This is a genomic window from Lactococcus nasutitermitis (assembly GCF_018403765.1).
GTDB classification, from domain to species: domain Bacteria; phylum Bacillota; class Bacilli; order Lactobacillales; family Streptococcaceae; genus Lactococcus; species Lactococcus nasutitermitis.
The window spans coordinates 1-115,343 of record NZ_BOVQ01000008.1 but is presented as its reverse complement, the minus strand read 5'-3'; the positions used below and the strand labels follow the sequence as shown (position 1 = coordinate 115,343).

Here is a 115,343-nt window from a genome sequence, read left to right as displayed (position 1 = left end):
CGTACCATTTGCGGTCAACGTTTTGAGCGTTAGCCATGAATGTTGTTTTCATCATTTTAGTTGTTTTTCCTTTTACTAGAATTTGTTTACAGGCAGCCATTCCTTAGCTGTCAAGATATTTTTGGGTTTCCGGGGCCACAAAAATGGGGTAAACAATACCGTTTATCATGATAGCATATTTTTGCTTCATTTGTCAAGTATTATTTTTTATAAATCCTGAGAACTCGCGGAGAAATGCCGAGAATAATTTCTGCGCCAATCATGTTGGCTTTTTTCGCCCAATCTTCTAGTTTTATTTGATGTTCATGCTCTTTGCCGATTATCGTTACTTCTGTGCCAAGTGCTACTTTTTCTGGGAGAGCGATGAGAGCTTGGTCCATTGAAATTCGTCCGATAATTTCTTGAAACTCGCCATTTACTAGAACTTTTCCTCCTTGAAAACTTCTACGAAAACCATCTGCGTAGCCAATTGGCAATGTGCCTACCCACATTTCTTGCTGTGCTATGAATGTTGCACCGTAGGAGACGCTCATGCCAGGCTGGAGCTTACGCACTGAGATTATCCGCGTTTTCCAAGTAAATGATGGCTGTAAAATTAAGCCATCTGGTAGGTCAGTCAAATCGGACATGTTGTAACCGTAGAGAGCATTTCCTATACGGAGAATGTCCGTTGGGAGTTCGTCTTTATGCCAGACTGAAGCTGGTGAGTTTGCGAGATGCCAATAGTTTTGAGAAATTTGTGCTTGTTGCATCATGCTTATAAACTGTTCTTTTTGTTTGAGAAAATGTTGGTCAGAATTTTTTTCGTCTGCACTGGCAAAATGTGTGTAAACACCTGTTAAGTCTAAGTTTTTACTGTGTTGGATATACTGATATAAATCTGTCAATTCTTGTATATTTTGTACTCCAATGCGTGCCATACCTGTATCAACAGCAATTTGGATAGAAAATTTTTTGACAGTTCTGTCAAAAAATAATTGCGCTTCTGCGGACTTCAACCAGTCCAAATTGTCAATCGTTGGTGTAAGTTGATAGTGTAACATCAATGGTACTTGGCTTGCTTCTTGGACAGATAAGAGCAAAATTTCAGTATCAGCTGGTAAAGTTTGGCGCAGTTGAATCCCTTCATCAATAGTTGCAACGGCAAATCGGCGAACTTGATTATCTTCGTAGAGCTTTTGAGCAACTTTTTGAGCGCCATGTCCGTAAGCATCCGCTTTGAGAACGGCAATCATTTCACGCGCACTCGTCCATTTCATGATAGTTTTAGCATTCTGGGAAATTGCTTCTAAGTCAATCGCTAGCCATGTTGGTCGTGTTAAATTCATTCTTTTATTATAACCCATTTTTTAAAATATTTGATGATAAAAATAATTAGACATGGCAAGGCTTTTTGTGTATAATGAATTTCATCATGAAAAATAAGAAAAAACATTTTTTGCGCTGGATTATTGGAATTTTTCTAGCGCTTGTGATTATTGATATTGGAGCAACCTTATATTTTTATCAAGTGGCTTGCATTCGCAATGATAGTCCTGTCACGCAGGTGGCAACAACAAGTAAAAATTACCATCTTGTACAAGATTTTGATAAATTGTCTGTAAAAACTGTAACCATCAAGAACGATGGATTGAAGCTTGATGCTTCGTATCTTCCCGCGGCTGTGGCAACGAATAAAACAGTTATCGTTGTGCATGGTTTTCGACAAGATAAATCTGCGATGCGTCAATATGGCGAACTCTTTCACCAGTTGGGCTACAATGTTTTGATGCCAGATAATCGAGCTGCTGGCGATTCTCAAGGTAAATTCATCAGTTATGGTTACAAGGATAAAACAGATGTTATCGCTTGGGCGAAAATGCTGACGCAACAAAATTCTCAAGTTCATATCACTTTGTTTGGTCTGTCAATGGGTGCTGCGACTGTGATGATGGCTTCTGACCAGCCTGATTTACCAAGTTCTGTCAAAAATATCATCGAAGATTGTGGATATAGCAGTGTTTGGAGCGAGATTACTTATCAAGGTTGGAGCGGTTATCATGTGCCTGCTTTCCCTATTGTTTACAGTGTTTCAGCCGAAAATGCCATTCGTCAAGGTTGGTTTTTCCAACAGGCAAGTTCGACTTCGGCGCTCGCAAAAGATAAGTTGCCAATCCTCCTAATTCACGGCGGTGCGGACACTTATGTCCCAACAAAGATGGTTTATGAAAATTACAAAGCTGTCAAAAAAGGAACGCCAAAAGAACTTTTGATTGTCAAAGGCGCCGCACACGCACGGTCATTTGAAACTGACCCAACGTTATATCGCTCAACTGTGAGTAAATTTATGACGAAATATAATCCTGTCAAATAAATAAAAAAATCTGGCAAATCTGGCAGATTTTTTTGACAGTTCTGTCAAAAAATTTTTTCATCCTCATATCACTGATACTTGCAAAAATCACTGTAAAATGATATTATATTTGAGTAGCAATTCGCGGAAGTGGCGGAATTGGCAGACGCGCAGGATTAAGGATCCTGTCGGGAATTTTCTTGGTGCGGGTTCAAGTCCCGCCTTCCGCATAAATCAAACTCGGATAACGAGTTTTTTTGTTAGCAAATTTATGGTAAAATAGAACATGAACTACATTTTAAAAGAGGTAAATCTATCATGATGAATATGCAAAATATGATGAAGCAAGCGCAAAAGCTCCAAAAGCAAATGCAAGTGTCACAAGAAGAAATCAAAGCAACCACTTTCGTCGGAAAATCTGCACAAGACCTTGTCACAGCTGAATTTTCCGGTGATCGCACACTGAAATCTCTGACAATCAATCCAGATGTCATTGACCCAGAAGACCCAGAAACACTCTCAGAAATGACGATTGCAGCTGTCAATGATGCTCTCAGTCAGATTGAAAAAATTACAGAAGATAAAATGGGTAAATTTACTAAAGGATTACCGTTTTAACATAAAAAAAGCCAAATTTGGCTTTTTTATTTTTGACAGTTCTGTCAAAAAATTTTTCGTATTCTATTGACAAGCCGATGCTTTTGATGTAAAATAAAATTATATAAAAGCGTAAAAACGCTTTCAGGAGAGCTTTATGGCAAGCAATCAGCAATCAATTAACACTTGCTTGTCAAGGAGCAGGTGAATTTTTTAATGTAAAATAGCACTTTTTAAGTGCTATTTTTTGTTTTCATGTCAACAAATCATGTGCAGCTAGGGATTCACATAAAAAGCTCAAAAAGGAAAAACTATCATGAAAAAATCAGTTATTATCACCGCTGCTGCTGCCTCAGTCTTAGCCGTTGGTGTTACTAGCGCAACAACCGTCAAAGCGCACGCTGACAGCAACGTTTATCGTCTTTACAATCCAAATACAGGCGAACATTTTTACACAACCAGTACCGCAGAAAAAAATGCTGACGTAAAAGCTGGTTGGAATAACGAAGGTATCGGCTGGATTGCTCCATCTTCAAGTAAATCACCTGTTTACCGCGTGTATAATCCAAACGCTAAAGGTGGCGACCATTATTACACCAAAAATAAAGGTGAAGCAAGTGCTCTTGTAAAACTCGGTTGGAAATGGGATAATAATGAAAAGCCAGTTTTCTACTCTGGTTACAACACTGCAATTTATGTTGCTTATAATCCAAACGCTCTATCTGGCGCTCATAATTATACTGCCAGTCTTGGCGAAGAAAATAATCTTATCAAGTTAGGCTGGAAGTACAAAGCCATTGCTTGGTATGGCAAAGCTTATGTCGCACCTGCAAAACCAAGTACGCCTGCCTCTAAGAGCTTCACGAAAGGCGAAGGAACTTACACTGTAGGCAATCAAATCGCCGCCGGCAAATACACTGTGACCTCAGTCACTCATAGCGTTGGTACTCTCCTTGATTACAATACAGCCGACTATTCCGTAGATAATAGCCTCTATCTGGATAGCACTGGCAAATACGGCGACAAGTCTGCAACGATTACCTTGACAAAAGACATGACAGTTACCATCGTGCCAACACACACTGGAGATACAGTCGCTTTTATTCCTGTAAAATAAAACTTAGCACCGTCAAACACAAAAAACAGTCTGTCAAAAACTATTTTCTATCCTTTTATTTTTGACAGAACTGTCAAAAAAACCACAGAACAATTCTGTGGTTTTTTTATATATAAGTGTCTTATTTTACATATTCTTCAACAAGAGCAACAACTTCTTCCATAGTACCAGCTTCAGTTAAAGCTTTGTTAGCAAGTTCTTGCATTTTTGTTGTATCCAAACGTTTCATGAGTGAACGCGTTTGAAGCACTGATGTTGCAGACATAGAAAATTCGTCAAGTCCCATTCCCATAAGCAATGGAACAGCTGTCTGATCGCCAGCCATTGCACCACACATACCAGCCCATTTTCCTTCAGCATGAGCAGACTTGATAACATTGTTAATCAAGCGCAAAAGTGATGGATTGTAAGGTTGATAGAGGTAAGAAACTTGTTCATTCATACGGTCAGCAGCCATTGAATATTGAATCAAATCATTTGTACCGATTGAGAAGAAATCAACTTCCTTCGCAAATTGGTCAGCAAGCATTGCTGCCGCTGGGATTTCAATCATAATTCCCACTTCGATAGCATCAGAAACAGCGACACCTTCAGCAACTAATTTCGCTTTTTCTTCAAGCAAAATTCCCTTTGCCTTGCGGAATTCTGTCAATAAGGCAACCATTGGGAACATAATCCGAAGTCGTCCATGAACAGAAGCACGAAGCAAAGCACGAAGTTGCGTACGGAACATTGCATCACCAGCTTCGCTCAATGAAATACGCAATGCACGCCAACCAAGAAATGGATTCATTTCATCAGGAAGTTGGAAATAAGGCAATTTCTTATCACCTCCGATATCCATAGTACGGACAACGACAGGTTTGCCATTCATTCCTTCAAGAACTGCCTTATAAGCATCATATTGCTCATCTTCTGTTGGGAAATGGTCAGAATTCATATAAAGGAATTCTGTACGGTAAAGCCCAATAGCTTCCCCACCATTATCATTAACACCTTTGACATCATCTGGTGTACCAATATTAGCAGCCAGTTCAAAGTGTTTTCCATCAGCAGTCACAGTTTCAGCATTTTTCAACGCAGCCCACTCAGCTTTTTGAGCAGCAAAATCTGCCCCAGCTTTTTCAAATTCCGCTTGTTGTTCAGCAGTTGGATCAATAATTACTTCACCAGTCAATCCAGAAGCAGCTAAAAGTTGACCATTTGAGACCAATTCAGTGATATTTTTTGTTCCCAAAACTGCAGGAATTTCAAGCGTATTTGCCATAATCGCTGAGTGAGAGGTTTTCCCACCGATATTTGTGACAAAGGCTTTAACATATTTTTTATCAAGTTGTGCTGTTTCAGATGGCGTCAAATCTTCAGCAACAATGATGACTTCTTCGTCAATCAAGGCTGGACTAGGGAGTTTTACACCAAGCAGATTAGCAAGAACACGTTTTGTTACGTCCTTGATATCTGCCGCACGTTCTTGCATATAAGCATTATCTGTCATTCCCTCAAAAATGGTAATGAACATATCTGAAACTTCTTTTAATGCCGCTTCAGCATTTTCTTTCTTAGAAGAAATAGCATCTTTGATTTGTGCAATAAAATCAGGGTCTGCAAGAACCATCATGTGTGCATCAAATACAGCAGCGGCTTCTTCACCAAGGCTTTCTACTGCTTTGTCCTTAATAAGTTGAAGCTCGCTTTGGCTCGCTGCCAATGCAGCGTCAAGGCGAGCTTCTTCATTATTTGTGTCTTCGACAGAAACTGTTTCAAAAGACAAGTCAGGTTGAACAAGCAAGTATGCCTTAGCTACAGCTACACCAGATGATGCAGCAATACCTTTAAGCATAGTAGTCATTATTCAGCAAGTCCTTCTTTAGTCATTGTTTCAGCAATAGTTGCCAAAGCGTCATCTGCATCAGCACCTTCAGCAGCGATTGTAACATCAGCACCTTGACCAACACCAAGACTCATAACGCCCATGATAGATTTAAGGTTGACAGATTTACCTTTGTATTCAAGAGTAATTTCTGAAGTGAATTTTGAAGCTGTTTGCACGAGCAATGTAGCTGGACGAGCGTGAATACCAGTTTCTGCAACAATGTGAAAATCTTTAGAAGCCATTTTTAGGTTCTCCTTATTTACTTTTTATTTGATAATTAAATAACTATCCTTACCACACAAATTGTAGCATAAAACGAAAAGGTTTGCAATATCTATCGTTTTTTATCTTCACTTTTTTTATAATTAGCATTCTACAGCCAATTCATCAAAAAAATTCTACTTAAAAAGTAGAATTTGTTATATTATTTTTTAGACTCAGCTTCATAAATCTCATGTACTAAATCCTCAGTTTTATCCCATCCAAGACATGGGTCTGTGATAGATTTTCCAAAAACATCTGGATGGTCTTGGCGACCGTCTTCGAGATAAGATTCAATCATGAATCCACGTACATATTTTTTGATTTGTTCATCCCAATCACGATTGATTAGCGTTTGACGGACAATACGAATTTGTTCTTCATAATGTTTTCCTGAATTATCATGATTAGTATCAATCACGATAAATGGATTTGCCAAATTCATTTTTTCATATTTAGCAATCGCTTTGATGAGGTCATCATAATAATAATTAGGGATATTTTCATTATGTTCATCTGTCGCACCACGCAAAATTGCATGAGCCAACGGATTCCCATCTGTATCAACCTCAGCACTACTATAAATAAAGTTTTGAGCAGTCTGCGCCGCATGAATGGCGTTAAACATCACATTGAGATTGCCAGAAGTAGGATTTTTCATACCAGTTGGCGCATCAATCCCACTAGCCACGAAACGGTGTTCCTGGTCTTCAACAGAACGCGCACCAATTGCATGGTAGCTGACCAAATCATCAACAAGATTATAATTACCAGCATAGAGCATTTCATCAGCTGTCGTCAAACCTGTCTCTGTAATCACGCGATAATGCAAATCACGCACAGCATGAATACCGTTAATCAAATCAGGCAATTTTGATGTATCTGGTTGGTGCATTAGCCCTTTATATCCATCCCCGTTTGTACGAGGTTTCGCCGTATAAACACGCATCACCATAAAGATTTTATCTTTCACTTCTTCTTGAAGTTTTGCCAAACGTCCAGCATATTCAAGAACAGCAGCTTCATTATCTGATGAACATGGTCCAATAATTAGTAAAAGACGGTCATCTTCCCCTTTGATAATAGCCTCAAGCTCTTTATCTCTTTGAACTTTTCGCTCAAGTGCTGCACCTGTCAGTTGATTGGCAGCTTTAATTTCTGCAATATTAATTTGTTGCCCTTTTTTGTGAATACCCATTTTTTCTCTTTTTCTATTTATAGCTTATTTTGACAAGTTGGTAAAAATTTCATTTACTAAATCTTCAGTTTTATCCCATCCAAGACATGGGTCTGTGATAGATTTACCAAAAATATCCGGATGGTCTTGACGCCCATCTTCGAGATAAGATTCAATCATGAAACCACGTACGTATTTTTTGATTTGTTCATCCCAATCACGATTGACAAGTGTTTGACGAACAATACGAATTTGTTCCATATATTTTTTACCAGAATTATCATGGTTTGTATCAATCACGATAAATGGATTTTTCAAGCTCATTTTTTCATATATTTCAATCGTTTCAAGCAAATTATCTGTATAATAATTCGGGATATTTTTCCCTACTTCATTTTGTCCGCCACGCAAGATAACGTGAGCTAACGGATTACCAGATGTTTGTACTTCTGCACGATTGAAAAGAAAATCTTGCTCTTGTTGTGCTGCATAAATACCATTGAACATCACTTTTAAGTTTCCAGAAGTTGGATTTTTCATACCCGCTGGTGCATCAATACCACTCGCTACAAAACGATGCTGTTGATTTTCAACTGAACGTGCGCCAACTGCAATATAAGAGACCAAATCATCAACAAGCGGCAAATTTTCAGGATAGAGCATTTCATCAGCTGTTGTCAAACCTGTCTCTGAGATAACTTTATAATGCAAATCACGCACCATTTTAATCCCATTAATCAAATCTGTATGACCATCAGCATCTGGTTCATGAATTAAGCCTTTATATCCGTCTCCATTTGTACGAGGTTTCGCCGTATAAACACGCATCACCATAAAGATTTTATCTTTCACTTCTTCTTGAAGTTTTGCTAAGCGGCGACCATATTCAAGAACTGCTTCTTCATTATCTGATGAGCATGGGCCAATAATTAGCAAAAGACGGTCATCTTCCCCTTTGATAATTGCTTCTAACTCTTTATCACGCGCTTCTTTTCTTTTTTGTTGTTCCCCATTTAAATGACCGAGCATTTTTACTGCATCAATATTTATCTCGGGACTAATCTCTTTAAAAACCATTTCTAAAAATTCCTTCCAATTCAACTATAAAATGAAACACCCTTTAAGGTGTTTCCTATTGTATCAAAATTCTGCACTAATTAAAAGATTTAGACAATTTATATCTCATATTTTTTATTCAATTGTCTGAAATGCCTTATTATCCATTATGAACACGGCCATGACAATTTTTAAATTTCTTGCCTGAGCCACATGGACATGGATCATTACGACCAACATTACTAAAATCAATCACTTGTCCATCTGCATTTCTTACTTCTGTCAGATTTCCTTGAGAAGTTGTTGTGATATGTGTAGCTTTTTGCTCTGGTACAACTGTTTGGGGCTGAATTTGAGCTTTCATCATCAAACGTGTCACTTCGAATTCTATCGCACCAATCATGTCGTTAAACATCTTATAAGATTCTTCTTGATATTCAACGATAGGATTGTTTTGAGCATATCCACGCAACCCAACTGATTGACGCATTTGGTCAAGAGCATCAATGTGCTCTGACCAGTTATTATCAACGACACGTAAAACGACCGCACGTTGGAATTCAAGCTGACGGTCAGCTTCACTCAATTTTTCCATTTGAGAAGCATAACGCGTTTTGACTTTATCAAAAATCAAATCTTTCATCTCTTGAGCAGTTTTACCTTTCAAGAGTTCCAAATTTACTTCTCCCTCAGAAAGCATAGTATTTTCAACTGTTTTTTCTAAGTTCATTAGTGTTTGTTCATCTTTGATATCGCCAGCAATCAAATGTCCATCGACTTGACGTTCAATCGTTCGTTTAAACATTCCCATCAAGATTGGTGTCATGTCTTCTTGTGTTGTAATCACTTGGTAACGCTGTGCATAAATAACTTCACGCTGCTCACGAATGACGTCATCATATTGCAAGACTTGTTTACGAGAATCGTAGTTGTTTCCTTCAACACGTTTTTGTGAACTTTCAATCTGGCGAGTAATCAAGCCAGATTTAATAACTGCATCCTCACCAGAAATACGCATTCTATCCAAGAAAACAGAAACACGTTCAGAACCAAAACGTTTCATTAACTCATCTTCAAGAGAAAGATAGAATTGTGAAACCCCTGGGTCACCTTGACGGCCCGCACGACCACGAAGCTGATTATCAATACGACGACTTTCATGACGTTCAGTACCAATAACCGCAAGCCCGCGAAATTCTGGATCTGCATGATCAATCACCCCAGGTCCAAGCTTAATATCTGTCCCACGTCCAGCCATATTTGTCGCAATCGTTACGGCACCTTGTTGTCCAGCATTCATGATGATTTGCGCTTCGCGGAAATGATTTTTCGCATTCAGTACTTCATGAGGAATTTTTGCTTCAACCAGTTTATTTGAAATCAATTCTGACGTTTCAACTGCAACTGTACCAATCAAAAGAGGCTGCCCTTCGGCATGACGACGTTTGATATCTTCAAGCACTGCGTTAAACTTAGATTCCAAAGTTGGATACAATAAATCTGGATGGTCTAAACGCAAAATTGGTTTATTCGTTGGAATTGGTGTGATTTGGATATTATAAATCTCACGAAATTCTTCTTCTTCAGTCTTAGCAGTTCCCGTCATACCAGATAATTTCTTGTACATACGGAAATAGTTTTGGATAGTAATTGATGCCATTGTCTTAGATTCATCTTGAATTGGCACACTTTCTTTTGCTTCAATCGCTTGGTGCAGTCCATCAGAATAACGACGTCCTGGCATGGTACGACCTGTAAATTGGTCAATAATCAAAACTTCTTGATTTTCATCAACCATATAGTCAATATCATGAAGCATGATAAAGTTAGCACGCAAAGCATTATCTACAAAGTGGGTCAACGCAACATTTTCCATATCGTAAAGATTATCAATCGCAAAGAATTTCTCTGCTTTATCAATTCCTTCTTCGGTTAAAGAAATGGTCTTAGATTGTAAATCAATCTTATAATCATCGCCCTCTTCATAATCAGACGTTGCAATATTAAGATTTTGTCCTTTTAAGTTCTTTGTAAATTGATCCGCACGATAATACAAGGCAGATGAACTTTCTGCTTGCCCAGAAATAATCAGCGGTGTTCGCGCTTCATCGACCAAGATTGAGTCAACTTCATCGACCAAGGCATAATTCAATGGACGTTGTGTCATATCTTCAAATCGTGTCACCATATTGTCACGCAGATAATCAAAACCAAGTTCTGCAGATGTAGAATAAGTGATATCACAGTTATATGCTTCACGTTTTTCTTCTGGAGATTTTGAATTTAAATTCAAACCAACAGTCAATCCAAGCCAATTATAAAGTTCTCCCATTTCAGTCATATCACGGGTTGCTAAATATTCATTTACTGTAACAACGTGGACACCTTTGCCGGATAAAGCATTCAGATAAACTGGCATGGTTGCTGTTAAGGTTTTACCTTCCCCTGTACGCATCTCTGGAACGTCCCCATTGTGAAGAACAATACCACCCATAATTTGCACGTGAAAAGGGAAAAGTCCCAAGACACGCTTTGCTGCTTCACGACAAACTGCGAAAGCTTCATAGAGTAGATCATCAAGGTCTTCTCCTTTAGCAACACGTTCTCTAAGTTCTGGTGTTTTTGCTTTAAGTTGTTCATCTGTGAGGTGTTCCATCTCATCTGCAAATGTTTCAACTTTCAATGCCATGCGGTTAAGTTTACGGAGTTCTTTTTTGTCATTTTCGACAACTCTTCTTATAATATTATTAGCCATACATTCTCTTTCGTGATAAGTAAATACTTCTTTTTATTTTAACACTTTGTAGCTTTTTTTTCAATTAAGTTCTCAAAAAATAAAAAAACTGACATTTTTATCAATTTTTTCATTCTTTCTACTTTGCAATATACTGATAATCAGGATTGATTTCCTTATCAAGTTTTGCAAAAGCTTCTTCCATTCGACGATTGATTTCTTCAATTCCTTCAGCATTGGCTTTTTTTATATCTGATACATCAATAGCTTCTCCAAAATTCACTGAAACTTTTTCACGGCGAAAAACACCTTTAAGAGTCAGTGGTCCTTGATATACAGCAGGAACAATGCGTACATTTGCCATTTTAGCTATCAGAGCAACTCCGCCTTTGAGTTCACTTGAATGGCGTGTCCCACTTGGAAACATGACAAGAGATTTATCACTTGTTTTAAGTGATTTGACAGCATATTTGATTGGTTTTGTACCAGGATTTTCACGATCTACAGGAAAAGCACCACATTTTTTAATCCACCAGCCACCAAATCCTTTAAACAACTCTTTTTTAGCCATAAAGATAAATTGTTTAGGCGCTGTTGCAAATGCAAAGTAAACAGGCTCCCAAGCCATACGATGAGGACTTACAACAATGTAATTTTCTGAGCGTTCAGGAATACGTTCAAGATGATAAAACTTTGTACGGCCATTAAACAAAACTAGCAAGAAACGAACTAGATTACGGCAAAAAGCATAAAACATAATTTTTTCTCCAATTATATAGATAATACTAACGATTTTATAACAAATATCAAAATTTAGCTAGTCTTAAATATTTTTTAATCAAAAACAATCCCAAGTAAATACTTGGGATTATCTTATAAAAGAGGGAACAAACCTTAATTCTCCATAGGAGAATACCACTAAAGTGGTAATAAAACATAGATTTTTCTATACCTTATTACCACTTTAGTGAAGCCGTCCTTCTACTTTTTGCGATAACTAAAGTAAGAAGCAAGACAAATGACAAGAGCAAAAATAGATAAGGTCCAAGGATTTGTCACAATCTGTGTCACAAAAATGATACTTAATACCACTAACACTACTAAAGTAGCAAGTTTTAAGAACCAAGAAGCAACCCCAGAATTTTTAAAATACAATATCAACGCCCCAATTAGAAGCATTATCCAGACAATCGTAATTGTAAAGGAGATTGAAGCAGCAATGAAATGCCAAAAGCCGTCACCTAAAACTGCAGAAAGAATAACACCAATAAAAAGGACTGCTGAGCTGACCAAAATAGAGCGAACAGGCACTTGATTTTTTGAAAGTTTACTCAAACTTTTGCCTACTCTACTTTGCGAACCACTCATTCGAGAATATAAAGAACGAGATGTTGCATAAATCGCCGAATTAACTGCTGAGAAGATAGCAATGATTACAACAACTAAAATAATTTTATCTGCGTAGGGAATTCCAATTCGCGTAAATATTGTTGCAAAAGGGCTTGGTCCATTTGGATTTGAAACATCTTTCCAAGGAAGTAATTGCAAAAATAGAAAGATTGGAATGACATAGAAACTGATAATTCTGACTAAAACTCCACGGATAGCTTTAGGAATAGCTTTATCTGGATCTTGCGTTTCAGCAACTGTTACTGCAGCAAGCTCTGAACCACCAAATGAGAAGATGACTACTAAAAGCGAAGTTAAAATACCAGAAATACCATGCGGAGCAAAACTTGGAGCCATACTAGCTGTGGAAGTTTTCTGAACAGATGGAGCGATAAAACCTAAATGATTATCATTGACAAAAAGTAAAAAGATACCGACTGCAATCAAAACAATGATAACTGCTACTTTCAAGAATGCGAGCCAATACTCTGTTTCAGCGAAAATTTTTACTGACCAGAGGTTAATAGCTGTTCCTAACACTGCAACAATTAAGGCAAAAATCCATAATGGAACACCTGGAATCAACATTCCAAGAAATGTCGAAACACCAGCTTCTTCGGCAATTAAAACCGCCATCCAAGTTGCCCAATAAACCCAGTCCGTAAAATGTGCCCAATGAGCTCCAACATAAGGGGAAACAACTCCAGACATTCCTGTTTCATGTTTTGTCTGATGTGTTACCATCTTTCCAACGCCATACATAACAACATAAAGCGTTAATCCTGCTAAAAGATAGGAAATAAGTACTGCCGGTCCTGCCGCTGCTATTGCTTGTCCTGAACCAAGGAACAGTCCTGAACCAATCGCTCCTCCAAGTGAGAGCATTACAATATGACGCGTTTGTAGTGAACTTTTTAAATGCTGTTTTTTATTTTCTTGTTCCAAAATATGTTTGCTCCTGCTATCTGTATTATCAGACATTTACTGTTTTCTATTTTTACTGTGCCACATACCATATACAAAATAAATCACAAGTCCTAATACAAACCAACTTCCCGCAAGTAATTGAGCATTGGTGTTGAGTTTGTAAAAGACAAAAACTGAACCAAGAATACCAAATGCTGGTAGAACTGGATAAAATGGCATTTTATATGTTGCTTTTGGAAGGTCTTTACCTTCTCGTGGACGCAACGCATACATACCAATAGAAACGAAGACAAAAGCAATCAATGTTCCTGCAGAAATGAGCTGTGAGAGGAAAGTGAATGATGTCAAGGCTCCAATAACAACTGAAATAATTGTGATTAACCAAATAGCATTTGAAGGAAGTTGCTTTTTATTCATTTTTCCTAAGCCTTTTGGTAAAAGACCATCACGACCAAACGCATAAATAAGACGAGAGCCTGCAAGTATCATACCAAGCAAGGCAATGAACATACCAGCTAAGGCAACAACTGTGACAACTTCTGAAAGAAGTGGATGACCTGATTGTTCAAGCGCCCAACCTACTGGCGCTGCATTTCCTGCATAAGATGAATAAGGGTGCATACCTACTAAGACTAATGTCACACCTGCGAAAAGAAAAACGGCAATGACAAGAGAACCAAGAATACCACGTGGCATTGTTTTTTGGGGATTTTTAGCTTCTGCTGAGTTGGCTGCAATAGAATCAAAACCAATGTAAGCTAAGAATATTGCTGAAACTCCAGCCCAAATCCCCTGAAAACCACCAAATCCAGTTTTTGGATTATGTGCAGGGATGAAAGGATGATAATTAGCTCCATGAAGAGCTGTTAATCCAACAGCGACAAAAGCGACAATAGCAGCTATTTTGAGAACGATGAGCACTTGACTAATTTTTCCTGCATCAGAAGCACCACGATAAACGATAGCTGCGGCAAGTAAAATAACAATCAGTGCAAGTAAATCAACTGTTCCATTTCCATTGCTCACTTTTGTCCCCAAAGGTGCTGCAAGTGCTGCTGGAAGTTTAAAGCCAAGCGGTGCGAGTAATTGCTGGAAATTAGCAGAAAAACCTGCACCAACAAAGGCGACGGCGATAAAATACTCCGCAAGAAGCGCCCAGCCAGCAATCCAGCCAAACCCTTCTCCCAAAAGTACAGAAATCCAAGAATAAGCTGAACCTGCAAGAGGCATAACTGTGGACATTTCTGCATAAGCAAAAGCAACAAATCCTGCCACAAGTGCAGCAAGTAGATAGCTAAAAACGACTGCAGGGCCTGCATATTCTGCAGCAACCTGTCCTGGTAATGTAAAAATAGATGTTGATATAATCGTACCAACACCTAGCGCAAGAAAATCTCTAGTTGTTAGAACTTGTTTGTAGTGCTGGTCTTCTCCAGATACAACTACAAAATCAGTTTTTTGCATAAATCCCATGAATAATAACTCCTATCTCATTAAAATTAAGGTATTTTTTAATAAATTCAATAGATTGTATTTTAGCAAATAATCTGATAATTGTCAAAAATTTATAAACAATTTTTTATTTTCGTTACTTTTGTTTGTCATTGATTTTTTAATTTTGCAAAATCAATATCTAAAATTGTCGATGGATTTTGAAGATGGATTGTATTTAAAGCGACTTTTTTTGCTCCTATAATATTTTCTGCGTTATCATCAATAAAAACTGTTTCTTTTGCTTCTATGTGTGCTTGTTGTAATACTTCTATAAATGCTTTTGGGTCAGGTTTACGTAAGTGTAAATCGTGGGAATAATAAGTTTTTATGAAATAATGTTGGAGGCTTTTCCCTGTTTGCTTTAAGCACTGTGCTTCAAAATACTTTGCATGGATTTCATTTGTGTTGGAAAAAAGATAAAGATTGTAGTTAGAGGTCAGTTTTTCTAAAAGCGCCATACGTTCTGGATTGAAAGGTTTGATAATGAGATTCCATGTGTTTTTAATTTGATTGTCTGTTAATTCTGGAGAAATGTGTTTACGAAATTCTTTGTAAAATGTTTGTTCGGAGATATTTCCAAGCTCTAACTGCTCAAAGAATTTTTGCTGTTGGAGAGGATTGAAATAATTTTCAAAATCTTTAATTCCTAACTCTGAAAATGCTTGACTCATCTCGTCAAATCCTAAATCAATGATGACACCTCCTAAATCGAAGATAATATTTTTTATTGACATAATCTCTCTTTTCTATATGCTTTAAAACCGTGGTTTGCCATTTACCTTGCCTTCTTCTACATCAAGGGTAAAATCTTCTGTGCCTTCACCAATACCGCGGAAAAAGAAGTTAAAAATGGGTACAATGACAAATAGCCAATGTCCGATATCTGGACGCACTATAGCAATCAGCATGATTGCGATATTCACTAATATTGTAAAACTAAGTCGGCTTAACCAAACGCGACGCCAGAAATTAAAAGATTTTGGTTTATTGCGAAATTCATGTTTGGTAATGCCGTAAGAAATACATTCTTGTAAGATGAGAATAGCAAGAAGAACAAGTCCATAGTTCAGAGAAGCAAACCAGTTTGGTTTGAGCATAATCCACTTCGTCAGTAGAGGAATGAGCGAGAGCATTCCCATGTAAATAAACTCAACGACAATCATACGTTCTGTGAGTTCTTCAGTTACGGCGAAATTTTTATGATGATTGAACCAAAAATTAGCGGTAACAATAAAGCTCACAAGGAAAATTCCGACTGCTTCAATAAATCCAGTATATCCGTTCGGCCCAGTTGGCATAGGAATTTCGAGGAGCATGATAGTAATAATCACAGCAATCACTCCGTCCGAAAAAGTCTCAATGTGATTGCGCAGTTTTTGACGGCTGATTTTCATTTCTTCTTCGTTATGCCGCTGCATTTTTTTATGAAGTTCTTCACGTTCCAAATTTGCTAGTTCTGGATGATCCGCCATAAATTCGTCAAACATTTCTTGTCTGGCTTGCATAATTTCTGGATTACTTTTGAAGCGTTCTAGTTCATCTTGACGATGTTTCTTTTCTCTGTCTCGCCATGATTGCTTGCGTTTTTCATACCAATGAGTACGTTTTTCTTTAAATGTGCTGCCTTGTTTTTTAGCCATGTCTTGCCTCTTTTGTATCCAAGATAATAGTTACAGGTCCATCATTGATGAGTTCAATTTCCATGTCTGCGCCAAATTCTCCTGTTTTGACAGGAAGATTTTGATTTAATTGTTCATCAAATTTCTCATACATTTGTTTTGCAAACTCTGGTTTTCCTGCCGCTGTAAAGCTTGGACGATTACCTTTTCTTGTATCTGCATAAAGTGTAAACTGAGAAATAGATAAAATTTCGCCCTGGATGTCTTGGACAGAGCGATTCATTTTTCCATCTTCGTCCGAAAAAATACGCATATTTATAACTTTGCGTACGGCATAATCAAGGTCAAATTGTGTATCTGCATCTTCGACAGCAACAAGTAATAATAAACCTTGGTTGATTTTATTTTTGACAGTTTTGTCAATTTTTACAGAAGCTGATTTTACTCTTTGAATTACTATTTTCATGCTTTTAATTATACAAAAATTCTGTCAAATTTGACAGAATCTTTTAGAATTTTTGACAGTTCTGTCAAAAATATTTTATCTAAATTTAGTCGTTTGGAATACCAACGGGCATTTGAATACCTCCTGTAGGTTGTTCTGAACCTGGGAAATTATCCCAATCATAACTTGCGGGAAGTGTACTTGTGCCACTTACCGTAACATTTGCACTCGCTAAAACTCCATTTTTATCAAGAGTTTCAGAATAATTATTAGCTAAAATATTCCACCAGTTCAAAGCTCCTGAACCTGCTGCATAAGACCATGTATTATATTCTTGAGGTAATCCAGCTTCCTTTACATTGGTAAAATGACAATTTATCGAATCCTTCCCAAAAGCCGTTGCTCCTTGAGCGCTAATCATGTACATAGCATCTGTAGAGCCGTCATAACTAGAGCGGTCTGCCGTTAAAAGTCCCCCAATATGGAAAAGAGGTTTAAAGTTGACTTTTTGACTTCCAGTCAAAGTACCATTGACAAAGAAAGCAACCAGCTGAGTATTTGCATAATAAGCAATTTTTAAATGTACCGTTTTTCCAATAGGAGCAGAGCCATAAGCTGTATAAAGTGCGGTTCCTCCATCGTGGACACCACCATTAGCAACATTTTCAGAGAGATAGACTCCTTTATTTGCCCAAATATTGTTGTCAATACCGCTGGCACTATCTACTTGGATACCAAAAGAAACATTGCTACCATTGTTATCCCCAATCATTAATTTTCCGTGATAGCCTCGCCCACTTCCCGTTAAATTCATATCTGCTTCTAGCGAGAAACTCAGTGTACCTAATTTTTTTACATCTGATTGCACCATAAGATTATCCCCAAAAGTCGTACCTGCTGCGACTCCAAGAATTTTATATGTTCTTTGTACACCAGGTTTATACCCTACTACTGGCGGATTTTTCCACGATTGTCCAGAAAAAGCTGTTGCTCCATATTTCCAGCCTACTTTAAGAAGATTTTTTTGCTCATTTGTATTTTCTGTGTAATTATGAGAACCAGATGTCGCATTAGGATTAAAAGCAACATAAATTGGAATATTTCCTCCTGAATAAAACACTGCTTTTCCATTATTATCCCATTTCCAACCTTTTTTAACTAAAGACTGAGCCTCATAGTTACTTTTCGTGTAATAATGGTCTCCTCCTGTTGCATGAGGATTATAAACACGATAAACAGGTGTTGATGAAGTTTTTGGTGCTACCCAGCCAATTCCTTCGTATCTCCAACCTGCACGTACATCTACATCGCGTTCATAAGCATTTTCAGTATAAAAGTGTTCTCCCGTATTTTTATTATATAAACGGTAAACATAAGCTTGTGTTGAATCTGCCAACACTTTCCCACTTCCAACAGTTCCTAATCCAATTCCTCCACATACTAAAAATAGAATTATAAGTAATCTTTTCAAAATTTATCTCCAAACTAAATATACTATTAAAAAACTTTCTAAATTTATTATACTTTTCACAAACAGATTAGTCAACCTCTATCATTAGAATAAAAAAAAGTAAGATATTCAATCTTACTTTCAAATTTCATCAATAGAGAACGCCAGCTCCAGTCACATCACTTGTCTTCGTGCCGTTCAAAGGTCCTTCTGTTTTGCCATTTTTTGACACAGTCAGGTTAGATATGCTTATACTTGATGATGTAGCTGTTGCGTGCACCACAAACAACTGACCTGTTAGACGAGTACTATATTGTCCAATTAAGCTTCCATTCACGTATGCTTGCATAACACCTGAAGAATAATACTTGATTTGCATATGTACAGACTGACTTTGTGCAATGGTTGGTAGGCTTGTTGCTGTTGAATAAAATTGTTGCCCAGTCGTTCCAGCATTTTGAGGGAAATTAATCGTAGCAACATTGATTCCTGCTTTCCAATAAGGCATTTGATTGACACCACTTGCATTATTGTGAAGTTCTATTCCAATCTGCCCTCCAGGATTGTCCGTTCCTGCAAGTACAAATTGTAATTCTGAGCCATCTGCAGTCCCCTGCATTTTTACATTTGCAGAAACACTGATTTCTGGCGTTCCTTTTGGTGCGCCAACAAATGATTTGTTTGCATAAAGATAACGATAACTTCCAGGATTGGAAGCTTCATTTCCGCCTGCACCAGTAACATTTATATCAACTTTTCTTGGTGCTGACTGAACGGCTGATGGTGCTACTGTTTTTCCTGCAGCTTCTGCATACCAAGCAACGGCTCCATATTTCCAACCAAGACTTAAAAGATTGTTTTGTTCGGCTTTATTGACAGTATAGTTGTGCGCGCCTGATTGCGCGTTAGGATTGTAGGCAACGTAAGTTGGGACTTTGCCGCCTGAGTAAAAAACTGCTTTACCACCATTGTCCCATTTCCATCCAAGTTTTACGAGCGCTGCGGCTTCTCCTTTACTCTTTGTGTAGTAATGGTCGCCTCCATTGGCATTGGGATTATAGACACGATAAATGGCTGCGCCTTTTGTTGGTGCTTGCCAACCTGTTCCTTCGTAGCTCCAGCCTGCTTTTACATCGGCATTCTTTTCTGCAAGACTTTCTGTGTAGAAATGCTCTCCTGTATTTACATTGTATAAACGATAAACTGGAACGCTTGTTGCAGCTGAGGCGTGACTTGTGGTGGCGATACCACCTGCGATGAGTAAAGCGGCTGCACAGCTTATTCCAAGAGCTGTTTTTTTCATTCTTTTGTCCTCCGAGTGTTTCTTTTGACCTTGTCAAAAGAAAATGCTTACTTTGTGTAGTATAGCATTTATTTTTAATTATCCTTATTATAGCGCTTACGAAATATTAAGTCAATCTAAACACTACTTTTTCGTAAATCATTTGTTTTTATTGTTACACTTTTAATATACTTTCTTTTACAACAAAAAAACTTTACTTTTTCAAGTAAAGTTTTTTTATTTTATCCATTTGTACGTTTGACACTGTAAACATCTGGTGTCATTTTTATTTTATCGACGACAAAGGTAAGTTCTGATAGATTTCTAATTCCTAGAGCAATATGGATATTTGCCATTTTTTTATCTTTTGTTGGTTGGGCGTTGATGGAAATCAGGTTCTTCGTGGAATTTGACAACACTTGGACAACATCATTGAGTAAACCAGGACGATTGAAGCCATAAACATCAATGTTTGCAACGTATTCTTTGGTTATATTTTCATCTTCATCCCATTCGACATCTACAAGTCGTTGTTCAAAATCTTCTTGTCCACGAACGTTTTGACAGTCGGCACGGTGAATGGAGACACCGCGTCCTTTGGTAATATAACCAATAATCTCATCTCCTGGTACAGGATTACAACATTTTGCGATACGCACGAGCAAGCTGTCAATCCCTGAAACACTGACACCTCCATCATGGCGAATTTTCATGACATTTTTGCTTTCGCGCTTGACTTCACCATTCAGCAGTTCTTCTTCGGAGGCTTTATTTTTCTCACGTTCACGCGCACGACGTTCTTTTTCGGTCAGACGATTTGCCACAGAAATCGCGGAAACTTCACCAAAACCAATCGCAGCGTAGAGAGCTTCACTACTGCGGAAACTCATCTTATTGAAAAGTTCGTCCATGTGTTTCTTGTCAAGATACTGATTAGGTACAAAACCAAGTTCTTCCAGAGCGCTTTGTAGCATATCATGACCTTTATTGACGGACATTTCTTTATCTTGATTTTTGAAAAATTGTTTGATTTTGTTGCGTGCTTTGTTGGTTTTAACAAGATTTACCCAGTCACGACTTGGGCCAAAACTGGTTTTATTGGTAATGATTTCAACACGATCGCCTGTTTTTAAAACATAAGTTAAGGGTTGCATTCTACCATTGACTTTTGCGCCGACTGCGTGGTCTCCGACTTGTGTGTGAATAGCATAGGCAAAATCAATCGGCCCTGAGCCTGCTGGAAGTTCCTGCACGGTACCTGTCGGGGTGAAAACATAAATCTTATCTGACAAGATATCTTCTTGAACTGCCTTGACAAATTCTTCTGCTGAGTCGCCAGATTGTTCACGAAGTTCTACGAGTTCATGAATCCAATTGAGCGTTTCGGAAATTTCATGAACATCAACTTTTGATTTGATGCCTTGCTTGTATGCCCAGTGTGCAGCGACACCATATTCAGCGACTTGGTGCATGGCGCGCGTCCGAATTTGAAATTCCATTGGTCCTTTAGGACCGTAAACTGTGGTGTGAATGGATTGGTAACCATTTGCCTTTGGATTGGCAATATAATCTTTAAAACGTCCTGGCATTGGTTTCCAGAGGTCGTGAATATAGCCTAAAGTGGTGTAAACATCGCTTGTTGTCTCTGTGATACAGCGAATAGCAATCAAGTCATAGATCTCATCAAACCGTTTCTTCTTATCGTGCATTTTACGATAAATAGAGTAGATATGTTTGGGTCTGCCATAAATCTCAGCATCAACATTTGCTTGATGAATACGATCTGTCAATTTGTCAATGACTTCTGTGACCAGTGCTTCACGAGAGGAACGTTTTTCTGCCATGAGTCCTTTGATACGATTGAACTCGACATTGTTGAGGTACCGAAAAGAAAGGTCTTCAAGTTCCCATTTAATGCTAGCAATACCTAAACGATGAGCAAGGGGAGCATAAATTTCCATTGTTTCACGTGAAATTCGTTTTTGTTTGTCAGGGCGCAAATGCTTGAGCGTTCGCATATTGTGCAGGCGGTCGGCAAGTTTGACAAGGATAACACGGATGTCTTTACTCATTGCCATGAGCATTTTACGATGGTTTTCCGCAAGTTGTTCCTCGTGGGATTTGTACTCAACTTTTCCAAGTTTTGTGACACCATCAACAATATTGGCAATTTCCATACCAAAAAGTTCAATCAAATCATCTTGTGTAAACTTAGTATCTTCAACGACATCATGTAAAAAGCCGCAGGCAACCGTTACAGCATCAAGTTTGAGTTTGGCAAGAATGGCTGCAACTTGTGTCGGGTGGACGATATAAGCTTCTCCAGAGGCACGATATTGCTCTGCATGGGCGATTGAGGCGCACTTCATCGCTTTTTTAACGAGAAGTACATCTTTTTCATTCATATAATTTTCAGTGAGTTTTACTACTTGATCACCAGTTAGGACAGGTTCTGAAGGCATGAGTTTTTTGTTTAGTTCTTTTTGAATGAGCTAAACTTTCCTCCTTTTTTTATTTAGTCTATTTTACCATAAAATATGGGAGCTGCCAAAAGACGGCAAGTTTCTGAAAGAAAAGAACTGCAAATGTTTACAGTTCCTTGAAATTATTTAAAAAGTTCAAAATAAGCGGAAATTGCCGAGAGTGCGTAAAGAGGCGCTGTTTCTGCGCGCATAATCCGTGGGCCAAGTCCGATTGACTTTGCACCGAGTTGCTCAAATTTTTCGATTTCTTCTGGGGCAATACCACCTTCTGGACCAAACAAAATCAGTAGTTTTTGAGCTGTTTTCATTTTTGACAGACTTGTCAAAAAAGTTGAATGCTCTCCTGATTTTGCAGATTCTTCGTAAGCAATCAAAATCTGGTCAAATTCCGAGAATTTTTCGGTCAGCGCTGATAAATTTTCAAAAAGTTGTACCTGTGGAATATGCGCACGCCGTGATTGTTCAGCAGCTCCGAGAGCGATTTTTGACAACTTTTCTTGTTTTTTTGACAGTTTTTTATTGTCCCATTTGGCAACCGACCATTTGAAGGGCGCTGCCCAGACTTCGTAAGCGCCGAGTTCTGTGACTTTTTCTGTGATAAAATCCAGTTTATCGCCTTTGGGAAAGCCCATCGCGACCGTTACTTTTACTGACAGTTCTGTCAAATTTTCTAAAAGTTTGACAAGACGCACTTTGTGCTGATTGACATCTGTAATTTCTGCCAAAGCAACTTTTTCATCAGCAAAAACCAAGCGCAATTCATCGCCAAAGTCCGCACGCATAACGGTGAAAATGTGATGCGCTGCTGCTTTATCTTCGATGATAAATTCTTCGCCCAGCTCAGGCATTTTTCTGAAAATAAAATATTGATTTGCCATATCGTTTTAGGTTTACAGTAAATTTACAGTCTTTGTAAACCTTCTAACCTCCAATCACACCTGAGCGATTTTCCGTTTTCTTGAAAATCACACAATTCCATTCGCCTTGAATCATCCGTGTTTCAAGGAAAAATCCCGCTTTTTCAGCACTTGCAATAACCATGTCAGCTTTTTCGGCGATAATCCCTGACATTATCAGATAGCCCTCGTCGTTGACAAGTCTGTAAGCATCCTCTGTCATCAAAACAAGGATATCAGCGAGAATATTTGCGACAATCACATCCGCTGACTGCTCAATGCCTTCCAAAAGATTATTTGCCGCCACATAAATTCGCTCTGTATCTGCATTTAAGTCAATATTTTCCTGCGCCACGCGCACCGCTACTTCATCAATATCGTAAGCAAAAATCTCGCCCGCACTGAGTAAACTTGACGCAATCGAAAGCACGCCAGAACCTGTTCCAACGTCAATCACCGTCTCGCCACCGCGCAAAATCTGCTCCAGCGCATACAAACTCATCTTCGTTGTAGGGTGCGTTCCCGTGCCAAATGCCATACCGGGGTCAAGTTTAATCAATTTTTCCGTTGCCTGCGCTTGATAATCCTCTGTCCAACTCGGTACAATCGTCAAATCATGTGTCACGCGCGCCGGTTCAAAGTATTTTTTCCAAGCGTCCGCCCAATTTGTTTCTGACAGATTATTTGTCAAAATTGACAGACCTGTCAAATCAAAAAAGTCAGACAAACGCTTAATTTTCTGCTCAATTTCCGCTGTCAACTCAACAATCGGCAAATTTTCAGGGTAATAAGCGGTAATCTCTACCAGCTCAGATTGCTTGATTTCCGGCAAAATCTCATCGCCAAACACATCAACGTGCGTCAAATAATCTGCACTATCCGCAATTTCCACACCGCCAGCTCCCAGCTCAATCAGCAAAGCCGAAACAGCCTCCTCAGCCAATCGAGTAATTGTTACCGTTATCGAATTCCAGTTGTTCATCTCATGCTCCTTTTTTACAATTTTACCGTAAAAACAAGCATTTGTCAGCAAGAAAAACATTTTGACAGAACTGTCAAAAAAATTTTCCTTATACCTTCTCTTTCATTTTCACCGTTTTTGCCAATGCAATCACCCACAGTAAAATCGCAACCGTGCCTAGCAAAGCAAGCAGCCAGAAAGAAATCGGCTGTGCCGAATGACTTAAAAAATCATCCAAATATTTGTGCAAAAAGCTCAAAAGCAACATTACCGAAAGTGCAAAGCTCCATCTCCTGAAAAATTTCACAGACAAAACAAACAGCACACTCAAAAAGATAATCAAGAAAAGCCAAAAAACAAAGGGAGCAATATCGCCATTTCGCAGCGCTACCCAATCAAGAAAAGGAATAATTTTAAACTTCTCTTTCACAGCTAAAATCGCTAAGATAAGCAAATAAATCGCTGAAACAGCTACTGGCAAGTGCCATCTTATTACTGCTTTTTCATCCAACTCAACTTTTTTCTGAAAACAGACAATCCAAGCCGTAATTGCCAAAAATCCCAATAGAAAGCCAACTAAAATCCCCCAACCATACTCGGATTTTCCACCAAAAGTCATCAACAAATCAATCCCACCAAGCTCCAGCGACGTTTTGAGAACAAAAAGTGAAAGCAAAGCACAAAAAGCAGGCACAACAAGTTTCCGAAAGAAAACAAGAGAAATCAAACAAAACAACAGCCCCAGCGCAAAGATAATCGAGCCATTGGGATATTTCTCCATCATCTGCCAACCATTAAAAAAGTTCGTTTTCAGCTCCCAAGTATTCTCGTGATTGGGCAGGAAAAGGCTGAGCAGATAAAGCAAGGAAAGAAATATAGCAATGATGTATTTTGTAGTTTTTTTCATTTTTATCTCCTATCTTTTTTACACATTATTTCTTCCCTTATACAGCTCAATTCATCTTCCTCAATAACTTTACAGCTCAATAATCTCATCAAATTTGCTTGAAAGTTTTTGATTGTAATGATGGCTGATATAAGCAAAATTTACTTTTATATTTAATAAATTTTCTTCGATTTTTTGGCGTGAATTCTGGTCAAGGCTGCTGGTAAGTTCGTCAATGAAAAGATAATCATAATCAGCATAAAGCGCACGCGCAAGAGACAAACGCTGCTTCTCTCCGCCAGAAAGCGTATTATTACCAACCTGAACATCTCTTTTTATGGTAAGCTCAGAAATTTTTATAGCCTGTGAGAGTTTTTCGAAATCAATCTCCGATGCAAATAACGTAATATTTTGTTCCAAAGTCCCTTGAAAAACATAAGATTGTTGAGGAACATAGCCAATATTTGTGCCAATTTCAACACTCCCTTTTTCATTTTTAATTTCATCAAAAATCAACTTGAAAAGGGTTGTTTTCCCATGTCCACTTTCTCCAATAATCAGGTAACGCTTGGATTTTTCAAATTTAAAAGAAAAGTGTTCAAATAGAGTTTTATTTGAAAATTTTACAGTGATGTCTGTAAGATAAGCCGCAATATCTTGAGAAGCTTTTTTGATTTCTTCTGCATTTTCACTAAATTCAATCTCATTTTTAAACTTTTGTGCAACTTTTCTACCACCAAGAAAATCTGTGATGATACTTGTTGCAGAATACATTGGGAAGCTAATTGCTACGACTAATTGCGTGAAAGCCACAAGTTCCCCCATCGTAAGATGGGCAATAATGATAAAATAGCCACCAATTACCCAAATTCCAAAATATAAGAGGTTTGAAAAAAGATCATTTAAAGTAATAATTTTGTAACTAAACCTTTTTTCATGTATTTGATTTTCGAGTAATCTATAATTACTATCATGAAATTTAGCTATAAATCGTTTTTCTTGTGCAAAATTTTTCCAAATTTTTTCGCCTTCTAAAAATTCTTGCCCTTCTTTCATATAATTCTCATTATTTTGTAGAACCAAATTTTTATTATTTTCTAATTTTATTTTTCCGATAAATGGAATAATCAACTGCGGAACAATAAGTAAAACCACAAAAATTGATAGTAAAAAATTGACAGCAAACGAAACCAACACTGCAAAAATAAACTGAATTAACAGGTAACCTCCCCAAAAAATTTTATAAAAATAACTATCAATGAGTAAATCATTTTGCGTTGTGAGAAGAGTAAGATATTTTTCACTCTTTTTTTCTTCAAGCAAATATGGCGGGAGTTTACTAATTCTTACAGCAAGTTGTTCTCGAACATCATATCCCAGTTGTAACGACAGGATTTTAATTGACGATTGCTGATGATAATAAACCAAAGCCTCGACTAAGAAAAAAATGAAGACGTCAAAAGAAAGAAAAAGATACTTCTGTACATTATCCACTTTAGTCGCATTAACGACAATTCTTAGTATGATTGAATTTCCAACAATAGCAGCAGCTAGAATTATACTAAAAAAAGTAACTTTTATGATTTCTATTTTTCGGTGCACAAAGAATTGTTTCATATTTTAATGTCCTGCATAATATATTGGTTTAATAAATCTCTGATTGACACATTTTCTATCTGCTCTAAAAACTTGGTGGCTAACAGCTTATTACCATTATCATCCAATAAAAGCACCAACATACAAATTAAGTCTTGCTCTTCTTCTAAAAGTTTTATCTCTTTAAAAAATCCTAACTCTGAGTAGCCCCAATTTAGAGCATTTTTAAATAATACTTGAGATTTGTTTTTATTTGGATACAATGAAAAATAATCTTTCCATAAATTTAAGTCTTGTGGTGTTTGTGCCAAGCAATTTTCCATAATTATCTTTTTTTGACCATCTGATTTTGATAAAAGGGAAGCATAATTTTTAAAAACCAGTGATTCAAAATAGTTATTTTGAGTTTCTGAAATAAACTCGTCTAAATTTAATCGTCTTTTGAGATAGTCTAATGCTACATTCTTTCCTTCAAAAATTAAAAGTTTAAAACTAACACTATTCCAGATTTCATAATCATCTCTCTCCAACTCCTCTAACTCTTGTTGATATTATTCAGTGATTTGTATATCTCGTCTTCTAATTGCAACGTTTACAATTAGTTTGATTAAAAGGTATTTCAAGTATTCATCTTTTTCATTTTCTATGAGTACACTTATTTCTGAAAAGTCTATTTCTTCCAAATTTCTTTCAAAAATTTTTTGGTAATTTTTATAAATATAAAATAATATCGAGTCATCTTCCTGAAATTCAGAATAAAATCCTCTCTTTACAGCGATTCTCATTAAATCGGGGGTAATAATTTTTTTAGACTTTTCCTCAATAGTACAGTATTCAATCGAACGTCCACTCAGTTTTCCCATAATGGAAATTAGAGTTTTACTGTGCTTATCAGTAGGCAAATTTTCTGCCACTTTTACTATAATTTGTACATCATTTAGTGCTACTATTTTTATCATTGCTAATAGTGAATTAAAATAATATCTCTTCAAAATATTTTTTCATAGTGAACCTCCTTAATTAATTAACATATTACCTTTAGACCATGCTACATTTTGATAACCGATTGACCATTTCGTGGAACCACGCTTCAGATTAACCGTATATGTCACGAAGTGATACCTTTCCCCCCGAAAAGTCAGTGTTCCCCCATTTGTCACAGGAAGACTTTTTGAAGAAAAGCCCAAGCTCCTTGGAATAGGCACTGTCAAGAAAATTAAAAGAACTAGAATGATAGAAGTCAAGACAACCTTTCTTTTTGTCATCACTCTCTCCTATTACTGCTCTAACACTAAGTTAGTGTGAAATTCTTCTGGCATCCCAATACCATTGAACCACGAACAATTTATATGGGAACCTTTAGAGCTTCCTGTGGTCATCCTAGATGTACCATTACAATAAATATTAGTATATCCACTCTTCTCACGATTATCAGATTCTTCCACACAATATTCACTATTTCTGAAACTAGAATATTTTACCTAACCACTTTACAATGACTTTTTCTCAGAGTAGCTATAAAGGAACAATAGCAACATGAAAATCAAACCAATAACAAACACAATCCAATAGTTTATTCCATGGTACCATTCAAAAACGTATATATTCCAAAGGAGTTCTTTACTCGTCGTAGCATCTTTTAAGAAGAAAGAAAATGGAATAATAATCAAAAAAGTAAAAATATAAATCATAAATGAACTAAAAGCAAAATAAGAAGCTAACTTCACTTTTTTAGCAAGAAAGAGTAACGTTATCAACAAAAGCACGATAATTGACACTGAGTAAACAGGAAATTGATAGAAGATAAGATAAAAGAAATTGGCTCGACTTTTTTCAATACGAAAAGTCATACCTATCTTATTTTCATTGACAGTAGCAGGTAGAAACATTGTTCCTAGCCAGATAATAAACATAATAATCAAATGCCCAAATTTAATGTTTTTAATTTTCATTTTAATCTCCCCATTCTAATATGCACGATTCGTTGTCGAGAAATTCCATGATTTTTTACCGTTTGTTAGTGTTGCATGGTAAGTCGCTCCCACCAATGCCCCAGCTGCTGGAACTTTCACCGCTTTATACTTTGGAGTGATTGACCATGATGAATTACTATACTCTTTTACATCATCTACTTGTTGTGAACCTCCAGATGTCCCTTTTATTTGTCCATCTGTTCCCAAATTAACTAACGACGATTGTACTGATGTACCATGATTTATATCATAATTAGTATATCCTCCTGAAACTCCTGTAAGTACTGCATATCCCCCAGAAGATGTCCACGAAATTTTTAGTATAAATTTTACCCCTCCAGTCGAATCCCAATCTGATTTATTGTTTGAAATAGCAAATGCTTTAGTTCCAAACAAGTCGCCAATGATAACAGAAGGAATATCTACCAAATTTAGATTATCAGTATTAGTATTATCAACTTCTTGCGCTTGACTTAAATCTGTTGTATAACTCGTCACTCCCTCCGTCGTATCTCCATCATCCGAAGTAATCTGACTATCAACAGTTACAGGAGCGGTTAAATCTGGTCCCGAACTACTATCAACTGTCACGGCATCATTGACTTGATATTCTACTTGATTATCCGTATCTTTGATGACTTTATCCGCACTATCGGGTACAGAGAGTGTTGTATCTCCACTTTGACTTGTGTCAATCACTGGTGCTACATCTTGGGTTGTAGGTGCTGTGTCATCCGCAAAAGCATGAGCGGAAGTTGCAAATGCGCCTGCAACAAAAAGTGCTGATAAAGCAAGTGTTCCAATAAAGACTTTTTTCGTGTTCATAACATTTTCTCCAAAATTTCTAATCAGATTTTTCCTGACAAAGGTATGAATAAAATTTTGAAGTCTTCTATTCATACTAGCAATGTTGTGACAATAGAATTCTTGCAAGTTTTCTATGTGTTTTGTATTCCATAGTCTTATTATATCACGCAAAAAAGTGGGTATTTAAAAATTCTGCAAATTTGCAGAATTTTTATTTGACAGTTTCTTTATAAAAGCGTTGATAAGCGCCCAACAAGCGGTAACTCTCTACTTCTTCAAAGACTTGGAGGGCAAAATTCATTTTTTTCTTGCCTTTTTCTACATTTTCAAAACGATAAAGATAGTAACCAACGCTGAAAAGGTGCATGGTTTTTGAAAAAATATCTCGTTCATGCAAAATCCCTGCTGTGACATCAAGAACGAGTTTTGCATATTTTTTCTCTCCTCGCCGACTTAGCTCTAGTGCTGCACGATGTGAGCCTTGCAGTAACTTTCTTCTGTAAGAAAAGATTTTATAATAGGCGGTGTTTTTATCCCAGAAGTTATCCATCATATCCATAATCATGTCGGTTGCCATGTGTTCAATGATGAGAGCAAAAGCCGAAAGTTCTGCATAGCCTAAACTTTCAATCTGTGAGTAGTCTTCATAAATAATCTCTTGCTCAGCTTCTGTCAATCCATCCAGTATTGCTTTTGCACTCAGATAGATTAAACGCTCATTGCGATATTCTTTTTGAATACTTCTGATTTTTGTTTCATTATTTTCATAGTAGGCACTTTCCAGCTCATGAAAGGCTTCTTCAAGCGTATCCTCAGCAAAACCGTTGACCATATATTCGTATTCTCGAAGACTGGTGTGCATTTCCTGCAGGCAAGCATCAATCTTATCAATTCCCATCAGCGTTTTACCATTTTCAAATCGAGAAATGACCGAGTTATCAACGCCAAGCGATTCAAAAGCGGTCGTTTTGATGTTCTTTTGGTGGCGAACGAGTTGAAATGCTTTGCTATATAAGATTCTTTCTTTGATTGCGTTTAGGCTTGTTTCCATTTGCCGAGTTCTCTTTTCATTTTTGAGACGTATTTTTTCGCTGCTGAAAATTCTTCTTCATCTATGAAATCTGCGTTCTTTTCGAGTTGTTCTATCTGATTGACAATTTCTGCATTGAACTTCTCGACTTTGAGACTTTTAAAATCTGTCAACAACACACGCAAGGTTTTTGCTAGTTGTAAAGTTCGATAACGGCGCTCCGAACGACGTTTTGCTAGAGTGATGTTATAGTTTTGCTGTGGATTTTCCCAAGGTAAACGATGTTCACTCACCTTACAACACTCTCGTCGTCCATTCTTCACAATTTATCACTTCATTGACAAGTCCTTCGTAAAACTCAGGTTCGTGGCTAACCATTAAAATCGTGCCGGGATAGTCACTAAGGGCGCGCTTGAGTTCATCTTTTGCATCAACATCCAGATGATTGGTTGGTTCGTCCAAGATGAGGATGTTGGATTCGGTATTCATCAGTTTGGCAAAGCGGAGTTTGGCTTGTTCACCACCTGAAAGGACGTAAACGCGAGATTCGATTTGTTTTGCTGTTAAACCAACGCGAGCTAGTGCGCCACGCAGTTCTGCTTGATTCCATCCGGGATATTCGTCCCACAAATCGTCCAATACCGTTTTTTGTGAGGGATTTTTGATTTCTTGCTCATAATAAGCAATATCTTGGAAATTTCCTTTTTCCACTTCTCCTGAAAGGCTGGGAATTAAGCCCATCAGACTTTTCAACAGAGTTGATTTCCCGATACCGTTGGAGCCGACAAAGGCAATTTTTTGTCCAGATTCAACTTTGAGATTGATTTTGGAGGATAAAGGTTCGCTGTATCCGATGACTAAGTCTTTTGCTTCAAAAACGAGACGGCTAGGTTTTCGGCTAAATTGAAAATCAAAATGTGGTTTTGGTTTTTCAGAAATCGTTTCGATAATTTCCATTTTCGCAAGTTTCTTCTCGCGGGCTTTTGCCTGTCCAGACGTTGCAACATTGGCTTTTTTACGGGCAATGAAATCTTTGAGCTTGGCTTGTTCGGCAACTTGAGCATTATGCAAGGCTTCAAGCTGTGCTTTTTTTTCTTCAAAAACACGTTCAAAATCAGCGTAGCCCATACTATAACGTGTAATTCCGAGACCATGCACATGATAGATGATATTGACCACTTCGTCCATAAAGGCGACATCGTGGGAAATCAAAATAAAGGCATTTTCATAGTTTTTCAGATAATTTTTTAACCAGAAAATGTGTTCTTCGTCCAAGTAGTTTGTTGGCTCGTCTAAGAGTAAGATGTCTGGCTTTTCCAGCAGAAGTTTGCCGAGCAGGATTTTGGTACGTTGTCCGCCTGAAAGGTCGGCGACATCTTTATCAAGCAAGTTTGTCAACCCAAGTCCGCGCGCAGTTTCTTCAACTTTAGCATCAATCAGATAGAAATCGCCATTGTCCAGTTCTTCTTGAAGCTCACCGACATTTTCTAGGGCTGCATTCATCTCGTCTTCTGACATTTCTGCCATTTTCATGTAAGTATCGTTGATTTCTGCTTCAATGTCAAAAAGGTACTGAAAGGCTTCTGCCAGTGCTTCGCGCGTCGTTTTCCCTTTTCCAAGCGCAGCGTGCTGATCCATGTAGCCGACACGGTGTTTTTTCGACCAAGTGACCTTTCCTTCATCAGGCACAAGCGTTCCTGTGATGATGCTCATGAAGGTTGATTTACCTTCGCCATTGGCGCCGACAAATCCGATATGCTCGCCTTTGAGCAGGCGGAAACTGACATCTTCAAAAATCGCGCGGTCACCGAAACCGTGCGAGAGGTTTTTTACTTCTAATATACTCATTTTTTATTTATTCTTTTCTTATTTTATTCTTTTTGCCATCAACAAGCAGGGATTTTCTGTACCCCAAAGTTCTGGTAAATCAAGGACTTCTGTAAAGCCCATTTTTTTATAAAACTGACGTGTTTTGGCATAATTTTCATTTTGACGTTGACTGCTAATGTTTTCACGACAACTGTGTCACAATTTTGCTGGAAAAATGCTTTTTCTAGTTTTTGATAAAGCTTTGTCCCTAAGCCATTTCCATGAAATTCTGGCAAAATCCCGCAGAGATAAATCTCACCTGTTCGTTCATAATGAATTTCTCCTGCAAAAAATCCTAAACACTTTTCAGCATCAAAGGCAGCGAAAAACATTTTGTCCGAAACAGCAGAAATATAATCTGTCAATGCCTCTTCAATACCGAACCAGTCAGGTAATTGGCGTAAAATCTGTGCCGTCAGTCGTGATTTTTCTGAGCTGTCAAAAATCCGCTCAATTTTCAACTCAATACCTCGGATATTTGAAAAATTCTGTCTCTGAAATTTTTGACAGTTCTGTCAAAAACTTTTCATTGTCCCAGTTGATAGAAAATTCTTCGGCGCTGTCGTCTGTCAAAAAATCTATCAAATCGTCCATTCCGGTGTCAACTGTTTCTTGTAAATATTCTGTAAAATAGGCTAGAAACTCACGCGACAAGCCTTTTTCAGGATAGGAAATAGCTGTCAAATAATCTTCGGAATCAAAATGACTTTTGACAGGATTGTAAAAAATAATACTGTCCTCATAAATGATATTTTCGTCAGATTCAACACCTTCAGCATCTGTCAGCGCAATATGCTGTACATTTTCCGCTTCCAGTAAAAAGCTGATTTCTACTGCAAAATTGCGTTTGTCCCAGTTGATTTCATAATCATAATTAAAATTTTTTTCGAGTTCTTCGTCTAAAATGTCTAAAAAGCCGTGTTTTGCCATTTTTTGCTCCTTTATAATCTTTCTTCAATTTTACCATAAAAAAGTGTTAAAATAGAGCTAGCATTACATTTTCAAGAAAGAGAATTTATGGAAATCAGAAAAATAGAACCACGCGACTTTGCCGAAATTGCCAACTTGGAAAATCTAAATTGGACACTCAACGCCACACCACATCTTATGAACAGTAGTGCTGAGTCTATCATGCAAAAAATCCTCAAAGGCACAACTTATTTGCTGGCTGTAGAAAATGACGAAATTCTTGGTTTTTTGGATTATGGCCCACGGCACGCGTCCGAATTTGGTCAGCACGTGCTTACTTTTGGCTTAGTTACTGTGGAAAAATACCGAAGCCACGGTGTTGGGACAGCACTTATTCATGCTTTATTTTCTGAAGCGCGCGCTGAAAATGCTTTGAAGATTACGATGAACGTTCTTTCAAGCAATCCCACAGCTATTCAACTGTATGAGCATTTGGGTTTTGTACAAGAAGCTGCTTTGCACAAGGAATTTTTAATCAATGGAGCTTATGTTGATGATTTGATTTATGCTTATTATCTGTAAATTTGATTTACAAATAAGTTTACACCATATGAAAAAAGCTTTATTTGCAAGCATTTAAGCTGTCAACTATATTTACGGAGGAAAAATGTCACAACAAAATCTTGCACGGCGAATGCGACCGCGAAATATTGATGAAATCATTGGACAAAGTCATCTTGTTGGAGAAGGGAAAATTATTCGGCGGATGGTGGAAACACAACTTTTGACGTCGATGATTCTCTATGGCCCGCCAGGAATTGGGAAAACGTCGATTGCCTCAGCGATTGCAGGGACAATGAATGCGGCTTTTCGTACCTTTAATGCGACCACAGATACAAAAAAACGTCTGCAAGAAATTGCGGCAGAAGCGGAATTTTCTGGACAACTTGTTTTGCTCCTTGACGAAATCCACCGTTTGGACAAGCCAAAACAGGATTTCCTACTGCCACTTTTAGAAAATGGCCAGATTATTTTAATTGGTGCGACGACCGAAAATCCTTATTTTTCAGTTGTTCCTGCCATTCGTTCTCGTGTTCAGATTTTTGAGTTGAAACCTTTGGAAGCAGAGGATTTGGAAAAAGCTGTCAACCTTGCTTTACAGGATAAAGAACGTGGATTTAATCTCGAAGTCAAGTTGGACGAAGAAGCCCTTTATTTTCTCGTGCATTCGACAAATGGAGATTTACGTGCGGTTTACAATGCTTTAGAGCTTGCTGTTCTCTCGTCTAAGAACAATCATGTGACACTTGATGATATGGAAAATAGTTTACAGCGCCGTGCAACCACATTTGACAAAGATGGTGATGCACACTATGATTTGCTATCTGCTTTGCAAAAGTCCATTCGCGGTTCTGATGTCAATGCAAGTTTACACTATGCAGCGCGTTTGGTTGAGGGCGGAGATTTGCAAAGTCTTGCGCGCCGACTGACAGTCATGGCTTACGAAGATATCGGTTTGGCAAATCCTGATGCTGCTTTGCATACTGTTTTAGCCCTGCAAGCGGCGGAAAAACTCGGTTTCCCCGAAGCACGAATTCCTATTGCCAATATCGTGATTGATTTGGCTTTGTCTCCTAAGTCAAATGCGGCTTATGTCGCGATGGACGAAGCCCTTGCTGACCTTGGAAAATATGGAAATCTACCTGTACCAGCGCATTTGCAAGATGGACATTATGCTGGGGCGAAAGATTTGGGACGTTCTGTGGATTATCAATATGCACACAATTTCCCAAATCATTGGGTCAATCAGCAATATTTACCAGATAAATTACTGGACGCTGATTATTTCCGCCCTGATGATATGGGAAAATATGAAAAAGCACTTCATCTGCGAAAACAGTGGATTGATGAGCAAAAAAATGATTAAAAACAAGTTTACACAACCTGTAAACTATGTAAACCTTACAAATTTTTTTGACAGTTCTGTCAAAAAAACATGAAAGAAAAAATGACAGAAAAAATTGTAGAATTAAAAATTTCCGACATTGTAAAAAATCCTTATCAACCTCGTTTGGCATTTGATGAAAAAAAATTGGCTGAGCTTGCCAATTCTATTCAAGAAAATGGGGTTTTACAGCCGATTATCGTGCGAAAATCAGCACTCGTTGGCTATGAACTTCTCGCTGGTGAGCGCCGTTTTCTTGCTTCACAAATCGCCAAGCAATCAACTATTCCAGCAATCATTCGTGACTATTCTGATGAAAAGATGATGACTTTGTCCATTTTGGAAAATCTTCAACGTGAAGATTTAAATACTGTTGAGGAAGCGCGGAGCTTATCACTTTTGACAGAAAAATTGGGTCTAACTCATGACGAAGTCGCACAAAGTCTAGGGAAATCACGTTCTTATGTCTCAAATTTACTCCGTATTTTGGACTTGCCAGAAAGCATTTTACAGCAAGTCTCAACAGGAAAAATTTCGCTGGCTCATGGACGTACCTTGCTTGCTGAAAAAAATAAAATCCGTCAGAAAAATCTGGCAGCTCGCATTACTACTGACAATCTGAGTGTTCGTCAACTGGAGGATTTGATTTACAAAAAAAGTAGCAAGCAGAATAAAGCGTCCAAAATAGACAAAAATATTTTTATCGAAGAAAGAGAACATGAATTGATAAAAATTCTCGGAAAGTCAGTAAAAATAAAGGCAAACAAACAGTATCAAGGCACGCTTTCGGTCAGTTTTGACAGTCTTGACGAACTCGAAGAACTCACAAAACTTTTAAAAAAATATCATCAGGACTGATGATATTTTTGATTATATTTTACAAAAGTAGGAGCGCTAAAAGTTAGAAATACTAAGCCTTCAAGGAAACCTGCGACTGTATCTGTCGGATAATGTACACCAACAAAAATCCGCGAAAACATGACGAGCAAAGTCAGAAAAATTGCTCCGATAATAAGGCTCAACCTCGCAGGAGATGACTTTAGATAGCGCCACAAAATCAGGAGCAAACTGCCAAACAATATCGTTGCAAACAATGAATGACCGCTCGCAAAACTAAAGCCACTTTGATGGGCAAATCCCAGCACACGATGCGTATCAGGACGTATACGATGTATAAAATGCTTTATCAGCTCATTCACAACTGTCGAAAAAGCCGCCAATAGAGCAAAATAAACAGCGCCCACACGTTCTCCTAGCACAAACAGAGCAAGTATCACAACTCCTGCGGTAATATAACCTGTCATATCCCCGAAAAAACCCGTATAATCACTGAAAAACCGTGTCAAAGCGTGTGAACTTTGTAAATGATATGCAAACTTTTGGATAGAACTATCAAAAGCAATTGGCGCTGTCGTTCCTTTCATCTTCACCCAAACAGCGACTAATAAAAATAATATCAGCGCCAGACTTCCCACACTATAAGAAATTTTTTTAGACATTTTTTTCTCCATTTTTAATTGCTAAAAACTAAATGAAAGATACTTCCACATGGTAAATTATCCGAGACAAAAATCCACGCGCCATTTGCCTCAGCGTACTGTTTGGCAATCGCAAGTCCCAAACCTGTTCCCGGAATTTCACTTGAACGCGACTTATCAATCCGATAAAAACGTTCAAAAATTTGTGCTTTTTCATCATCTGGAATACCCGTACCTTCATCTGCCACACTCAAGTCAATGCTATCACCGACTTTTTTGAGTTTCACAGTGATTTTCGTATCTTTAGGTGCATATTTTCCTGCATTTTCCAAAAAAGCAATGATAATGTGCTGAATTGCTGCTCTATCTGCATGGATAAGAAAAGCCTCTGTTTTGTTATCCTCATGATTACTCAGCTCAAAACTCACTTTTTGAGGCAATGCCAGCTTGATATCTTCTGTTATTTTCTCGGCAACGATTGCCAAATCTATCTCTTCTTTTTCAGTTTTCATTCGGTTTCCTCGCGAAATCATCAGTAAATCCTCGATGAGTTTTTTCATACGCAATGATTCCTCATCAATATAATTGAGCGAATCCTCAATTATCTCTGGATGCTCTTTCCAACGACGTTTGAGCAAAGTCACGTGTCCACGAATAGCCGCAACAGGTGTTCGGAGTTCATGAGAAGCGTCTGAGACGAATTGTTGTTCCTGCTCAATTTTCAAGTTAAGTCGTCCTAAAAGTTGATTAAAATTCAAAGCCAACTGATGTACTTCTTGGGGATTTTCAGGAACTGGCAAACTCTTGTCTTCTGCTAAATTTGCCGCTTCTGCGAGATTTTCCAAGGGTTCAGACAGTCTGCGAGATGTCCTACGAATCATGAAAATACTCACCACAAAAAGTGCCAACATCACAAGAATAATCGCTGCAACTGTCCGCGCTACCGACTCAACAACTGCATCAATATTCAGCCACAACTCTGCTGTAATCCCGTCAGAAGTCGTACTATCATGCCAAAATATGCCATTATTCGTCAAATGAAAATAATCTAAATGAAAACGCCAATTTGACTTTAAAAAGTCTGCCGTTCCGTGGCTCATATCAATATCACCATTCGCCCGCGTCACGCGCACATAATCCGCCCATTGTCCATCATCGCCAGCCAATTCAAATTCTCGCCAGTTAATATTTCCATCGTTCGCTGCTTCTTGCACAGAGCTCAAAAGTGATGAACCTTCTGCCTCCCGCATTTGCAAGCCACTAAAAGCAACCACAGCTGAAATGACAAAGATATTGAGAACAGTCAAAACCAAAAAAACACGCATAAAAATCCAAGTGATCACGCGCGCATTTGTTTGTGGCTTATCTTTCTTAAATATTTCTCTCAATCTATTCATTTTTATCTCCCAAAATTTTTGCCCATTCTGTCAAAAATTATTTTATCTTATAACCAACACCGCGCACTGTTTCAATCAATGATGCTTCGCCCTCAACATCAATTTTTCCACGTAAATAGCGGACATAAGCATCTACCGTATTTTCCTGCCCATCAAAATTCATTCCCCAGACATCATCCAAAATATCGGCACGCGAGATAGCTTCTCCACGATGTTCCAGCAAATACAGCAATAAAGTATATTCACGTTGTGTGAGCTTCACCGCTTCCTTATCTATCAAAACTTCGTGACCTGCCGTATCCACGCGTAAATGCCCAATCTGATAAATCGCCGCACGCTCTGTTGCCCATTTTCGAAAAATCAAACGCAAGCGCGCCAGCAGTTCCTCAATCTCAAAAGGCTTCGTAATATAATCATCCGCACCAGCATCAAGCCCCGCAACTTTGTCGCCAACATAATCACGCGCCGTCAGAAAAATCACTGGTGTGTTCGGACTCATTTTTTTCATTCGTCGCAGTACTTCAAGTCCATCAAGCTTAGGAATCATCCAATCCAATAAAACCACGTCAATCGCAGGTTCTGCCACTTCAAAAACTTCCAGTGCTTCTTGTCCATCAAAGGCTGTTGACACAAGATAATCCTCAAAAATCAGTTCTTTTTTCACATAATCTGAAATACTACGTTCATCTTCTACAATCAAAATATGTCGTTCCATTTTTTATTCCTCAAAAGTTCTTTTATCTTTACAGCTATGATAGCATATTTTTTATAGCAAAAATACCCATTTTCACTGATATTTTTATGAGATTTTATCATAATTCAGGAGAAATCGACTTTTTTGTTGAGTAGTAGATTTTCTACGTGTTTATCCCGATGTTCTCGCACTAGCATGACAATCATCAAACCAATAAACAAAATCAACCAAACCAGCGACATTCCTTTATTTCCTAAAATGCCACCCAGCCATTTATAACCAAAATAATCCGCAAAACTCGCGCCAATCGGACGTGTCAGCGCATAAGCTGCCCAAAAACTCAAAATCTCAATAAAAGAATTTTCACGTGGACGAACAAAGTAACGAAAGCCAACAATGAAAAGAAAAACAACTCCCAACAGCAAACCTGTATTGAGCAAGCCAAGCCCCATAGGGTAAGCCAACCAATCGCCCGCTGCCGTTCCCAGAGCGAAGCTAAACATCACTGTCAACCAGTAAAATAGCTCACTCTTGAGCGACATAATCTTGTGAATTGAAAGATTGCCCGTCACAAAATACCAACTCGCAAAAGAAAGCACCATCAAAACTAAAAATATCAATGTCACTATCAAATGTGACAGACCAAACACAGCCGTCAAACCATCAGCAAAAATCGTACCAAAAACTGCCAAAAGTGCCACACTTAGCCAGTAATAAAAGGGACGATAACGGTCGGACTTAAGCTGTTTTCTAAGAAAAAACACAAATAAAGCAATCGACCAAATGAGCGTAAAAGCTGTACTCAACACTTGATTGCCGTGACCGAAAATCCCTGCTGAAAAGTCGGAAATTGACTCACCTTGTCCTGTTGAAATCAGCTTAGTCGCCCAAAATAGCAGACCAATCGCTGGAACTTTGTTCCATGAAAATTTTTTATCTAACATAAATAATGCCTTTCTTTTAATAAAGTCTATCTTAGCAAAAGCTTGATTTTACTACTACAAGATTTCACTGACAATTTCATGAAAATTTATCAGAAAATATTTCATTTTTTTAGAGTAAATAATAATCACTTGCCTGTTTTTACTGTCAACTCATGCACCTGATAAATCGCAATCGCAATCAAAATAGGCGCAAAACTATATAAATACCGCGAATTTGCCTCCCACAAAATAAGAAAAAGTGAAAGTCCCAAAATAATAATCATAAGAAAACTCCAAGGATTTGACCATTTGTTAGGGGAAAAAAGTTGAGTAAAAATCTGTTTCCATAGCAAAAGAACGAGCGGTAGCCAAAAGAGCATTTCTGCTGCTTTTAACATCAACCAACCAGTGATATTTCCAGTTTTTTTATTTGGTAAATAATCAAAATAATGATAGACAAGCGGATTGGCATGACGATAAGTATAAAAACTGCTATTCAAATCACTAAAAGTCCATGTATAAGCCAGTTTGCGTCCAATCTGATGAATTATTCCCCCGACTCCCATCTGCTCAATATTGCTTAAAAAAAGTTGTGTATCAGCTTTATTTTTGGCTGTCTTTCCTGAGATTGACTGCGTATATTCACGTAATGAAAGATTAAAACCACCATCCTTACTTTTGGGTGACCAAGACATCATTATCCAGTGCATCATTGGAAAATTATATTTTATTTGTGCTTTTTGTGAGAATCCTGACTGTGACGCAATCGTTGCTTGTGTAAAACTATGTCCAACACCCCAAAAAGCAAGAAAAAGTGCTAAAACGACCAAAGTTTTGCGCCATTTTTTATTAATAATCAAGAAAACCAGTGCAGCTATAAAAACAATCGCAACAGTAGGCTTGAAAATATAACCTACTACTGTCACACAAGAGGCTACACTTGCCCAAATGAGTTGATATTTCGCAGATTTCGCTTGCCAACTCTTGACAAAAAAGAGAACTGCAAGAGCGATAAAAGGCAAAGTTACTGTATCTGTATAAAGTTGCGCCCCATAGAAATAAAAAGGTAAGAAACCAAAGGCAGCAACATTAAACAAAAGGGCAAGCGAAACGCCTGAAAGATTTTTCACAGTTTGCGACATTGCAAGTAAACCAAGAGAAGTTAAAAGGCTGGAAGTTCCTGTTACTAGAAGATTTTTAAAAAAAATATTACTGGCAACTCCTGCAAAAAGTTGATTGAAAACAATTCCGAAAAACTGGTTATTGGGATAACGCAAATAATAACTCATATGCGTGTTATAAGTTCCAAAAGGCTGTCCATGAAGTTGTGTTGTACTGTTAAAAATCGTGAAATAATCCCAAAGATGCAAGCTATCAGGAAGATGAATCATAAAAAAGAAAGGAATCAGAAACATTCCAAATGCAAGTATCCAGAAAGAGTAACGATAATAGCGTTTTATCCTTAGTTCACTCATTTTAGGAAGATGTTGATTAAGTTGGAAAACTCCTGTAAGGTAAGCCAAAGTAACCAGAAAAACAATATTTCCAAGAATAAGCCCTATCCAATGTGTCTCATCCAAAATCGGCGTAAAATAAATAGCAATTCCATTTGTAATTAACCATATAATAGCAGCAACTAGTAGGTAAATCTGGGTTTTTCTCGTTATTTTCTTTTTCATAAATTCATTATAAGCTGTTGATGAAGTGGCTACAACTGATTTTCCATGAAAAAATTCTGATAAGTTATCAGAATTTTTAAAAGGTGAACAATTTTGTCATTACTAACTTATTCTTAAGTAACTTGCAAATGATTATTTTCTTTTTTATGATATTCACGTAGAGTAGCCGACATCAAGATTACAAATAAGCTCAACCAAATAATTGACATTCCTTTATTTCCTAAAAAACCAGCATGAAAATCATAGCCAAAATAGTCTGCGAAACTTGCACCAACTGGACGTGTCAAGATATACGCCAGCCAGAAAGTCAAAATCTCTGCAAAAGTATTATTTTTTGGACGAGCAACAAAACGATAGATGAAAAGTGCTAGAAAAATAGCTCCGAGGATTAGACCAGTATTTAAAAGTCCCAGACCAAGTCCGAAAGGGTCGGGATTGAAGCCTCCTGTCGTATCTGCCAACCAATCACCAACCGCTGTCCCAAGCGCAAAACTAAACATGACAGTAATCCAATAGTAAATTTCTTGCTTGAGTGTTGTAATATGATGAATCGACAAGTCTCCTGTTGAATGATGCCAGCTCACAAAGGAAATAATCATCCCAACCGCGAAAATCCCCGCCGTAATCATATGTGATAAGCCGAGACCATTTGCCAAATCATCTGCTAAATTTGTCCCAAAAACAGCGAGTAATGCGACTGAGAGCCAATAAAATATCGGACGATACTTTTCTGAGCGCAACTGCATGAACAAGAAAAGTCCAAATAGAATAAGTGACCAGCCAATCGTGAAGATATCGCCCATTACTGCGTGCTGCTGTCCGAAAATTTGACTCGAAAAGTCGGAGAGTGATTCACCTTGTCCTGTTGAAATGAGCTTTGTCGCCCAAAACAATCCGCCGATAAGTGGAACTTTGCTCCACTGAAATTTTTTCTCTAACATAGTAAATATGCCTTTCTTTTTGATATTTCTATGATAGCGAATTTATTTTAAGGAATAAACAAGGTTTTGATGTGAAAATTCTAAGATTTCATTGTATATTTCATTGATTTTTATCAGAAAAAAACTGCCCGGCTGGACAGTTTTTTTCATTTATCCCCGCAACGCGCGCAGAGCATAGAGAATTGAGACCACATCAATCACTTCTTGGAACACAGCGCCAATGATTGCTGGAATGAGTCCCGTAGCTGCAATTATCATTAAGAGAATACAGATAATAATTCCTATCAACACTGCTTGACGCGCAATGCGCATTGTGTCTCGGCTAATTTGGATTGATTTTGTGACGTTGGTCAAATCATTTTTCAGCAAAACAATATCTGCTGCTTCGCTGGCGACTGTCGAATTTCCTGAACCGACAGAAATTCCAACATCTGCCAAAGTCAGCGCTGGTGCATCATTGACACCATCACCAACCATAATCACAGGGTGCAAGGTTGCTGCTTTGATATGTTCCAACTTTTCACCAGGTAAAAGTCCTGCATAAACTTTGGAAATATTGACTTCTTGAGCAATTTTCCTTGCCACACGGCTGTTATCACCTGTCAGCATGGTAATTTCTGCCACGCCAAGTTTTGACAGTTCTGTCATCACCTGTTTTGCTTCAGGACGAAGACTGTCAGAAAATGTTACAGCGCCGATATAGTCGCCATCACGGCTGACATAAAAAGCTGTGTCATAATCAAGTTCGTCAGGTGCATCAGCAAATTGACTGCGCCCAATTTTGACAGTCTGTCCGTTAATTTTTGCCTCAACACCCATTCCAACTGTTTCTGACAGTTCTGTCAAATTTTTTGTTGCTATTTCACGGCTTTCTGCGTAATCACTGATTGCCTTTGCGAGAACGTGACTGCTTGATTTTTCTATGCTATAAACGATTTCAAGAAGTTCATTTTGACTTATATGTTCGGCAGGCAAAATCTCGTCCACAGCAATTTTCCCATCTGTGATTGTCCCCGTTTTGTCAAAGAAAATTGCTTTCGCCGTGGCGAGTTTTTCAATAATTGTGCCATTTTTTATCAAGAAACCATTTTTTGACGCCCGACTCATCCCACCAACAAAAGCAATCGGTGCCGCCAAAATCAGCGGACAAGGACTAGCAACGACAAGCACCTCAGCTATCCGTACTGGATTTCGCGAAATTGCAAAAGCAATTCCCGCAATAATATAAGCGATAATCGTGAAAGGAATCGCATAACGGTCCGCCAGACGTACAAAATTCGCCGGTGTATCTTTTGCTTCCCGCACCAGATGAATAATTTTTTGAAATTGCGAATCGCGCGCAAGCACCGTCGTCTGTATTTCAATACTGGAATTGCCATTGATCGCACCAGACATGACTGTATCGCCAGCGACCAGCTCATTTGGCTTCGTTTCGCCCGTCACAGATGACTCATCCAAAACCGCAGCAGCAGACAACAACAAACCGTCGATAGGAACAACTTCCATAGGTTTTATTAGCAAAATGCTGTCAACTTCAACATCATCTAAAGCTTTATCTATCAGCTTTTCCCCGATTTTTACGTGCGCAACTTCCGGTGACTTTTTAAGCAATGCAGAAAGTTCACGATTTGCGCGTCCTGTTGCATAATCCTCCAGAGTTTCGCCACCAACGAGCATCAAAACGATAATCAAACTCGCCCAGTATTCTCCTACCAGAAGCGTCACAATAATCGCTGTAATCGCCAATAAATCAACACCATAAGAGCCATTACGCAAGGTTTTTATCATGCCAATAAACATCGTGAGTGCAAGAAAACCACCCACAACCGTGATAATCAGCTGTGCAATAAAAGATTGTCCAAAACCAAAATACGCAATCAGCGCAGCAAGGGCAATCAGGAACACGAGAACAAGTTTTTGCCAGTTTTTCATGTTTTCTCCAATCAATTTGTCCGATTTTGCTCTGTTTAGTTTGTCAAAAATTACCGTCAAGCACTGTTTTACTTGGATTAGGAAACATTCAACGCCCCGCACTTTGATTCATAAAGATCTGAGCTGACATTTTCATTGGTTTTACATGAATTAAAAATATTGTATCAAAATTTTTATTTTTTTTCGTCAATGATCTCTGTCAAATATTTTTGACAGTTCTGTCAAAAAGACTAAATGCTTTAACATCAACCTGTCAAAAACTACATTTAATCATTTTCATAATAAAAACTAAGAAATCTAATCTTTACATAATACGTTTTTTTCTAATTTATGTTACAATGTCATTATAAATAAAAAAGGTAAATAAAATGAAAAAACGTCTTTCAATACTTGTTATCATTTTACTTGGCTCACTAGCAACCGTACCTATCGCCAGTAGCATTTGTAATGTTTATAACAATAATTCAATACATACAAAAAATCTGAAGAAAACAAAATCATATGATGAAATGAAAAAAATAGTCCTTCATTCAGGCAAACACACAATGATGAGCAAGCAAACACACTCATCCATAACACAATAATTTTTTTGACAGGCTGATAATAATTTCTCTAGCCCCTTCGGCAATTCTGTCAAAAACTTTTTGCTCTGGTTTCTTATCAAAAATCAGTCCAAAGTCGCAAATTTTTTCGTCAAAAATAAATTATAATAGAAAAATCACAAACAAAGGAAAATCAAACCAATCAAATGAACAAAAATAAAACACTTTTCTTCGGCGCTCTTGTCGTCGCTGCTACACTCATTGCCTTACCAGTCATCAGCGCCGGACACGCCTATTCAAAAACTTCGATGATGCGCACAAACCAGCCCAGCTCAATGATGGCAAAAATCAACCGCTCACAGATGAAGCAAGCAATGAAAACACGTGGTAACTCAAGCAGCATGATGAGCCAACAAAATCAAGAAAACATGATGAACACTCAAAATACCTCATCAATGATGAAATAATTTTTTTGACAAGCTGCAAACTCACATTTGCAAATGAGTTCAGCTTGTCCGAGAAGGTTGATGCTGAAGCGTCTAACCTCTTCACAGCTTTGTCAAAAATAATTTTGTCAAGTAAAAATACTTTACATTCTTGCATTTGTCAAAAAAATCTGTTATGATAGTTGAGTACGTTTTTGACAGTTCTGTCAAAAACAAAAAAATCCACGGAGGACAAAAATCATGGCAGTACCTGCACGTCACACTTCATCAGCGAAGAAAAACCGTCGTCGCACACATTACAAATTGACAGCTCCAACTGTTACTTTTAACGAAGCTACTGGCGACTACAGTCGCTCACACCGCGTTTCACTTAAAGGCTATTACAAAGGCCGTCAAGTGCGCGATGCTAAATAATTTCAGAAAGTAATCAGAGAAAGGACTTATCATGCGCGTAAATATCACACTTGAACACAAAGAATCTGGCGAACGTATCTATTTGACACAAAAGAACAAACGCAACACACCAGACAAATTGGAATTGAAAAAATATTCACCAAAACTTCGCAAACACGTTATTTTTAAAGAAGTTAAATAATTAAAATAAAAATATCTAACCTAAAGTTAGATATTTTTCATATTATTGAATAGTAACAGGTGTTCCAACTGGGATAGTCTGATATATCCAGCGTGCATCTGGAATAGTGAGACGGACACAACCATGACTTTGAGGTGTTTTTCCGAGTTGCTCTGCCTGCGCTATATCGACTGTCCCATTAGGATTAAAGACAACGGAATGAAAGAGATAAATCCCGTGTTGATACCATGATGTATAAGTTTTCGCAACAGCATAACCATTTTCAACAAGAGTTGCTCCGTGTTCAGCTTGAACCGCATAGCTCCCTGATGGTGTAGCTCCCAAGGCTGGATTTGCTGTACTGCAGTACATCGTATAAAGCACACGATTATTTGACTTGATATAAAGCCGCTGTGTTGCTTTATTGACAACAATGTTGATACCTGGATATTGATTGATATTTGGATAAGCATTCAACTCAGAAGGATAATTCCAATAATCTCCTGTTTGCGGACGCATCTGAACACCGCCATTTGCAGAGCCAAGTTTCACAGCTTGCCAAGCAACCGCTGGGAATTTCCATCCCACATTCAAAAGACTTTGTTGCTCGCTCGCATTAGTTGTAAAATTATGCGCTCCTGACTGAGCATTAGGATTGTAAGCAACATAAACCGAAACTTTCCCTCCTGAACGCCAGAAAACTCCATCATAGTGCCATCCAGCTCTCATAAGCACATCTCGTTCCCCAGCACTTGTCGTGTAATAATGGTCTCCGCCCATAGCGTGTGGATTGTATAAACGATAGACTGGACTTCCCGCACTAGGAGCTACCCAACCGATACCTTCATAAATCCAACCAACATTGAGCAAACCACTTTTTTCAACACTGCTACTTGTATAAAAATGTTCCCCAGTATTAGGATTATATAGACGATAAATATTGCTATCAGCGTGAACAGCTCCAGCGACCATACCAAAAGCAATAAATGTAACTAAGAAAGCAAGAATTTTCTTCATCTTTTGTTCTCCTAACTTATATTTAAGTTATCTTTATTATAACTTAAACAGAGGGTTTTCGCAATTTTCAGAGTAATTCACTATGATAAAAAACAACAATTTCTATTCAAAAAAAAGCCACCACAAAGCGACTTTTCTCTCCTTATTTGTTCAATTCAAAGAACAATTCTCCTATATTGCCGGTAAATGTGTAGATAGTTCCTTCAATTTCTACACTAACTACTTTTGCGGAATCATCAATCGCTGGGATTTCGCGATTTTGCAACATGATAAATTCATCAACGCTTTCAAAGCTTTCTGAGCCTTCTCGACCGTCAAGATATCTGTAAGTAACTTTCATAAATTTCTCCTACTTTCTTTTATGGTCTATCTATTATAAAAGAATGCTTTCTTTTTTGCAAAAAATATTACTTATAATTTTTTCTTAATATAAACAACAGGTAAAAATAATTACAAAACTTTTATTGATTTTTCTCTTTTCATTTAAGTTTCATTTCAGGAAAGAGTCGTATAATATGTTTCATACTCCTAAATAAACTTTTTCATAAATTACTCCTAAGAAGGTTCTCGGCTCTCCACCGAGGACCTTCTGTTATTTTTAAGAGAAACATTTGACAAATGAACAATCATTCATTTATAATGAAGATATGAGAAAAATAGACGAAAATAAAAAAGATGCTATCACACAAGCCGTTTTTCAATTGACGCAAGAAGTTGGACTTGTTGGTTTGTCAATCGCAAAGGTAGCAAAACTTGCAGCTGTCAGTCCTGCAACGATTTATATTTACTATAAAGACAAGGCAGATATGCTGAGCCAGATTTTGATACAAGTCAAGGATACTTTTGACGATGGAATGGAGGAAACAATTTTATCTGTTTCTGAGCCTTTAGAACAAGTCAAAAAATTCCTCAATCATGTGATACGTCAATCTATGAAATATCCCCAGTTGGCTTATTTCATGCACGCAACGATGGAAAGTCCAAATGAAATCGCTCCCGAAGGAATTGCATATTCCCAGAAACGAACTGAGCCTATCATTGAACTGTACAATCGTCTGATTGCTTCCGGAAAAGTTAAAAATATTAGTCCAGACTTAATGATTGGCTGGACAGCTGTGCCGATTGCCGACCAGTTGCAACTTCATTTTCGTAATGGGACTTTGCCAAATGAGGCGGAAATACAGCAAATGATTGAACTTTCGATTGATGCAATAAAAAAATAATTCTTTTTTCTTGACAAATGAATGTTCGTTTAGTTATAATAATTCTATAAATAAATGAACATTCACTAATTTATTTAATTTCATTTAAAAATAACGAAATTGAGGAACATAAAAATGGAAAATCAAAAAGTCGTCGTCATCACTGGTGCATCAAATGGAATGGGATTTGAAGCCGCAAAACTTTTCGCCAGTAAAGGTTGGCAAGTTTTCGCCGGCGCTCGTCGTGTAGAAAAAATCCCAACTGCCAAGAATATCACAGCCTTAAAATTAGATGTCACTGTTTCAGAGAGTAATCATTCATTTATCCAAAGTATTTTAGATAAAACTGGACGGATTGATGTTCTCATCAACAATGCTGGATACGGCGAATACGGGCCTGCTGAGGAAATTCCTATGGAAAATATCAGAAAACAGTTTGAAACAAACTTTTTCGGCGCTGTGGAACTCTCTCAACTCGTTCTTCCAACAATGCGGACACAAAAATTTGGCAGAATCGTCAACATTTCCTCTATTGGTGGCGACCTTTATATGCCGCTCGGCGCTTTCTATCATGCCACAAAAGCAGCGCTACAACAATGGAGCGACGTTCTGGATACAGAAGTCAGTCAATTTGGTATTCGTTCGATTGTTGTTCAACCTGGTGGAACAGAGTCAAGCTGGGGAGCTATCGCTTTGGAAAATGCTGAGAAAAATCTCAAAGAAAATAGTGCTTATCAGCCAATTATTGACAGTTTACGTGGTGTTTTCTCTGGCTCTATGGGCGCAGGTGCTACTTCTGCTCAACTTGCTGAAGTTTTCTACAAGGCTGCAACAGATGAAAATCCAAAACATCGTTACTTCCATTCATTTGGTGACCGTTCAATCGTTCACATTGCCCGCGCGCATCCTCGTCTTTTCCTAAGAGTTTTTAAGATAATGATGAACCGGATGGCAAAAAATAGTAAATAAAACAAAGACGAACGGTAACCAGCCGTTCGTTTTTATTCTTTAGGAGTAAACTTTATGAAAAATTTTATTGGAATAAATATAGTATAACGAGGGTTGCTTAATCGTCGCTCAAGCTTATCTAAAATTTACCTAAAACTATTTTTGGTACTTTTGGTTTTAATGGGCAAAACAATGATGTGGCAGGTTTATAATTTTAGTAAAATATGATAGAATAAGGAGAATATACTAAAATGACACAAAGGACAATAAATGCTTACTGTATCTGACATTTCTTTACAATTTTCTGACCGCAAACTTTTTGATGAGGTCAATATTAAATTTACAGCAGGAAACTGCTATGGACTCATCGGCGCAAATGGTGCTGGTAAATCAACTTTTCTCAAAATCTTAGATGGCGAAATCCAACCGACGACAGGGCACGTTTCACTTGGGCCTAACGAACGGATGTCTGTTTTGCGTCAAAATCACTATGATTATGAAGATAAAACACCGCTTGATGTTGTGATGATGGGCAATGAAAAACTTTTCCAAATCAATCAGGAAAAAAATGCAATTTATATGAATCCTGATGCAACAGACGATGATTTCATGCGCGCTGCGGAACTTGAAGCTGAATTTGGCGAAATGGGCGGTTACGAAGCTGAAGCTGAAGCTGCTCGATTGTTGCAAAATTTGGGAATTAAAACTGAACAACATAGTGATAGCATGGCAAATCTGACTTCTGGTGAACATGTCAAAGTCCTGCTTGCCAAAGCACTTTTTGGTAAACCTGATGTACTGTTGCTGGATGAACCAACCAACGGACTAGATATTCAGGCGATTAACTGGTTGGAAGATTTCTTGATTAACTTTGAAAATACAGTCATCGTGGTTTCTCATGACCGTCACTTTTTGAACAATGTTTGTACTTATATGGCTGACCTGGACTACGGTAAAATCAAGCTCTATCCAGGAAATTATGATTTTTGGAAACAATCTTCTGAGTTAGCACTTCGTTTACAAGGCGACCAAAATCGTAAGGCTGAGGAAAAAATTGCTGAACTCAAAGAGTTTATTGCACGTTTCTCAGCAAATGCTTCTAAATCAAAACAAGCGACTTCTCGTAAGAAAATGCTGGATAAGATTGAAGTGGAAGAATTCGTTCCGTCTTCACGTAAATATCCATTTATCGGCTTTGACCAAGAACGTGAGATTGGGAATGATTTGCTTCGTGTGGAAAATCTTTCTGTGGAAATTGATGGCGAAAAGATTTTGGATAATATTTCATTTATCCTCACTCCTGGAGATAAGACTGTTTTTATCGGGCAAAATGATATTCAACAAACAGCACTTATTCGTGCTTTGATGGGCGATATTGACTATACTGGCGAGATTAAGTGGGGTGTGACAACAACGCGTTCTTATCTGCCAAAAGATAATACACGAGACTTCGCTGATGGTGATTCAATTCTTGATTGGTTGCGCCAATTTGTCTTGACGAAGGAAGAAGACGATAATACTTATCTTCGTGGTTTCTTGGGAAGAATGCTTTTTAAAGGCGAGGAATCTTTGAAATCTGTTTCTGTTCTTTCTGGTGGCGAAAAAGTTCGTGTCATGCTTTCTAAAATGATGCTTCAACGTGCAAATGTGCTTGTACTTGATGACCCAACAAATCATTTGGATTTGGAATCAATTTCTGCACTTAATGATGGTCTCAAAGCATTTAAAGGTTCTATTCTCTTTAGCTCACATGACCACGAATTTATCTCGACTTTGGCAAATCATATCGTTGTATTGTCTAAAAATGGTGTGATTGACCGTATCGGCGAAAGCTACGATGATTTCTTGGAAAACGAAGAGGTTCAGGCGAAAGTCAAAGCGCTTTGGGCGGATTAAACTTTTTTGACAAAACTGTCAAAAAATAAAAACAGTCTATTCGACTGTTTTTTTGAACACTTTGAAATCATTATCATAATAAGTTATAATAAACAGAGAAAAGTATTTTTGACAGAACTATCAAAAATAAAAAGTGAGAAAAATATGAAAAAAGAATTAAAATTATTTGCGACGGATATGGATGGGACGTTGCTCCGTGATGATCATACTTTCAATCATGCAAGATTACACGCTATTTTGAGAGAATTTAATAAAAAAAATCTAACTTTTGCTGCTTCATCTGGGCGTTCTCTCCTCGCTTTGCAAGAATTATTTGATGGTTTTGCAGATGATATGGCTTTTGTGGCTGAAAATGGTGGTGTCGTAGCGGTCAAAGATGAGATTATCTTTGCACAGGATTTTACTCTGCCACAAATTAGCGAGATTATCCAACTTCTTCGCGAAATGCCTTACAGTCCAGCCGATGATTTCCTTATTTCTGGCTTGAAAGGTGCTTACGCTTTGCAAGGTATTTCGTCAGAATTTTTTAAGGCAGCACAATTTTACTATCCAAATTCACAAAAAGTCAATGAAATTGGTGCGATTGATGATGCTTTGCTCAAAATCACAACGAATTTTCCTGTGGAACATACTTTGGAATGCGAAGCTTTTATCAGTGAACATTTACCTTATGCACGGGCGACAACGACAGGTTTTACCAGTATTGACATCATTCCTCAGGGAATTAGCAAGGCGACGGGACTTGAAAAACTTCTTGATGCACTTCATCTGACAAATGCCAATCTTGCTGCTTTTGGCGACCAAATGAATGACCTTGAAATGCTAAAATATGCGAGCCAAGCGGGTACTTCTTATGCTGTCAGCAATGCTTATCCTGATATTTTAAAAGTTGCTGATGAGATTATCGGAAGTAACAATGAAGATGGTGTATTCGCAAAGATTGAGCGGATTATTGGAGGAAAATAATAAAAAGTAGCAGAAATGTTGCTTTTTTTGTATAATTTGATTAAGAGAATTTAATCATCATAAGTAAAGAAAAGAGAAAATATGAAAATTGCGATTGATGCTATGGGCGGTGATAATGCTCCTGAATCTGTTATCAAAGGAGTAAATCTTGCTAAACAAGAATTTCCAGACTTGGAATTTCAACTTTTTGGTGACGTTGCTGCTATCAAGAATTATTTGGACGATGAAAAAAATGTGGAAATCATTGCTACAAGTGAAGTGATTGATTTCCATGATGATCCTGTAACGGCAATCAAGTCAAAGAAAGATAGTTCACTGGTTCAAGCACTGACTGCGGTTAAAAAAGGCGAAGCGGATGCAATTCTTTCTGCTGGTTCTACTGGGGCGCTGTTGACTGGCGGTTTATTGCTCGTGAAACGGATGAAGCAAGTTTCACGTCCTGCTTTGATGTCCACATTGCCAACTTCTGACGGTAAAGGTTTTGATATGTTGGATTTGGGGGCAAATACGGAAAATACGGCGCAACATTTGGTAGATTTTGCGATTTTGGGTTCTTATTATGCGCAAAATGTTCGTGGCATTGAAAAACCGCGTGTTGCTTTGCTTTCAAACGGAGCTGAGGAGTCAAAAGGTTCTCCAATGGTTAAGGAAGCGCACGAATTGCTTTCTGGACGGACGGATATTGATTTTATTGGTAATATAGAGTCACGTGATATTCTTGCTGGTGCTGCGGATGTTGTTGTCGCAGATGGTTTCACGGGAAATGCGGTACTAAAGGCAATCGAGGGAACGATGTCCACGATGTTCAAGATGATTAGTTCAACTATCAAATCTGGTAGTTTGACAACGAAAATCGGCGGCGCTCTCGTAAAACCTGCTTTATACAGCTTGAAAGATATCGCAAGTTCTGGTGGTGGTGCGGCTTTTGTCGGGCTGAAAGCTCCTGTTGTCAAGGCTCATGGCAATTCGACTGAGATTGAAATTGCGACGGCACTTCGACAAATTCACAAAATGCTTGAAACAGATGTGACAGGAAAATTGGTCACACATTTTGAAGAAATGAGTTGATTTTTACAGAAAAAAAGTTTTTGACAGTTTTGCCGTAGGGGCTAGAGAATTTATTCTCAGCCTTCTCGGACAAGGTGAACTTATAACGAAGTTGTAAGTTTGTACCTCTGTCAAAAACTTTTTTATTATCAAAAATTAAGCACGGCGAATATCATATCTGAGGGCAAGGAGATTTAGAATGATGAAATAAACTGGCATCACCATCATCAGCGAGACAAAGGTTGCACCGCTCAGATTAAGGCTGAACCAATAGAGAATGACAAAAATAATCGCCCAGAACCAAAATTTCTGATAAATTTTTGTCGCTGCGGGCTTGGCTTTGCCTTTTTCTGGTGCGACAAATGAACCCACGACAACACCAACAATCAACAGGACAAATGAAATATCACTGTAAACTCCGTGGTTCAAAAACGCCAGTACACTTGCCAATAATAAAATCAAACTACTAATCGTCCAATAAATCCATTCTTTTTTTGTCATTTTTTATGTTCTCCTTTTTACTAAAGAAATGTTTGATTGCGTGAACGAAGGACAGCAAATGTCATTTCGCCCGCGGTGTAGATAAAAACAAATGGCGGATAGAAAAAGGTGATGATAAACGCTAAAATCATGCTAATCCGCCAAATCGGATGTCTCAAATATTGATAGACTTCCATTTTTTGAATAATTTCTGCTTTTTCTTTGGGATTGTCAGCGATAAAAGCATTTGCCATGTGCGCATAACTCACGCCCCACAGAAAAATCATGGCGAGAAAAAGTAAGGCTGGTGCTTGGGGCGAATGTCGTCCCAAATCATGAAAAATATTGATTGTCCGCCCTGTCCATGCAGCAAGTACTGGCAAAAGTGAGAGCGAAAGCACCCAGAGCATACAAGAAAAATAAATCTTGCGTGTGATATGCGTTGCGTGCATCAGCATATATTGCTGATTGAACCAGGAAGTAATCACATAGATAAAACTGAGTCCGTAAGCAACCAAATAAACGAGATTTTCCTTGAAAAAGTCGCCAATAAGTCCTGTGGCTGGTAGGCGAAATTCTAAAAGCATAATCGTCATGATAACTGCGACAATCCCATCAATGAAACCACCTAAACGTTCTTTACTGACCATTTTTTAACTTTCTCACTTCTTCTAAATGCTCATCATCAACTTTCACGATAAAATAAATCACGACAAGAACAATGAGAATACTAAAACCAAATATCAGTACAGGCACAGTGAAACTTGCCAGCAAAACGAGTGAGAACAGGACCGTTCCTATTCCAATGACAATAAATTTTTTCTTGATATTGGCAAGTCCAGTTGAGAGATATTGCACAAAACTCATGAATACTGTCAATCCGCTGAGGAAAACGTAATTTCCACTGAGAAAAAGTGCCATGGCGCCGACTGTTGTCAAGAGAATTGCTAAAGTGGCTGTCCCAAATTTGCTCGTTTTTGCGACGACCAACGGAATATCTTCATGAGTGGTTGCTAGACTTGCGAGGATTGTTGGTGTGTTAAAACTTGTCGCAACAATCACACCGAAAATTGAGATACAAATGGCAATGATGAAAAGCGGAATGCCAATCGGCCCAACAATCTTGCTGAATGCTGTGGCTGCTGGAACGACTGTATTAGGGAGTTTTCCACCGAGCGTACCAATCGTAATTGCTTGGATAATCAGATAAACACTGATACAAGTCAACATGACAAGTGCCATCATCTTTGGTAAATTTTTTGACGGATTTGTCATTTTTTCTGCATTGACTGGGAGAAATGAAAATCCTGTGAAAAAGAAGAAAATCGTGCCATAAGCAGATAGAAAACCACCAAAACTTTTTGACGAATCTGTCAAATTTGTTGGTGTGGCAAAATGCACACTTTTGACCAGCCATACACAGGAAATCACGAAAACCAGCACAATCAAAATTTTGACAAAAGATGTGATATTATCCAAATCCGCGATAATTGACGTGCCAAAATAGCTGATAATTCCCAGCAGAGCAATAATCACAAGTCCAATCAATCGTGTGTTCAAATTTGGAACAATCATTTTCAAAGCGGTCAGAAGCGCTGAAACTTCTGTCGCAAGTGTGACAGTTCCTAGCAACCAGGTCATCATGCCGACAACAAAGCCGGTAAAACGTCCAAAAGTTTCTTTAGCATAGATGAAAGCTCCGCCATTTTCAGGATAAATCTTGCTCATATTTGCATAAGAAAAAGCAATCACAAAGATGGATGCACCAGCAAGCAAAATCGCGAGTAGACTTTTCGTACCAGCATCTTGGTAAATCTTGCCTGAAAGCAGGAAAATGCCTGAGCCAATAATCGAATTGATGCCCAGCAGAAAAATCGCGAAGGGCGAAAGAAGTTTCGTTTTTTTCATTTTGACTTTCTATTTTTTTGTATTGATATCATTATAACAAAAAACGTGTTTTTGCACACGTTTTCAACAGTTTTATTTGATTTTTCTTTGTAAAATCTCGGCGCTGAGCGCGTCATAATTTTTGACAACTTCGTCAGCAGCTGATAAATCTTGGACAGGATAATCTGGATTGGCAAATCCGATAACGTACATTCCTGCTGCTTTTGCTGAACGACTTCCGTTTTTTGTATCTTCAAATGCCAGACAATTTTCCGGCGCAATACCTAGTTGCCGTGCAGCTTCCAGATAAACATCTGGTGCAGGTTTTGAATGCGCGACTTCCTCGCCACTGACAAGTTTGTCAAAACAGTCGTCAATTCCAAGCGCCGTCAGTGCTTGCAAAATATCAGATTTCGGCGAACTTGACGCGACCGCAAGCGGAATTTCCGCTGCATGAATCCGCCGAACCAGCTCAACAGCACCATTTATCGGACGAACTCCGTCTTTAGCAATGACTGCTTGACGCCGTTTTTTCATCTCGTCCATGTAATACTCAATCGGCTCAGGCAAGCCCAGCTCGTTTTTCATTACCTGCCACATGAACTCGTAAGTCGTGCCCATAAACTGATACTGATAGCTCACAGGTTTGGGAAATCCAGCATCGCGCAAAATCTCCGTTTTCGACTCCAAATACGTATATTCCGAGTCAATCAGCACACCGTCCATGTCAAATACAACTGCTTCTGTCATTTTTTCCGCCTCATTTTATTTTTGACAGACTGATACTGAAGCGCCTAAGCGTTTTGACAATTCTGTCAAAAATATTTCTGACTCCATTATATCACTTCGTTGGTGGAAAATAGCTTCGCAGCATACTGGCAGAGAGTTTTCGCGTATTTTCTTCACTGTCAACCTTGCCCATCGTGTGCAAAGTCTTGGCAAATCCAGCATCAATGCGCTCAGCATTTTTTGACAGACCTGTCAAAGTTTCCTCAATCAAATCCGACAAACGCATATTATTTGGCGCCGTCGTATCCGAATGTGCCTCCAGATTTGTCTCAGCCACAAGCGGTGGAACCAGCTCAACCACGCGCAAATCATGTCCAAAATGCTTTGCCTGTTCACGCAATGCATCGCTGTAAAAATGCACACCAGCCTTCGTCAAATTATAAATCGGATGCGCACCGTCCGCCAGATTTGACAGCCCAGAACTAACATTGATGACCGTCCCATGATTTTTTGACAGAACTGTCAAAAATTTCTGCGTCACCGCAATCGTGCCCAGCAAGTTCGTATCCACTTCCGCCGTTAATTCTGCTAGCGAGAGCTCATCGTCAAAAAGATTGATTGCCCGCATAATCCCTGCGGAGTTCAACAAAATGTCCAAGTCAGGAAAATTTGCCACAATAAATTTTGACAGTTCTGTCAAAGATTTTTCATCAGAAACATCACTCGCAAAACCTGTCAAATCAGGATTTTCAGCCAAAACTTTGTCCAATTTTTCCTGATTGCGCGCCGTGATAATCACCCGATTGCCCAGCTCAGCAAATTTCTGTGCAAAAGCCAGCCCAATTCCCGAAGTTCCGCCAGTAATCAAGATTGTATGATTTTTCAATTCCATTTGTAAGTTACACTTTCTATATTTTGTAACTCATATTGTAAAACTAAAAGTTACATTTGTCAATAATTGTAACTCGCACTGACCGTAAGTGAAATATCGTCGCTTTAACAAATGTGCTATAATAAACCCATGCAAACACGAGAAAAAATCTTAGTCACTGCCCGTCAACTCATTGAAGAAAAAGGCGCGTTAAACGTGACTGTGTCTGAAATCGCCGCAAAAATCGGTCTCACTCACGCCGCCATTTACAAACACTTCGCAGATAAACAAACTCTCCTTGAAAATATCGCACTCAGCTGGCTAGACAATATTCTCAGCGACATTTTTCCTTTCAAAACAAAGAAAGAAAATCCCGCTGATATTGTCCACGACTGGCTTTTCACACTTACGACAGCCAAAAATCACGCTTATTTTGAAAGTCCTGAGATGTTTTCGCTCTATACCACTTTTATCAGCCAAAATCCCGTCCTCGAAAGTCAGCACAGTGAGCACTTGCTCGATAGTCTCACAAAAGCCAGCCATATCAATGATAAAGAGCAACTCAAAGCAATTCTACAAGTATTTATCAGCTTTCATCATCCTGCTTTTGCGCCTTATTGGAAAAAGCAATTTCAGCCCGACTTTGAAGCGATTTGGACACTCATCGCACCTTCGTTCACTACAAAAAAATGAGCCAACACAGCTCATTTTTACTTTTAATCTCAATCCAAATGAGCCTCTAGCGTAATATTTACAGTAGCCAAAGCCTTAGACACAGGACAACTTTCCTTAACCACTTGCGCGATTTCCTGAAAATCAGCTTCAGAAATTCCAGAAATCACAGAATGATTTGTCAAATGAATCTCCGTAATCGCAGGCCCATCAGCCGTCACAGCAAAAGTCACATCTGCTGTCGTATCAATCGACTTTGCAGTTAATCCTTTTTGCCCCAGCACCATTGCAAAAGCCATACTGAAACAGGCAGCGTGCGCTGCACCAAGCAACTCCTCAGGTGTCGTGATACTTGCGGAATGTTCAGCACGCGCCTTAAAATTGTAAGGCGACTCAGTCAAAACCTGCGAAGATTCCAAACTAATCGTCCCGAATCCATCTTCTAACCCATCTTCCCAATGTGCCGAAGCTTTTGATATATTTGCCATATTTTTATCCTCCTCAAAGAAAATGTCAAACTCTTTTTACACCCATAGTATAACGCTTTCTAAAATGAAACACAAGAAATTGCTCTCACAAAATATTCTTTAGAAAACACTCATCAAACATTGACAAATTCGCAAAATAAAGGTAAAATTTCATTATCAGAAAAGTAACTTTAGTGAGAATTCCCTAGGAAGTCTGTGGTTGTGCAAACAGATGTCTTCTCCAAAGCGAATGGGCTGATTTTTGTGAATACAACTGATTTCAAGCAAATAAAAATCACGCTGCTCCCGTTAAAAAGCACTTCATTTCATTATAAAACATGAGATAAAGATAAGGAAATTCTAAGAATTTCAAATTACGGTGGTACCGCGCATATAACGCCCGTAGAGCATTTTTCACAATGTTCTACCGACGTTTTTTATTTTCAAAAAAAGAAGGAAAAAAATAATGACAAAACCAATCATCTTAACAGGCGACCGTCCAACAGGAAAACTCCACATCGGACACTACGTCGGCTCTCTACAAAATCGTGTCAAGCTGCAAAACGAAGGCAAATACAATATGTTCGTCTTTCTCGCTGACCAGCAAGCTCTGACTGACCACGCCAAAGAACCAGAAAAAATCATCCAATCTGTCGGTGATGTTGCCCTCGACTATCTCGCCGCTGGACTTGACCCTGAAAAATCAACGATTTTCATCCAATCACAAATTCCCGAACTCGCGGAACTTTCGATGTACTACATGAACCTCGTTTCTCTCGCCCGTCTTGAGCGCAATCCAACCGTCAAAACAGAAATTTCTCAAAAAGGATTTGGTGAGTCAATCCCTGCAGGATTTTTAGTCTATCCTGTCTCACAAGCGGCTGATATCACTGCATTCAAGGCAAATCTCGTTCCCGTTGGCAATGACCAAAAACCAATGATTGAGCAAACACGCGAGATTGTACGTAGTTTCAACAATGCCTACAACACCGAAGCTCTCGTTGAACCAGAAGGTATTTACCCTGAAAATGAAGCCGCTGGACGACTACCAGGACTTGATGGTAACGCCAAAATGTCTAAATCTCTCAACAACGGTATTTTCCTCGCTGATGACCTTGACACGCTCAAAACAAAAGTCATGAGTATGTACACTGACCCCGACCATATCAAGGTTTCAGACCCTGGTAAAATTGAGGGAAATATGGTCTTTCATTATCTTGATATTTTTGGAAATGCAGATGACGCCAGCCAGATTGCTGAGATGAAAGCACAGTATCAAGCCGGCGGACTCGGAGATGTCAAGACAAAACGCTATTTACTTGATATTCTCGACCGTGAACTTTCACCCATCCGCGAACGTCGTATCGAACTCGCCAAAAACATGGATTATATTTATGCCATGCTCAAAGCAGGTTCAGAAAAAGCTGAAGCCGTCGCCGCAGCAACACTTGACGAAGTAAAAAATGCAATGGGCATTAACTATTTCAAATAAAAGAACGTTTCACACGGCAAAATCTTGGCTAATGCTGTTGCTCAATTGCGAAACTTCACCTAAGCAAACCCAAAATTAATGAGAATTACAAATGAACAGATTAGAAAAAATCGCCAATTTTGCAAAAAATATACACGCGCAAAATAATGACGGACATGGATTTGACCATATCACGCGCGTTGTAGCACTTGCTGAAAAAATTCTTTTGACAGAACCGTCAGCAGACCGCGAACTCGTTTTGTGCGCCTGCTATCTCCATGATACTTATGACGAAAAATTGACAGACAATGTAGCAGGTCAAAAAGCACTTGTCAGTAATTTTTTAGATGAAATATTTTTTGACAAAACTGTCAAAAATAAAATTTTCGAGATTATTGACAACATCAGCTTTTCAGCAAATTTGATAGAACGAAAAACGCTTGACATCAACGGTCAAATCGTCCAAGATGCAGACAGACTTGACGCGATGGGCGCATTGGGAATTATCCGTACGCTCGAATACGGCTGGGCACACGGACGAGAGCTTTACAAGTCTACTGACAAAGCTGTCAAAAATCTCACCAAAGAAACGTATCATCAAAATACAGGCTGCACAATCAATCACTTTTATGAAAAATTATTTTTACTCCAAGATTTGCTCAACACCGCAGAAGCCCGTAAAATAGGTGCAAAACGTGATAAAATCATGCACGATTTCGTCAAAGCCATTGAAAACGAAAGCAATTATTTTTGACATAGGATAGTCGTTATGAGCTTGCTCACTTACCATTTTGCCTTGTGACTTTAGTCACTTAGAGCAAGCCTTTTTGTCCATTGCTTTAGCAATGGTGACAAAACGGACACCTGTGGTATGGACAGCGTAGCGAAGCGGAGATATGAATATGCTAGTATTTTTAACAGAACTGCCGTAGGGGCTAGTGAATTTATTCTCAGCCTTCTTGGACAGGGTGAACTGATAACGAAATTGTCAGTTTGTAGCCCCGTCAAAACAAAATTATGAATCCATTACAAAAAATCGCTCACAAAATTGACAAAAAAGTTGCCAAACACAAAGCCAAGAAAGTTAAATCTTGGCTAAACACACATCAACCAGCACAGCACGAGGCACAAACAGCCATCTTCGCTCATCGTGGCTCAAAATCAAACCGACCAGAAAATACACTAGCCTCTTTCCAAGAAGCCATCCGCGTCCAATCTGACGGAATTGAACTTGACGTCCACCTAAGCGCAGACAATCAGCTCATTGTCATCCACGATGAAAAAGTTGACCGCACAACAAACGCAAAAGGTCTCGTGCGCAAACTCACTCTCGCCGACATCAAAAAACTAGATGCTGGCAGCTGGTTCTCCCCAGGTTTTGCAAATGAAAAAATCCCAACATTAAATGAAGTTCTCACATTGCTGACTGAGCAAAATTTCACAGGAAGTCTCAATATTGAGATTAAAACCGACAAATATCATTATCCTGATATCGAAAAACTCCTTTCACATCAAATGACCAGCCAAAACTGGCAATTTAGCTATCTCTACAGTTCATTTAACCTTTCCTCACTTGCGATTATTCACAAACTAGAGCAAACGACAGAGCTTGCTTATCTTACTTACAATCACAAAAAAGACGTCATTTTAGGCAATAAACAAGATTTCATCACAAGCATCCATCCCAAAAAAACTTACGCATTTGATAATCCAAATCAGACGATGAGCAACCCAAAACCCATTCGTCTTTGGACAATCAACAACAGCCTAGAAATGCAAATCGCCTACCAAGAAAATGTCGAAGCCATCATCACCGACCACCCCGAAAAAGCATTGCAACTTCGTGATAAATTCAATAAACCTCATTCATAGAATACAATCAAAAGCGCCCTCACAGCGTTTTTTTCTTCACAAAAACTCCGGAAATCATTCGGTAATTAATTAATTATTTGTTAAAATGAATATGGAGTATCTATTATTTACTCATAAAAAAAAAATTTCCAACTAATGACTGCGCTTTCTGAAATAATCGTTTACATGAGCGTTGAAAGCGATAACCATCTTATTTTCACAGCTTATATTTCACAAAATTTCACAAAGAAACACCGCTATTATCAATAAAAGTAATCTCAAACAAAAATCTTTTACATTTCTTTCACAAGTGTTATAATGAAGTTGTACGTGTTAAAACGTCAAAAGTTTTTTACATATGGAATTAGAAGGGATTTGCAAACCATGCAATTTATCAATTATCTTGGTCAAGATGCTTATAGCAATATTGCTATGGACAGCTGGTTGCTTTACAATCTAAAGCCAAAAGAGCCTGTTTTTGCTCTTTGGCAAAATAAACGGGCCGTTATCGTTGGGCGCAATCAAAACACCTTTGCCGAGGTCAATCAAGACTATATCGACAGTCACGATGTTCAAGTCGTTCGTCGTGTTTCCGGTGGTGGTGCTGTGTATCACGATTTGGGCAATATCTGTTTCACTTTCTTCGTCCCTGTTAAAAGCAGTGCTTCTGTCAACTTTCATCAATTCGTAAAACCAATGTACGATGCACTTCGAGCCGTTGGAATTAATGCCGAAATCACTGGACGCAACGACTTAGAAGTTGAAGGAAAGAAAGTTTCAGGCAATGCACAACGTTATGCTGGAGGTTATCTCATGCACCATGGCACACTGCTCTGGGATACTGACGTTGAAGCGATGATTCGCGCACTCAATGTTTCAGACGAAAAGTTTGTCAGTAAAGCTGCCAAATCTGTCCGTGCTCGCGTTGGTAATATCAAAGATTATGCTCCAGACTTAACACTTGATACTTTCCTCGAAAAGCTCAATTATTATCTGACAGATGAAGGAAAAGATGGTGAACTTGTCCTTACAGATGAACAACTTGCAGGTATCAAAGATTGGCGAGATAAGCAATTTTCAACCTGGAACTGGAACTATGGCGAATCACCAAAATTTGAATTTCAAAATCATGCAAAATTCACAGGTGGTGCGATTGATGTCCAAGTCAACGTAGAAAAAGGAAAAATCACAGATATCAATTTTCTCGGTGATTTTCTCGGTGTACGTGATTGGCGAGACATCAAAGAGCAGTTTATCGGAGTTGACTTTAGCCCTGCAGCCGTACTCTCTATCCTTGAAAAAAATCAAGAAGGACAGTATTTCGGAACGATTGATAATCATGAACTCGCAGAACTCTTTAAAGCAGATACCTTTGAGTAATGCTTAAAATCATAAGTTTTAAAAAGAAAGGAATTTACTATGTCAAATAGCAAAAAAATCTTAGATTTCAAAAGTCAAATTGAACTACAAGATACTTCATTTCCAATGCTTCAAATTTTAAACGAAGAAGGAAAAATTGTTGATGAGGAAGGTTTAAAATCAGCTGCTCTCAGTGATGAGGAACTTGTTGAACTTTTCAAAAATATGCTACTCAGTCGTCAGATTGATATTCGTTGCATGAAACTTGCCAAGCAAGGTCGTATGGGCTTCTTTGGTCCAACAGCTGGTCAAGAAGCCTCACAAATGGCTTCTGCATTTGCTTTTAAAGACGAAGATTGGCTTTTCCCTGGTTACCGTGATTTGCCACAAATCTATGCCAAAGGCTGGCCAATCTGGAAAGGACTCCTTTGGAGTCGCGGACATTATCTTGGTAATGAATACACGACAGATGATGGAAAACCAGTTAATTCATGGTTCCCACAAATCATCATTGGCGCACAATATGTTGAAGCAGCTGGTGTAGCACTTGGTCTCAAAAAACGTAAACAAGATGCCGTTGCAGTAGCTTATACAGGTGATGGTGGTTCTTCTCAAGGCGATACTTACGAAGGAATTAACTTTGCTTCTGCATACAAAGCTCCTCTTGTGGCTTTCATTCAAAATAATGGTTATGCCATTTCAACACCACGTAAACTTCAAACAGCTGCAAAACACTTGGCAGCAAAGGGCTGGGCGGCTGGCGCACCATCTATTGTAGTCGATGGAAATGATGCGATTGCGATGTATTTAGCTTCAAAAACAGCACGCGCTTGGGCAGTTGAAGGAAATGGTCCCGTGGTTATTGAAACAATCACAAACCGCCTTGAACCTCATTCAACAGCTGGTGATGACCCTCTCCGTTACCGTACAAAAGAAGAGATTGCCGAATGGTGGGCAAAAGAACCTCTTATCCGCATGCGCAATTTCCTAACTGAAAAAGGACTTTGGGACAGTGCTAAAGAAGAAGCTTATATCGCTGAATTGGACGCTCGGATTGATGCTGACGTTAAAAAAGCAAATTCTGTTGAAAAACAAAAAATCAGTCATTTCCTGAAAAATACACTCGAAGTTCCTGGACAAGCTATGCAAGAACAAATTGCAAAATTTGAAAGTGAGGGCAAATAAAAATGGCAGTTAAAACATATATTGCAGCTATCACAGAAGCGCTTGACTTGGCGCTTGAAAAAGATAAAAATACATTAGTTTTCGGTGAAGATGTCGGACAAAATGGTGGCGTTTTCCGTGCAACGGATGGACTTCAAGCTAAATATGGCGAAGAACGCGTGTTCAACACTCCACTTGCAGAATCCGGAATTGGTGGACTTGCGATTGGACTTGCTACACAAGGTTATCGTCCCATCATGGAAATCCAGTTTGGTACATTTATCTACGAAGTTTTTGACTCTATCGCTGGACAAATGAGCCGGACACGTTATCGTTTCAATAACACACGTCATAATCCGATTGTTCTGCGTACCCCTTATGGTATCGGAACAAAAACACCTGAAATGCACGCAGATTCGATTGAAGGTTTACTTTCACAAATCCCTGGTTTACGTGTCGTAATGCCATCAAATCCAGCAGATGCAAAAGGACTTCTTTTATCAAGTATTGAAAATAATGACCCTGTCATGTTTTTGGAAAACTTGCATCTTTATCGCTCACTCAAAGGCGAAGTCCCTGAAGGCTACTATACGACACCTTTGGACAAAGCTGCTGTTGCAAAAGAGGGAACAGATGTTTCTATTATTGCTTATGGTGGAACCGTTCCTCTTGCGCTCAAAGCTGCAGAAAGTTTGGAAAAAGAAGGAATTAGCGCAGAAGTTCTTGATTTACGTACTGTTGCGCCACTTGATATTGAAGCGATTGGTAAGACAGTTGAAAAAACAGGTCGTGTCGTTGTTGTTCAAGAAGCTCAACGTTCCGCTGGTATTGCAGCAAATGTTATGGCTGAAATCTCTGAGCGCTTCGTTTTGAGTTTGAATGCACCTATCGGTCGTGTGGCTGGTCCTGACTCTGTCTTTCCATTCTCATCTGCTGAAAACGACTGGATGATTAAAGATACAGATATCGTAAATAAAGTGAAAGAGGTGGTAAATTATGACTGAGATTTTTAAAATGCCTGATATCGGTGAAGGAATGGCAGAGGGCGATATCGCCAACTGGCTCGTGAAAGTCGGAGATACTGTCAAAGAAGATGACCCTGTCGCTGAAGTTCAAAATGATAAATTACTCCAAGAAATCCTATCTCCTTATGCTGGTAAAGTCACAAAATTATTCGTGGAAGCTGGGACAACTGTCGCAGTTGGCGAACCTTTGATTGAATATGACGGTGATGGTTCTGGTTCAGTAGCTCCAGCACAAGAAGCAAGCCCTACCCCAGTGGAAGCTCCTTCTGCCACAAATACAAGTGATGTCAAAGTCTTTAAAATGCCTGACATTGGCGAAGGAATGGCAGAAGGCGATATCTCCAACTGGCTTGTCAAAGTTGGAGATACTGTTAAAGAAGATGACCCTGTCGCTGAGGTTCAAAATGATAAACTCATGCAGGAAATCTTATCTCCTTATGCTGGTAAAGTTACAAAACTTTTCGTGGAAGCTGGGACAACCGTTGCGGTCGGTGAACCTTTGATTGAGTATGATGGAAATGGGACATCCAGTGCTTCAGCTCCTATGCCTAAAGTAGAAAATACTGCAGCTCCAACTACTCCTGCTCCTAAAACAGCCGAAAATGCGCCTGTACAACTTACAAAATCTGGTGCAATGGGACGCGTGCTGGCAATGCCTTCTGTACGTCACTTTGCACGTGAAAACAATGTAGATTTGAAGCTTGTACCTGCAACTGGACGTCATGGACACACTACTTTAGCAGATGTTAAAACATTCTTAGCTGGTAATGTTGCAACAGCTCCTGAAAGTTCTGTAGGCACTCCTACAGCTGCTGCACCAACTAACAAAGTTCCAAGTCCAGCTACTCCTCCTGCCCCAAGCAAAGTAGTGCTTGGCGATAGACGTGAGCCAATGAATCCAACGCGTAAAGTGGTTTCTAAGGTAATGACGGCTCAACACACAACTATTCCACCTGTGACAAACTTTGACCAGGTCGAAGTTTCTAAATTGGTTGAGCATCGTAAAGCGTTCAAAGAAATTGCTGCGAAACAGGATATTAAACTGACTTATCTCGCTTATGTAGCGAAAGCTTTGGCAGCTACAGCTCATAAATTCCCTGATATCAATGCTTCGGTTGATTATGAAAAGCAAGAAATCGTCTATCACGAACACGTCAATCTTGGAATTGCAGTCAATGCACCAACTGGACTCTATGTTCCTGTCATTCATGAAGCGGAAAATAAATCTATCTTTGAAATTGCCAAAGAAATTGCTGATTTGGCTGCTGCGACACGTGATGGTTCTTTGAAACCTGCACAAATGCAAGGCTCTACGATTACAATTTCAAATATCGGTTCTGCTCGTGGTACTTGGTTCACTCCGATTATCAATGGTTCTGATGTTGTGATTTTGGGATTGGGTTCTATTGTAAAAGAGCCAATTGTAAATGATGAGGGCGAGATTGTAGTTGGTCAAAATATGAAGTTGTCTATGACTTATGACCATCGTTTGATTGATGGAATGCTGGGACAAACGGCTTTGAACTATTTGAAGAGTTTGCTGGCTGACCCTGCTTATATGCTCATGGAAGTTTAATAGGACGATATTGTTGACGCTGAAGCGTCTAACAATATCGCGGCAAGCGCTATGGCATCTTGCCTTGTCCTCTTATTAGGTAAAACAGATTGTTAATAAGTAACGATAGAAAGAGGTTTTGAATATGGTTGTTGGTGCTCAAGCTACGGAAGTAGATACAGTTGTGATTGGTTCTGGTCCTGGAGGATATGTAGCTGCTATTCGTGCGGCTGAACTGGGACAAACTGTCACAGTGATTGAAAAAGATAATGTCGGCGGTGTATGTTTAAATATTGGTTGTATTCCTTCTAAGGCTTTGATAAACGTGGGACATAAATATCAAGAAGCTTTGCGTGAAGAAGAAAATACGACACCTTTCGGATTGACAAGTAAAGATGTTGCGCTTGATTGGGCTGCCGCTCAAAAATGGAAAGATGAAAAAGTTGTTAAACAGTTGACTGGTGGTGTGGCAATGTTGCTTAAAAAGCATAAAATCACTGTCATCAAAGGAACAGCTGAATTTGTTGATAATGAAACTATCAATATTGAGCAAGAAGACGGACATCAGTTGTTGCAATTTAACAATGCGATTATTGCAACTGGTTCTCGTCCGATTGAAATTCCTCCATTTCCATTTGGTGGACGAATTATTGACTCGACTGCAGCTTTGTCTTTGCCTGAAATTCCTAAACACTTGATTATTGTTGGGGGTGGAGTTATTGGTTCTGAGCTCGGTGGTGCTTATCGCAATCTGGGTTCTAAAATCACGATTGTTGAAGGATTGGACCATATCTTGAATGGCTTTGATAAAGAAATGTCAGATATTATTGCAAAACGTGTGGTTGATGCGGGTTCTGAGATTTTTACAAGTGCTATGGCAAAATCTGCGACACAAACAGATAAAGATGTGACATTGACTTTTGAAGTGGATGGTAAAGAGCAATCTGTAACTGGCGATTATCTCTTAGTTTCTGTTGGTCGTCGTCCAAATACGGATTTGATTGGTTTGAATAATACTGATGTGAAGTTGACGGACCGTGGATTGATTGAAGTAGATGATTCTTATAAAACTTCTGTTGAACATATCTATGCGATTGGCGATGTCGTACCTGGTCCAATGTTGGCACACAAGGCTTCTTTCCAAGCAAAAGTTGCTGCTGCTGCTATTTCTGGTGCTGAGGACGCTGTGGATTTGCACGTGGCGCTTCCTGCTGTGGCTTATACGTCAACAGAACTTGCGACTGTCGGGGAAACTCCTGATACTGTCAAAGACCGTATGGATACTGTGAAGATATCAAAATTCCCATTTGCAGCGAACGGTCGGGCTATCTCTATGGACGACACAACTGGTTTCATTCGTTTGATTACTGAGACAAAAGAAGGTGGTGTTATCGGGGCACAGATTGTTGGCCCTGGTGCTTCAGATTTGATTTCTGGCTTGGCTCTGGCGATTGAAAATGGATTGACGGCTAAAGATATTAGTTTGACTATTCAACCTCACCCTACGCTTGGCGAGGCAATCATGGACACTGCTGAGGTGGCTGATGGATTGCCAATTCACGTTTGAGTGATAAAAAAGCTTTCTGACAGTTTTGTCAGTAAGCTTTTTTATTTTTGACAGAACTGTCAGAGACTAGAAAATTTATTTTTACTCTGTCAAAAAATTATTTCATGATATCTGCCCAATTACTCATGCCGTCAAGAAATTTTTTTGCTTTGAGGTGAATGCCGACATATTCATCATAAATGCCATCAATAAATTGGCGGATTTTTTGCTTCATTTCTGGTTTGATAGAGATTTTTTGGAGTTCATCTAGTGAAATATCTTGAAAAAGATGAGCAAGATAAATCACGTTGGGGTCGAGATGACTACGGCGCAAATCTTCATTGAAATGTTGCTGGCAAAGACAAGCATTAAATTTGTAGGAAAAGTCAAATGGTCCTGTCGTTGTGTGGCAAAAAGCACATTCTGTGAAATTGAGCGAAACGCCAAATCGGTTGAGCAACTGGATTTCAAAGATGTTGGTGATGATTTCCTTGTCAAAATCTTTATCGAGTAGTTCAAGCGACTTGCGCAGAAAAGCGTAAAGTGCCGGGTCATACTGATTGTCAACAATAGCAGCATCCGCCAAACTCATCAAATAACTGGCATGTGCATTGAGAAAAATGTCCTCGGAAATGTGTTTGTAAGTCGTAGTATCACTGACATCTTCGATAAAATTTAATCCTGTGTCATTAATGGTTGCATTCAGATTGACAGAGCTGAAATTTTGCAGACTACTAGCGAATTTTGACTGAGAAAAATTTTTGACAAAGAACATTCGTTTGCCAAAAGACTCAGTGAAAATTTTGACAAGTTTGTCATTTTCTCGGTAGTTTTGGCTGTACAAAACTAAGCCATAAGTTTCTGCATTCCGCATTTTTGCTCTGACCTTTCTGCTTTTTTCTCAATTATATCATTTTTGAGTATAAAAAAATTTTTCAAATTTCAATTTACCCAAGAACTAATTCATAAAAAAGCAAAAAATATAAATGATTTTCTATAAGTACCTTAATTTTTTATAAAATAATCCTAAGCCTCCTAGCCCCAAACACGCAGTATAACACAAAAACATAATCCAAGCTGTCCAACTGGATATTTGTATGACAGGAGTAGGCTGAAGAATATTTTGTTGCCCAACTGTTGTATATAGCGTCATAACAACATTTTTATAATCATATTTCCCAAGATTAGGTACAATAAGGTCATAGACCAAAAAGGCAATTACACAAACCACAGTATTTTTGATATTGATAGCTAGAGTAAACCATACTAATGCCACCATCAAACCGATAAAACAAAGAATCGAAAAAACGACTGCAAATGACGAAAATGACATCTCTGCATGGAAATTCCCATATTGAGGTACATCAAAAGGCACAGAAAATTTCGCAAGAAAAAGTCCGACGACCACCGATAACAGCGATATAAAGAGATAAGAAGCAATTATCGTTAGCAATAATACTACATACTTACCTAGTAGTATTTCTTTCCAAGTATAATTATTTAAACGTCGCTTGTAAGTATCATATTTATAATCATAAGTTGCAACACTAATTCCAAATAACCCCATGATTAACGGCAAAAATATCAAGCCATAATACTTTAATATATATTTGGGGAATCCCATTACTGTTAGCTGACTATCTGCAATAACTAAATTTTCATAGCTATATCGGGCGACATTATCAACTGATGTATCTACTTGATTTGTTCCATTACTTTTTTGAGTAAAACGGTAGGGCTTTTTTATATCTTTTTTAAATTCTGTTGAGGTTTTATATAACTTTTTTACCTCTTGAAATTGTGCAACACTATCATTCTTAGTATTAACCGCCTGAACACTTCCAAAACCTATCAGTATCCCAAATAATATTAAACCTATAATAAAAATTTTAGAACTAAAAATATAACTAAACTCTTGGCGTAAAGTAATGTTCATACGTTTCCCCTAAGCCTTTCTCTTTCCACACCTCATCTTTAATTATTTTATGATTTTTAAACACATAAAGCTCATCAATGATACTTTCATAAAATGCAAAATCATGCCCTGTTAAAATAATAAACATATCTTTTTTTAAAGAAAGGAGTTTATTTCTTAAATCTGTTAAAGACTGGTAATCTAAACCATTCGTTACTTCATCCATGATAGATAAAGGAGGACTGAGAAGCACCCAAATTATTAAAGAAAGTTTTTTTCCCTCCCCCAACGAATAATTTCTAACATTTTTATTTAATCTTTTATCTGAAAGGTATTTTTGTGAAATTTCTTTTATTTCTTTCTTTGAAAATTTAAAACTGGTAAAAAGTTGAATATTTCTATAGCCCGTTAGATTTTGATAAAGCGATAAATCATCAAATAGGACAAAGGAATTGTTATTTTTATAGGGATTTATTATTATTCCCTTGTCTAATTTTTGCAATCCCATAAATATTTTTATAAGAGTCGTCTTTCCTATACCATTTGGTCCCATAATAAATGAAATCTTGCCCTTGGAAAATGTTATATTTGCCTCCTCCATTATAATTTTGTCACTAAATCGCTTAGAAACTTGTTTTATTCCAATATTATCCATAACTAATTAATACCTCCAATAAAATGAGAAGTGAGAACTTTTTTCTCACTTCCTCTTTAATTTTCTAAGATACCCAACCAGCAGCCCAATGTCCATCTCCTCTAATCCACGTCTGCATCGTTTTTAATTGAGAGACCAGATTAGCAGCTCCCCAAGGTGTTGGAATACCTCCGCCCCCCAAATATTGTCCTTGATAAGAGCGAGACCACGAACCATTCGATACTAATCGTATTCCTTTGTAAGTCATTGTTGCTGGAATAATTGCTCCTCCTGATTGGTGAGCGTAGGAACTTATAATCTTTTTTCCTGTATAAGAAAATGTAACCCGGTCATTACTCCACATAAAAACTGAACCTCTATAACAACTTGTTGTTTTTGTACCTGCAAACGCTATTGCAGGTGTCAAAAGGCTAGCAATAACTACTCCATAAGCAACTGTCTTTTTTAGATTTGTTCGCTTACTTAATTGTTCCATATTTTTCATTATAAATACCTCCTTTTGGTATTTTATTAATATACATTTATATGCACTTTTTAATAATAAAAATAGTGTACAAAAAGAGAAGCAATGAAGACAAGAACTGAGCAATTCAAGTCGCAATTCGCTTGAAATAATCTGCTCGTTACACAACTCTAGAAATTGTGCTCCTTACTCCTCATTACTAATGATAGCACTCCCTTTTGTATTCTTCAACATACAAATGCTAATTTTTATAATTGCGTGTATTTTTTATACAAAAAGAACAATTAAATTGATAATTGTTCTTTTTGTATTATTTATTAACGTTTTTCATTGACATATTCTGTCAAACGTTCCATTGCAAGTGTGATAGTATCCATTGATGCTGCGTATGACAGGCGGACATAACCTTCGCCGTATTTTCCAAAGGAAATTCCTGGGATAAAAGCGACAGCTTTCTCACGCGCGAAATCAAGCAGAAAATCAAAGGAATTTTGATTCAAATCTTCAGGAATTTTCGCAAAGACGTAAAAGGCACCGTCTGGCTTGATAATCTTGAAACCGAGCGCAGACATTTTTTCAATAATGAAATCGCGGCGTTTGATATACTCAGCTTTCATTGGTTCCGCATCTTCTTGCCCGTGTTCCATCGCTTCAATCGCTGCGACTTGCGAAATCGTGCTGGCAGATGTGACTAAATACTGGTGCGTTTTGATAAATTGTGCCGTCAAAATAGCCGGTGCGAAAATATAGCCAATACGCCAACCTGTCATCGCGTGCGATTTCGACAAACCGTTGAAAACAATCGTCTGCTCTGGCGCATATTGGGCGATTGAAACGTGACGTTCGCCTGTGTAATTCAGCTCAGAATAAACCTCGTCAGCAATCACAAAAATATCATGCTTTTTGATAACCTCAGCGAGCGCCTTGATTTGCTCGCCTGTGTAAGTCACACCTGTTGGATTTGCAGGATAATTCAAAATCACAGCTTTGAGTTTATCACCTTGCTCGAGAATGGCATTTTCAAGCATTTCTGGCGTCAAAACGAAATCGTTAGCTGTTGTGTCAATCTCGACCAATTCAGCGCCTGAGAGCGTAATAATCGGCTCGTAGCCAGGATATGCTGGTGCAGGAATCAAAACTTTGTCGCCGGGCAATAAAATTGACAACAAAACCGCCGAAATCGCCTCGGTCACTCCAACCGTCACCAAGATTTCATTTTCAGGATTGTAGTGCAAATCATACTTTTCAGCCATAAAATCTGATGCTGCTTGGCGCAACTCCAGCAAACCCGCCATACCAGTATAATGGCTCTGATTGTTGATAATTGCCTGCTGTCCCTGAGCTTTGACGTGTTCTGGCGTGTTAAAATCTGGCTCACCCAGCGTTAATTTCAAGATACCTGGAATTTTTGACACTTCCTGGTCAAACTGACGAATCAAAGAAACCGCGATTTTATCCAGATTGGGATTCATTTTTGCAACTAAGTCCATTTTTACCTCCGAAAAATTTTTGACAGAACTGTCAAAAATTTGTAGCTCTGTCAAAAGCTATTTGTTCTAAATTATAGCGCATTTTCAGCATTTTTGCACCTGAAAATTTTTTGACAGTTCTGTCAAAAACAAAAAAATCCCAGAAAATTGAGATTTCACATGATGGCTCGGCAGGGGCTCGAACCCTGGACCCATAGATTAAGAGTCTACTGCTCTACCAACTGAGCTACCGGGCCAAAAAACTTACTTTACTATTGTATCATTTTTAGCAAAAATTGCAAGAATTTTTGTATTTTTGCAGAAGAAATTTTCAGCCCATGCAAGCCACTCTCATCCATGTTATAATGTGAAAATAATGAAAAATTCTTTAGAAATTCTTGAAAATATGCCCGCCAATCAAAAAGTGAATTACGATAAAGTCTTTCAAAAAGTGCGCCAAAGCTGGGAAGAAGATAAGGTTCGCCCACGAATTTTATTACACAGCTGTTGCGCGCCTTGTAGCACTTATTCACTCGAATGTCTGACACAATCCGCCGATGTGACGATTTATTTTGCCAACTCAAATATTCACCCCAAAAGCGAATACGAACGTCGCAAACTTGTGCAAGAAAAATTTATCAAAGACTTCAACGAACGCACCAACAATCAGGTTCAATTTATCGCCGCGCCCTATGAGCCTAATCTTTTCGTGCAAATGGTACGTGAACAGCATCTCGAAAATGAGCGCGAAGGTGGAAAAAGATGTACAGCCTGCTTCCAAATGCGCCTTGATTTAGTCGCCGAAAAAGCGAAAGAGCTCGGATTTGACTACTTTGGTAGTGCGCTGACGATCTCCCCGATGAAAAACAGCCAACTCATCAACGAAATCGGGCTGGACATTCAAAAAATTTACAGCGTCAACTATCTTCCCAGCGATTTCAAAAAAAATAACGGCTACAAACGTTCCGTCGAAATGTGTAAAGAATACGATGTTTACCGTCAATGTTACTGTGGTTGTATCTTTGCCGCGCGCCAACAAGGCGTTGATTTGAAGGCGCAAAACCGTGAAGCGATTGCCTTTATCAGAAAACAAGAGCAACTTTAATGCTCTTGTTTTTTTTGACAACTCTGTCAAAAATTTTGAACGCAAAAAAACACTGATTGAATGCCGGATGCTTATTCACGTATTGAACCCGCTGAAACGCTAGGTGGGTGTTCTTGCTTCTGCCAGACCGTTCGCCCGAAGGTTATACACGCCACAGAATGTCTTATGAACCCCTATGCAATACAATTATTAGTCGGTCAATTAAAAGAATAAGCTCGCACATTCCAGTGCTTTTCTATGCTTCTATAGTATCATTTTATTTTTTATTTTTCAAGTGTAAACGTTTTTTATCCAAAATTATTTTGCGTATTTTTTCACAACTTCTTCGATTTCGCCAAGCAATTTTTCATCTGACAATCCTGTCAATTCCTTGATAAGTTCCGTCAAATTTTTCGAAGCCAATTTTTCCTGTAATTCAACAGATTGTGCATCTTCTGGGTCATTATAAGCAAAGATTTTCCCGACAACATCAAGATGTGCTTCATAAGTCAAACCACGTTCAGACAATTCACGGATAGGACGGATAAAGCGCTCATCATAACCCAACTTACGAATTGGTGTCCGAGCAACGCGTGTCACATCATCAATAATTTGTGGATTAGCAAAGCGTGAAATGATTGTTTCATGATAAGCTTTTAAATCTTCCTCAGTAAAATAACTCCCCCATTTCGCCAATAAAAGTGAACGTGTTTCCACTTGAACAGCTTTTAGAGCTGCCAAGATTTCCTCATGCTGTAAACCTTCTAAAATCGTCTTGTAACCCTTATATGCACTGTTATAAGCAACAGTTGCGTGTCCAGAGTTGACAGAGAAAAGTTTACGCTCAATAAATGGCTCCAAATCTGTCGCATAATGCACACCATCCAACTTGAAAGTCGTATTTTTCAGTTGGCTCTCGTCAATCACCCATTCATGGAAAGGCTCAACAACTACATAAAGCACATCATCATGATGTTGTCCTGGCACAATCCTGTCAACTGCTGCATTTGGAAAACCAACAAAAGCAGAAACATAGTTTTTATCCTCACCCGATAGAAAAGCATCTACCTTTTCATGCAAAAACTCAGAACCACCAATCATATTTTCACAGGCAATCACGTCTAAAGGAGCATCAACATTGTCCGTGCGCCGTTTTTGAATACCTTTGGCAATCAACTCAGCAATAAATGGCAAAATATTTGGACCAATCGCTGTTGTCACAACATCAGCTTGTGCTACTGCATTGACAACTTCATCAGGATTCTTCGCATTGTTAATTCCTGAAACAGCCGAAATTTCAATTTTCTCATGTGCATCATTTGCCAGTTCAATCGTGTAACCATGGCGCGCATTTAATTCATCAATAATCGCTTCATTAACATCAACAAAAGTAACTTCAAAGTCATTTTTATTCAAAATCTCACCAATAAATCCACGACCGATATTTCCTGCACCAAAATGTACTGCTTTTTTCATTGTAATTTCCTCTTTCTGATTACTTATACTTCTAGTGTAAAGCCTTTCATAGTCAGAGTAAATAAAAGTTTTGGCACATTTCTCTGTGTCAAAACTTACAATGTCAATTTTTCATTTTTGGCAGTTCTGCCGAAGGGGCTAGAGAATTTATTCTCAGCCTGTCAAAAAATTTAAGTACAAAAATAGCTTTTGACCAAACTGTCAAAAGTTATTTCACACTGTAAATCTGCTGTCAATCAGCAAAATAACCAACAATTTCATCTACTGATTGTGCATCAGCAATTTTTACAACATTATCAACGTCCGCACAAAAGATTGAAATCTTCTGAATCAAATCCAAATGTTCATTACCAATTCCAGCAATTCCAAAAAGAACTGTCGCTACTTTTGGGTCATCTTCCGTTCCAAAATCAACACCGCGCGGTACTTGCACAATCGTAATTCCTGTTTTCAAAACTTCTTTTTTGGCAGCATCTGTTCCATGAGGAATTGCAATAAAATTTCCCATGTAAACTGAAAGTTCTTTGTCCCGCTCAAGCATTGCTGGCACATAATCAGGATTGACATAGCCACCTTCTACAAGAAGTTGTCCACAAAACTTGATAGCATCTTCTTTATTTTCAAAATGTTGGTTGAGTTTAATAAGATTTTTTTGAATTTCCATATTTTTTATGTTTACAAGGTTTACACACCCTGTAAACTTCCTTTCTATTGTTCCCCATATTTTCTGATTGATTCTGTGATAATTTGCCGAAGCAACTCACTCACAACATCAAAATTTCCAGAATTATAAATCGTTGTGTAAAGTTTATTTTCAATAATCGAACTTGAAATTTTTCCCAAAAGATAAACAGCTGCATCTGCTACATCTGGTGGAGATAAAAGCAGTAATACACGTTTTATCTTCATTTTCTCACGATTCATCGCCAAAACTTCAACTTCCTGACTTAAGTCAAAAATCTGAAAACTAGGCTTTTCAATTGAATCATGCACGCCGTGAAGCAAAGCAATTTTCGTATCTGGAATTGCCAGATGTGTCTCATCAAATCTTTTTTTCAATAATTGAGACAAACTTTCAGTTTGACTAGAGTTTACAAAACTGACAACTTGGTTGACAACATCAGTCAGATTTGGTAGATTTTCAATCTCTCTAATCGTAAAATCTGTCAAAATTCCATTTCCAATACTAAAGAGCTGATTGAGATTGACAAAATTCTTTTCATTATTATCACTTTTAACTGTCCGCGTATTTTGCTGGATACTCCGCAGTTTATGTCGAATTGTGTCAAGATTTTTTTGCTCCAAATTCCGACTAACGTAGATATAATCCATCTCTTTTTCAGTCGTAAAAATCGCATCATACTGGCTTTTATCAAATCTAGCCGAAGTTTGTATAATATCAATTTTATTTAAAAATGGAAAGTTCTTGCGCAGATTACTCATGATAAATTCACAAGAAATCCGTCCGCGACTTGTCACCAAAGCTGTTTTCAAAGGCAAAACTAAGTCACTTCGCTCCAATGTTGCCACAAAATGCAAAGTAACAAATGAAATCTCAACGCTCGAAAATTTTTTCTCAAAGACATCTGGAAGCACTTGCTGTACAGCCTTGAAGATTTTATCATTATCTGTTTCGATTTTTTTCACAAAGTCATTTTGCTTATCTGAAAATAACTCTGGCAGAACATCTGTCTCTTTCAAGTGTGCATAAAGCAATCCATAAAGCCGGTCATCCTTACTAAATTCAATTGACAATTCACTTGACACTTCATCAATCAACTGACGAATTTTATAAGAAAATCCACTATCAAACTTCTCCATGAACAGCACTTCACGACCAAAACCAAAATACAACACATCATAAACTGCAGCCAGATAAGTAATCTCAGCAATCGTAAATGTAAACTTACCTTGCAACTGCGCAATCAATTTCTGCACAAAATTCAAAGCATTTTTACTTGGACGACGTGTACTATTAGACACCAGCTGATAACCTTTATTCAGTCGAAACAAAGTCGCCGTCAAGAAAAATTGCATCAGCACGCACGTTTTATCCGTCATTTCAGGTAATTCAACCGTTTCAAATATTGTCCGCGCCTGATAAAATGGCTCCAAATCCAACAAAGACAAAATTTTATTCTCAGAAAAATCACCCGATAAAGCCTCAGAAATACTTGATACACTCTGACAACTTGATACCAGCACCGAGCGAATATTCTCCTCGTTTCCGAGAACTCTCAAACCACGTTCACGTTCCAACTGTAAACCATTTTCCAGCAGCGCCTGCTCAATCAAACGCAAATCACTTGTTGCAGTTGGTTGACTAATTCCAAAAGTTTCCGTTAGAGTCACGATTGATGCCCGATTATCAAGCAATAACAGCAATTCTCCATAAAGTCTTTCAGTCACTGTAAACTCTAAAAGTTCATGAGTTTCTGCCAAACTTGACAAATCACCTGCCAAAAAATAACCCTCATCTGAATTTCGCAAACTCACACCATTAGGCAACGTTTCTTGCAACTTTTCAAGGTCTCGATAAAGTGTTCGCCGGCTCGTTCCCGTGATTTCAAGCATCTCTGCCAGTGTCAAAGTCTTTGCCTTAATAAATGCCTGAATCAATTTTTGTTCACGACCTGTCACTAACATGATTTACCTCTCTAAAATTCTATTTTTATTTCATTTAGACTCTCTCAAACCCAAAAATAATTTTGACAGCTCTGTCAAAAAAATATCAGAGCTGTCAAATCATCTTTTTGATCATTTATTTATTCTAGCAACCATTTTATCGTATTCAGCTGTCGTAATCACACTTTCCACAGACAAATGTTGCGCATTTGGAGCAGCCTTTTTCGCCTCATCAGTAAATTTATTCACTGTCACAATCATGATATTCGTCGCATTAAACGCAGCCAAACCAAGAAATTCCGTCTCAGACACAGGAATTTTCACATCATGATTTTTGAAAATAGCTGTCAATGTTTCTTTACCCATTGTCGCAGAACCCATATGTTCCCCATCATGAGCAAAAACTACTTCATCAATCTGATTCAAATCAATGCCAGTATCTGCAGCATTTTCAGTCACATCAGATGCAACTTCCGCTTTTTCTCCCGCACCTGTCAATGAATTGATAATTTGATCATAGGTTGGAGAGCTCATGAAGTTTGCTACTGTATAACGGATAGCATCAGGAGCCATTGTCGCAGCCCTTGCAGCTAATTCTTCTTGCGTCACAACGATTGTATCAGAACCGGCTTTTAAGTTCGCTATCGCCACATTAGTAACGTCCTGAGGTAATCCAGCTTTTTTAGCCTTATTTCGCAAGATAGAAGCACCCATCGCAGATGAACCCATACCAGCATCACAAGCAAAGATAATATGTTGTACAGCATTAAAGTTTGCAGCAACATTCACAGAAGTTTGACCTTTAGAGACAGCTTTAGCATCGGCAACAGAAGCCTGAGCAGCAGCTAATTCATCACCATTAATAGATTTATCACGACGCAAGATAACAGCCGACACAAGGAAAGAAACCAAAGCAGCTAAAATAATTGACAACATAACACCTAACCAGTTAGGAAAACCACCTGCTTGTTTATTAAATGACATTGCCGTCACAGCAATAATCGAACCAGGAGCAGAAGGACCAATCGTACCAGTACCAAGTAAGTTATTCGTCAAAGTACCCGTAACACCACCTGCAATAACTGAAAGGAAAAGTGCAGGTTTCATCATGACATATGGGAAGTAAATCTCATGAATACCACCAATAAACTCAACAATAACCGCACCAGGAGCAGAAGCCTTTGCTGTTCCCTTACCAAATACCCAAAAAGCAAGCAACACTCCAAGACCAGGACCAGGGTTATTTTCAATCAAGAAAAGAAGTGATTTACCAGTCGTAGCAACCTGTTGTAAACCAAGGGGTGCTAAAACTCCGTAGTTGATTGCATTATTCAAGAACAAGATTTTTGCGGGATCAACAAGAACATTGGCCAATGGAATTAAATGGGTAGATATAAGAACATCAACGCCTTTAGATAAAACATCTAAGACAACCTCAATCACTGGACCAAAAACAGTAGAAGCAAGAATTGTGATAAAAAGCCCCATAAAACCAGCAGAGAAGTTATTAACCAACATCTCAAGACCAACATGAATATGAGGTTGTACCCAACCATCAAACTTCTTGATACACCAAGCACCCAGAGGGCCCAAAATCATTGCACCTAAAATCATTGTGACACTTGGATTTTGGATAGCATGACCAGGATTTACCGTGACAACCTTACCCGTTGCGTTAATAAAATGTTGTACCGCTGTCTGACTCTTATCAGAAACAACAATATCATGTACCATACCACCTTGATGGACAGAAGCCGTTGCGATAATTGCACCAAAAGCAGAAACAGCACCGACAACACCTCCACGATGTTCGTAGATTTGTTTCCCACCAGTATAGGCAATCATGATTGGAATCAAGTAAGTCAACATTGGTCCAACCATTGTCGCCACCTTAGCAGTAAAACCAGCTGTCCCTGGAAAAAGCGAAACAATCCATCCACCTGGTGTTAAGAAAAGAGAAGTCATAAAGCCCCAAGCAATAAGAACAGGAATATTGGGCATGACCATTTGTGATAAGAAAGTTCCGAATTTTTGCACGCGAACTTTCAAACTAATTTTTTCATCCATTAGTTATCTCCTTTGTTTATTATAACTTAATTGTAACCGTTTTAATTTTGACTGTAAATAAAAATCTTGACACATTTTATTGTGCCAAAACTTTAACATAACAACTTCTCATCAAAATATTTGTTATAATAATAAGCATGAACGACATTTTACAAATCACGCTCATTCTTTTGAGCTCCTTTATCGCCACCATCCTTTCACAAAAAATAAAAATTCCAGCTGTCGTTGGACAAATGCTGGTAGGTATTCTTCTTGCACCAGGCTTTTTAGGACTTATTCACAGTGGACATACTCTGGAAGTCATGTCTGAAATGGGCATCATTTTTCTCATGTTTATCGCAGGGCTCGAAAGCGATTTATCCGTTCTCAAAAAGAATTTTAAGCCCTCATTAGTCGTTGCAGTGACTGGAGTTATTGCCCCTCTCATCATTTTTTTCCTTAGCGCTTATTGGCTCGGTTTAGGATTATCAACAAGTTTTTTCTATGGCATCGTTTTTGCTGCCACATCCGTTTCAATCACCGTTGAAGTTCTCCAAGAGTATGGCAAACTTTCAACACGTGCTGGGAACATTATCCTCGGAGCAGCAGTCGTCGATGATATTCTCGCCGTTCTTATCCTTTCTATTTTTAATGCTATCAAAAATGGCGGTTCGCAGCTTTTACTAAGACTTCTCTCAGAAATCCTATTTTTTATCTTTTTAATCTTCGTCCACAAAAGTATTCCAAAAATCTGGAAATTCATTGATAAACTTCCCATCTACATGAAAAATACAAGTGCAGCATTGATTATCTGTTTGGGTTTAAGCCTTCTCAGTAACGCCGTCGGAATGTCCGCGGTCATTGGAAGTTTCTTTGCTGGAATAGCCATCAGCCAGACAGAAGTCACTCAGCAAATAAAAGAATACAGCACCAGCATAGCCTATATCATTTTTATCCCTATCTTCTTTGTTTCTATCGCAATTTCAGTAAAATTTGATGCCCTTATCCATCACCCTCAAATTATCCTACTTTTCACCATTCTTGCTCTCCTAACAAAGTTTATTCCCGCTTACTTCTCAGCAAAACTTTTCAAGCTCGGTACAAGTGATAGTCTTCTGATTGGTACTGGCATGATTTCCCGTGGAGAAATGGCACTCATCGTTGCTCAGATAGGATTGTCAGCTTCTATTATAAACAGTGACATTTATTCTGAGCTTGTCATTGTAATCATCCTTAGCACCCTGATTGCCCCATTTCTAATTAAAAAAGCACTGAAAATAAAATAAAAATCATAAGTAAATTACTTATGATTTTTTTCTGACTCCGGCAGTAAGACTCGAACTTACGACATCATGATTAACAGTCATGCGCTACTACCAACTGAGCTATGCCGGATAATAGCTTGGCATCTACCTTATCTCGCAGGGGGCAACCCCCAACTACTTCCGGCGTGATAGGACTTAACTTCTGTGTTCGACATGGGAACAGGTGTATCTCCTATGCAATCAATACCAAACTATGGGAAATTCAGGACTCGAACCTGAGACCCCTGCGTTATCAACACAGTGCTCTAACCAACTGAGCTAATCTCCCATGTAATTAACAAATTTTTTGTTAATCGAGGAAGGAACGATTGAAACGTACTAAGGTACGTGATTGAGTTCCTGACGAAGAGTAACAGAAAATTTGAAGCGGATGACGAGAATCGAACTCGCGTGGTCAGCTTGGAAGGCTGAAGTTCTACCATTAAACTACATCCGCTAGTAAATGGTTCTTGATGATAAATCATCAATGGCGCGGGACGGAATCGAACCGCCGACACAAGGAGCTTCAATCCTTTGCTCTACCAACTGAGCTACCGAGCCAACAATTTATTTAAACTTAGTAAAGCAAAGTAAGTTACTTCGCAACTCCTATCTGTAGAGCTACTGAGCTTATAATTGCGGGAATAGGATTTGAACCTATGACCTTCGGGTTATGAGCCCGACGAGCTACCTAACTGCTCCATCCCGCGATAATTTAAATAAAATTTCATAAAGAAATTTAAGGAGGATGTGGGATTCGAACCCACGCGCGCTTTTACACACCTGACGGTTTTCAAGACCGTTCCCTTCAGCCGGACTTGGGTAATCCTCCATAGCTGATAGTTTACTATCAAATAGTCTGTACGGGACTCGAACCCGTGTTACCGCCGTGAAAAGGCGGTGTCTTAACCTCTTGACCAACAGACCATTATTTTTGTCTGCCGAAACAGTACTTTTCTATTATACACTATTTAAAATTATTGTCAAGGATTAGCTATGTTTATTGGGAAATTTTTGTAGAAGGTTCGGTTTTACTATTTTATAGCGAGAAAAAAACAGCTTAGTAGGCTGTTTTTTTCTTTTAATTTTCTGGATTTTCAGATTGATTTGTTTCTGAATTTGGATTTTCTGAAACTTCATCATCATTTTCTGATTTTTCATCTTTAAAAATATTGATATTTGTAAAATCATTTTTATCAGCAAGAGTTTGTTCAAAGTCTTTTGGTTCAAGCGTTTCATCACTTGTAACTTCATTAGGCATCTTGCCTGTCTTATAAAGTGACATAATCTGACGTGCATCAAGCGTTTCATATTTGAGCAATGCCATAGCGATGGCTTTGTGTTGTTCACGATGAGATTCGATGATTTCACGCGCTTGTTCATGTGCTTCAGCAACGATAGAGCGTACTTCCTCATCAATGGCAACAGCTGTTGCTTCAGAATAAGTCTTTGTCTGCCCATAGTCACGTCCAATAAAGACAGCATGGTCACCTTCATAACTAATTGGGCCAAGTTTGTCACTCATTCCATACTGAGTGACCATACCACGTGCAATACGTGTTGCTTGCTCAAAGTCATTTGAAGCACCTGTTGTGATACGTCCGTAAATGACTTCTTCAGCAGTACGTCCACCCATCAAACCTGCAAGATTTTCCATCATATCTTCTTTAGAAAGCAAGAATTGGTCTTCTTTAGGTAAGGCAATCATATAACCACCAGCACGACCGCGTGGAACGATGGTAACTTTGTGGACTGTATTAGCATTTGAAAGGACAAGTCCGACAATTGTATGACCAGCTTCGTGATAAGCAACTGTCTCACGTTCTTTCTCAGACACTTTTTTATCTTTTTTAGCTGGTCCAGCAATAACACGGTCTTCAGCTTCATCAATATCAGAAGCATCAATCACCGTCTTATTACGACGTGCAGCTACAAGAGCCGCTTCATTTAAAACATTTTCCAAATCGGCACCAACGAAACCTGGTGTTTGTTGTGCAACAACTGCCAAATCAACATCGTCTGAAAATGGTTTATTTTTCGCATGAACACGGAGGACAGCTTCACGTCCTTTGACATCTGGAGCACCTACAAGAACTTTACGGTCAAAACGACCTGGACGCAGGAGTGCTGGGTCAAGAACATCTGAACGGTTCGTGGCAGCAATGACGATAACAGAATCATTATTATCTTGGAAACCATCCATCTCAACAAGGAGTTGGTTCAGCGTTTGTTCACGTTCATCATTTCCACCGCCAAGGCCTGCGCCACGTTGACGTCCTACGGCATCAATTTCATCAATAAATACGATAGATGGTGCTGTTTTCTTAGCATTTTCAAAGAGGTCACGAACACGCGATGCACCAACACCGACAAACATTTCAACAAAATCAGAACCTGAGATTGAATAAAATGGAACGCCAGCTTCACCTGCAACTGCCTTAGCAAGCAATGTTTTACCTGTTCCTGGAGGGCCTTCAAGAAGTACACCTGCCGGAATACGAGCGCCTAAATCATGGTATTTTTTCGGATTTTTGAGGAAATCAACAACTTCAACAAGTTCTTGTTTTTCTTCTTCTGAACCGGCAACATCCGCAAAGCGGACTTTTGAAGTTTTTGCATCCTGTTGTTTAGCGCGAGATTTTCCGAATGACATCGGATTACCTGCACCGCCTCCGCCACGAGAGCCCATTCCTCCCATTAAGAGCCAGAAAATTCCGACCATAACGATAATTGTAAGGATTGGAGAGAGAAGTGACAGCCACATACCGCTTGAAGAAGCTTGAATAACATTGACTTTTACATCTTTGTCACTTGCTGTATTTTGGAGAGTTTTAACAACAGTATCTGTTGGAATAACATAACTTTGGAAGTGAGTCACTTCTTGAGTTGTATTTCCAATGACACTATTTGTCTCTACTTTTTTAGGATGTGTGTATTCACCTGTTACTGTGAGCAAGCTATCTGAAGGTTGCATCGTTACTGTTTTAATATCACCATCTTTGAGCTTTGTCATCAATGAAGAATAACTAATTTTATCAACATTACTATGGTTATTGCTGACAAACCAGTTAATCCCTATAACAACTACAATAGCCAAAAGAATCCACATGAATGTGTTTCTAACGATACCGCCATTTTTTCTATTGTTATTATTCATATTTTCCTTGTCTTTAATTTATTTGCTACCAACTTTTATGAGTAACATTTTTGTTATAATATAGCATAATTCAAGGCTAAATGCTAATAGTAAGTATTGGTCAAACTATTTTTCATACTTTAGTATGAGAAATAATTAACAGCATAAATTATTTTTTATAAACTTCTTCTTTAAGAACACCAACATAAGGGAGATTACGATAATGTTCATCATAATCTAAGCCAAATCCGACAACAAATTCATTTGGAATAGTAAATCCTGTATAATCAGGCTCAATCTCAACAACACGACCTTCTGGCTTATCAAGTAAAGTCACAATTTTTACACGAGCACCGCGGTGTTCAAGAAGTTCTTTCAAATATTTTAAAGTACGACCTGTATCAATAATATCTTCAACAATCAAAATATCACGTCCGTTAATTGCTGTATCCACGTCCATGATAAGTTTTACTTCACCAGATGATTTTGTACCTCCGTGATAACTTGAAACAGTCATAAAATCAATCTCAAGTTCTCCATCAATATGTTTAATCAACTCTGCCATAAATGGAACCGAACCACGTAAGATTCCCAAAATAAGCGGTGTTGTATTTTTATAATCGTTTTGTAGAATTTTACCAAGTTCAACTGCTTTTTCATGAATTTGTTCCTCAGAAACAAGCACTTTTTTGATATCTTGCTCAAGCATTTTTATTATCCTCTCTTACAACGGGTTTCACCCAAAGTGTTCTCTTCATTTTATCACTTTTAATTCGTTTACTCAAATCTGAACACGCTAAATCTGCAATCGCATACAGTTCTTTATCCACAAAGATGAGAAAGTTTTCTCTTTTTTCTAATGGAACGTGATTTTCAATAAAATATTTTCTTAATTTTTTATGATGTCCATTGATAATAATAGTGTCTCCAGACTGACGTTTGCGAATTTCCAACTTTCCATTTATTGGCAAGTTGACTTCTAAAAAACTGTCATCATGCGGATTTTCATACAGAATTTCTAATTCATCTTTTTTTTCGTGTTTTTGTTCAATAATGTAGATGAATTTATCATTTTTAACAAAATCATAATCCTTTGATAGACTGCTATGATATTGCTGAGGACGTGATACGATGTGAAGAAGTTCATTAAACGTTGCTTTTGTGAGTGCTAAATCTGGAAAATATGTCAGATATTCTTGAAGGATAAAATGCTGTAAGGCTGGACTTTGCTGAAGAAATTTATCAAGATTGATTTTATCAGATAGGATATTTAATTCTGAAATATTTTCTGAAATAGCAGACATAGCAAGTGAAACTTCATTGGAGAGAGATAATATTGCTTTTGTAAATTGAGGATTTTCTTGACTAAGTTCTGGAATTATCTGATTGCGAATGCGATTTCTCAGATAGTCTGTTCCTTGATTTGTGATATCTTCAAAGAAAAAGGGAGCATCAAATTCTGATTTTTCAAATTGTAGTAACGGACGAATAAGTTCTCCATGAGCAAAGGGTTGGCAATCTTTAATACCTTGTAAACTTCGTAACGGACGTCCTGTGATTTCTCGCATTAAAACTGTTTCAACAATGTCACCTTTATGATGTGCTGTAACAAGAGCTGTATAACCGTTTTCCTTCATTGTTTTTTCAAAAAAATCATAACGAAAATGTCTGGCATTTTCTTCTGTAAACTTACCTGTAAACTTGTCAACGTAAATAGCTACTGATAGTTTTTGGGCAAGCTTGCGAAGCTCTCTTTCTTCCATTTCGGAAGCTTCCCTAAGTCCATGATTGATATGAGCAATTCCTAACTCAATATCTAATTCGGCTTGTAAATCATAAAGCCAATTAAACAAGGTCATTGAATCTACTCCCCCTGACAGGGCAACCAGAACTTTTTTGTGTACGCTAAAATAAGCTTTTTCTTTAATAATTTTTAAAAATTTTCGTTCTGAATTTGTCATTGGAGAACTCCATAAACATCATGTGAAATTTGTTGGATGACTGCATCACTTCCACCATTTGTTTCTACTACCAAAATATATGGATCTGGAGCGAAGACAATGGCTGCATCATGGTTGTAAGCATCTGCATCGCCAATTTTGTGAGCAACTTGAATGTTTTTTGGAACACCTGCTTTAATCTTTGTTGTATCAAAATCCGTATTGAAAAGAGCGTTAAAACTTGCTCCTCCTTCGTGATAAAGAGCTTCAAAAACTCGTCCTACCATCTGAGAAGATGCTTCTCGTGTATTGGGATTCCACGGTGTTCCTGCTATTTTGGTAATTGCAGATTGAAAACTGCTGTCAAATTTATTGGTTTCATAAAATGAGAGCATATTACTCCCTACATTGTCGGAAAATTTTGCTGTGCGGTTAACAATATCTTGTAAAGTATAGTTTTGATTATCTGCTGTCTTGGGTAATGTGCCTGTCCCTGCAGGTTTGTACGCTCCGGAAAAACTATTGACTGCAGAACTGTAAAGAAGTTGGTCTGTCAATGTTGCTTCTCCATTGTTTAATCTTTTTTGCGTCCAATACAAGATTGGAAGTTTGGATAAGCTGGCAGAATACATTTTTTCGTTTTGGTTGACACCTACTGTAAACGTACTGTTCAACTCTTTTACATATATTGAGTAATTTGGATTGTTATATTTCTTATTTAATAGGACTTGAACTTGTTGAAGTTTGGGATTTTCTAATGAAATATCCTTGCTTGATACCCAACCTGTTTGACCGCCGTTAAAGGAAATCTTGTAGTACGTCCCCCAATAAGTTGTTGCCCCTTGGCTTGCCACTAAAGTTTTATTTCCTGTAATCGTTGATAATATTTGATTATCATATGTTGTAAACGGACTGTAAAATACGTTTACAGTTTTTGAACTATACAAAGTGGTGGTTTCAGTTTGTTCTGATTGAATAACGTCTGAGATAATTTGTGATTTGTTGGCTGAAATATAACTTCCATTTGATAATTTGAAACTATTTCCTGTGAGAGCTGTGATTGAAAGCTGTGTTTTCGCAAGAATTTGTCCTGTTTTTTCGGTTAATTTTTCATCCTTATAGGTATTTATGTTTTCCAAAGAAAGTGGGTGTTTAGGAATGCTTGTATAAAGTTCACTCTTAAAGGTGTTGGCAGGCTTTTTAATGATTATTTTTGTTTTTATCTTGCTGTTTGCTGATGTGCTCTGCGAGTGAAAAGCAAAAAATGTTGGCAATATCGCAACTACCAACATAAGGAAAACTCCTGTATTTACTTTATTTTTCAGATTTTGCATTTTCTAAAACCTTATCCAACATCTGGTAAGCTGATGTTAAATCTTCACTTTGCCAGTGCATATTTTTAATCCACATTGGATTGCCGCCGTGGAGAAATTCATAAGTACGTTGACGTTGCCCAAAACTTTCTCCTGTGATATCCCATGCAAGATTGAGCAAAAGAGCGCGGTCTTCGGCATTTATCAATGGACTTGTCATACTTGCTTTTAAAATGTCAGCAATTTCTTCATTTTCAAACTCACGAAAGTCTGGAACACCTACAATAGAGCCACTTGCAAATTCTGCAATCGCACGTAAAGCTTCGTCGTAATAATTTGTCAGACTGGCACGAACGGCAAGTAAAACCTGCATATTGGGTGTTAGGACACCATTTTCCATGTGGGCTGTGACTTCACTAGCGATAATGCTTGACTTAATCATTTCAAGATTGACAGTCAGAGAACCTAGCATTTCTTGAACACGTAAAAACTGGCTGAGACCAAGTTTTTCAGCGAGACGAACGGCTAAAGCTGTGACAAACTCTAGTTTTACAAAACCTCGGACTTCGTCTTGATGAGCGGTATGAACAAAAAATCCGCTGCCCGGGAAAAAGGCGTTTGATTTTTCTACGGAGCCACAAACGAACAGGGATTCATTGGGAACGAAAACGTCGTCTAAGATGATGAAAGCGTCCATCTCATCGAAGGCACCTGAAAGTGGATAATCTTTGAGTGAATAATCTGTTTTCATCGTCGGTTTGCGACAGACAACTTTGACACCAGCTGTGGCAAGCGGAAGTGAAAAGGCAAGAGCGAAATCTTTATCTGCTGGCGCAAGTCCTGGTAGGTTGAACACCAAAAGTTCATCTGCTAGAGGGGCGAGTGTATTGACCTGCTTGGCACCACGAACAATCACACCATCTGGACGTTTTTCTTTTATCCAGACAGCAGCAAATTCTTGACCATCTGAAAGAAGTTCTGTTAAGCCTTTTGAGCGGTCAACTTGCGGATTTTGAATGGCATGAGAAATGAATAAATCTTCGCTTTTCACACGTTTTGCCCAATTTTTAGCATTTTGGGCATAATTTGTCCGTTCGTCTGCTCCTAAAACGTCTGCGTAAGCATCCAAAATTGCAATGCCTGTGTTGATAAAATCTGGTGTACGTCCCAGAAAACCGTAACTTTCACGCGAAACTTTTTCATAAATTTCTCGTTTTTTCACTAAATCTTCATGGGTTTTTGGTGGTAAAAACATGGTGTCAGAGGCATTTAAATCATAGTATTTTTGGATATAGCTGAGTGTTTTTGAAAAAACAGGTTCTGCTGCCATATCCTTGACTTTTTTTCCGTGTAAATAAACGCTTCTTCCATCATTTAGATTTCCTTTTTTTGTGGTCACAGCTGCCGTAACTCCTTATTTTTCTTTTCTAATTCTTCAAGTCTTTCGGTGCTTACTCCTATGAAATCACCGAATGTTTTTTGAAAATCTTTTTCAATAAATTTTAAATCTATTTTTCCATTATCATTGATTTCTGCAATGTCAATTCCAATGAAGTCGCCAACTTGATATTTTAAGTGCTTTTTCGGTAAGGACGACCAGCGTAAAAGTCCTTTTTGCTTCTTATTTTTTTTGACAGAACTGTCAAAAATATCAAAATTGCTGACAGAGTCGCTGTCAGTAATTACAAAGTTCACAAACAAGCCAAATTTCGTGATATTTACGATTTGTCCAATCACGGATTTGCTCCTGTCCCTTTTGAACTAGGTGTTGTAAATATTTTTTCTCCACTTTGTGAATAATCATCTGTCGTTCGTGCATATTTTTGGAGGAAATTTGGGTCTTGTAATTTTTGAATTTCTTGGCTCTGGCTGGTTACTTTCTGGGTCATACTGTCATGTTGTTTAATCGTTTTCTGCTCCAAAACCAGCTGTTTTTGGAGATTTTGATAGGAACGAACCAAGCTGATACTCGCAAGACTAAAAAGAATCATCGCAACTACCAAAATAAGTCCTAAATGTCTGCGTTTAGGAGCTTGTTGCTCTGTTTTTTGTCGCAATTTTTCGTTTGTAAAATCATTTTCCAAGCGAATTACTTGCTTAGTCATCTCTTTTTTCCTCTTGTATTCTATTTTCACTCACGATTGTGTACATTTTTTCAGCATCTTCTTTGCGAGTAAATTCTTTTGTTTCTTGCACGCGTGCTTCTACGATTTTATTGCCGAAACGGATGGTGAGCAAATCATCAAATTTTACATCACTCGAACTTTTTGCGAGTTTTCCGTTGATTTTTATACGTCCTTTATCTGCAACTTCTTTGGCAACTGTACGGCGCTTGATTAAGCGTGAAACTTTTAAAAACTTGTCTAATCTCATGCTTTGATTATAACATATTTCCAAAAATAAAAAAACGGCTAAGCGTTAAAAGACGGGCTTCTTTTGCAAAATTTTTTGACAGTTTTGTCAAAAAGCAAAAACGACCGGTAACCAGCCAGTCGTTTTTTAAGGAGTAAACTTTCCAAAGGATGAAGTCCCTCGGATATGAAAAATTTTATTGGAATAAATATAGTATAACTTCCCTTACTTAAATCTCACTAAAACTAGGCTAAAATGAGACTGAAATTAGAAAATATTTTTTGACAGTTCTGTCAAAAACCTTTTTCTATTATTTTTCATGTTTATTACGTAAATGTGACAATTCCTCCACAAAATTCATAATTTCACTCAATAGAACAACGCTATTACGTTCTTCAATCTTAAATCTAAAAGTCATGTGCCCATATTTTTCACCAACATTTGCCTTGAGCGTTGTTCTTGCTAGTGCCTCAAAATATTCTTGAGGGTCATACATTGTGTTCGCGGATTTTTCCATGCTCAAATTGACTTCAAATTTTGATTTCTCTATTTTTTCGACGAGCGCATTGTCAGCAAAATATTTCAATAAACCGATTTCGAGTAGATAAGCGACTTCATCAGGATATTCGCCAAAGCGATCAAGCAGTTCTTCTTGAATTTCTTCATAGGTTTTTCGCGAATCAATCTGGCGAATACGCTTGTAAATCTCGATTTTTTGTCGTTCATCTGCGATATAATATTCTGGAATAAAAGCATCTAACTCCAGCAAAATTTCGGAATTTGACTTACGTTTCACATGACTGTCGCCCATGCGCTTATGCACAGCCTCTTCCAGTAGTTGAGAATACAAGTCAAAACCAATGCTGTCAATAAAACCAGATTGCTCAGCGCCGAGTAGATTTCCCGCACCACGAATGGACAAATCACGCATGGCAATCTTAAAGCCAGAACCAAGCTCTGTAAAGCCTTTGATGGCGTCCAGCCGTTTTTCAGAAACTTCCGAGAGGATTTTTTCTGGTCGATACATGAAATACGCATAAGCCACGCGGTTTGTGCGTCCAACACGTCCACGAAGCTGGTAAAGCTGGGACAAGCCCATCGCATCAGCATTTTCGATAAAAAGTGTATTCGCATTGGGAATGTCAACTCCGGTTTCGATGATGGTTGTTGCAACTAAAACATCGTAATCCCCCGCGATAAAGCTGAGCAGTGTATTTTCAAGCTGAACTTCACTCATTTGTCCGTGAATATAACCAATCCGTGCCTCAGGAATGAGTTCTTCCAGCTGTGACACTTTTTGCTCAATCGTGTCAACGCGATTGTAAACGTAGTAAACCTGTCCACCACGTGAAATTTCACGGAGCACAGCATCACGAATAACACCGTAGTTGGTCTCCATGACATAAGTTTGCACAGGATAACGGTTTGTCGGCGGTGTTTCAATGACGGACAAGTCACGAATACCCAGCATTGACATATGTAAAGTCCTCGGAATCGGTGTCGCTGTCAATGTCAACACGTCAACCTGCGTTTTTAATTCTTTCAACCGTTCCTTATGCTTGACACCAAAACGTTGCTCCTCATCAATAATCATCAGTCCTAAATCAAAAAAGACAATATCCTTTGATAGCAGACGGTGCGTGCCGATAATTAAATCAATCCTGCCTTTACGCAATTTTGCTAGGATTTCAGCTTGTTCGGACTTCGTTTGAAAACGACTGAGAACCGCTACGTTGACACCAAAGTTGACAAAGCGCTCGGTCATCGTTTGATAATGCTGCTCAGCAAGCACGGTTGTTGGGACAAGCACAGCAACTTGCTTGCCATCATTGATTGCTTTAAAAGCAGCGCGCATCGCAACTTCGGTCTTCCCAAAACCAACATCACCGACAAGTAAACGGTCCATTGGACGTTCTTTTTCCATGTCCTGCTTGATTTCATTGACCGAACGGAGCTGGTCATCGGTTTCAACATAAGCAAAACCACCGTCAAATTCTTCCTGGTTGCTGTCGTCCGCGGAAAATGCAAAGCCTTTCTGTGCCTGCCTTTCTGCATAAAGCTGGATGAGGTCTTCTGAAATATCTTCAACCTGCTTGCTGACAGAAGTCATTGTTCTACGCCAACGTCCGTCGTTAAGCTTATTGATTTTCGGCTTTTTGCCCTCGCCTGCGGAATATTTACTGAGCAGTTCCAAATGGTCAACTGGCACAGAAATCGTATCACCATGGTCATATTGGATGGTTAGATAATCGCGGTGCATCCCAGATATTTCAATGGTCTGGATACCCATGTACTTCCCAATGCCGTGATTTTTATGGACGACATAATCGCCAACTTCGAGTTCATTGTAATCTTTAAGACGTTCTGCGTTAGTAATGTTGAGTCTGCGCGCGCGTTTTTTTCTGACCTTACCGAAGATTTCTTTCTCCGTCATCACGACTAATTTTTCGTCAATGAAGTTAAATCCGTTGGACAGATTGAGTGCGATGAGATTGATTTGTCCTGTTTGTAGCGCATCACTGTCAACTTCGTGTAAATCAAGTTCTAATTCTTGTAAACTCTGACGAAGTTTTTCTGACGAAACTGTCAAAACAACTGTAAACTCTTGTTTGACAAAACGTTCCACTTCTGTGTAAAAAAGTTCCATTTGTCCAAAAAATTGTTGCATCGAATGTTCATTGAAAGTGTACAATTTATCAAATTTGATATTGCCCAATCCTTTTTGAAAATTCGAGAAAAAGGTAGCAGGCTTGTGACTACGAACTTTGGAAATCGTATCCAGCAGATATTTTTGTCCATCAAAACTACGAAACATCGTCTTCTCAGAGAGAATAAAATCAGCCAATTCCAGCTCAATTTTATTATTCATCTCATTGACTTTTTGAAAATCATCAATGAAAATCTGACTATTTTTCGGGAAATAATCCAACAATGACGTTGCTTTTTCATAAAAATACTCAGCAAATTTTCGTAAATCTTGATGATAATAATGATTAGAACTAGCAGCAATCAGTTCGTCAAAATAAGATTTCTCTTTTTCATCTGTTACTTTTTTTGACAGTTTCGTCAAAAGGTTTACACCATGTGTAAACTCGTCAGCGGTCAATAAAAAGTCGTTAGCAGGATAGATTTCAAGTGTTGACAGACTTGTCAAAGAACGCTGGCTCTCCACATCAAAGCTGCGAATCGTGTCAACTTCATCACTGAAAAATTCCAAACGCACAGGATTTTCTGCATCCAAAGGATAAAGGTCAACAATATCGCCTCGTTGAGAAAATTCGCCAGGTGTCATCACACGCTGTGTCCGCTCATAGCCTGCATTTGTCAGTAGTTCTAGCAAATTTGACAGTGGAAATTCATCGCCCTGCGCCAGTAAAAGATAGTTTTCTTGATAATTTTCAGGTGTTGGCAAATAACTGCGCAGCGCCATAAATGGCACAACCAAAAAGCCTGTTGCTTCTTTATCCAACAGGAAATTTAAGGCTTCAAGGCGATAAGCAATTCTGTCTTTACTGGCTATCGCAAACTCTGCGTAAACATTATCGTCCGAGAAAAACTGAAACACTTTTTCCTCACCCAGCAAGGTTGACAGCTCATCGTAAAGTTCATTCGCGTGAAACTGATTGTCTGTCACAATCACGTATTTGTCAGGTGTATTTTCATAAGCATTTGTCATAACCAGCGCTTTCGCCGTTCCTGACAGACCTGTCAAAAGTGTGCGCTCCTGCTTGGCAAATCCGCGTTCCCAAGCTTGGATATTTAGATTTTGGTCAAAAAATTCAATTAGTTTCATCAGTTATATTTATTCATCGCTTTCGCAAAATCGTTGTTGTCAATGTAAAATTTGACCGCGTCAACCGCTTTGACAATTCCGTCAAAAGCTGCTGTGTCATCTTCATTGTCAAAACCTGTCAACACATGATTGACAACTTTCATTCCATGTTTCGGACGACCAATCCCAATCTTGACATGATTAAAATACTCTGTCCCGACGTGTGTCAGGATAGATTTTATCCCGTTGTGTCCGCCAGAAGAACCTTTTTGTCGCAAACGAACACGTCCGACAGGCGAGTCCATATCATCAAAAATCACTGTCAAATCTGATGAATCAATATTATAATAAGTCAAAAGTGGCTTTACCGCACGCCCTGATTCATTCATAAAGGTTTGAGGTTTCACGAGAAACACTTTTTCGCCGTTTACAAAAGTCTCTGCGACTTCCGCGATAAAAGTTTTTTCCATCTTAAAAGTTGCATCAAGATCTTTCGCCAGCAAATCCAGCGCCATAAATCCCATATTATGCTTTGTTTTTTCATATTTATCGCCCGGATTGCCCAAGCCTACAATCATTTTTGTCATCATTTCCTCAGTTTCTAAAAGCAGAAAAGGCCGACTTTTAAAAATCAGCTGTTGCTATTTATTTTATCAAAAAAAAGGCAAAAAGTCTTGTGCCTTTTCTTATATTCTGACAAAAAATTCAACTTTTTCCTTACTTTAAAGCACTTCCCACTTGATAATCTTTCCAGCAGCATCAAAAATATAATGCTGATGTAAAACAATCGGACTTCCTGGAAAAGTTCCTGAAACTTCAACAGTAAGTACATTTTTTTCTTCGTCAAAGTTGACAGGTTTGTAAACCGTATGATAGTTGGCATTTGTCATCCGATTCCATGTTTCAATCTCAGCAGGTCCTCTATAAGTCTCGCCCTCATCTGTCACAACAGCTGTCTCCGCAAAATTTGCCGCATAAGCCTTGCTATCAAAGTTGGCTTGAGCAGCCAATAATTGCTCAATGTGTTTTGGTAATTTCATTTTTCCTCTTTCTAAGTCGCTGAGTGCTTCACCCAGTCTTCCATACGAGCCAATTCGCCCGGTAAATTTTCCTCCGATTGGGCAATCCGATAGTCAAGATAGTCAAGCGTTTCCGAGAGCGAAGCTAAATCCGCCACCACCTGCTCACGATGTGTTTTCAGCAAATCAATATGCTCTGTGTGTTTTTCAGGTGCTACTAATAGTTCTCGAATTGTCGCCAACGGTAAACCAGCCCGTCTGTAACAACGCACACTGTAAACTTGACGCCGCGCACTTTCATCATAATCCCGCACACCACGTGCATTTCGCGGTACTTGGATTAAACCTTCTTTTTCATAAAAGCGCAAGGTGTCTGCCGATAAGCCTGAATACTTCGCCATTTCCGTGATACTGGTCATCTTTTCCCCTTTCAGTAGGATAATTTATTATATCAGGTTGGAGTTACTCCAAGTCAAGTCAAAAGTTTTTTAGAAAATTTTTGATTTCTTTTTTATTTTTCAACACAACTAAATTAGGTAAATCTTTGACTTTTTCTCGTGGACTTTCTTTCAACCATGTAAACATTGCTCGCAACATCTGTAAACTTGGACGATAAGAACTTTTTTCAATATGGAGTTTTTGCTTGATAAAACGCAGAATAATCCGTTTTTTCAATAGTTTTTGCGGTAAATCAAGCAAAACAACAGTGTCAACTTCTCGTAAACCTTGTGTAAAACATTTTCGTCCAACATCTTCAATGATATAACTTTCCTGCATCAAAATTTCTTGAAAAAATTGCTCCCGCTCAATAACAGAACGTTTGATATTTCCATTGCCAGCAGGTGCTGCCTGATGCACAATATCATCCAAATGATACACATGTGTCCCAGTCATCACCGAAATTTTGCACGCCAGAGTAGTTTTTCCACTTGCTACTCTACCAATAATATAAAGTTTCATCTTTTTTTCCTAGCTATAAAGCTGATTATTTTAATTTTTATTATATCAGAAATTAAATAATTCCGTCTTGCTTTTAGTAATGGTTCTTAGGATATACTTATCCTAAGGACTTAACTTTGCCAAGTCAAAAAAGAAAGCTTTAATATAATATGAAAAAAAGTATTTTACTATCCTTAATGCTCATGGTGGCAGTATTGGTATTAGTTGCTTGTACAAAGAGTACAACAAGTAATCATTCAAATAGTTTTTCAACAAATACTCTCTCTATTTCTGCCATAAAGAAACATTTGGAAGCTTCAGGTTTTGAGTATGTACCAGATCCGGACAATCAAGGACAGAACTATAATCAATGGTACGGCAACGATACGAATAAAACGAGCGACTACTATTTCCACAAAAACTTAGAAATCTCAAATAAATTTCAAATTAGTGTAAACAATGGTTCGCCAGAAGTGGCTTTTTGTCAAGCGGCAAAAAATTTGAAAATTACTCTTTTTGATGGCAACTCAGTTGAAATTAAAAAAGGACAATGTTTTTTGAACAAATAACTGGTACAGAAGATGATATTGATAAGACCAATATAATAATTACAAGTTTCAAGCAGATTGATACGGCTATCTCTCACAATAGGGATTTTTACAGTAATGATTAAGACCAACAATGATCACGATAATTATTTGTTTGTGAGTATTATTTCAGATTATAAAAGAACACTTATATTTCATAGAATAAGTGCTCTTTTTATTTATTTTTCAAAAAGTCCAAGTCCGGAAATCCGTTCAACCGCCTCAATCAAACGCTCAGGAGATACTAAAAGTCCAATCCGTACGTAGCCCTCGCCAAATTCGCCAAAACCATTTGCTGGAGCCACAGCGACACCGACTTTATCGAGTAGCAAATCCGCAAAATTTTCGCTCGTAAAACCTTTAGGAACAGGCATAAAACTATAAAAAGTTCCCCCCGATTTTCCACCATGCCAGCCGATTTTTTCAGCAGCGCTCACAAAAGCATTGCGGCGTGTTTCGTAAGTTTTGACAAGTTTGTCAATTTCAAAATCACGCTCTGGTGCTGTTAGTGCAGTAATTCCTGCTTCTTGTAAAGCTGGAAAAACACTTACAAACAGATGGTCTTGAATGAGATTAAGTGCTTCAATGATGTCAGCATTTCCCACTGCAAAACCAAGGCGCCAGCCTGCCATATTAAAGGTTTTTGAGTAAGTATAAAACTCAACGCCAACCTCTTGTGCACCTGCAATTTCCATGAAACTAATCGGCGCGCGACCGTCAAAGCCAATCGCACCGTAGGCAAAATCACTGATAATTCCCACCTCATAGTGTTTTGCCCAAGCAACCACTTTTTCATAAAATTCTCGTGTAGCCACAGCACCTGTGGGATTGTTCGGATAATTTAAGTAAAGAAATTTTGCTTTTTTCGCGATTCTTTCCGGAATTTGCGCTAAATCTGGTAAAAAATTATTCTTTTCTAACAAAGGAACCGTTGCAAATTCAACTTTTCCAAGCGAAGTTCCGGACCAATAATCTGGATAGCCTGGGTCAGGAAGCAGCAGCAGTTCACCTGGATTCATCAGTGCCAAAGGCAATTCAACCAGCCCAATTTTAGAACCTGCCAAAATGGCCACTTCACTTTCTGGTTCAAAAGTAACACCATACTTTTCCTGATAAAAATCGCTGGCTGCCACTTTCAAATCATGTAGCCCACGAAAAGGTGAATATTTATGATTTTGAGCTTTAGCAGTCGCTTCCTGCGTCGCTTTGACAATATAATCAGGCGTTGGTTGGTCAGGATTTCCCTGCCCGAGATTGATTACATCGACTCCCTCAGCAATTTTTGCATTGACTTTCAGCACTAAATTTGCAAAAAATTGCTTGGGTAGATTTTTTAGTCGTTCAGATTCTTCAAATTTCACGTGAAACACTCCTTTTATTTTTTTGACAGCTTTGTCAAAAAATATTTCTTCAATTTATTTCTATTTTCTTATAAAAAACTTTTTGACAGAACTGTCAAAAAAATTTTTAGTGATAAAGTTCAGGTCTGCGGTCAGCAAATACTGGAATTTGACCACGCACTATGTCAACTTGGTTGACATCAATGTCAATGAGCTGTAAACTTTCAGCTTCCCCAGCATCAAGCAAAATATTTCCTAGTGGACCAACTGCCAACGAATGCCCACTAAAGCGATTATTCAAATCATGACCAACGCGATTAACTGCCACGACAAAAGCTTGATTTTCAATCGCACGCGCTTGTAACAAAATTTTCCACTGCTCAATACGCTGTTCTGGCCACTCTGCAACCACATAAAGAATTTTTGCTCCCTGTTTCATATTTGTGCACAACCATTCTGGAAAGCGAATATCATAGCAAATAACCGCTGCACTTTTCACATCTGCCAACTCAAAAACATTCTCACTTGCACCACTCGAAATAAATTTTTCCTCATCCATCGGACCAAATAGATGCACTTTATCATAATGGCTCACCAAATTTCCATCAGTGTCAAAAATATAGTTACTATTGTAAAATTTCCCAGATTTTGCTGTTGCAACTGAACCACCAACAATGTTTATCTGATATTTTTTTGACAGTTCTGTCAAAAACTTTTTTGTTCTTTTTCCATCACTATCTGCCAGTTCTGTCAAATTTGACAGCGCATAGCCTGTATTCCACATCTCTGGAAAGACAACGACATCTGCCTTTTTCTCAGCAGCGAGTTTCGTAAATTCACCTACTTTTTCAAAATTTTTCTCCGGCTCAGCAAATATAACATCCATTTGCGCCAATGCAATTTTTACCATAAAAAACCACCTTTTCTTCATTTTACCAGACCCACACAGCCTGCATTTAAAAAAATAAAAAGTCGAGCTTTTAAAATTTAAAACTCAACTTTCTTCGCATTCAGTTGCCTCAAGCCCTTAAAACCATATTTAATCATCCGATTTCCATGCCGAATAAAAGAAATTGACAAACCTGATAAAATCACCAAAATCATTGCCAGCCACATCAAAGCAACTTGTCCATTTTTCCCATAAATAAAAGCGAAAATAAACGACGCATGAATGGTAAACAGCATAAGAATAAAAAGAAAAATCCCTGCCGTCAAACCATAAACAAAAAACTTTCTTTCTCCCTTTTGATTATTCAAAAGTTTATAATCCCGCAAATCATTCAAAAAATGCTTTTTAGTCTTGCGCTCATAAGTAAAAGAAATCAGCTCAGCCACAATACAAACAATCGTCAATAATACAAGCGATAAAGGATAAGCTGTCTGTTGATTAAGCTGATGTAAAATACCCATCACAGCAATCCCTGCAATTACAACCACCAAAGAGCCTAAAAATGACCAAAGACTCCGCATTTTTTGCAAACTTTTTCCACTTGACTGATGATTTGAAGTAACAATTTGCAACTTATTAGGATCAATAAAATAATCCACTTTTTTATATGTCAATAAAAATATTTTGTTCATTTTTTCGTTTGAAGTTTACAGTCACTGTAAACTTATTATCAACCTATCTTTAAATTTCTATTTTTGAAAATAACTTCTTTCATTATAACAAAAATTATCTCAAACATTGCTATTAATAGTTGTCCTTTAGATATACTTATCTAAAGGACTTGACTTTGCCAAGTCACGAAAAAAAGGAAGCGTTTTATTAAAGAAAGAGAAATTCATGAATAATTATACTACTTATACTCCATTTAATCCGTTTAACTATCTTTCACAATACATTGTACTTTTGATAATTGTATATTTCATCGGAGCAATCATCGCCTACCTTATTATTCGCTCTGTTTGCGAGCAAAAACTCGAACATCCAGTCATTACCTTTTTGATTTGTCTTTTTATTCCTTTTGGTTTTTATGTAGAATTAATAAGAAATTCTGCAACTGATAATACCAAACGGTTACTTGCGGAACTTCAAAATCAAAAAGAAACTTTTTCTCTTGACCAAAACGAAAACAAGCCAGCTATTCCAAAAATCCCAAAATATGTTCCTTTACCTAAATATAAAGGTTTTAACTTGCGTGGATACAGCACTTACCTTCGTTCTATTAATTTTGAAAATATAAAACTTGTTTTTAAAAACGATGCTTATGCAAAATTAGGATTTGTTTATGATGAAACAATAAAAAAATACCCAGAAGTAGACGAAAAAATAGAAGTGAATGACAGTTTAATCTTAATTGATAAAACATTTTCAAAGGAGGATTGGCAAGAATATGCAAAGAAGAAAAAATGAATATTTTCCCGAAGATGTTAAAAAGAATAACAAAAAATTATCAAAACGCCTCCTATTTTTAGGTATCCTAACTCTTCTTCTAATCATTACTGGAAGTGTTTTCGCCTATCAAAGACATGAAATTTCTCTCCATAAAGCCACCTACCATGCGTTAAAAGTAAATGCAGAAAAAGATATTAAGCGAGCAAAAATAACAGAAAAAAGCTCTGATATTCAAAAGGCAACTCTTGCCATCAAAAAGTTAAACTCTAACGATAAGAAATTATTCACTGCACAAATTTCAGAAATTAATAATATTATTAATCTAAAAAATGCAATAGCATCAGTAAATACAGCTTATAAAACTCAGCTCAAAGTAGATATCACCACAGCACAAAAAAATATCCAAAAATTAAAAACAAATGATAAAAAAACTTTATCTCAAAAAATAAATAATTTAACCACAGGATTATCAGACATTACAACAGCAACTTCTGCTATTGAAAAAGCTGAAAAAGATAAATCTTCTGCTTATGAAAAAGTCTCACAAATGAAAAAAGCAGCGGAAGCTCAACCAATGGATTTCAATGCAATCAAAAATGGAGATTATAGCAGTCTTGAAGGAACTTGGAAAACCATTGCTTTCTCTTCAAATAATTATGATGGCAAGGGAATACAATGGACTCCTGACAATTCAAATTCTATAAATCAACTTTTAATTTCAAAAAATAAAATTACATCTTTTATTTCATTATCAAAAAATCAACTTTCCGAATCAAATGGTAGTGGAACTGTTTCATTTAACAATCAAAAAGGTAGTCTAAGCGCTGAAGCTCCCGTAGGAGCAATTGAAGACAGTATCTCATTTTACCCTGCAGGTATTGATATTACTTTCTCTTTAAACAATGGGGTAATAGATGATACTTCAAAAAATCGGATTCTTATCCGCTCAAGTAACATGGATTCTGGTTCAATTTTTGTACAAACAAGTAAAATTTCTTCGACATCTTTTTCAATTTCAGATGTGGAACAAGCAACGATTGATACAGATATAAAGACAGCCCAAAACGATATCAATAAACTAACTCAAGACTGGGAAAATTCAAAAAAAGTAACACTTCAAAATCGTCTTAACACATTAATAGCAAGTCAAAGCATGAATCTCTCTCAAATAGAAACAGGAAATTATAATACTATCCAAGGAATATGGAAAGATAAGAACGGAGATACTTTCAATGTTTCTGGGAATAAAATAAATTGGACAAGCTCAACAGAAAATACAACAATTTCTGGATTAACTTTAATCAATTCTGAGATTGTACAAGCAACAAGAAAAACAAATGCTGTACAACTAAAAAAAGATTATAATAAAACTCCTAATTATAATAATACAATCTCTGGTGGATTAGATATGGGAGTTAAGATAGATAACGCATCAGGAATAGGTGGATATTTTATAGAAATAGACTATCTGCCTGCTGATTGTGTACCTAATACAGGATTTTTCTCCTATGATGGAAGTTCTGGCAATACTCAAAAAGACAGAATTATAGCTTGGTCAGGACAAAATGGACCTGGTCCAGTTTATTATAAGCAATAACAAAGCATTTTATAATTCGCAAAATAAAGGAGAACATAATGAACAACCCAATTTTACTAAAAGATTTACTCAATTTTGATGCCTTATTAAGGCAATATTCTAATCGCCGAATTAAATTACGATTTAATAAAGATTGGGGAAATGAGGAAAAATGGTATTCTTTCGAATCAATGTATCTTAATGATGACCCAGATTTTGAACATTGGTACCAAAATAATGGTAATGGAAAAACAGCACGGAATAGGGCAGATGACATTCAATTTTCTTTCATTGAGCTTGGAAATGGCAGTCACAAATGGTTATTGATAGATGCTTATCTTGTCTTAAAAGCAGATAATGGGAATGACCAAGCAGAAATTAAACGTCTTGAAGAATATGTTCCTTACTTTGGACGTTTGATTGTTGATTGGAAAAGTCCAGCTAGAAACTGGTGGGTTGTTAATCAAGAAGCCATCAATGCTATTGAGATTTCAGACATTCTTTCTGTTTCTTATAAAGATAAAACAGAAAATTTTCCGGGTTATGAAAATATTATCAAATCATATAGTGAACTTAATCATTTGATTGATAATTCTGATTGGAAAACTGCACTTTCTCGAATTTACGGTGTTTATGTTTTGACAGACAAAGCGACAGGCAAACTATATGTTGGCTCCGCTACAGGTGATGCTGGGATTTATGGACGTTGGAAAACTTATCTAACAAAAGGACTAACTACTGAAAATGAATACATCAACAAAGAATTAAAAGCATTATGGAAAGAGTCAGGTATAAAATATATTCAAGATAATTTTCAATTTAAACTACTCGAAATTTTTCAGCCAAACGAAATAGGAAGAAAAAAAGCATTAGAACGTGAAAACCATTGGAAAGAAGTGTTAGATAGTCGTCAACACGGTTATAATTCCAATTAAAATAAAAATAGAAACCCTTGAAGTTTCTATTTTTATTTTACACCACTGTAAACCTAAGTTTACACATTAAAACGAAATTCCATAATATCGCCGTCTTGGACAACGTAGTCTTTTCCTTCTTCGCGCAAGCGTCCAGCTTCACGAACGGCTCTTTCTGAGCCATATGTGATAAGGTCATCATAAGACATCGTCACCGCACGGATAAAGCCTTTTTCAAAGTCTGAATGAATGACACCAGCGGTTTGTGGGGCTTTCATTCCTCGTTTAAAAGTCCAAGCCCGGACTTCTTTTTCTCCTGCGGTAAGGAAAGTAGCAAGTCCTAATAAATGATAGGCAGCTTTTGTCAACTGTGCAACGCCAGATTCCTGTAAACCAAGACTTTCTAAAAATTCTGCTTTTTCATCGTCATCCAGTTCAGCGATTTCTTCTTCAATTTTTGCAGAAATTACAACGACTTCGGCATTTTCTGTAGCAGCAAAATCACGGATTTGTTTGACATAGTCAATGCTGTCTGACTCACCAACTTCGTCTTCAGAGACGTTTGCGACGTACAATACAGGTTTTGTTGTCAATAAAAAGAGACTTTTAACAACTTTTTGTTCATCTTCTGTAAATTCGACTGTTCTAGCAGATTTTCCATCTTCAAGAACGGGCTTGATTTTGGAAAGAACGGAAAATTCAAGAACGGCATCCTTATCTTTCTGCGTGCGTGCGATTTTTTCAACACGTGTAAAGCGTTTATTGACACTCTCAAGGTCGGCTAAAATCAGCTCTAGGTTAATGGTTTCAATGTCATCAAGCGGGTCAACAAAAGCACCTTCACGCCCATTTTCACGCATGACATTTTCATCGTCAAAGGCCCGAACCACATGAATAATCGCATCGACTTCGCGGATATTTGCGAGAAATTTATTTCCCAGCCCCTCACCACGAGAAGCACCTTTAACAATCCCTGCGATATCTGTGAACTCAAAGGTCGTAGGAATCGTTTTCTTTGGATGATACATTTCAGTGAGCTTATCAAGTCGTTCATCAGGGACTTCAACCATACCCACATTTGGCTCAATCGTCGCAAAGGGATAATTCGCAGCTTCGGCTCCTGCTTTTGTGATGGCGTTAAATAAAGTGGATTTTCCGACGTTTGGAAGTCCAACAATTCCTGCTGTTAATGACATTTTTCTTTTCCTTCTTTTAAAAATTCTCTTATCATTATACTGTAAATCAGAAAAAAAGACAATCAAAGGTGTAATGCAACAGCTTTGTTGCTTGTTTTATCGCTATTTTTCAGTAAAATAGAACTATCAAAGTTGGAGGAAAAAAATGACTTTCGGAGAAAATTTACAAAAAGCACGAATCGTTGTCAATTTGACACAAGAAGAAGTTGCAGAAAAAATTTTTGTGACACGACAGACGATTTCACGCTGGGAAACAGACCGCACCTTACCTAATATTTATATGATAAAGGACTTGAGTACAATGTATAAAAAAACGATTGATGAGTTGACAAATGGGATTGAGCATGAAAAGAGACGAAAACTCAATTTCTTTGCGATTTTTGGGATACTCGCATTTAATACTTTTATTGGATTTTGGCTGATTTTTATCATTGCCAGTTTGATTTTTGCTCTTTGGACAATTTTGCTGGCATTGGCAATTTCACCATTTTTAATGATTTTTGGGATTATCACAAATAATCAACATTTTAGCTTTTTTAGTCAAACTGGTCGGGATATGTTGACAATAAAAAATCTTTTGGTTGCTCTTGCGATGCTCACTATTGCAGTTGTTGCTGCACGCTATGCTTGGTTATTGACCAAACTTTTAATTCGCTGGTTGCTGAATTATCTTAAATTTAATCTCAAATCTATTTACAGATGAGTTTACAAAAAGGTTTACAGTGATGTAAACCTTTTTAAAAATTCTCTTGTAAAAAGTCACGAATTACTTGTGTGTATTCTGCTTTGTGTTTGTCGTAACTTCCTGCGTGCCCCGTGTCTTTGGCAATCCAGAGTTGTTTAGTAACATCGTCAGCTACGGCAGAAAAATTCTCGTAAACCATTGCTGTGGGAACATAATTGTCCTTGTCTCCGTGAATAAATAAGATTGGACGTGTATTTTTTGCTAAAGCGTCTAAAATCTTGACTTCTTTGAAAAAATAACTAGCAAAGATTTTCGACCAAAAACTCATCAGATAGACGAGTGGAAAGGCTGGCAAGTGGAAATCATGTTTTGCTTTGAAAACAATCTCATCCCACAGGGAAGAATAACCACAGTCATTGATAATTGCTTTAACTTGCACAGGTAACGTCTCGCCAGATAGAAGCATCACAGAAGCACCGCCCATCGAGATGCCAAAAAGTAAGATTTCTGAGTCTGCACCATTTTTTCGGATAATTTCCTGAATCCAGTGAAGATAGTTTTCACGATCCGTCCAACCAAAACCGATGAAAAAGCCACTACTGTCGCGCGCGCCAGTGTAGGTCGTTTCCAGAACGTTATAGCCGAGACTGTGAAAAAGCCAGCAAAACGCAGCAAATGCGATACGATTAGAATGATAACCATTGGCAAGAAGAACGGTTTTTGTTGTTGGTTGGTCAGCTGGTAAATACCAAGCTTCAAGGGGCTGATTTTTAGTGCTTTGTATCGTCCAGATTTCTTTTTTGGCAGTCATAAATGCTTGCCAGTCAGGATAGGTCGGGCTGTCTTTTTTCGGTGGCTGAGCATCAATATTGAAACTTTTTGGCTGTAAGGCAATGAAAACTAGAAGTGAAAATATAAATAAGAATAAAATGATAAAAATAATAATTTTTATAATTAACATCTTATTTTTCCAGCACTTTTTGTATTTTTTTATTAAAATCAAATCGTCCCATCATCACTTCATGATTGCAATTTGTACAGCGAATTTTGATGTCTGCGCCAAGTCGTGTAATTTCCCAGCAATTTGCTTTTTTCCCAGTTGATTTGACGGTACACGCGTGCGGTTTTTTCATTTGGACAATTGAACCAAGTTCATAATCTAACATTTTCTTCCTCCAATTTTTTTACGATTGACAGCCTTGTCAAAGTAATTTTTCAACAACAACCTTATCTGGGCCACCAAGTAAAATTAAATATTTTTCAATATCAGTAACAGCGTAAGCTTTTGTCAACGCATCAGCATATAAATCAAGTTGCGACTGATAACGTTGCTTGATTTCTGAGATTTTTGATAGACTTGTAAAATGGTCTGTCTTATAGTCAAACAGAATAATCTTGTCATCAAGTTTGACAAAACCATCACAAATCCCGCGGACAATGTATTGTTCATCAGCAAATTCATCTGTTTTTAGCATTGAAAATGGTGCTTCTTTGACAGTGCTGTCAACCTTGTCAACCAAAAGTTGACCAAGTTCTGTGTCAAAAAGTGTCAAAATTTTAGCAATATCAATTTTATTTTTGACAGTTTTGTCAAAAGGCATTTTGTCCAACGTTGCTTGAAAACTGAACAAATCTGGCTGTGAAAAATCAACTTGTTGCATGAAACTGTGTGTGGCTGAACCGATTTCTGCTGCACTAATACTTTTCTTATTTAAATCTAATAATTCAAATTTTTTTGCACGGATAAATTCACTGACGGGTTGAACACTACCAACTTCAAGTTCCTTTTCATAACTTCGTTTTTTCACTTGACTTGGCGTTTGAATACTGGCTAATTGTGTAGCTGCAAGATTTGGATAAGTAAACTCAATGATTTCTTTCGCCTTTTGTATTTCTGGCAAATTTTCCATTATTCCATCGAATTTTTTAGATTCCTCTAATAATTTTGCAAAATTTGGTTGACTTGTAAATTCAGTGTTACTTTCTTGTAAATCTTCTTTTGCATAAATATTCATTTTTATTGGCAATTCTACTACTTCATCCAAAGCCAAAAGCCAATGTTGAAATCCTGTTGATGCCCGCCGATATTTATTAGAAAGTACATTCTGTTCTAGTACAGCATCCTGATAATCATCAAAGGCTGCTTTTTTCTCAGTTTCTTTAATTTTACCAATCATATAAAGCTTTTTCTTCGCTCGTGTAAAGGCAACATACAGCACGCGCATTTCCTCAGAAAGGCTCGAAAGCTCCTTTATTTCTTGATTCATCATGTAAGGCAAAGTTTCCATTTTCACGAGAACATATGGAAAATCTGTCTGAACATCTGCTTCTTTTTTCAAATCAGCAACAACTTTCATTCCCAAACCATTCTCACGCGTAAGAATAATATTTTCTTTCAAATCACGTGTATTAAATTTGGACTGTAAATTCATCAAGAAAACAAAGTCAAATTCCAAACCTTTGGATTTATGAAAAGTCATCACGCGCACTGCGTTCTGAGGCAATTTAATATTGACAGAAGCCAAATCATTATTTTGCTCCATAAATTTATCAATCAAGCGAATAAATTTGAATAAGCCTTTGTAACCAGAACTTTCATAACTTTCAGCACGAGTTGACAGAGCTTGTAAATTTGCTTGACGCATTTCACCATTTTGTAAAGCCCCTACATAGTCAAAGTAATAAGTATCAACATATATTTTCCATAATAATTCGTGAATGGAAATTTGATTGACAAGTTTACGCCACTCTGTAAACCTATCAATAAATTTTGACAGTTTTGTCAAAAATTTTGCTGAAACTAAATCTTGTTTTTCACCTTTTTTATCAAGAACAAGTTCAATTTTTTTCCAAAATCTTATTCCTCGCCCAGCTTGTAAACTAATACAAGTCAACTCATCTTCATCAAATGAAAACAAAGGAGAACGCATCATCGCTACAAGTGAAATATCATATAATGGATTATCAATCGCCCGCAATACATCAAGCATCACAAGCACTTCCATTGACTTCAAAAAATCAACTCGTCCTTCATCCAAAACTACTGGAATATCATAAGAAGTCAAAATATCTTCGATTTTGTTATTATTTGATTTTGAACGAACCAAAATAGCAATTTCTTTTGGTTCCACACCTTTTTGTAAAAGCTCTTTTATTTTTAAAGCAGCAACTTTTATCTCACCATCTGAAATTTTTTCAACAGTTTCATCATCATTTCTCTCAATCGTACTTTCCTTATAAAGCACTAATTCAGGATAAAATTCTTCATCTGGCTCAAGCGGATAATCCGTCACATTCCCCTGAACAAGCATTTCTTCCTGTCCATAAGTCATCTCACCAATTTCCTCATTCATCAAATGTTTAAACACTTGGTTTGTAAAATTCAAAACCTCGCCACGCGAACGAAAATTCTCTTTTAGTCGAATGAGCTGATTATCATTTGTATCTTCTTCATAACTTTTATACTTTTCAAGAAAAAGTCCTGGGTCCGCCAAACGAAAACCATAGATAGATTGTTTGATATCCCCAACCATAAAAAGATTTTTCCCATTTGATAAAAGTTCCAGCATTCTTTCCTGAGTATGACTGGTATCTTGATATTCATCAATCATAATCTCATTATATTTCTCTCGCAAAAACTCACGAATATCTGGATTTTCTTCCAAAATATTGATTGCAAAATGTGCAATATCACTATATTCAAACGCATTTTCTACACGTTTTCTCTCCAAATAAGAAGCATAAAAATCCAGCATAAATAACTGAAGATTTTTCGCAATTTCAAAAGCTTCCGGTTGATATTTTTCAATCACTTTCAAATGTTTTATTTTATTGACAAATTTACGAACTTCTCCTGGTTTACTGGCACTTCCAATCCATTCCTGTTTTTTAGCAGAAAATTCTTTTTTCAACATCAAAATCAATTCCTCTTTTGACGTCCCAACACGAATATCTGTATCCAAACTCAGAAAAAGTTCACTAAAATCAGCAAAATTTCTTTTTGACAGTTCTGTCAAAATTTTTTCTTCACTATCTAAAATTTTCTGAGCTTTTTCAATCCCAGTTTTACCAGAAATCACACCGTTTAACAAAGAATTTTTCAAAAGAGCAAAGAAATCTTTTAAATAAATCTCAGTATCCTTTGTAAACCTATCAGGTAAATCTGTAAACTTTGTATAATGTTCAAAACCAAGCAAAAAATCTGTTTTCAGCCAATTTACAGGATGTTCCGTTGCCGAAATAAAATTATAAATACTGTAAACAACATTTTGAAAACCACTAATATCTCTATCTTTAGAAAAATTCTTAACAAGTTTTTCAAAATCTTTCTTAGAAATTTGTAAATTTTTCTCCTCATCTTCCGACAGATAAGTTTCAACCAACCGCTCAAAAATATCCTGCTTAATCAAATCACTTTCAGTAGTATCTGCCAAAATCCTAAAATTAGGGGCAATATCCACACGATTAAAATGTTCACGTACGAGTTTTTGTGTAAAACTATCCATCGTACCTATATCAGCATTTGACAACTTGTGTAAACTTGCTGTCAACCTTTGTTTTTCTATCAGATTATCTGTTTCATAACGTGCTTTTTTCAAATCTTTTTCTAATCGTGTCCGCAATTCTGCGGCTGCTTTTTTAGTGAAGGTAGAAATAAATAAACTTTCAATATCAACACCAGCTTTTACTTTTTCAACGATTCGATTTGCCATTACAAAGGTTTTCCCAGAACCTGCACTTGCAGATACCAAAATATTATGTCCTGAACTATGAATTGCCTCATATTGTTCTGGTGTTAATTTTACGTCAGCCATTTTTCACCTCCGTTCTTATCTCTTGCAAAATTTCATTACGTGATTTTTGTGAAATTTCTCGAGTATATTTATTCATATGTCTATTTGCCTCAAATCGACAAATGGATTTTAATGGACAATATTTACATCCCTGAACATTCCCCATTTTATCCATTCCCTCCGAGCGTTTCATAACCGGATTGATGGTAATTTCACCATTCTTCAAACGTTCAGCAGCATTCTTATAATGTCTCTCATTAATTTCTAATAAATTTTCAAATTCAACATTATTATAAATATTATTTCGACTAACTGCAATCATATCAACTTTTGATTTTAAATTATCCGCCTTATCATCAAGAATTAAGCCCTCATAACTCATATCCTTATTTAAAAGTTGATTCAAATCAGAAAGTTGATTGACACTATTAAGTTCCACACTATTATTTTTTATATGTAAATACAAAGCTCCCCACAATTCATGTGTCGGATAAGCTTTACGCAAAACATCCAAATAAGTCAAAAACTGTAAACTAAGACCATCATAAGCACTTTGTAACTTAAAACTATGTTGACTCGATTTATAATCTATCGCTCCTAAACTTTCATCAAATAATTGGTCCACACGGTCAATACGTCCTCGCAAATTAACCTTATCAATTACAAAATTTCCTAACTCACTCCTTGGTAAGCCAAAACTACTCTCAGTCATTAGAGGATTAATTTCTGTAGAAGCAACAGATTTCTTTAACATTACCGAAGTTTGTCTAACAATTTCTTCCAAGTTTGCCCAAGTAAATCTTGAACGTGCATCACGTGTAAAATAACGCGCATATTCATTATTCACTTCCTGTAAAACAGTTGTCAATTTATCATCAAAATTTCCAACAGTCAACTCACTCACTTTTAAAATTTTCTCAAAAACTTCATGGAAAAAATTACCCACTATTTTTGAATTTATATCAATATTTTCAAAAATCTCAAGTCCTAATGTATTTTCAACAAAATACTGATATTCACAATTATAATAACGCTCAAAACTACTTACAGAAGCATAAATATCATTAGAATATATCTGATTAACCGTATTTACAGCCAAGTTTACAGGTTCAATATCCTTATCCAAATTAAAAAGTAAATTCCGAAAATCCGAATTATCTTTCGCCAATAATCTAAAAATACTAGACCAAAAAGCGCGCTTATCTCCCTTCTTTTCTTCCTGCAAAACCAGTTCACGTTCTATTTTTCCCATAATTGAAATCATAGCACGTTCATTTCCAACATATTGTAAACTTCCCTGTAAACTGACAGAAGTAATTTTTTTATTGACACTTTCATCTGAATGATTGACAAAAAGCTCCAAAATAGGAGAAATTTCATCTTGAGCATTTGCCATGATTTGTGGCGCAGAAAGCACTAACTTTTCACTTGCAGCATTGATTAAAGACAAAACAGTTAAAAGATTTTTATTGTAATTAACAACATTTAACTGCTCAATAAAAACATCATCTGTTGTATTTTCATTTATTTCTGCTCGTTCTTCCTCAGTCAACAAAGTCGAATTCTTTTTAATTCGTGGAAAATTAGTCAGACTCAAACCAATAGCATAAACAAATTTATTTGTCCGAGGCTCAACCAATTCATAATCTTTCACATTAACAACATCAACATTAGCTGGTACTTGACGATATTTTGCATTTTTTAAACCAACCAAGATAATATCCAAAAAATCCAAAATTTTCAACTTTTGATTAGCAAAAACAGAAAGAAATTCCGATAAAGTTGACAATAACAAATTCCAAACTTGTTCATGTTTAGAAGAAAGCACATGATTATTTTCTTCCTCAGCCAAACTGTAAAGTTGATTGACAACTTCTAAAATCTTTCCATCTCTTATCAAATCCTCTAAATCATTTACCCAAGCTTGACCTGTTTTTTGATTATTTCCTGTTAAAAATTTTTGTAAAGGAGAAGTATCACCAAGCAATTCTACACGTAATTTTTCAACATCTGCTTGATTCTCAATTTCTAAAAATTCAGTTGAAAAATTTTTACGTCCTTGAACTTTATATTTCTGCACATAATATTCAAAAGCATCTAAAGTATCTTGATTAAAGTTTACACCATTGTAAACCTTCGTTTTTAATAAATTAACAACATCGTCCGTTCGATAATTATTTTTTTTAATCAAATACAAACTTTCAAAAAAAGCAATCAAAGGATGCTGATTCATCGCTTCCTCCTGTGCATAAAAATAAGGAATTTCATATAAATCAAAAATAGATTTCAGTGAAATTTCATAACTCGAACTATCTCCAACCAATACTGTAAAATCCTTAAACTTAGCTCCTCTTGCTATTCCCTGACGAATTTTCATAGCAACAGCTTCAATTTCTGCCGTTTGATTTTCCGCCTGCCAAATTTCAAAATGCTCAGTATCATCTTTTGTTAACTCTATTTTTTTATCAGGAATAACAAAATTACTATCTTGTTTTACTAAATCCGTCAACTTACTGTAAACATTTTTTACAGCATTCCCATCATTTTTCAACACTTTAGCTTGAAATTTTCGTCGAAAGCGTGTAATCATATCCAAAGAATTTTGATAAATGATATCTGATAATTGATTATCTGCATACGTACCAACTACAAATCGTGCAACCTTATCATGAACTGATGCTAAAAATAATTCTTCCTCTGCAGAAAAACGCGTATAACCATCTACAATAATCACAGAATTTTTTAACTGATTATCGAACTTTCCTGCACTCACATTTTCCGTAAATTCTCTAAATTCAGAGTAATTTGCATAATTATTCAAAAGTTGATTTTCAAACTCAGTTAAAATCAGTTTTAATTCTTTATTTTTAGGATTATCAGGTAAATCTTCTACTGATAAATTTGCTGTCAACAATTCCGCACGTAAATTAACCAGCATTTCCAAAAAACCTGACATATTTTGTTGCGAATAATAAAGAGGAATCTGCTCCTTATTAAAAGTTTTTAGAACCTTTCTAAAAAGCATAGAAATTCCCACAGGACTTAATTCTACACGTTCATCTTCACGTTCCAACTTATCAAAATAATAAGGGAGTTGCTTAAAACGTGTCACAAGCAAATCAAAAACAGCAGTATCTTTCCCGTCTGATAATCGCTCTAAAATCTCTTTTTCCTTTTCAAATGACATTGAAGAAGGGACAATATAATAAATTTTTCGTTGATTTTTCAGTTCTTTTTGTGCAATTTTCAGCAATTTAGCCGTCAAATCTTGCGTAATTTCACTCGTTAAAATTTCCATAAAAAAATAGACCCAACTTTCGTTAAGTCCATTATAACAAATTTTTTTAATTCGTTCTTACTGGTGTAATTAGTTGAACAAAGCTATCTTCTCCATTTTTAGGTTGTAATGTAAAAGGACGAACACTAGAAATAAATCGGATACGTACTTCAGGCTCTTTCACAACTTTCAGCGCATCAATCAAATATTCAGGATTAAAACTAATTACCAAATCTTCACCCGCTTTCTCAATCGTTGTCATTTCTTCATGAACAGAACCAACTTCAGGAGAATTTGCAGTTGTAACTACAGAATTACCAGAGACAGTCAATTTTACCGTTCCATTTGTTGTTTGCATTGTCAAAAGTCTTGCACGTTCCATTGTATGTCTTAATTCTGCAACATCAAATACTAAATCCAATGTATAATCTTCATTTTTCGGAATTAAACGATTAGTATCAGGATAACTTCCTTCAATCAAACGACTATAATAACTGATTGTGTCATTTCTAAATAAGATTTGGCTTGTATTAATAAAAATTTCAATATCTTCTTCATCATTTGCAAAAACATTTTTGAAACTATTGATAGATTTACTTGGCAATATAACATCAAATTCCAAATTAGATTCTTCTAAATTCAGTATTCGTTGACTCATACGATGTGAGTCTGTTGCAACAGCTTTAAACTGTTTATCAGGAAAAACTTGCAAATGAACACCAGTAAATATAGGACGATTTTCTTGTGTACTAACAGCAAAAACTGTCTCACTGAAGATTGTTTTTAAAAGTCCAACATTGATTTTTAAAGAAGTTTCCTTAGAAATATCTTGAATACGTGGATAAATTTCTGAATCCAATCCTTTTAAAGTAATTTCATATTTTCCAGAATTTAAAATTACTTGTTTTTGTCCAACTTCTGTAAATTCTAAAGTTACTTCAGGAAGTTGACTTACAACACTTTCAAAAAAAGCAGCTTCTAACAAGATAGAACCTGTACTAGAAATCAACATATTAGCATCTTTATCTGTAGCAGGTAAGAAATTTTCAATAGAAATTTGTCCATTAGAACCAACTAAAGTGATTCCATCATCAGAAACAGTAATTTTTAATTTTGTCAAAGCAGGAATAGTTACTTTAGAACCAATTGCTTGTTTGGTAATTCTTAAAGCATTTTGAAAAGCATTTTTGTTAATTGTAAATTTAATCATGAGACTCCTTTTATTAATTATTTAATATAAATAAAGATAGTAATAGTAGTAGGGGCAGTGAGTATGTGCATAACTTAGTTCTAGCACGATATATAAAAGTTTTCCTATGTGTATAACTTTTGAATAATAGAGTGTATAATTCTCGACTTATCCACATCACTGAAACTTTTGCTTGATGCTATCAATATCTTTTTGAACATCACTGTCACTTTTCATTTTATCAGAAATTTGCTTATAAGCGTACATTACTGTCGTATGGTCTCGTCCTCCAAAAGCATTACCAATCGCAGGGAGACTAGTTCCGAGAAGTTCTCGCACCAAATACATAGCGATTTGTCGTGGAAAAGCAATTTCTTTAGGACGTTTTGGACCAACCAAGTCAGATAAGGAAATATGATAAAATTTTGCTACTTCCTCTTGAATTCTTTTTATAGTCAGGTTAGACATCGTTTGAGCAGCCGAACTTTTTAGTGAACGTAGCGCTTGACTTGCTGTTTCTATATCAACCACAGAAACATTGTTAGCTTTAGCAACAAATTCTACCCGATTAAGCGCTCCTTCAAGTTCACGGACATTAGAATCAATCTGCCCAGCAATGTAACCCAAGGTATCACTAGGAAATTCCAGTTGACTTGCTTCAGATTTTATTAAAAGAATTGCCATACGTGTTTCATAGTCAGGTGCTGTAATATCCGTCGTTAGTCCCCAAGAAAAGCGGCTTACTAATCGTTCCTCAAGGTTATTTAATTCTTGAGGAATTCTATCAGAAGTCAATACAATCTGAGCACCTTTTTCATATAAAGCATTAAAAGTATTGAAAAACTCAGTTTTTGTACCTTCTTTATCACTAAAGAACTGGACATCATCAAGTAAAAGCAAGTCTAAGTTACGATAAGTTTCTTCAAAACTTTCCATTTGATTTTTACGTGTTGCATTGACATAATCATTAACAAAATTTTCCGAAGAAACATATTTTACTTTTGCATGAGGGTTATCATTTAAAATTTCATTACCAATCGCGTGCATTAAATGAGTTTTTCCCAGTCCAGCACCACCATAGATAAATAAAGGATTATAAGTATCCCCGGGTTTATCAGCGACGGCAACAGCTGCAGCTAAAGTCCATCTATTTCCAGGCCCTTGAACAAAATTTCCAAAACGGTATTTTTTATTCAAACCAGTCATCATAGGAACAGGTGGTTTAAAAGTGTCAAGCTCTTGGATAAGTTCAGAACTTTCCTGAGTCAAAACATTAAGTTCATCCTCAGAAATATCATCCTTTGCATATAATGAAAAACGAATTGGTTTATCAAATATTTCGAGACCTGCAGTCATAATCAAATCAGACTGTTTTCTCCAATAATCTTTATGAAAACTTGATTCCACCAAAATATTAGCCGTATCATCATCAATTCCCAATAATTGAGCAGGTTCAATGAAATAATCATAAGCGGCAGATTTAATACTTTTCTGTGCAAGTTGCTTAACTCTCATCCAAAATTCATCATTCTTTTTTAGAAGAGGCATAATACTCCTTTATAGTTGTTTGTTGATAACTTATTATATCATTTCAAACTTTATTTTTCCACAAGTGTTAAAAATAAAAAGAGACTTATCCACAAAAGTGGAAAGAAATTAACATTTTTGTGGATAAAGTGGAAAACTAAGAACAATTTTGACAAGAAATATAGCAAAATCAATAAAATATAAAGTTATACACAATCAATGAATAAGCTATTTATCTGTGGATAATACTATGAATAAAAAATACAAAAAAATTTGAATAAAAAATAATGTGGATATCTAAAATTAGTTTCTCTCTATTTAATAATAAAAAAAATAAAGAATATAGATTTATAACTAAAATAGAACTTTCTACTATATATAAAATCTAGCTATATTATAGAAAAAATAAAATACAAATAAAAAATGTATAGCTTACTAACTTTATAATATTTTAAAATCACAGAACAAATCCAGCTATATCAGTGTTTGAAGCCAATAGACGAACAGCAAGGGAAAAAAAATCAAAAATGCGTGCTTAATTCTTGA

At 37.4% G+C, this 115,343-nt stretch carries 108 protein-coding genes, 9 tRNA genes and 1 rRNA gene (1 of these 118 running past the window's edge); 32 read left to right on the top strand and 86 right to left on the bottom strand.

The window, feature by feature from the left end:
- Together rplM and alr are read right to left on the bottom strand one after the other, a co-directional pair.
- Positions 1-55 carry the 5' end (the start) of a 50S ribosomal protein L13 gene (gene rplM, locus KJS36_RS09485; protein WP_109245894.1) on the bottom strand. Its footprint begins 392 nt before the window's first position, so the window shows 55 of its 447 coding nt (coding positions 1-55); it begins with the start codon at positions 53-55; its stop codon lies off the left edge, out of view.
- 145 nt (positions 56-200) lie between these two features.
- Complete coding sequence (gene alr, locus KJS36_RS09480) at positions 201-1,328, bottom strand: alanine racemase (protein WP_213536676.1); 1,128 nt, start codon at positions 1,326-1,328, stop codon at positions 201-203.
- 83 nt (positions 1,329-1,411) lie between these two features.
- Between alr and KJS36_RS09475 the strand changes: the two genes are divergently transcribed.
- From KJS36_RS09475 to KJS36_RS09460, 4 genes are all read left to right on the top strand, one after another.
- Positions 1,412-2,353 (top strand): alpha/beta hydrolase, encoded by a 942-nt coding sequence (locus KJS36_RS09475; protein ID WP_373306164.1) that lies wholly within the window; start codon positions 1,412-1,414, stop codon positions 2,351-2,353.
- A gap of 123 nt (positions 2,354-2,476) precedes the next feature.
- Positions 2,477-2,562 (top strand) — tRNA-Leu (locus KJS36_RS09470).
- Positions 2,563-2,611: 49 nt separating this feature from the next.
- Positions 2,612-2,950, top strand: a complete 339-nt coding sequence (locus tag KJS36_RS09465) for a YbaB/EbfC family nucleoid-associated protein (protein ID WP_280520343.1) — start codon at positions 2,612-2,614, stop codon at positions 2,948-2,950.
- Positions 2,951-3,245: 295 nt separating this feature from the next.
- Positions 3,246-4,046, top strand: coding sequence for a hypothetical protein (locus KJS36_RS09460; RefSeq protein ID WP_213536673.1), 801 nt, complete (start codon positions 3,246-3,248; stop codon positions 4,044-4,046).
- 121 nt (positions 4,047-4,167) lie between these two features.
- Here KJS36_RS09460 and ptsP read toward each other — a convergent pair whose 3' ends face one another.
- The 28 genes from ptsP to KJS36_RS09320 form a co-directional block, all read right to left on the bottom strand.
- Positions 4,168-5,895 carry a phosphoenolpyruvate--protein phosphotransferase gene (gene ptsP, locus KJS36_RS09455; protein WP_213536672.1) on the bottom strand — a complete coding sequence of 576 codons (1,728 nt, stop codon included), beginning with the start codon at positions 5,893-5,895 and terminating at the stop codon, positions 4,168-4,170.
- The gene (locus KJS36_RS09450) at positions 5,895-6,161 is read right to left on the bottom strand and encodes a phosphocarrier protein HPr (protein WP_213536671.1); all 267 of its coding nucleotides are present in this window, start codon (positions 6,159-6,161) and stop codon (positions 5,895-5,897) included. Before KJS36_RS09450 ends, ptsP begins: the two co-directional genes overlap by 1 nt.
- Positions 6,162-6,343: 182 nt before the next feature.
- Complete coding sequence (locus KJS36_RS09445) at positions 6,344-7,378, bottom strand: 3-deoxy-7-phosphoheptulonate synthase (protein WP_213536670.1); 1,035 nt, start codon at positions 7,376-7,378, stop codon at positions 6,344-6,346.
- A gap of 24 nt (positions 7,379-7,402) precedes the next feature.
- The gene (locus KJS36_RS09440) at positions 7,403-8,434 is read right to left on the bottom strand and encodes a 3-deoxy-7-phosphoheptulonate synthase (protein ID WP_213536669.1); all 1,032 of its coding nucleotides are present in this window, start codon (positions 8,432-8,434) and stop codon (positions 7,403-7,405) included.
- Between the two features lie 139 nt (positions 8,435-8,573).
- The gene (gene secA / locus KJS36_RS09435; RefSeq protein ID WP_213536668.1) at positions 8,574-11,168 is read right to left on the bottom strand and encodes a preprotein translocase subunit SecA; all 2,595 of its coding nucleotides are present in this window, start codon (positions 11,166-11,168) and stop codon (positions 8,574-8,576) included.
- A 118-nt stretch (positions 11,169-11,286) separates the two neighbouring features.
- Complete coding sequence (locus tag KJS36_RS09430) at positions 11,287-11,904, bottom strand: lysophospholipid acyltransferase family protein (RefSeq protein WP_213536667.1); 618 nt, start codon at positions 11,902-11,904, stop codon at positions 11,287-11,289.
- A gap of 224 nt (positions 11,905-12,128) precedes the next feature.
- Positions 12,129-13,421, bottom strand: coding sequence for an amino acid permease (locus KJS36_RS09425; protein ID WP_244842905.1), 1,293 nt, complete (start codon positions 13,419-13,421; stop codon positions 12,129-12,131).
- Positions 13,422-13,517: 96 nt separating this feature from the next.
- Positions 13,518-14,936: a branched-chain amino acid permease BcaP gene (gene bcaP, locus KJS36_RS09420; RefSeq protein ID WP_213536665.1), complete on the bottom strand. Its 1,419-nt coding sequence runs from the start codon at positions 14,934-14,936 to the stop codon at positions 13,518-13,520.
- Between the two features lie 128 nt (positions 14,937-15,064).
- Positions 15,065-15,691, bottom strand: a complete 627-nt coding sequence (locus KJS36_RS09415; protein ID WP_213536664.1) for an HAD family hydrolase — start codon at positions 15,689-15,691, stop codon at positions 15,065-15,067.
- A 21-nt stretch (positions 15,692-15,712) separates the two neighbouring features.
- Complete coding sequence (locus KJS36_RS09410) at positions 15,713-16,597, bottom strand: TMEM175 family protein (protein ID WP_213536663.1); 885 nt, start codon at positions 16,595-16,597, stop codon at positions 15,713-15,715.
- Complete coding sequence (gene dtd, locus KJS36_RS09405) at positions 16,590-17,042, bottom strand: D-aminoacyl-tRNA deacylase (protein ID WP_213536662.1); 453 nt, start codon at positions 17,040-17,042, stop codon at positions 16,590-16,592. Before dtd ends, KJS36_RS09410 begins: the two co-directional genes overlap by 8 nt.
- A gap of 85 nt (positions 17,043-17,127) precedes the next feature.
- Positions 17,128-18,492, bottom strand: a complete 1,365-nt coding sequence (locus tag KJS36_RS10960; protein ID WP_244842893.1) for a hypothetical protein — start codon at positions 18,490-18,492, stop codon at positions 17,128-17,130.
- Positions 18,493-18,622: 130 nt separating this feature from the next.
- Entirely contained in the window at positions 18,623-19,774 is a 1,152-nt protein-coding gene (locus tag KJS36_RS10850) for a hypothetical protein (protein WP_244842891.1), read from the bottom strand.
- A gap of 221 nt (positions 19,775-19,995) precedes the next feature.
- On the bottom strand, positions 19,996-22,215 hold the full coding sequence (locus KJS36_RS09390; RefSeq protein WP_213536661.1) for a RelA/SpoT family protein: 2,220 nt from the start codon (positions 22,213-22,215) through the stop codon (positions 19,996-19,998).
- Positions 22,216-22,358: 143 nt separating this feature from the next.
- Positions 22,359-23,114 (bottom strand): 16S rRNA (uracil(1498)-N(3))-methyltransferase, encoded by a 756-nt coding sequence (locus KJS36_RS09385; RefSeq protein WP_213536660.1) that lies wholly within the window; start codon positions 23,112-23,114, stop codon positions 22,359-22,361.
- A gap of 43 nt (positions 23,115-23,157) precedes the next feature.
- A complete protein-coding gene (prmA, locus tag KJS36_RS09380) occupies positions 23,158-24,114 on the bottom strand; it encodes a 50S ribosomal protein L11 methyltransferase (protein ID WP_213536659.1) in 957 nt (318 codons plus the stop codon).
- An 88-nt stretch (positions 24,115-24,202) separates the two neighbouring features.
- Positions 24,203-25,000 (bottom strand): glycosyltransferase family protein, encoded by a 798-nt coding sequence (locus KJS36_RS09375; protein ID WP_213536658.1) that lies wholly within the window; start codon positions 24,998-25,000, stop codon positions 24,203-24,205.
- Between the two features lie 69 nt (positions 25,001-25,069).
- Positions 25,070-26,596 (bottom strand): ATP-binding cassette domain-containing protein, encoded by a 1,527-nt coding sequence (locus KJS36_RS09370; protein ID WP_213536657.1) that lies wholly within the window; start codon positions 26,594-26,596, stop codon positions 25,070-25,072.
- Positions 26,593-27,105, bottom strand: coding sequence for a hypothetical protein (locus tag KJS36_RS09365; RefSeq protein ID WP_213536656.1), 513 nt, complete (start codon positions 27,103-27,105; stop codon positions 26,593-26,595). The genes KJS36_RS09370 and KJS36_RS09365 overlap by 4 nt, the downstream gene beginning before the upstream one ends.
- Positions 27,106-27,126: 21 nt before the next feature.
- Positions 27,127-27,534 carry a hypothetical protein gene (locus KJS36_RS09360; protein ID WP_213536655.1) on the bottom strand — a complete coding sequence of 136 codons (408 nt, stop codon included), beginning with the start codon at positions 27,532-27,534 and terminating at the stop codon, positions 27,127-27,129.
- A gap of 57 nt (positions 27,535-27,591) precedes the next feature.
- Positions 27,592-27,840, bottom strand: coding sequence for a hypothetical protein (locus tag KJS36_RS09355; RefSeq protein ID WP_213536654.1), 249 nt, complete (start codon positions 27,838-27,840; stop codon positions 27,592-27,594).
- 225 nt (positions 27,841-28,065) lie between these two features.
- Complete coding sequence (locus tag KJS36_RS09350) at positions 28,066-28,527, bottom strand: hypothetical protein (protein WP_213536653.1); 462 nt, start codon at positions 28,525-28,527, stop codon at positions 28,066-28,068.
- Between the two features lie 15 nt (positions 28,528-28,542).
- Entirely contained in the window at positions 28,543-29,373 is an 831-nt protein-coding gene (locus tag KJS36_RS09345; RefSeq protein ID WP_213536652.1) for a hypothetical protein, read from the bottom strand.
- Positions 29,374-29,566: 193 nt separating this feature from the next.
- Positions 29,567-30,406 carry an Rgg/GadR/MutR family transcriptional regulator gene (locus KJS36_RS09340; protein ID WP_213536651.1) on the bottom strand — a complete coding sequence of 280 codons (840 nt, stop codon included), beginning with the start codon at positions 30,404-30,406 and terminating at the stop codon, positions 29,567-29,569.
- Complete coding sequence (locus KJS36_RS09335) at positions 30,391-30,678, bottom strand: hypothetical protein (RefSeq protein ID WP_213536650.1); 288 nt, start codon at positions 30,676-30,678, stop codon at positions 30,391-30,393. Before KJS36_RS09335 ends, KJS36_RS09340 begins: the two co-directional genes overlap by 16 nt.
- A gap of 1 nt (position 30,679) precedes the next feature.
- Positions 30,680-32,233 carry an ABC-F family ATP-binding cassette domain-containing protein gene (locus KJS36_RS09330; protein ID WP_213536649.1) on the bottom strand — a complete coding sequence of 518 codons (1,554 nt, stop codon included), beginning with the start codon at positions 32,231-32,233 and terminating at the stop codon, positions 30,680-30,682.
- 38 nt (positions 32,234-32,271) lie between these two features.
- Positions 32,272-32,715: a GNAT family N-acetyltransferase gene (locus KJS36_RS09325; RefSeq protein ID WP_213536648.1), complete on the bottom strand. Its 444-nt coding sequence runs from the start codon at positions 32,713-32,715 to the stop codon at positions 32,272-32,274.
- 1 nt (position 32,716) lies between these two features.
- The gene (locus KJS36_RS09320; RefSeq protein WP_213536647.1) at positions 32,717-33,184 is read right to left on the bottom strand and encodes a DUF3013 family protein; all 468 of its coding nucleotides are present in this window, start codon (positions 33,182-33,184) and stop codon (positions 32,717-32,719) included.
- A gap of 87 nt (positions 33,185-33,271) precedes the next feature.
- On the opposite strand from KJS36_RS09320, the gene KJS36_RS09315 reads away from it, so the two are divergent.
- The 3 genes from KJS36_RS09315 to KJS36_RS09305 all read left to right on the top strand — a co-directional run bounded on the left by KJS36_RS09315 (position 33,272) and on the right by KJS36_RS09305 (position 35,966).
- Entirely contained in the window at positions 33,272-33,745 is a 474-nt protein-coding gene (locus KJS36_RS09315; RefSeq protein ID WP_213536646.1) for a GNAT family N-acetyltransferase, read from the top strand.
- Positions 33,746-33,830: 85 nt separating this feature from the next.
- A complete protein-coding gene (locus KJS36_RS09310) occupies positions 33,831-35,090 on the top strand; it encodes a replication-associated recombination protein A (RefSeq protein WP_213536645.1) in 1,260 nt (419 codons plus the stop codon).
- Positions 35,091-35,171: 81 nt separating this feature from the next.
- Positions 35,172-35,966, top strand: a complete 795-nt coding sequence (locus KJS36_RS09305; protein WP_213536644.1) for a ParB/RepB/Spo0J family partition protein — start codon at positions 35,172-35,174, stop codon at positions 35,964-35,966.
- Here KJS36_RS09305 and KJS36_RS09300 read toward each other — a convergent pair.
- The 7 genes from KJS36_RS09300 to KJS36_RS09270 all read right to left on the bottom strand — a co-directional run bounded on the left by KJS36_RS09300 (position 35,957) and on the right by KJS36_RS09270 (position 44,152).
- The gene (locus KJS36_RS09300; RefSeq protein WP_213536643.1) at positions 35,957-36,607 is read right to left on the bottom strand and encodes a phosphatase PAP2 family protein; all 651 of its coding nucleotides are present in this window, start codon (positions 36,605-36,607) and stop codon (positions 35,957-35,959) included. The two genes, KJS36_RS09305 and KJS36_RS09300, sit on opposite strands and share 10 nt — an antisense overlap.
- 14 nt (positions 36,608-36,621) lie before the next feature.
- Positions 36,622-37,983 (bottom strand): sensor histidine kinase, encoded by a 1,362-nt coding sequence (locus tag KJS36_RS09295; RefSeq protein WP_213536642.1) that lies wholly within the window; start codon positions 37,981-37,983, stop codon positions 36,622-36,624.
- A 37-nt stretch (positions 37,984-38,020) separates the two neighbouring features.
- Positions 38,021-38,698, bottom strand: a complete 678-nt coding sequence (locus tag KJS36_RS09290) for a response regulator transcription factor (RefSeq protein WP_213536641.1) — start codon at positions 38,696-38,698, stop codon at positions 38,021-38,023.
- Between the two features lie 104 nt (positions 38,699-38,802).
- Positions 38,803-39,621, bottom strand: coding sequence for a COG4705 family protein (locus tag KJS36_RS09285; RefSeq protein WP_213536640.1), 819 nt, complete (start codon positions 39,619-39,621; stop codon positions 38,803-38,805).
- A gap of 125 nt (positions 39,622-39,746) precedes the next feature.
- The gene (locus tag KJS36_RS09280) at positions 39,747-41,279 is read right to left on the bottom strand and encodes a glycosyltransferase-like membrane protein (protein ID WP_213536639.1); all 1,533 of its coding nucleotides are present in this window, start codon (positions 41,277-41,279) and stop codon (positions 39,747-39,749) included.
- Positions 41,280-41,392: 113 nt separating this feature from the next.
- Positions 41,393-42,220, bottom strand: coding sequence for a COG4705 family protein (locus KJS36_RS09275; RefSeq protein ID WP_213536638.1), 828 nt, complete (start codon positions 42,218-42,220; stop codon positions 41,393-41,395).
- 150 nt (positions 42,221-42,370) lie between these two features.
- Positions 42,371-44,152, bottom strand: coding sequence for a heavy metal translocating P-type ATPase (locus KJS36_RS09270; RefSeq protein WP_213536637.1), 1,782 nt, complete (start codon positions 44,150-44,152; stop codon positions 42,371-42,373).
- Positions 44,153-44,520: 368 nt separating this feature from the next.
- On the opposite strand from KJS36_RS09270, the gene KJS36_RS09265 reads away from it, so the two are divergent.
- The 4 genes from KJS36_RS09265 (at position 44,521) to rpmG (ending at position 45,735) form a co-directional block, all read left to right on the top strand.
- Positions 44,521-44,736, top strand: coding sequence for a hypothetical protein (locus KJS36_RS09265; RefSeq protein WP_213536636.1), 216 nt, complete (start codon positions 44,521-44,523; stop codon positions 44,734-44,736).
- Between the two features lie 164 nt (positions 44,737-44,900).
- Positions 44,901-45,161, top strand: a complete 261-nt coding sequence (locus tag KJS36_RS09260) for a hypothetical protein (protein WP_213536635.1) — start codon at positions 44,901-44,903, stop codon at positions 45,159-45,161.
- A gap of 219 nt (positions 45,162-45,380) precedes the next feature.
- Positions 45,381-45,554: a 50S ribosomal protein L32 gene (gene rpmF, locus KJS36_RS09255; protein ID WP_213536634.1), complete on the top strand. Its 174-nt coding sequence runs from the start codon at positions 45,381-45,383 to the stop codon at positions 45,552-45,554.
- A 31-nt stretch (positions 45,555-45,585) separates the two neighbouring features.
- Complete coding sequence (gene rpmG / locus KJS36_RS09250; RefSeq protein ID WP_213536633.1) at positions 45,586-45,735, top strand: 50S ribosomal protein L33; 150 nt, start codon at positions 45,586-45,588, stop codon at positions 45,733-45,735.
- Positions 45,736-45,777: 42 nt separating this feature from the next.
- On the opposite strand, the gene KJS36_RS09245 is transcribed toward rpmG, so the two are convergent.
- Complete coding sequence (locus KJS36_RS09245; protein WP_213536632.1) at positions 45,778-46,731, bottom strand: L,D-transpeptidase family protein; 954 nt, start codon at positions 46,729-46,731, stop codon at positions 45,778-45,780.
- A gap of 142 nt (positions 46,732-46,873) precedes the next feature.
- Positions 46,874-47,071: a DUF4649 family protein gene (locus KJS36_RS09240; protein ID WP_213536631.1), complete on the bottom strand. Its 198-nt coding sequence runs from the start codon at positions 47,069-47,071 to the stop codon at positions 46,874-46,876.
- A gap of 271 nt (positions 47,072-47,342) precedes the next feature.
- On the opposite strand from KJS36_RS09240, the gene KJS36_RS09235 reads away from it, so the two are divergent.
- The 5 genes from KJS36_RS09235 to plsX all read left to right on the top strand — a co-directional run bounded on the left by KJS36_RS09235 (position 47,343) and on the right by plsX (position 52,811).
- Positions 47,343-47,954: a TetR/AcrR family transcriptional regulator gene (locus KJS36_RS09235; RefSeq protein ID WP_244842888.1), complete on the top strand. Its 612-nt coding sequence runs from the start codon at positions 47,343-47,345 to the stop codon at positions 47,952-47,954.
- A 114-nt stretch (positions 47,955-48,068) separates the two neighbouring features.
- On the top strand, positions 48,069-48,902 hold the full coding sequence (locus KJS36_RS09230; protein WP_213536630.1) for an SDR family NAD(P)-dependent oxidoreductase: 834 nt from the start codon (positions 48,069-48,071) through the stop codon (positions 48,900-48,902).
- 249 nt (positions 48,903-49,151) lie between these two features.
- Positions 49,152-50,777, top strand: coding sequence for an ABC-F family ATP-binding cassette domain-containing protein (locus KJS36_RS09225; protein WP_213536629.1), 1,626 nt, complete (start codon positions 49,152-49,154; stop codon positions 50,775-50,777).
- Between the two features lie 144 nt (positions 50,778-50,921).
- Positions 50,922-51,743 (top strand): Cof-type HAD-IIB family hydrolase, encoded by an 822-nt coding sequence (locus KJS36_RS09220; protein ID WP_213536628.1) that lies wholly within the window; start codon positions 50,922-50,924, stop codon positions 51,741-51,743.
- Between the two features lie 81 nt (positions 51,744-51,824).
- Positions 51,825-52,811 carry a phosphate acyltransferase PlsX gene (gene plsX / locus KJS36_RS09215; RefSeq protein ID WP_213536627.1) on the top strand — a complete coding sequence of 329 codons (987 nt, stop codon included), beginning with the start codon at positions 51,825-51,827 and terminating at the stop codon, positions 52,809-52,811.
- A 135-nt stretch (positions 52,812-52,946) separates the two neighbouring features.
- On the opposite strand, the gene KJS36_RS09210 is transcribed toward plsX, so the two are convergent.
- From KJS36_RS09210 to KJS36_RS09190, 5 genes are all read right to left on the bottom strand, one after another.
- Complete coding sequence (locus KJS36_RS09210) at positions 52,947-53,291, bottom strand: hypothetical protein (RefSeq protein ID WP_213536626.1); 345 nt, start codon at positions 53,289-53,291, stop codon at positions 52,947-52,949.
- Positions 53,292-53,311: 20 nt separating this feature from the next.
- Positions 53,312-53,920: a TMEM175 family protein gene (locus tag KJS36_RS09205; protein ID WP_213536625.1), complete on the bottom strand. Its 609-nt coding sequence runs from the start codon at positions 53,918-53,920 to the stop codon at positions 53,312-53,314.
- Positions 53,910-55,178: an APC family permease gene (locus KJS36_RS09200; RefSeq protein WP_213536624.1), complete on the bottom strand. Its 1,269-nt coding sequence runs from the start codon at positions 55,176-55,178 to the stop codon at positions 53,910-53,912. Before KJS36_RS09200 ends, KJS36_RS09205 begins: the two co-directional genes overlap by 11 nt.
- Before the next feature lie 72 nt (positions 55,179-55,250).
- Positions 55,251-55,907, bottom strand: coding sequence for an HAD family hydrolase (locus KJS36_RS09195; RefSeq protein WP_213536623.1), 657 nt, complete (start codon positions 55,905-55,907; stop codon positions 55,251-55,253).
- A 91-nt stretch (positions 55,908-55,998) separates the two neighbouring features.
- Positions 55,999-56,778: an SDR family oxidoreductase gene (locus tag KJS36_RS09190; protein ID WP_213536622.1), complete on the bottom strand. Its 780-nt coding sequence runs from the start codon at positions 56,776-56,778 to the stop codon at positions 55,999-56,001.
- A gap of 129 nt (positions 56,779-56,907) precedes the next feature.
- Here KJS36_RS09190 and KJS36_RS09185 point away from each other — a divergent pair, with 129 nt between their 5' ends.
- The gene (locus KJS36_RS09185; protein ID WP_213536621.1) at positions 56,908-57,450 is read left to right on the top strand and encodes a TetR/AcrR family transcriptional regulator; all 543 of its coding nucleotides are present in this window, start codon (positions 56,908-56,910) and stop codon (positions 57,448-57,450) included.
- A 29-nt stretch (positions 57,451-57,479) separates the two neighbouring features.
- Here the strand turns inward: KJS36_RS09185 and KJS36_RS09180 are convergent, their stop codons facing one another.
- Positions 57,480-57,917, bottom strand: coding sequence for an OsmC family protein (locus KJS36_RS09180; RefSeq protein WP_213536620.1), 438 nt, complete (start codon positions 57,915-57,917; stop codon positions 57,480-57,482).
- 445 nt (positions 57,918-58,362) lie between these two features.
- Between KJS36_RS09180 and trpS the strand changes: the two genes are divergently transcribed.
- The 8 genes from trpS (at position 58,363) to lpdA (ending at position 67,888) form a co-directional block, all read left to right on the top strand.
- Entirely contained in the window at positions 58,363-59,388 is a 1,026-nt protein-coding gene (gene trpS, locus KJS36_RS09175; protein WP_213536619.1) for a tryptophan--tRNA ligase, read from the top strand.
- Positions 59,389-59,479: 91 nt separating this feature from the next.
- Positions 59,480-60,121 (top strand): HD domain-containing protein, encoded by a 642-nt coding sequence (locus KJS36_RS09170; RefSeq protein WP_213536618.1) that lies wholly within the window; start codon positions 59,480-59,482, stop codon positions 60,119-60,121.
- A 263-nt stretch (positions 60,122-60,384) separates the two neighbouring features.
- On the top strand, positions 60,385-61,239 hold the full coding sequence (locus KJS36_RS09165; protein WP_213536617.1) for a glycerophosphodiester phosphodiesterase: 855 nt from the start codon (positions 60,385-60,387) through the stop codon (positions 61,237-61,239).
- 363 nt (positions 61,240-61,602) lie between these two features.
- Entirely contained in the window at positions 61,603-62,598 is a 996-nt protein-coding gene (lplA, locus tag KJS36_RS09160) for a lipoate--protein ligase (RefSeq protein WP_213536616.1), read from the top strand.
- A gap of 39 nt (positions 62,599-62,637) precedes the next feature.
- Positions 62,638-63,762, top strand: a complete 1,125-nt coding sequence (locus KJS36_RS09155) for a thiamine pyrophosphate-dependent dehydrogenase E1 component subunit alpha (RefSeq protein WP_213536615.1) — start codon at positions 62,638-62,640, stop codon at positions 63,760-63,762.
- Positions 63,763-63,764: 2 nt separating this feature from the next.
- Entirely contained in the window at positions 63,765-64,745 is a 981-nt protein-coding gene (locus KJS36_RS09150; protein ID WP_213536614.1) for an alpha-ketoacid dehydrogenase subunit beta, read from the top strand.
- Complete coding sequence (locus KJS36_RS09145; protein ID WP_213536613.1) at positions 64,738-66,342, top strand: 2-oxo acid dehydrogenase subunit E2; 1,605 nt, start codon at positions 64,738-64,740, stop codon at positions 66,340-66,342. The genes KJS36_RS09150 and KJS36_RS09145 overlap by 8 nt, the downstream gene beginning before the upstream one ends.
- 124 nt (positions 66,343-66,466) lie before the next feature.
- The gene (gene lpdA, locus KJS36_RS09140) at positions 66,467-67,888 is read left to right on the top strand and encodes a dihydrolipoyl dehydrogenase (protein ID WP_213536612.1); all 1,422 of its coding nucleotides are present in this window, start codon (positions 66,467-66,469) and stop codon (positions 67,886-67,888) included.
- A gap of 97 nt (positions 67,889-67,985) precedes the next feature.
- Here the strand turns inward: lpdA and recO are convergent, their stop codons facing one another.
- The 6 genes from recO to KJS36_RS09110 form a co-directional block, all read right to left on the bottom strand.
- Positions 67,986-68,741, bottom strand: coding sequence for a DNA repair protein RecO (gene recO, locus KJS36_RS09135; RefSeq protein WP_213536611.1), 756 nt, complete (start codon positions 68,739-68,741; stop codon positions 67,986-67,988).
- Positions 68,742-68,861: 120 nt separating this feature from the next.
- On the bottom strand, positions 68,862-69,803 hold the full coding sequence (locus KJS36_RS09130) for an ABC transporter permease subunit (protein ID WP_213536610.1): 942 nt from the start codon (positions 69,801-69,803) through the stop codon (positions 68,862-68,864).
- Positions 69,775-70,437, bottom strand: a complete 663-nt coding sequence (locus KJS36_RS09125; RefSeq protein WP_213536609.1) for an ATP-binding cassette domain-containing protein — start codon at positions 70,435-70,437, stop codon at positions 69,775-69,777. The genes KJS36_RS09130 and KJS36_RS09125 overlap by 29 nt, the downstream gene beginning before the upstream one ends.
- Positions 70,438-70,501: 64 nt before the next feature.
- Complete coding sequence (locus tag KJS36_RS09120) at positions 70,502-70,921, bottom strand: hypothetical protein (RefSeq protein WP_213536608.1); 420 nt, start codon at positions 70,919-70,921, stop codon at positions 70,502-70,504.
- Between the two features lie 296 nt (positions 70,922-71,217).
- Positions 71,218-72,390, bottom strand: coding sequence for a pyridoxal phosphate-dependent aminotransferase (locus KJS36_RS09115; RefSeq protein WP_213536607.1), 1,173 nt, complete (start codon positions 72,388-72,390; stop codon positions 71,218-71,220).
- Positions 72,391-72,553: 163 nt separating this feature from the next.
- A tRNA-Lys gene (locus tag KJS36_RS09110) sits at positions 72,554-72,626 on the bottom strand.
- Positions 72,627-72,745: 119 nt separating this feature from the next.
- On the opposite strand from KJS36_RS09110, the gene KJS36_RS09105 reads away from it, so the two are divergent.
- Positions 72,746-73,474 (top strand): epoxyqueuosine reductase QueH, encoded by a 729-nt coding sequence (locus KJS36_RS09105; protein ID WP_213536606.1) that lies wholly within the window; start codon positions 72,746-72,748, stop codon positions 73,472-73,474.
- A gap of 297 nt (positions 73,475-73,771) precedes the next feature.
- On the opposite strand, the gene KJS36_RS09100 is transcribed toward KJS36_RS09105, so the two are convergent.
- The 4 genes from KJS36_RS09100 to KJS36_RS09085 form a co-directional block, all read right to left on the bottom strand.
- Positions 73,772-74,929 carry a mannitol-1-phosphate 5-dehydrogenase gene (locus KJS36_RS09100; RefSeq protein ID WP_213536605.1) on the bottom strand — a complete coding sequence of 386 codons (1,158 nt, stop codon included), beginning with the start codon at positions 74,927-74,929 and terminating at the stop codon, positions 73,772-73,774.
- 232 nt (positions 74,930-75,161) lie between these two features.
- A complete protein-coding gene (locus KJS36_RS09095) occupies positions 75,162-75,593 on the bottom strand; it encodes a PTS mannitol transporter subunit IIA (RefSeq protein ID WP_213536604.1) in 432 nt (143 codons plus the stop codon).
- Between the two features lie 44 nt (positions 75,594-75,637).
- Positions 75,638-77,575: a BglG family transcription antiterminator gene (locus KJS36_RS09090; protein WP_213536603.1), complete on the bottom strand. Its 1,938-nt coding sequence runs from the start codon at positions 77,573-77,575 to the stop codon at positions 75,638-75,640.
- Between the two features lie 111 nt (positions 77,576-77,686).
- A complete protein-coding gene (locus KJS36_RS09085; RefSeq protein WP_213536602.1) occupies positions 77,687-79,621 on the bottom strand; it encodes a PTS transporter subunit EIIC in 1,935 nt (644 codons plus the stop codon).
- A 137-nt stretch (positions 79,622-79,758) separates the two neighbouring features.
- On the opposite strand from KJS36_RS09085, the gene KJS36_RS09080 reads away from it, so the two are divergent.
- Positions 79,759-80,886, top strand: a complete 1,128-nt coding sequence (locus KJS36_RS09080) for a cation:proton antiporter (protein WP_213536601.1) — start codon at positions 79,759-79,761, stop codon at positions 80,884-80,886.
- A gap of 35 nt (positions 80,887-80,921) precedes the next feature.
- Here the strand turns inward: KJS36_RS09080 and KJS36_RS09075 are convergent.
- The 21 genes from KJS36_RS09075 to KJS36_RS08975 all read right to left on the bottom strand — a co-directional run bounded on the left by KJS36_RS09075 (position 80,922) and on the right by KJS36_RS08975 (position 95,396).
- Positions 80,922-80,995: transfer RNA gene (locus tag KJS36_RS09075), tRNA-Asn, on the bottom strand.
- Positions 80,996-81,000: 5 nt separating this feature from the next.
- Positions 81,001-81,116 (bottom strand): 5S ribosomal RNA (gene rrf, locus KJS36_RS09070).
- A gap of 3 nt (positions 81,117-81,119) precedes the next feature.
- Positions 81,120-81,193: transfer RNA gene (locus KJS36_RS09065), tRNA-Ile, on the bottom strand.
- Between the two features lie 97 nt (positions 81,194-81,290).
- A tRNA-Gly gene (locus KJS36_RS09060) sits at positions 81,291-81,361 on the bottom strand.
- A 31-nt stretch (positions 81,362-81,392) separates the two neighbouring features.
- Positions 81,393-81,465, bottom strand: a tRNA-Phe gene (locus tag KJS36_RS09055).
- Positions 81,466-81,540: 75 nt separating this feature from the next.
- Positions 81,541-81,614: transfer RNA gene (locus tag KJS36_RS09050), tRNA-Met, on the bottom strand.
- 32 nt (positions 81,615-81,646) lie between these two features.
- Positions 81,647-81,736: transfer RNA gene (locus tag KJS36_RS09045), tRNA-Ser, on the bottom strand.
- Positions 81,737-81,759: 23 nt separating this feature from the next.
- A tRNA-Glu gene (locus KJS36_RS09040) sits at positions 81,760-81,831 on the bottom strand.
- 154 nt (positions 81,832-81,985) lie between these two features.
- The gene (ftsH, locus tag KJS36_RS09035; protein ID WP_213536600.1) at positions 81,986-84,061 is read right to left on the bottom strand and encodes an ATP-dependent zinc metalloprotease FtsH; all 2,076 of its coding nucleotides are present in this window, start codon (positions 84,059-84,061) and stop codon (positions 81,986-81,988) included.
- Between the two features lie 148 nt (positions 84,062-84,209).
- Positions 84,210-84,749, bottom strand: a complete 540-nt coding sequence (gene hpt / locus KJS36_RS09030) for a hypoxanthine phosphoribosyltransferase (protein ID WP_213536599.1) — start codon at positions 84,747-84,749, stop codon at positions 84,210-84,212.
- Entirely contained in the window at positions 84,742-86,001 is a 1,260-nt protein-coding gene (gene tilS / locus KJS36_RS09025; protein ID WP_213536598.1) for a tRNA lysidine(34) synthetase TilS, read from the bottom strand. Before tilS ends, hpt begins: the two co-directional genes overlap by 8 nt.
- A complete protein-coding gene (locus KJS36_RS09020) occupies positions 85,998-87,314 on the bottom strand; it encodes a serine hydrolase (protein ID WP_213536597.1) in 1,317 nt (438 codons plus the stop codon). The genes tilS and KJS36_RS09020 overlap by 4 nt, the downstream gene beginning before the upstream one ends.
- Positions 87,295-88,692, bottom strand: a complete 1,398-nt coding sequence (locus tag KJS36_RS09015) for a 4-hydroxyphenylacetate 3-hydroxylase N-terminal domain-containing protein (protein WP_213536596.1) — start codon at positions 88,690-88,692, stop codon at positions 87,295-87,297. The genes KJS36_RS09020 and KJS36_RS09015 overlap by 20 nt, the downstream gene beginning before the upstream one ends.
- Positions 88,689-89,030: an RNA-binding protein gene (locus KJS36_RS09010; RefSeq protein ID WP_213536595.1), complete on the bottom strand. Its 342-nt coding sequence runs from the start codon at positions 89,028-89,030 to the stop codon at positions 88,689-88,691. Before KJS36_RS09010 ends, KJS36_RS09015 begins: the two co-directional genes overlap by 4 nt.
- A complete protein-coding gene (locus tag KJS36_RS09005) occupies positions 89,027-89,398 on the bottom strand; it encodes a septum formation initiator family protein (RefSeq protein WP_213536594.1) in 372 nt (123 codons plus the stop codon). Before KJS36_RS09005 ends, KJS36_RS09010 begins: the two co-directional genes overlap by 4 nt.
- Positions 89,391-89,666 carry an RNA-binding S4 domain-containing protein gene (locus tag KJS36_RS09000; protein WP_213536593.1) on the bottom strand — a complete coding sequence of 92 codons (276 nt, stop codon included), beginning with the start codon at positions 89,664-89,666 and terminating at the stop codon, positions 89,391-89,393. The genes KJS36_RS09005 and KJS36_RS09000 overlap by 8 nt, the downstream gene beginning before the upstream one ends.
- Positions 89,667-89,955: 289 nt before the next feature.
- Positions 89,956-93,438, bottom strand: coding sequence for a transcription-repair coupling factor (gene mfd / locus KJS36_RS08995; RefSeq protein WP_213536592.1), 3,483 nt, complete (start codon positions 93,436-93,438; stop codon positions 89,956-89,958).
- Positions 93,438-94,004: an aminoacyl-tRNA hydrolase gene (gene pth / locus KJS36_RS08990; protein ID WP_213536591.1), complete on the bottom strand. Its 567-nt coding sequence runs from the start codon at positions 94,002-94,004 to the stop codon at positions 93,438-93,440. The genes mfd and pth overlap by 1 nt, the downstream gene beginning before the upstream one ends.
- A 135-nt stretch (positions 94,005-94,139) precedes the next feature.
- Complete coding sequence (locus KJS36_RS08985; RefSeq protein WP_213536590.1) at positions 94,140-94,457, bottom strand: nuclear transport factor 2 family protein; 318 nt, start codon at positions 94,455-94,457, stop codon at positions 94,140-94,142.
- Positions 94,458-94,468: 11 nt separating this feature from the next.
- Positions 94,469-94,855: a MerR family transcriptional regulator gene (locus KJS36_RS08980; protein WP_213536589.1), complete on the bottom strand. Its 387-nt coding sequence runs from the start codon at positions 94,853-94,855 to the stop codon at positions 94,469-94,471.
- Positions 94,856-94,913: 58 nt separating this feature from the next.
- Entirely contained in the window at positions 94,914-95,396 is a 483-nt protein-coding gene (locus KJS36_RS08975; RefSeq protein WP_213536588.1) for a P-loop NTPase family protein, read from the bottom strand.
- Between the two features lie 149 nt (positions 95,397-95,545).
- On the opposite strand from KJS36_RS08975, the gene KJS36_RS08970 reads away from it, so the two are divergent.
- Positions 95,546-95,944, top strand: a complete 399-nt coding sequence (locus tag KJS36_RS08970; RefSeq protein WP_213536587.1) for a hypothetical protein — start codon at positions 95,546-95,548, stop codon at positions 95,942-95,944.
- 197 nt (positions 95,945-96,141) lie between these two features.
- On the opposite strand, the gene KJS36_RS08965 is transcribed toward KJS36_RS08970, so the two are convergent.
- The 3 genes from KJS36_RS08965 to KJS36_RS08955 form a co-directional block, all read right to left on the bottom strand.
- On the bottom strand, positions 96,142-97,323 hold the full coding sequence (locus KJS36_RS08965; RefSeq protein ID WP_213536586.1) for a pyridoxal phosphate-dependent aminotransferase: 1,182 nt from the start codon (positions 97,321-97,323) through the stop codon (positions 96,142-96,144).
- A gap of 106 nt (positions 97,324-97,429) precedes the next feature.
- Positions 97,430-98,212 (bottom strand): carbon-nitrogen family hydrolase, encoded by a 783-nt coding sequence (locus KJS36_RS08960; RefSeq protein ID WP_213536585.1) that lies wholly within the window; start codon positions 98,210-98,212, stop codon positions 97,430-97,432.
- A 77-nt stretch (positions 98,213-98,289) separates the two neighbouring features.
- Complete coding sequence (locus KJS36_RS08955; RefSeq protein WP_213536584.1) at positions 98,290-98,883, bottom strand: MFS transporter; 594 nt, start codon at positions 98,881-98,883, stop codon at positions 98,290-98,292.
- 205 nt (positions 98,884-99,088) lie between these two features.
- On the opposite strand from KJS36_RS08955, the gene KJS36_RS10845 reads away from it, so the two are divergent.
- From KJS36_RS10845 to KJS36_RS08940, 3 genes are read left to right on the top strand one after another with little or no spacing between them, the layout of a single operon-like run.
- The gene (locus KJS36_RS10845; RefSeq protein WP_244842886.1) at positions 99,089-99,658 is read left to right on the top strand and encodes a hypothetical protein; all 570 of its coding nucleotides are present in this window, start codon (positions 99,089-99,091) and stop codon (positions 99,656-99,658) included.
- Positions 99,639-101,237, top strand: a complete 1,599-nt coding sequence (locus KJS36_RS08945) for a DUF6287 domain-containing protein (protein ID WP_213536583.1) — start codon at positions 99,639-99,641, stop codon at positions 101,235-101,237. Before KJS36_RS10845 ends, KJS36_RS08945 begins: the two co-directional genes overlap by 20 nt.
- A gap of 38 nt (positions 101,238-101,275) precedes the next feature.
- Complete coding sequence (locus tag KJS36_RS08940; RefSeq protein WP_213536582.1) at positions 101,276-102,151, top strand: GIY-YIG nuclease family protein; 876 nt, start codon at positions 101,276-101,278, stop codon at positions 102,149-102,151.
- A 59-nt stretch (positions 102,152-102,210) separates the two neighbouring features.
- Here the strand turns inward: KJS36_RS08940 and ychF are convergent, their stop codons facing one another.
- Entirely contained in the window at positions 102,211-103,326 is a 1,116-nt protein-coding gene (gene ychF / locus KJS36_RS08935) for a redox-regulated ATPase YchF (protein WP_213536581.1), read from the bottom strand.
- Between the two features lie 145 nt (positions 103,327-103,471).
- Here ychF and KJS36_RS08930 point away from each other — a divergent pair, with 145 nt between their 5' ends.
- A complete protein-coding gene (locus tag KJS36_RS08930; RefSeq protein WP_213536580.1) occupies positions 103,472-104,029 on the top strand; it encodes a helix-turn-helix domain-containing protein in 558 nt (185 codons plus the stop codon).
- Between the two features lie 34 nt (positions 104,030-104,063).
- Here the strand turns inward: KJS36_RS08930 and KJS36_RS08925 are convergent, their stop codons facing one another.
- The 6 genes from KJS36_RS08925 to dnaA form a co-directional block, all read right to left on the bottom strand.
- Complete coding sequence (locus KJS36_RS08925; protein ID WP_244842884.1) at positions 104,064-104,972, bottom strand: alpha/beta hydrolase; 909 nt, start codon at positions 104,970-104,972, stop codon at positions 104,064-104,066.
- A 1-nt stretch (position 104,973) separates the two neighbouring features.
- Positions 104,974-105,177: a DUF951 domain-containing protein gene (locus KJS36_RS08920; RefSeq protein ID WP_213536579.1), complete on the bottom strand. Its 204-nt coding sequence runs from the start codon at positions 105,175-105,177 to the stop codon at positions 104,974-104,976.
- Positions 105,178-105,213: 36 nt separating this feature from the next.
- Positions 105,214-108,825: a helicase-exonuclease AddAB subunit AddA gene (gene addA / locus KJS36_RS08915; protein ID WP_213536578.1), complete on the bottom strand. Its 3,612-nt coding sequence runs from the start codon at positions 108,823-108,825 to the stop codon at positions 105,214-105,216.
- Positions 108,818-112,102: an ATP-dependent nuclease subunit B gene (gene rexB, locus KJS36_RS08910; RefSeq protein WP_213536577.1), complete on the bottom strand. Its 3,285-nt coding sequence runs from the start codon at positions 112,100-112,102 to the stop codon at positions 108,818-108,820. The genes addA and rexB overlap by 8 nt, the downstream gene beginning before the upstream one ends.
- A 46-nt stretch (positions 112,103-112,148) precedes the next feature.
- Entirely contained in the window at positions 112,149-113,291 is a 1,143-nt protein-coding gene (dnaN, locus tag KJS36_RS08905; protein WP_213536576.1) for a DNA polymerase III subunit beta, read from the bottom strand.
- A 156-nt stretch (positions 113,292-113,447) separates the two neighbouring features.
- Positions 113,448-114,818, bottom strand: coding sequence for a chromosomal replication initiator protein DnaA (gene dnaA, locus KJS36_RS08900; protein WP_213536575.1), 1,371 nt, complete (start codon positions 114,816-114,818; stop codon positions 113,448-113,450).
- Between the last annotated feature and the right edge of the window lie 525 nt (positions 114,819-115,343).

Bases quoted from the DNA above. Each gene is read 5' to 3' on its own strand.
- alr (WP_213536676.1), bottom strand. From the start codon at position 1,328: ATGAATTTAACACGACCAACATGGCTAGCGATTGACTTAGAAGCAATT.
- KJS36_RS09460 (WP_213536673.1), top strand. From the start codon at position 3,246: ATGAAAAAATCAGTTATTATCACCGCTGCTGCTGCCTCAGTCTTAGCC.
- ptsP (WP_213536672.1), bottom strand. From the start codon at position 5,895: ATGACTACTATGCTTAAAGGTATTGCTGCATCATCTGGTGTAGCTGTA.
- KJS36_RS09450 (WP_213536671.1), bottom strand. From the start codon at position 6,161: ATGGCTTCTAAAGATTTTCACATTGTTGCAGAAACTGGTATTCACGCT.
- KJS36_RS09445 (WP_213536670.1), bottom strand. From the start codon at position 7,378: ATGGGTATTCACAAAAAAGGGCAACAAATTAATATTGCAGAAATTAAA.
- KJS36_RS09440 (WP_213536669.1), bottom strand. From the start codon at position 8,434: ATGGTTTTTAAAGAGATTAGTCCCGAGATAAATATTGATGCAGTAAAA.
- secA (WP_213536668.1), bottom strand. From the start codon at position 11,168: ATGGCTAATAATATTATAAGAAGAGTTGTCGAAAATGACAAAAAAGAA.
- KJS36_RS09430 (WP_213536667.1), bottom strand. From the start codon at position 11,904: ATGTTTTATGCTTTTTGCCGTAATCTAGTTCGTTTCTTGCTAGTTTTG.
- KJS36_RS09425 (WP_244842905.1), bottom strand. From the start codon at position 13,421: ATGCTCTCACTTGGAGGAGCGATTGGTTCAGGACTGTTCCTTGGTTCA.
- bcaP (WP_213536665.1), bottom strand. From the start codon at position 14,936: ATGGGATTTATGCAAAAAACTGATTTTGTAGTTGTATCTGGAGAAGAC.
- KJS36_RS09415 (WP_213536664.1), bottom strand. From the start codon at position 15,691: ATGTCAATAAAAAATATTATCTTCGATTTAGGAGGTGTCATCATTGAT.
- KJS36_RS09410 (WP_213536663.1), bottom strand. From the start codon at position 16,597: ATGGCTAAAAAACAAGGCAGCACATTTAAAGAAAAACGTACTCATTGG.
- dtd (WP_213536662.1), bottom strand. From the start codon at position 17,042: ATGAAAATAGTAATTCAAAGAGTAAAATCAGCTTCTGTAAAAATTGAC.
- KJS36_RS10850 (WP_244842891.1), bottom strand. From the start codon at position 19,774: ATGAAAAAAACAGCTCTTGGAATAAGCTGTGCAGCCGCTTTACTCATC.
- KJS36_RS09390 (WP_213536661.1), bottom strand. From the start codon at position 22,215: ATGCCTTCAGAACCTGTCCTAACTGGTGATCAAGTAGTAAAACTCACT.
- KJS36_RS09385 (WP_213536660.1), bottom strand. From the start codon at position 23,114: ATGGCAAATCAATATTTTATTTTCAGAAAAATGCCTGAGCTGGGCGAA.
- prmA (WP_213536659.1), bottom strand. From the start codon at position 24,114: ATGAACAACTGGAATTCGATAACGGTAACAATTACTCGATTGGCTGAG.
- KJS36_RS09375 (WP_213536658.1), bottom strand. From the start codon at position 25,000: ATGAAAAAAACTACAAAATACATCATTGCTATATTTCTTTCCTTGCTT.
- KJS36_RS09370 (WP_213536657.1), bottom strand. From the start codon at position 26,596: ATGAAACAATTCTTTGTGCACCGAAAAATAGAAATCATAAAAGTTACT.
- KJS36_RS09360 (WP_213536655.1), bottom strand. From the start codon at position 27,534: ATGATAAAAATAGTAGCACTAAATGATGTACAAATTATAGTAAAAGTG.
- KJS36_RS09355 (WP_213536654.1), bottom strand. From the start codon at position 27,840: ATGACAAAAAGAAAGGTTGTCTTGACTTCTATCATTCTAGTTCTTTTA.
- KJS36_RS09350 (WP_213536653.1), bottom strand. From the start codon at position 28,527: ATGAAAATTAAAAACATTAAATTTGGGCATTTGATTATTATGTTTATT.
- KJS36_RS09345 (WP_213536652.1), bottom strand. From the start codon at position 29,373: ATGAACACGAAAAAAGTCTTTATTGGAACACTTGCTTTATCAGCACTT.
- KJS36_RS09340 (WP_213536651.1), bottom strand. From the start codon at position 30,406: ATGGAAACAAGCCTAAACGCAATCAAAGAAAGAATCTTATATAGCAAA.
- KJS36_RS09330 (WP_213536649.1), bottom strand. From the start codon at position 32,233: ATGAGTATATTAGAAGTAAAAAACCTCTCGCACGGTTTCGGTGACCGC.
- KJS36_RS09320 (WP_213536647.1), bottom strand. From the start codon at position 33,184: ATGGCAAAACACGGCTTTTTAGACATTTTAGACGAAGAACTCGAAAAA.
- KJS36_RS09315 (WP_213536646.1), top strand. From the start codon at position 33,272: ATGGAAATCAGAAAAATAGAACCACGCGACTTTGCCGAAATTGCCAAC.
- KJS36_RS09310 (WP_213536645.1), top strand. From the start codon at position 33,831: ATGTCACAACAAAATCTTGCACGGCGAATGCGACCGCGAAATATTGAT.
- KJS36_RS09305 (WP_213536644.1), top strand. From the start codon at position 35,172: ATGACAGAAAAAATTGTAGAATTAAAAATTTCCGACATTGTAAAAAAT.
- KJS36_RS09300 (WP_213536643.1), bottom strand. From the start codon at position 36,607: ATGTCTAAAAAAATTTCTTATAGTGTGGGAAGTCTGGCGCTGATATTA.
- KJS36_RS09295 (WP_213536642.1), bottom strand. From the start codon at position 37,983: ATGAATAGATTGAGAGAAATATTTAAGAAAGATAAGCCACAAACAAAT.
- KJS36_RS09290 (WP_213536641.1), bottom strand. From the start codon at position 38,698: ATGGAACGACATATTTTGATTGTAGAAGATGAACGTAGTATTTCAGAT.
- KJS36_RS09285 (WP_213536640.1), bottom strand. From the start codon at position 39,621: ATGTTAGATAAAAAATTTTCATGGAACAAAGTTCCAGCGATTGGTCTG.
- KJS36_RS09280 (WP_213536639.1), bottom strand. From the start codon at position 41,279: ATGAAAAAGAAAATAACGAGAAAAACCCAGATTTACCTACTAGTTGCT.
- KJS36_RS09275 (WP_213536638.1), bottom strand. From the start codon at position 42,220: ATGTTAGAGAAAAAATTTCAGTGGAGCAAAGTTCCACTTATCGGCGGA.
- KJS36_RS09270 (WP_213536637.1), bottom strand. From the start codon at position 44,152: ATGAAAAACTGGCAAAAACTTGTTCTCGTGTTCCTGATTGCCCTTGCT.
- KJS36_RS09265 (WP_213536636.1), top strand. From the start codon at position 44,521: ATGAAAAAACGTCTTTCAATACTTGTTATCATTTTACTTGGCTCACTA.
- KJS36_RS09260 (WP_213536635.1), top strand. From the start codon at position 44,901: ATGAACAAAAATAAAACACTTTTCTTCGGCGCTCTTGTCGTCGCTGCT.
- rpmF (WP_213536634.1), top strand. From the start codon at position 45,381: ATGGCAGTACCTGCACGTCACACTTCATCAGCGAAGAAAAACCGTCGT.
- rpmG (WP_213536633.1), top strand. From the start codon at position 45,586: ATGCGCGTAAATATCACACTTGAACACAAAGAATCTGGCGAACGTATC.
- KJS36_RS09245 (WP_213536632.1), bottom strand. From the start codon at position 46,731: ATGAAGAAAATTCTTGCTTTCTTAGTTACATTTATTGCTTTTGGTATG.
- KJS36_RS09240 (WP_213536631.1), bottom strand. From the start codon at position 47,071: ATGAAAGTTACTTACAGATATCTTGACGGTCGAGAAGGCTCAGAAAGC.
- KJS36_RS09230 (WP_213536630.1), top strand. From the start codon at position 48,069: ATGGAAAATCAAAAAGTCGTCGTCATCACTGGTGCATCAAATGGAATG.
- KJS36_RS09225 (WP_213536629.1), top strand. From the start codon at position 49,152: ATGCTTACTGTATCTGACATTTCTTTACAATTTTCTGACCGCAAACTT.
- KJS36_RS09220 (WP_213536628.1), top strand. From the start codon at position 50,922: ATGAAAAAAGAATTAAAATTATTTGCGACGGATATGGATGGGACGTTG.
- plsX (WP_213536627.1), top strand. From the start codon at position 51,825: ATGAAAATTGCGATTGATGCTATGGGCGGTGATAATGCTCCTGAATCT.
- KJS36_RS09210 (WP_213536626.1), bottom strand. From the start codon at position 53,291: ATGACAAAAAAAGAATGGATTTATTGGACGATTAGTAGTTTGATTTTA.
- KJS36_RS09205 (WP_213536625.1), bottom strand. From the start codon at position 53,920: ATGGTCAGTAAAGAACGTTTAGGTGGTTTCATTGATGGGATTGTCGCA.
- KJS36_RS09200 (WP_213536624.1), bottom strand. From the start codon at position 55,178: ATGAAAAAAACGAAACTTCTTTCGCCCTTCGCGATTTTTCTGCTGGGC.
- KJS36_RS09195 (WP_213536623.1), bottom strand. From the start codon at position 55,907: ATGACAGAAGCAGTTGTATTTGACATGGACGGTGTGCTGATTGACTCG.
- KJS36_RS09190 (WP_213536622.1), bottom strand. From the start codon at position 56,778: ATGGAATTGAAAAATCATACAATCTTGATTACTGGCGGAACTTCGGGA.
- KJS36_RS09185 (WP_213536621.1), top strand. From the start codon at position 56,908: ATGCAAACACGAGAAAAAATCTTAGTCACTGCCCGTCAACTCATTGAA.
- KJS36_RS09180 (WP_213536620.1), bottom strand. From the start codon at position 57,917: ATGGCAAATATATCAAAAGCTTCGGCACATTGGGAAGATGGGTTAGAA.
- trpS (WP_213536619.1), top strand. From the start codon at position 58,363: ATGACAAAACCAATCATCTTAACAGGCGACCGTCCAACAGGAAAACTC.
- KJS36_RS09170 (WP_213536618.1), top strand. From the start codon at position 59,480: ATGAACAGATTAGAAAAAATCGCCAATTTTGCAAAAAATATACACGCG.
- KJS36_RS09165 (WP_213536617.1), top strand. From the start codon at position 60,385: ATGAATCCATTACAAAAAATCGCTCACAAAATTGACAAAAAAGTTGCC.
- lplA (WP_213536616.1), top strand. From the start codon at position 61,603: ATGCAATTTATCAATTATCTTGGTCAAGATGCTTATAGCAATATTGCT.
- KJS36_RS09155 (WP_213536615.1), top strand. From the start codon at position 62,638: ATGTCAAATAGCAAAAAAATCTTAGATTTCAAAAGTCAAATTGAACTA.
- KJS36_RS09150 (WP_213536614.1), top strand. From the start codon at position 63,765: ATGGCAGTTAAAACATATATTGCAGCTATCACAGAAGCGCTTGACTTG.
- KJS36_RS09145 (WP_213536613.1), top strand. From the start codon at position 64,738: ATGACTGAGATTTTTAAAATGCCTGATATCGGTGAAGGAATGGCAGAG.
- lpdA (WP_213536612.1), top strand. From the start codon at position 66,467: ATGGTTGTTGGTGCTCAAGCTACGGAAGTAGATACAGTTGTGATTGGT.
- recO (WP_213536611.1), bottom strand. From the start codon at position 68,741: ATGCGGAATGCAGAAACTTATGGCTTAGTTTTGTACAGCCAAAACTAC.
- KJS36_RS09130 (WP_213536610.1), bottom strand. From the start codon at position 69,803: ATGAACATTACTTTACGCCAAGAGTTTAGTTATATTTTTAGTTCTAAA.
- KJS36_RS09125 (WP_213536609.1), bottom strand. From the start codon at position 70,437: ATGGATAATATTGGAATAAAACAAGTTTCTAAGCGATTTAGTGACAAA.
- KJS36_RS09120 (WP_213536608.1), bottom strand. From the start codon at position 70,921: ATGAAAAATATGGAACAATTAAGTAAGCGAACAAATCTAAAAAAGACA.
- KJS36_RS09115 (WP_213536607.1), bottom strand. From the start codon at position 72,390: ATGGACTTAGTTGCAAAAATGAATCCCAATCTGGATAAAATCGCGGTT.
- KJS36_RS09105 (WP_213536606.1), top strand. From the start codon at position 72,746: ATGAAAAATTCTTTAGAAATTCTTGAAAATATGCCCGCCAATCAAAAA.
- KJS36_RS09100 (WP_213536605.1), bottom strand. From the start codon at position 74,929: ATGAAAAAAGCAGTACATTTTGGTGCAGGAAATATCGGTCGTGGATTT.
- KJS36_RS09095 (WP_213536604.1), bottom strand. From the start codon at position 75,593: ATGGAAATTCAAAAAAATCTTATTAAACTCAACCAACATTTTGAAAAT.
- KJS36_RS09090 (WP_213536603.1), bottom strand. From the start codon at position 77,575: ATGTTAGTGACAGGTCGTGAACAAAAATTGATTCAGGCATTTATTAAG.
- KJS36_RS09085 (WP_213536602.1), bottom strand. From the start codon at position 79,621: ATGGATGAAAAAATTAGTTTGAAAGTTCGCGTGCAAAAATTCGGAACT.
- KJS36_RS09080 (WP_213536601.1), top strand. From the start codon at position 79,759: ATGAACGACATTTTACAAATCACGCTCATTCTTTTGAGCTCCTTTATC.
- ftsH (WP_213536600.1), bottom strand. From the start codon at position 84,061: ATGAATAATAACAATAGAAAAAATGGCGGTATCGTTAGAAACACATTC.
- hpt (WP_213536599.1), bottom strand. From the start codon at position 84,749: ATGCTTGAGCAAGATATCAAAAAAGTGCTTGTTTCTGAGGAACAAATT.
- tilS (WP_213536598.1), bottom strand. From the start codon at position 86,001: ATGACAAATTCAGAACGAAAATTTTTAAAAATTATTAAAGAAAAAGCT.
- KJS36_RS09020 (WP_213536597.1), bottom strand. From the start codon at position 87,314: ATGCAAAATCTGAAAAATAAAGTAAATACAGGAGTTTTCCTTATGTTG.
- KJS36_RS09005 (WP_213536594.1), bottom strand. From the start codon at position 89,398: ATGACTAAGCAAGTAATTCGCTTGGAAAATGATTTTACAAACGAAAAA.
- KJS36_RS09000 (WP_213536593.1), bottom strand. From the start codon at position 89,666: ATGAGATTAGACAAGTTTTTAAAAGTTTCACGCTTAATCAAGCGCCGT.
- mfd (WP_213536592.1), bottom strand. From the start codon at position 93,438: ATGAAACTAATTGAATTTTTTGACCAAAATCTAAATATCCAAGCTTGG.
- pth (WP_213536591.1), bottom strand. From the start codon at position 94,004: ATGACAAAAATGATTGTAGGCTTGGGCAATCCGGGCGATAAATATGAA.
- KJS36_RS08985 (WP_213536590.1), bottom strand. From the start codon at position 94,457: ATGAAATTACCAAAACACATTGAGCAATTATTGGCTGCTCAAGCCAAC.
- KJS36_RS08980 (WP_213536589.1), bottom strand. From the start codon at position 94,855: ATGACCAGTATCACGGAAATGGCGAAGTATTCAGGCTTATCGGCAGAC.
- KJS36_RS08975 (WP_213536588.1), bottom strand. From the start codon at position 95,396: ATGAAACTTTATATTATTGGTAGAGTAGCAAGTGGAAAAACTACTCTG.
- KJS36_RS08970 (WP_213536587.1), top strand. From the start codon at position 95,546: ATGAAAAAAAGTATTTTACTATCCTTAATGCTCATGGTGGCAGTATTG.
- KJS36_RS08960 (WP_213536585.1), bottom strand. From the start codon at position 98,212: ATGGTAAAAATTGCATTGGCGCAAATGGATGTTATATTTGCTGAGCCG.
- KJS36_RS08955 (WP_213536584.1), bottom strand. From the start codon at position 98,883: ATGAACAAAATATTTTTATTGACATATAAAAAAGTGGATTATTTTATT.
- KJS36_RS10845 (WP_244842886.1), top strand. From the start codon at position 99,089: ATGAATAATTATACTACTTATACTCCATTTAATCCGTTTAACTATCTT.
- KJS36_RS08945 (WP_213536583.1), top strand. From the start codon at position 99,639: ATGCAAAGAAGAAAAAATGAATATTTTCCCGAAGATGTTAAAAAGAAT.
- KJS36_RS08940 (WP_213536582.1), top strand. From the start codon at position 101,276: ATGAACAACCCAATTTTACTAAAAGATTTACTCAATTTTGATGCCTTA.
- ychF (WP_213536581.1), bottom strand. From the start codon at position 103,326: ATGTCATTAACAGCAGGAATTGTTGGACTTCCAAACGTCGGAAAATCC.
- KJS36_RS08930 (WP_213536580.1), top strand. From the start codon at position 103,472: ATGACTTTCGGAGAAAATTTACAAAAAGCACGAATCGTTGTCAATTTG.
- KJS36_RS08925 (WP_244842884.1), bottom strand. From the start codon at position 104,972: ATGTTAATTATAAAAATTATTATTTTTATCATTTTATTCTTATTTATA.
- KJS36_RS08920 (WP_213536579.1), bottom strand. From the start codon at position 105,177: ATGTTAGATTATGAACTTGGTTCAATTGTCCAAATGAAAAAACCGCAC.
- addA (WP_213536578.1), bottom strand. From the start codon at position 108,825: ATGGCTGACGTAAAATTAACACCAGAACAATATGAGGCAATTCATAGT.
- rexB (WP_213536577.1), bottom strand. From the start codon at position 112,102: ATGGAAATTTTAACGAGTGAAATTACGCAAGATTTGACGGCTAAATTG.
- dnaN (WP_213536576.1), bottom strand. From the start codon at position 113,291: ATGATTAAATTTACAATTAACAAAAATGCTTTTCAAAATGCTTTAAGA.
- dnaA (WP_213536575.1), bottom strand. From the start codon at position 114,818: ATGCCTCTTCTAAAAAAGAATGATGAATTTTGGATGAGAGTTAAGCAA.